This is a genomic window from Bartonella sp. MR110HLJHH, from assembly GCF_042194225.1.
GTDB lineage: Bacteria > Pseudomonadota > Alphaproteobacteria > Rhizobiales > Rhizobiaceae > Bartonella > Bartonella grahamii.
Genome location: NZ_JBHIMQ010000009.1, coordinates 1 through 87,202, shown reverse-complemented (window position 1 = coordinate 87,202; position 87,202 = coordinate 1). Strand labels below are relative to the sequence as shown.

Annotated in this window: 96 protein-coding genes, 1 tRNA gene and 7 pseudogenes; 72 read left to right on the top strand and 32 right to left on the bottom strand. The window is 38.3% G+C overall.

Going from position 1 to position 87,202, the window contains the following annotated elements; translation table 11 throughout:
* The first annotated feature begins 1,365 nt into the window (after window positions 1-1,365).
* The gene (gene lexA, locus ACFIKB_RS06710; protein WP_375636089.1) at window positions 1,366-2,079 is read left to right on the top strand and encodes a transcriptional repressor LexA; all 714 of its coding nucleotides are present in this window, start codon (window positions 1,366-1,368) and stop codon (window positions 2,077-2,079) included.
* 448 nt (window positions 2,080-2,527) lie between these two features.
* Window positions 2,528-3,841, top strand: coding sequence for a 30S ribosomal protein S12 methylthiotransferase RimO (gene rimO / locus ACFIKB_RS06705; protein ID WP_015856403.1), 1,314 nt, complete (start codon window positions 2,528-2,530; stop codon window positions 3,839-3,841).
* Between the two features lie 409 nt (window positions 3,842-4,250).
* Here the strand turns inward: rimO and ttcA are convergent, their stop codons facing one another.
* The 4 genes and pseudogenes from ttcA to ACFIKB_RS06685 form a co-directional block, all read right to left on the bottom strand.
* Window positions 4,251-5,126: a tRNA 2-thiocytidine(32) synthetase TtcA gene (gene ttcA / locus ACFIKB_RS06700; protein ID WP_375628391.1), complete on the bottom strand. Its 876-nt coding sequence runs from the start codon at window positions 5,124-5,126 to the stop codon at window positions 4,251-4,253.
* Window positions 5,127-5,393: 267 nt separating this feature from the next.
* Entirely contained in the window at window positions 5,394-6,011 is a 618-nt protein-coding gene (rpsD, locus tag ACFIKB_RS06695) for a 30S ribosomal protein S4 (RefSeq protein WP_273722651.1), read from the bottom strand.
* A 179-nt stretch (window positions 6,012-6,190) separates the two neighbouring features.
* Entirely contained in the window at window positions 6,191-7,009 is an 819-nt protein-coding gene (gene murI, locus ACFIKB_RS06690) for a glutamate racemase (RefSeq protein WP_273787953.1), read from the bottom strand.
* Window positions 7,002-7,839: pseudogene (locus ACFIKB_RS06685) on the bottom strand (RNA methyltransferase). Before ACFIKB_RS06685 ends, murI begins: the two are co-directional and overlap by 8 nt.
* 285 nt (window positions 7,840-8,124) lie before the next feature.
* Here ACFIKB_RS06685 and sfsA point away from each other — a divergent pair.
* Genes sfsA through radC form a run of 3 tightly spaced genes read left to right on the top strand, consistent with a single transcriptional unit; the run spans window position 8,125 to window position 10,476 of the window.
* Complete coding sequence (gene sfsA / locus ACFIKB_RS06680) at window positions 8,125-8,841, top strand: DNA/RNA nuclease SfsA (protein ID WP_375647630.1); 717 nt, start codon at window positions 8,125-8,127, stop codon at window positions 8,839-8,841.
* Window positions 8,834-9,664, top strand: coding sequence for a type I methionyl aminopeptidase (gene map / locus ACFIKB_RS06675; RefSeq protein WP_015856409.1), 831 nt, complete (start codon window positions 8,834-8,836; stop codon window positions 9,662-9,664). Before sfsA ends, map begins: the two co-directional genes overlap by 8 nt.
* Before the next feature lie 17 nt (window positions 9,665-9,681).
* Window positions 9,682-10,476 (top strand): DNA repair protein RadC, encoded by a 795-nt coding sequence (gene radC / locus ACFIKB_RS06670; RefSeq protein ID WP_015856410.1) that lies wholly within the window; start codon window positions 9,682-9,684, stop codon window positions 10,474-10,476.
* Between the two features lie 44 nt (window positions 10,477-10,520).
* On the opposite strand, the gene ACFIKB_RS06665 is transcribed toward radC, so the two are convergent.
* The 4 genes from ACFIKB_RS06665 to ACFIKB_RS06650 form a co-directional block, all read right to left on the bottom strand.
* Window positions 10,521-10,733, bottom strand: a complete 213-nt coding sequence (locus tag ACFIKB_RS06665) for a DUF3126 family protein (RefSeq protein WP_015856411.1) — start codon at window positions 10,731-10,733, stop codon at window positions 10,521-10,523.
* Between the two features lie 614 nt (window positions 10,734-11,347).
* Window positions 11,348-12,121 (bottom strand): alpha/beta fold hydrolase, encoded by a 774-nt coding sequence (locus ACFIKB_RS06660; RefSeq protein ID WP_375636085.1) that lies wholly within the window; start codon window positions 12,119-12,121, stop codon window positions 11,348-11,350.
* Window positions 12,118-12,630: a DUF192 domain-containing protein gene (locus ACFIKB_RS06655; protein WP_375636084.1), complete on the bottom strand. Its 513-nt coding sequence runs from the start codon at window positions 12,628-12,630 to the stop codon at window positions 12,118-12,120. Before ACFIKB_RS06655 ends, ACFIKB_RS06660 begins: the two co-directional genes overlap by 4 nt.
* A 243-nt stretch (window positions 12,631-12,873) precedes the next feature.
* Window positions 12,874-13,449 carry a cold-shock protein gene (locus ACFIKB_RS06650; RefSeq protein WP_375647624.1) on the bottom strand — a complete coding sequence of 192 codons (576 nt, stop codon included), beginning with the start codon at window positions 13,447-13,449 and terminating at the stop codon, window positions 12,874-12,876.
* Window positions 13,450-13,773: 324 nt separating this feature from the next.
* Between ACFIKB_RS06650 and ACFIKB_RS06645 the strand changes: the two genes are divergently transcribed.
* The 5 genes from ACFIKB_RS06645 (at window position 13,774) to ACFIKB_RS06625 (ending at window position 18,632) form a co-directional block, all read left to right on the top strand.
* Window positions 13,774-14,907 carry an ABC transporter substrate-binding protein gene (locus ACFIKB_RS06645; protein ID WP_375653101.1) on the top strand — a complete coding sequence of 378 codons (1,134 nt, stop codon included), beginning with the start codon at window positions 13,774-13,776 and terminating at the stop codon, window positions 14,905-14,907.
* Between the two features lie 114 nt (window positions 14,908-15,021).
* Window positions 15,022-16,098: a branched-chain amino acid ABC transporter permease gene (locus tag ACFIKB_RS06640; RefSeq protein ID WP_015856416.1), complete on the top strand. Its 1,077-nt coding sequence runs from the start codon at window positions 15,022-15,024 to the stop codon at window positions 16,096-16,098.
* Window positions 16,098-17,156, top strand: a complete 1,059-nt coding sequence (locus ACFIKB_RS06635; RefSeq protein ID WP_273787947.1) for a branched-chain amino acid ABC transporter permease — start codon at window positions 16,098-16,100, stop codon at window positions 17,154-17,156. Before ACFIKB_RS06640 ends, ACFIKB_RS06635 begins: the two co-directional genes overlap by 1 nt.
* Window positions 17,153-17,935: an ABC transporter ATP-binding protein gene (locus ACFIKB_RS06630; protein ID WP_375653100.1), complete on the top strand. Its 783-nt coding sequence runs from the start codon at window positions 17,153-17,155 to the stop codon at window positions 17,933-17,935. Before ACFIKB_RS06635 ends, ACFIKB_RS06630 begins: the two co-directional genes overlap by 4 nt.
* The gene (locus tag ACFIKB_RS06625; protein ID WP_015856419.1) at window positions 17,922-18,632 is read left to right on the top strand and encodes an ABC transporter ATP-binding protein; all 711 of its coding nucleotides are present in this window, start codon (window positions 17,922-17,924) and stop codon (window positions 18,630-18,632) included. Before ACFIKB_RS06630 ends, ACFIKB_RS06625 begins: the two co-directional genes overlap by 14 nt.
* 95 nt (window positions 18,633-18,727) lie before the next feature.
* Here ACFIKB_RS06625 and gatA read toward each other — a convergent pair whose 3' ends face one another.
* Together gatA and gatC are read right to left on the bottom strand one after the other, a co-directional pair.
* Window positions 18,728-20,212, bottom strand: coding sequence for an Asp-tRNA(Asn)/Glu-tRNA(Gln) amidotransferase subunit GatA (gene gatA / locus ACFIKB_RS06620; RefSeq protein ID WP_375653098.1), 1,485 nt, complete (start codon window positions 20,210-20,212; stop codon window positions 18,728-18,730).
* Between the two features lie 31 nt (window positions 20,213-20,243).
* A complete protein-coding gene (gatC, locus tag ACFIKB_RS06615; RefSeq protein ID WP_015856421.1) occupies window positions 20,244-20,531 on the bottom strand; it encodes an Asp-tRNA(Asn)/Glu-tRNA(Gln) amidotransferase subunit GatC in 288 nt (95 codons plus the stop codon).
* Window positions 20,532-20,669: 138 nt separating this feature from the next.
* Here gatC and ruvX point away from each other — a divergent pair, with 138 nt between their 5' ends.
* Window positions 20,670-21,149 (top strand): Holliday junction resolvase RuvX, encoded by a 480-nt coding sequence (gene ruvX, locus ACFIKB_RS06610; RefSeq protein WP_375636082.1) that lies wholly within the window; start codon window positions 20,670-20,672, stop codon window positions 21,147-21,149.
* Here ruvX and ACFIKB_RS06605 read toward each other — a convergent pair.
* Complete coding sequence (locus tag ACFIKB_RS06605; RefSeq protein WP_273787944.1) at window positions 21,134-22,753, bottom strand: acyl-CoA dehydrogenase family protein; 1,620 nt, start codon at window positions 22,751-22,753, stop codon at window positions 21,134-21,136. The genes ruvX and ACFIKB_RS06605 overlap by 16 nt on opposite strands.
* 125 nt (window positions 22,754-22,878) lie before the next feature.
* Between ACFIKB_RS06605 and ACFIKB_RS06600 the strand changes: the two genes are divergently transcribed.
* Genes ACFIKB_RS06600 through dprA form a run of 4 tightly spaced genes read left to right on the top strand, consistent with a single transcriptional unit; the run spans window position 22,879 to window position 26,975 of the window.
* Complete coding sequence (locus ACFIKB_RS06600; RefSeq protein WP_375636081.1) at window positions 22,879-23,844, top strand: aspartate carbamoyltransferase catalytic subunit; 966 nt, start codon at window positions 22,879-22,881, stop codon at window positions 23,842-23,844.
* Window positions 23,841-25,142, top strand: a complete 1,302-nt coding sequence (locus ACFIKB_RS06595; RefSeq protein WP_375644810.1) for a dihydroorotase — start codon at window positions 23,841-23,843, stop codon at window positions 25,140-25,142. The genes ACFIKB_RS06600 and ACFIKB_RS06595 overlap by 4 nt, the downstream gene beginning before the upstream one ends.
* Window positions 25,143-25,153: 11 nt before the next feature.
* On the top strand, window positions 25,154-25,786 hold the full coding sequence (gene plsY, locus ACFIKB_RS06590; RefSeq protein WP_375636079.1) for a glycerol-3-phosphate 1-O-acyltransferase PlsY: 633 nt from the start codon (window positions 25,154-25,156) through the stop codon (window positions 25,784-25,786).
* Entirely contained in the window at window positions 25,761-26,975 is a 1,215-nt protein-coding gene (gene dprA, locus ACFIKB_RS06585) for a DNA-processing protein DprA (RefSeq protein ID WP_375653097.1), read from the top strand. Before plsY ends, dprA begins: the two co-directional genes overlap by 26 nt.
* On the opposite strand, the gene ACFIKB_RS06580 is transcribed toward dprA, so the two are convergent.
* The gene (locus ACFIKB_RS06580; protein WP_005773510.1) at window positions 26,905-27,111 is read right to left on the bottom strand and encodes a hypothetical protein; all 207 of its coding nucleotides are present in this window, start codon (window positions 27,109-27,111) and stop codon (window positions 26,905-26,907) included. The two genes, dprA and ACFIKB_RS06580, sit on opposite strands and share 71 nt — an antisense overlap.
* Window positions 27,112-27,376: 265 nt before the next feature.
* On the opposite strand from ACFIKB_RS06580, the gene topA reads away from it, so the two are divergent.
* From topA to ACFIKB_RS06535, 9 genes are all read left to right on the top strand, one after another.
* Window positions 27,377-29,950, top strand: coding sequence for a type I DNA topoisomerase (gene topA, locus ACFIKB_RS06575; RefSeq protein WP_375636077.1), 2,574 nt, complete (start codon window positions 27,377-27,379; stop codon window positions 29,948-29,950).
* 3 nt (window positions 29,951-29,953) lie between these two features.
* On the top strand, window positions 29,954-32,230 hold the full coding sequence (rnr, locus tag ACFIKB_RS06570; RefSeq protein WP_375636076.1) for a ribonuclease R: 2,277 nt from the start codon (window positions 29,954-29,956) through the stop codon (window positions 32,228-32,230).
* A gap of 386 nt (window positions 32,231-32,616) precedes the next feature.
* Window positions 32,617-32,829, top strand: coding sequence for a hypothetical protein (locus tag ACFIKB_RS06565; protein ID WP_375636075.1), 213 nt, complete (start codon window positions 32,617-32,619; stop codon window positions 32,827-32,829).
* Window positions 32,830-32,859: 30 nt separating this feature from the next.
* Complete coding sequence (locus ACFIKB_RS06560) at window positions 32,860-33,075, top strand: hypothetical protein (protein ID WP_375653096.1); 216 nt, start codon at window positions 32,860-32,862, stop codon at window positions 33,073-33,075.
* A gap of 307 nt (window positions 33,076-33,382) precedes the next feature.
* Window positions 33,383-33,673, top strand: a complete 291-nt coding sequence (locus ACFIKB_RS06555) for a hypothetical protein (RefSeq protein WP_375653094.1) — start codon at window positions 33,383-33,385, stop codon at window positions 33,671-33,673.
* 124 nt (window positions 33,674-33,797) lie between these two features.
* Window positions 33,798-33,965: a 50S ribosomal protein L33 gene (gene rpmG, locus ACFIKB_RS06550; protein ID WP_004864083.1), complete on the top strand. Its 168-nt coding sequence runs from the start codon at window positions 33,798-33,800 to the stop codon at window positions 33,963-33,965.
* 315 nt (window positions 33,966-34,280) lie between these two features.
* Window positions 34,281-34,838 (top strand): thermonuclease family protein, encoded by a 558-nt coding sequence (locus tag ACFIKB_RS06545; protein ID WP_375653093.1) that lies wholly within the window; start codon window positions 34,281-34,283, stop codon window positions 34,836-34,838.
* A gap of 27 nt (window positions 34,839-34,865) precedes the next feature.
* A complete protein-coding gene (locus tag ACFIKB_RS06540; protein ID WP_375653092.1) occupies window positions 34,866-35,495 on the top strand; it encodes a uracil-DNA glycosylase family protein in 630 nt (209 codons plus the stop codon).
* Window positions 35,496-35,516: 21 nt separating this feature from the next.
* A complete protein-coding gene (locus tag ACFIKB_RS06535) occupies window positions 35,517-36,008 on the top strand; it encodes an Lrp/AsnC family transcriptional regulator (protein ID WP_015856433.1) in 492 nt (163 codons plus the stop codon).
* Between the two features lie 46 nt (window positions 36,009-36,054).
* Here the strand turns inward: ACFIKB_RS06535 and cobT are convergent, their stop codons facing one another.
* From cobT to glpD, 3 genes are all read right to left on the bottom strand, one after another.
* The gene (gene cobT, locus ACFIKB_RS06530) at window positions 36,055-37,041 is read right to left on the bottom strand and encodes a nicotinate-nucleotide--dimethylbenzimidazole phosphoribosyltransferase (protein ID WP_375653090.1); all 987 of its coding nucleotides are present in this window, start codon (window positions 37,039-37,041) and stop codon (window positions 36,055-36,057) included.
* Between the two features lie 385 nt (window positions 37,042-37,426).
* Window positions 37,427-38,407 (bottom strand): tRNA dihydrouridine(20/20a) synthase DusA, encoded by a 981-nt coding sequence (gene dusA / locus ACFIKB_RS06525; protein WP_375644808.1) that lies wholly within the window; start codon window positions 38,405-38,407, stop codon window positions 37,427-37,429.
* Between the two features lie 697 nt (window positions 38,408-39,104).
* Window positions 39,105-40,634, bottom strand: a complete 1,530-nt coding sequence (gene glpD / locus ACFIKB_RS06520; RefSeq protein ID WP_375647610.1) for a glycerol-3-phosphate dehydrogenase — start codon at window positions 40,632-40,634, stop codon at window positions 39,105-39,107.
* Window positions 40,635-40,979: 345 nt separating this feature from the next.
* On the opposite strand from glpD, the gene ACFIKB_RS06515 reads away from it, so the two are divergent.
* From ACFIKB_RS06515 to ACFIKB_RS06500, 4 genes are all read left to right on the top strand, one after another.
* The gene (locus ACFIKB_RS06515) at window positions 40,980-41,852 is read left to right on the top strand and encodes a DsbA family protein (RefSeq protein ID WP_375653089.1); all 873 of its coding nucleotides are present in this window, start codon (window positions 40,980-40,982) and stop codon (window positions 41,850-41,852) included.
* Between the two features lie 242 nt (window positions 41,853-42,094).
* Window positions 42,095-42,592 carry an acetyl-CoA carboxylase biotin carboxyl carrier protein gene (gene accB, locus ACFIKB_RS06510; RefSeq protein ID WP_273787930.1) on the top strand — a complete coding sequence of 166 codons (498 nt, stop codon included), beginning with the start codon at window positions 42,095-42,097 and terminating at the stop codon, window positions 42,590-42,592.
* Between the two features lie 14 nt (window positions 42,593-42,606).
* A complete protein-coding gene (gene accC / locus ACFIKB_RS06505) occupies window positions 42,607-43,965 on the top strand; it encodes an acetyl-CoA carboxylase biotin carboxylase subunit (protein WP_375636065.1) in 1,359 nt (452 codons plus the stop codon).
* A gap of 204 nt (window positions 43,966-44,169) precedes the next feature.
* Window positions 44,170-44,245: transfer RNA gene (locus ACFIKB_RS06500), tRNA-Thr, on the top strand.
* Between the two features lie 99 nt (window positions 44,246-44,344).
* Here ACFIKB_RS06500 and ACFIKB_RS06495 read toward each other — a convergent pair.
* The 9 genes and pseudogenes from ACFIKB_RS06495 to ACFIKB_RS06455 form a co-directional block, all read right to left on the bottom strand.
* The gene (locus ACFIKB_RS06495; RefSeq protein ID WP_005865986.1) at window positions 44,345-44,548 is read right to left on the bottom strand and encodes an AlpA family transcriptional regulator; all 204 of its coding nucleotides are present in this window, start codon (window positions 44,546-44,548) and stop codon (window positions 44,345-44,347) included.
* Between the two features lie 104 nt (window positions 44,549-44,652).
* Entirely contained in the window at window positions 44,653-45,141 is a 489-nt protein-coding gene (locus ACFIKB_RS06490) for a DUF488 family protein (RefSeq protein WP_375653088.1), read from the bottom strand.
* A 69-nt stretch (window positions 45,142-45,210) separates the two neighbouring features.
* Window positions 45,211-45,838 (bottom strand): annotated as a pseudogene (locus ACFIKB_RS06485) (lambda exonuclease family protein).
* 1 nt (window position 45,839) lies between these two features.
* Window positions 45,840-46,649, bottom strand: a pseudogene (locus ACFIKB_RS06480) (ERF family protein).
* Window positions 46,650-46,721: 72 nt separating this feature from the next.
* Window positions 46,722-47,177 carry a hypothetical protein gene (locus ACFIKB_RS06475; RefSeq protein ID WP_375653086.1) on the bottom strand — a complete coding sequence of 152 codons (456 nt, stop codon included), beginning with the start codon at window positions 47,175-47,177 and terminating at the stop codon, window positions 46,722-46,724.
* Between the two features lie 11 nt (window positions 47,178-47,188).
* Window positions 47,189-47,506, bottom strand: a complete 318-nt coding sequence (locus ACFIKB_RS06470) for a hypothetical protein (protein WP_375653085.1) — start codon at window positions 47,504-47,506, stop codon at window positions 47,189-47,191.
* 12 nt (window positions 47,507-47,518) lie between these two features.
* Complete coding sequence (locus tag ACFIKB_RS06465; protein WP_375653084.1) at window positions 47,519-48,277, bottom strand: antA/AntB antirepressor family protein; 759 nt, start codon at window positions 48,275-48,277, stop codon at window positions 47,519-47,521.
* 64 nt (window positions 48,278-48,341) lie between these two features.
* Window positions 48,342-48,716, bottom strand: a complete 375-nt coding sequence (locus ACFIKB_RS06460) for a hypothetical protein (RefSeq protein WP_375653082.1) — start codon at window positions 48,714-48,716, stop codon at window positions 48,342-48,344.
* 170 nt (window positions 48,717-48,886) lie between these two features.
* Window positions 48,887-49,489: a S24 family peptidase gene (locus ACFIKB_RS06455; RefSeq protein ID WP_375653081.1), complete on the bottom strand. Its 603-nt coding sequence runs from the start codon at window positions 49,487-49,489 to the stop codon at window positions 48,887-48,889.
* A gap of 100 nt (window positions 49,490-49,589) precedes the next feature.
* On the opposite strand from ACFIKB_RS06455, the gene ACFIKB_RS06450 reads away from it, so the two are divergent.
* Entirely contained in the window at window positions 49,590-49,835 is a 246-nt protein-coding gene (locus tag ACFIKB_RS06450) for a helix-turn-helix transcriptional regulator (protein ID WP_375653080.1), read from the top strand.
* Window positions 49,836-49,934: 99 nt separating this feature from the next.
* On the top strand, window positions 49,935-50,300 hold the full coding sequence (locus ACFIKB_RS06445) for a hypothetical protein (RefSeq protein WP_375653078.1): 366 nt from the start codon (window positions 49,935-49,937) through the stop codon (window positions 50,298-50,300).
* Between the two features lie 78 nt (window positions 50,301-50,378).
* Here the strand turns inward: ACFIKB_RS06445 and ACFIKB_RS06440 are convergent, their stop codons facing one another.
* Entirely contained in the window at window positions 50,379-51,164 is a 786-nt protein-coding gene (locus ACFIKB_RS06440) for a hypothetical protein (protein WP_375653077.1), read from the bottom strand.
* A 128-nt stretch (window positions 51,165-51,292) separates the two neighbouring features.
* On the opposite strand from ACFIKB_RS06440, the gene ACFIKB_RS06435 reads away from it, so the two are divergent.
* From ACFIKB_RS06435 to ACFIKB_RS06395, 9 genes and pseudogenes are all read left to right on the top strand, one after another.
* Window positions 51,293-51,775: a crossover junction endodeoxyribonuclease RuvC gene (locus ACFIKB_RS06435; RefSeq protein WP_375653076.1), complete on the top strand. Its 483-nt coding sequence runs from the start codon at window positions 51,293-51,295 to the stop codon at window positions 51,773-51,775.
* The gene (locus tag ACFIKB_RS06430) at window positions 51,765-52,109 is read left to right on the top strand and encodes a DUF1376 domain-containing protein (protein ID WP_375653075.1); all 345 of its coding nucleotides are present in this window, start codon (window positions 51,765-51,767) and stop codon (window positions 52,107-52,109) included. Before ACFIKB_RS06435 ends, ACFIKB_RS06430 begins: the two co-directional genes overlap by 11 nt.
* Window positions 52,099-52,941 (top strand): annotated as a pseudogene (locus ACFIKB_RS09730) (hypothetical protein); the annotation flags it as partial. The gene ACFIKB_RS06430 and the pseudogene ACFIKB_RS09730, both read left to right, overlap by 11 nt.
* A gap of 103 nt (window positions 52,942-53,044) precedes the next feature.
* Entirely contained in the window at window positions 53,045-53,572 is a 528-nt protein-coding gene (locus tag ACFIKB_RS06420; protein ID WP_375653072.1) for a hypothetical protein, read from the top strand.
* A 177-nt stretch (window positions 53,573-53,749) separates the two neighbouring features.
* Window positions 53,750-54,097: a hypothetical protein gene (locus ACFIKB_RS06415; protein WP_375613835.1), complete on the top strand. Its 348-nt coding sequence runs from the start codon at window positions 53,750-53,752 to the stop codon at window positions 54,095-54,097.
* Window positions 54,084-54,610, top strand: a pseudogene (locus ACFIKB_RS06410) (hypothetical protein). Before ACFIKB_RS06415 ends, ACFIKB_RS06410 begins: the two are co-directional and overlap by 14 nt.
* A gap of 585 nt (window positions 54,611-55,195) precedes the next feature.
* Window positions 55,196-55,615 (top strand): hypothetical protein, encoded by a 420-nt coding sequence (locus ACFIKB_RS06405; protein ID WP_330167790.1) that lies wholly within the window; start codon window positions 55,196-55,198, stop codon window positions 55,613-55,615.
* Between the two features lie 27 nt (window positions 55,616-55,642).
* Window positions 55,643-55,732, top strand: a pseudogene (locus tag ACFIKB_RS06400) (integrase dna protein); the annotation flags it as partial.
* 459 nt (window positions 55,733-56,191) lie between these two features.
* Entirely contained in the window at window positions 56,192-56,737 is a 546-nt protein-coding gene (locus tag ACFIKB_RS06395) for an antA/AntB antirepressor family protein (protein ID WP_375653071.1), read from the top strand.
* Between the two features lie 47 nt (window positions 56,738-56,784).
* Here ACFIKB_RS06395 and ACFIKB_RS06390 read toward each other — a convergent pair whose 3' ends face one another.
* Together ACFIKB_RS06390 and ACFIKB_RS06385 are read right to left on the bottom strand one after the other, a co-directional pair.
* Window positions 56,785-57,213 (bottom strand): type II toxin-antitoxin system HicB family antitoxin, encoded by a 429-nt coding sequence (locus tag ACFIKB_RS06390; RefSeq protein WP_375645119.1) that lies wholly within the window; start codon window positions 57,211-57,213, stop codon window positions 56,785-56,787.
* Window positions 57,214-57,280: 67 nt separating this feature from the next.
* On the bottom strand, window positions 57,281-57,472 hold the full coding sequence (locus ACFIKB_RS06385; protein ID WP_004859817.1) for a hypothetical protein: 192 nt from the start codon (window positions 57,470-57,472) through the stop codon (window positions 57,281-57,283).
* A 301-nt stretch (window positions 57,473-57,773) separates the two neighbouring features.
* Here ACFIKB_RS06385 and ssb point away from each other — a divergent pair, with 301 nt between their 5' ends.
* Window positions 57,774-58,229, top strand: coding sequence for a single-stranded DNA-binding protein (ssb, locus tag ACFIKB_RS06380; RefSeq protein WP_375653069.1), 456 nt, complete (start codon window positions 57,774-57,776; stop codon window positions 58,227-58,229).
* A 12-nt stretch (window positions 58,230-58,241) separates the two neighbouring features.
* Window positions 58,242-58,784 carry a hypothetical protein gene (locus ACFIKB_RS06375; RefSeq protein WP_375645151.1) on the top strand — a complete coding sequence of 181 codons (543 nt, stop codon included), beginning with the start codon at window positions 58,242-58,244 and terminating at the stop codon, window positions 58,782-58,784.
* A 3-nt stretch (window positions 58,785-58,787) separates the two neighbouring features.
* Here the strand turns inward: ACFIKB_RS06375 and ACFIKB_RS06370 are convergent, their stop codons facing one another.
* Both ACFIKB_RS06370 and ACFIKB_RS06365 read right to left on the bottom strand, forming a co-directional pair.
* Entirely contained in the window at window positions 58,788-59,210 is a 423-nt protein-coding gene (locus ACFIKB_RS06370) for a type II toxin-antitoxin system HicB family antitoxin (RefSeq protein ID WP_375645150.1), read from the bottom strand.
* A 20-nt stretch (window positions 59,211-59,230) separates the two neighbouring features.
* Window positions 59,231-59,413 carry a type II toxin-antitoxin system HicA family toxin gene (locus ACFIKB_RS06365; protein ID WP_006589116.1) on the bottom strand — a complete coding sequence of 61 codons (183 nt, stop codon included), beginning with the start codon at window positions 59,411-59,413 and terminating at the stop codon, window positions 59,231-59,233.
* 345 nt (window positions 59,414-59,758) lie between these two features.
* Between ACFIKB_RS06365 and ACFIKB_RS06360 the strand changes: the two genes are divergently transcribed.
* The 4 genes from ACFIKB_RS06360 (at window position 59,759) to ACFIKB_RS06345 (ending at window position 62,568) form a co-directional block, all read left to right on the top strand.
* A complete protein-coding gene (locus ACFIKB_RS06360; RefSeq protein WP_375645210.1) occupies window positions 59,759-60,079 on the top strand; it encodes a hypothetical protein in 321 nt (106 codons plus the stop codon).
* A gap of 3 nt (window positions 60,080-60,082) precedes the next feature.
* On the top strand, window positions 60,083-60,667 hold the full coding sequence (locus tag ACFIKB_RS06355) for a hypothetical protein (protein ID WP_375653068.1): 585 nt from the start codon (window positions 60,083-60,085) through the stop codon (window positions 60,665-60,667).
* Between the two features lie 318 nt (window positions 60,668-60,985).
* Window positions 60,986-61,477, top strand: coding sequence for a Rha family transcriptional regulator (locus tag ACFIKB_RS06350; RefSeq protein WP_375645079.1), 492 nt, complete (start codon window positions 60,986-60,988; stop codon window positions 61,475-61,477).
* A gap of 560 nt (window positions 61,478-62,037) precedes the next feature.
* Entirely contained in the window at window positions 62,038-62,568 is a 531-nt protein-coding gene (locus ACFIKB_RS06345) for an antA/AntB antirepressor family protein (RefSeq protein WP_375629830.1), read from the top strand.
* Window positions 62,569-62,630: 62 nt separating this feature from the next.
* Here the strand turns inward: ACFIKB_RS06345 and ACFIKB_RS06340 are convergent, their stop codons facing one another.
* On the bottom strand, window positions 62,631-63,677 hold the full coding sequence (locus ACFIKB_RS06340; RefSeq protein ID WP_375610735.1) for a Fic family protein: 1,047 nt from the start codon (window positions 63,675-63,677) through the stop codon (window positions 62,631-62,633).
* Between the two features lie 94 nt (window positions 63,678-63,771).
* Between ACFIKB_RS06340 and ACFIKB_RS06335 the strand changes: the two genes are divergently transcribed.
* The 18 genes from ACFIKB_RS06335 to ACFIKB_RS06250 all read left to right on the top strand — a co-directional run bounded on the left by ACFIKB_RS06335 (window position 63,772) and on the right by ACFIKB_RS06250 (window position 80,307).
* Window positions 63,772-64,353 (top strand): hypothetical protein, encoded by a 582-nt coding sequence (locus tag ACFIKB_RS06335; protein WP_375653067.1) that lies wholly within the window; start codon window positions 63,772-63,774, stop codon window positions 64,351-64,353.
* Window positions 64,346-66,274: a phage terminase large subunit family protein gene (locus tag ACFIKB_RS06330; RefSeq protein WP_375653066.1), complete on the top strand. Its 1,929-nt coding sequence runs from the start codon at window positions 64,346-64,348 to the stop codon at window positions 66,272-66,274. The genes ACFIKB_RS06335 and ACFIKB_RS06330 overlap by 8 nt, the downstream gene beginning before the upstream one ends.
* A 3-nt stretch (window positions 66,275-66,277) precedes the next feature.
* Window positions 66,278-66,526, top strand: a complete 249-nt coding sequence (locus ACFIKB_RS06325; RefSeq protein WP_375653064.1) for a phage head-tail joining protein — start codon at window positions 66,278-66,280, stop codon at window positions 66,524-66,526.
* The gene (locus tag ACFIKB_RS06320) at window positions 66,526-68,070 is read left to right on the top strand and encodes a phage portal protein (RefSeq protein WP_375653063.1); all 1,545 of its coding nucleotides are present in this window, start codon (window positions 66,526-66,528) and stop codon (window positions 68,068-68,070) included. The genes ACFIKB_RS06325 and ACFIKB_RS06320 overlap by 1 nt, the downstream gene beginning before the upstream one ends.
* The gene (locus ACFIKB_RS06315) at window positions 68,060-69,133 is read left to right on the top strand and encodes a S49 family peptidase (protein ID WP_375653062.1); all 1,074 of its coding nucleotides are present in this window, start codon (window positions 68,060-68,062) and stop codon (window positions 69,131-69,133) included. Before ACFIKB_RS06320 ends, ACFIKB_RS06315 begins: the two co-directional genes overlap by 11 nt.
* Window positions 69,016-69,396 carry a hypothetical protein gene (locus ACFIKB_RS06310; protein ID WP_375653104.1) on the top strand — a complete coding sequence of 127 codons (381 nt, stop codon included), beginning with the start codon at window positions 69,016-69,018 and terminating at the stop codon, window positions 69,394-69,396. The genes ACFIKB_RS06315 and ACFIKB_RS06310 overlap by 118 nt, the downstream gene beginning before the upstream one ends.
* The gene (locus tag ACFIKB_RS06305) at window positions 69,393-69,761 is read left to right on the top strand and encodes a head decoration protein (protein WP_375647668.1); all 369 of its coding nucleotides are present in this window, start codon (window positions 69,393-69,395) and stop codon (window positions 69,759-69,761) included. Before ACFIKB_RS06310 ends, ACFIKB_RS06305 begins: the two co-directional genes overlap by 4 nt.
* Window positions 69,762-69,773: 12 nt before the next feature.
* On the top strand, window positions 69,774-70,850 hold the full coding sequence (locus ACFIKB_RS06300) for a major capsid protein (RefSeq protein WP_375653060.1): 1,077 nt from the start codon (window positions 69,774-69,776) through the stop codon (window positions 70,848-70,850).
* Window position 70,851: 1 nt separating this feature from the next.
* Window positions 70,852-71,205, top strand: coding sequence for a hypothetical protein (locus ACFIKB_RS06295; RefSeq protein ID WP_375653059.1), 354 nt, complete (start codon window positions 70,852-70,854; stop codon window positions 71,203-71,205).
* On the top strand, window positions 71,202-71,753 hold the full coding sequence (locus ACFIKB_RS06290) for a hypothetical protein (RefSeq protein WP_375653057.1): 552 nt from the start codon (window positions 71,202-71,204) through the stop codon (window positions 71,751-71,753). The genes ACFIKB_RS06295 and ACFIKB_RS06290 overlap by 4 nt, the downstream gene beginning before the upstream one ends.
* The gene (locus tag ACFIKB_RS06285; protein ID WP_375645065.1) at window positions 71,734-72,423 is read left to right on the top strand and encodes a phage baseplate assembly protein V; all 690 of its coding nucleotides are present in this window, start codon (window positions 71,734-71,736) and stop codon (window positions 72,421-72,423) included. Before ACFIKB_RS06290 ends, ACFIKB_RS06285 begins: the two co-directional genes overlap by 20 nt.
* The gene (locus ACFIKB_RS06280; RefSeq protein ID WP_375645064.1) at window positions 72,420-72,761 is read left to right on the top strand and encodes a GPW/gp25 family protein; all 342 of its coding nucleotides are present in this window, start codon (window positions 72,420-72,422) and stop codon (window positions 72,759-72,761) included. Before ACFIKB_RS06285 ends, ACFIKB_RS06280 begins: the two co-directional genes overlap by 4 nt.
* On the top strand, window positions 72,758-73,585 hold the full coding sequence (locus ACFIKB_RS06275) for a baseplate J/gp47 family protein (RefSeq protein WP_375653056.1): 828 nt from the start codon (window positions 72,758-72,760) through the stop codon (window positions 73,583-73,585). The genes ACFIKB_RS06280 and ACFIKB_RS06275 overlap by 4 nt, the downstream gene beginning before the upstream one ends.
* Complete coding sequence (locus ACFIKB_RS06270; RefSeq protein WP_375653055.1) at window positions 73,585-74,691, top strand: phage tail protein; 1,107 nt, start codon at window positions 73,585-73,587, stop codon at window positions 74,689-74,691. The genes ACFIKB_RS06275 and ACFIKB_RS06270 overlap by 1 nt, the downstream gene beginning before the upstream one ends.
* A 1-nt stretch (window position 74,692) precedes the next feature.
* Entirely contained in the window at window positions 74,693-77,836 is a 3,144-nt protein-coding gene (locus ACFIKB_RS06265) for a DUF4815 domain-containing protein (RefSeq protein ID WP_375653054.1), read from the top strand.
* 13 nt (window positions 77,837-77,849) lie between these two features.
* Window positions 77,850-79,232, top strand: coding sequence for a Bgr_08870 family protein (locus ACFIKB_RS06260; protein WP_375653052.1), 1,383 nt, complete (start codon window positions 77,850-77,852; stop codon window positions 79,230-79,232).
* 477 nt (window positions 79,233-79,709) lie between these two features.
* Window positions 79,710-79,988, top strand: coding sequence for a type II toxin-antitoxin system RelE/ParE family toxin (locus ACFIKB_RS06255; RefSeq protein ID WP_208439775.1), 279 nt, complete (start codon window positions 79,710-79,712; stop codon window positions 79,986-79,988).
* A 10-nt stretch (window positions 79,989-79,998) separates the two neighbouring features.
* Window positions 79,999-80,307, top strand: coding sequence for a HigA family addiction module antitoxin (locus tag ACFIKB_RS06250; protein WP_375653051.1), 309 nt, complete (start codon window positions 79,999-80,001; stop codon window positions 80,305-80,307).
* 65 nt (window positions 80,308-80,372) lie between these two features.
* Here the strand turns inward: ACFIKB_RS06250 and ACFIKB_RS06245 are convergent, their stop codons facing one another.
* A complete protein-coding gene (locus ACFIKB_RS06245; protein WP_375620553.1) occupies window positions 80,373-80,744 on the bottom strand; it encodes a type II toxin-antitoxin system HigA family antitoxin in 372 nt (123 codons plus the stop codon).
* Between the two features lie 118 nt (window positions 80,745-80,862).
* Between ACFIKB_RS06245 and ACFIKB_RS06240 the strand changes: the two genes are divergently transcribed.
* Both ACFIKB_RS06240 and ACFIKB_RS06235 read left to right on the top strand, forming a co-directional pair.
* Window positions 80,863-81,138 carry a type II toxin-antitoxin system RelE/ParE family toxin gene (locus tag ACFIKB_RS06240; RefSeq protein ID WP_208431509.1) on the top strand — a complete coding sequence of 92 codons (276 nt, stop codon included), beginning with the start codon at window positions 80,863-80,865 and terminating at the stop codon, window positions 81,136-81,138.
* A 33-nt stretch (window positions 81,139-81,171) separates the two neighbouring features.
* Complete coding sequence (locus ACFIKB_RS06235) at window positions 81,172-81,501, top strand: HigA family addiction module antitoxin (RefSeq protein ID WP_375653050.1); 330 nt, start codon at window positions 81,172-81,174, stop codon at window positions 81,499-81,501.
* A 59-nt stretch (window positions 81,502-81,560) separates the two neighbouring features.
* Here ACFIKB_RS06235 and ACFIKB_RS06230 read toward each other — a convergent pair whose 3' ends face one another.
* Entirely contained in the window at window positions 81,561-82,043 is a 483-nt protein-coding gene (locus ACFIKB_RS06230; protein ID WP_375653048.1) for a Rha family transcriptional regulator, read from the bottom strand.
* A 357-nt stretch (window positions 82,044-82,400) separates the two neighbouring features.
* On the opposite strand from ACFIKB_RS06230, the gene ACFIKB_RS06225 reads away from it, so the two are divergent.
* The 7 genes and pseudogenes from ACFIKB_RS06225 to ACFIKB_RS06195 form a co-directional block, all read left to right on the top strand.
* Window positions 82,401-83,612 (top strand): phage tail sheath subtilisin-like domain-containing protein, encoded by a 1,212-nt coding sequence (locus ACFIKB_RS06225; protein ID WP_375653047.1) that lies wholly within the window; start codon window positions 82,401-82,403, stop codon window positions 83,610-83,612.
* Window positions 83,612-84,118 carry a phage major tail tube protein gene (locus ACFIKB_RS06220; protein WP_375653046.1) on the top strand — a complete coding sequence of 169 codons (507 nt, stop codon included), beginning with the start codon at window positions 83,612-83,614 and terminating at the stop codon, window positions 84,116-84,118. The genes ACFIKB_RS06225 and ACFIKB_RS06220 overlap by 1 nt, the downstream gene beginning before the upstream one ends.
* Window positions 84,119-84,120: 2 nt before the next feature.
* Window positions 84,121-84,408 carry a phage tail assembly protein gene (locus ACFIKB_RS06215; protein ID WP_375653044.1) on the top strand — a complete coding sequence of 96 codons (288 nt, stop codon included), beginning with the start codon at window positions 84,121-84,123 and terminating at the stop codon, window positions 84,406-84,408.
* A gap of 38 nt (window positions 84,409-84,446) precedes the next feature.
* On the top strand, window positions 84,447-84,518 hold the full coding sequence (locus ACFIKB_RS06210; RefSeq protein ID WP_081485993.1) for a GpE family phage tail protein: 72 nt from the start codon (window positions 84,447-84,449) through the stop codon (window positions 84,516-84,518).
* The gene (locus ACFIKB_RS06205) at window positions 84,515-86,647 is read left to right on the top strand and encodes a phage tail tape measure protein (RefSeq protein WP_375653043.1); all 2,133 of its coding nucleotides are present in this window, start codon (window positions 84,515-84,517) and stop codon (window positions 86,645-86,647) included. Before ACFIKB_RS06210 ends, ACFIKB_RS06205 begins: the two co-directional genes overlap by 4 nt.
* Window positions 86,648-86,652: 5 nt before the next feature.
* Window positions 86,653-87,033, top strand: a pseudogene (locus ACFIKB_RS06200) (phage tail protein).
* Window positions 87,030-87,202 (top strand): tail protein X (locus ACFIKB_RS06195; protein WP_375653102.1); only part of this gene is annotated, 173 nt, incomplete at its 3' end. The pseudogene ACFIKB_RS06200 and the gene ACFIKB_RS06195, both read left to right, overlap by 4 nt.

Here is an 87,202-nt window from a genome sequence, read left to right as displayed (position 1 = left end):
TATATACAAAACGTATCATATTGCAAGTGCTCTATTGAGATATGATAAGTTATCAAAACACTCGGTAGCTTTATCAAAACCCGCTTTTTACATTTACGAGCGTTGGTTTTTAAAACAATCTCTCATAAGACAATAAACAACCGATTTTATCAAACGCAAGGCTTTAAAACTGTTATAAACATCAGTTTCAAACGTTTAAACATGCATTTAGAAAAGCTTTCATAAGCGTATTTTCATTAATTTTATGTTTTTATCATGTGATAACAATCCAATCTTTAAAACAAGATGTGATCTTTAAATGTATGTTATCAATATTCCAAACGACTAAATTTTTAACAATGTAATTTGTGCTGTGATAAAAACGTATCATAAATTTATAAACTGTTATGAATGATATCTGCTTTTCATTTCATTTGAATGCACACATGCGTTATAACATTTACATCATGATTTGCTTTTTTGGGTCTGTTTATAGATAGCAATCTTATATAAAAAATAGTCAAATGGATCATGCATAAAAGTGTGGATTCTTAAGTGGATTCATATAAAATAATTTCACACAAACTATTGACTTTATTGTGTTTTTTAGTATTATATCTTATATGACAGACACAAGTAAGAGAATAAAACTATAAAAAAGAAATGAAAATACCTTTTATACCTCCTTTCAATAACCAAAAATTATCTCAACATTAGGGTTCAGCAAAATAGTATATAGCGGTTGGTACGTTAGACCTGAAAATGGGACAATGAGCAACAATGGCATTTTGAGGGTATGATTTTTATTCATGCATAATGAATATATAACGAAAGCCAATTTATCCTATAGAATAAAACAGACATAAAATTCAGTCTCATTGAAAGTATCCCGAATGACTATAAATTATGCTCACTATTATAGCTGTAGATAATTTTACTTAAAAAAAGCAGAAATAATATGCAGTGTGCAAAATGATCTAAATACCCATAGAGTGTTCTAAATATATAAAATGCCTTCTAATTAACTTTTTTATATCAAGAAATTACAAAATACGTAGATATATTTTTAGAAGAAAAGGATAACACTGGTCATAAAATTTAGTGTTGGATAATCCAGTCAGAGCTATAAAGTATTTTTATACATTGTTTAATATTAATGTAGATATATAATATATAAATAATAATTTCATAAAATTCTTAAAGTAAGTTTTATATAAATAATAATTTAAATATGTCTATAAATAAACATATTGCTTCATTAACTTAACTTATAGGATCAAAAATAAAGAAAATAATTTTGATTTGGCGGAAAAAAAATTGTAAAATTGTTATATATACATGTATTTTTACTTTACTCCTTTTTTATTATTTTGATTGGAATATTGAATGCTAACATGTAAACAATATGAGCTACTCTTGTTTATTCATAACCATACAAAAGAAACTGGTGTTCCTCCTTCTTTTGAAGAAATGAAAAATGCATTAGAACTTTCTTCAAAGTCTGGTATTCATAAGCTCATTATAGCCTTAGAACAACGAGGGTTTATACGTCGTTTACCCAATCGCGCTCGTGCAGTGGAGGTGATTCGACTCCCTGAGAAAATAACATTTAACCTTTCTTTAGCACGTAAAATTTCTCCCAGTATGATAGAAAAAAATAAAAGGGAAATATCAAAAAACTTGAGTAACCTTGACAACTTTGATGAAGAAGAAAAAAAAAATATCACCATTCCTATTATGGGACGTATTTCTGCGAGCGTGCCCGCCTCTGCTATACTGCAACAAATAAACACTCTTTCTCTCCCACGCAATATGGTTAATACAGGTGAGCACTACGCATTAGAAGTTAAAGATGATTCTATGATGGAGGCTGGTATCCTTAATAAAGATACGATCATTGTGAAACGTCAAAATACAGCAATAACAGGTGAAATTATTGTTGCGTTTATTGATAAAAAAGAAGCCACATTAAAACGTTATCGACGCAAAGGAGCTTCTATTGCATTAGAAGCCGCAAATCCTCATTATGAAGCACGTACATACGAATCCGAACGTGTAGAAATACAAGGCAAACTTACCGGACTTATTCGCAAATATTAAAAATAAACCTTATAGTACGCGATAGATATCGCAATAAGGAGTTGTTGAGTATTTTTTTATTGTGCCACACGCAGTTGACTTCCTCTCCACTGCCAAAGGATGCCCCAATTCGGTCTATAAACAGTCCAGATCCTTATCGAGCGGGTTTCATTTTTCCTTCCCTACATCTCCTTCACTTACGCAAGGAGCGACAAGTAAGCTTTAAAATATTCACCACGTACTTTATAAAAGAACTTGAATGCTTTGAAGGAAGCAACCTTATATCATCGTCCTCAATGACAGAATTTTACGATATAAATTGTATGCATGCATAAAAACACATAAAATTTTGTAGAAAAAAATCAAATAACTTTGTAACAGATTTTATTGCATAGGTATAAAAATAAAGAACATTATTTTTCAGTTATAAAAGTGTAACTCAATCATTCACAATAATTGTAGGATCATCATGGTAGCACCTCGTATTAGTTTTGTCTCCCTCGGATGCCCAAAAGCACTCGTAGATTCTGAGCGAATTATTACACGCCTTCGCTCTGAAGGGTATGAAATTTCACGTCAACATCAAGGAGCTGATGTCGTTATTGTGAATACCTGTGGCTTTCTTGACTCGGCAAGGAGAGAATCATTAGCCAATATTGATGAAGCTCTCAAAAAAAATGGAAAAGTTATTGTAACGGGGTGTCTTGGTGCTGATCCTGATGTTATTCGCCAAACGTATCCTAATGTATTGGCTATTACAAAACCGCAAGCTTATGAAAGTGTTATAGAAGCTGTTCATACAGCAATTCCTCCTGTTCATGATCCTTTTCTTGATTTAGTTCCTCCCCAAGGTATTCGTTTAACACCTCGCCATTACGCCTACCTAAAGATTTCTGAAGGATGCTCTAACCAGTGTAGTTTTTGTATCATCCCTACTCTGCGTGGTGATCTCACTTCACGTCCCATCAGCGATGTTCTTCGTGAAGCTGAAAAACTCGTGCAAGCGGGTGTAAAAGAACTTTTAGTTATTTCACAAGATACGAGTGCTTATGGTATTGATCTAAAATATCTCGAAAATTCTTGGAAAGATCGTACAATAAAAACAAAATTCTTTGATCTTTGTCGCGAACTAGGCGATATGGGTATTTGGATACGTATGCATTACGTTTATCCTTATCCCCATGTTGATGAAGTTATCGAACTTATGGCTGCAAAAAAAATTCTTCCTTATCTGGATATTCCTTTTCAGCATGCATCACCAGCTATTTTGCGTCATATGAAGCGTCCTGCACTCATAGAAAAAACAAACCGTAGAATTGAAAAATGGCGAAAAATATGCCCAGATCTTACTTTGCGGTCAACATTTATTGTTGGTTTTCCTGGCGAAACGAATGAAGATTTTAATATACTCCTAGAATGGCTAGAAGAAGCAAAAATTGAACGCGCTGGGTGCTTTAAATATGAAGAGGTAAAAGGAGCCGCCGCAAATGATTTGGGATTAGAAAATATTCCTGAAGAGGTGAAAGAAAATCGCTGGCATCGTTTTATGGCAAAACAACAACAAATTTCTACACATCTTTTAAAGAAAAAAATTGGAAAAAGACTCCAAGTGCTTATCGATGAAAGTCAAGGAAAAGTTGCCAAAGGACGTAGTCAATACGATGCTCCAGAAATAGATGGTGTTGTCCATATATCATCACGACGCCCGTTGCGTGTTGGTGAATTTGTCAGCGTTAAAATTGAACAGTCGGATGCCTATGATCTTTATGGTGTAGCAGTTTGAAAATTTAACTTCTTCCCTGTCCTCAATGATGAAGATTTCTATCAGCATTGGTTTATAAAAAGATCGGCTACTCACAATCGAACTTGATCACTTATGTAACTCACTTCATGAGAATTTACGAGCAATCCTCGCCCTGAATGTTTGCTATACACTCCACAAATACCAAGCAGCTATATATTCTCTTAATTTAATGCCTTAAATGAGGTGACGGCGGCGCAAAAGAATAAAATCCTCAAGGTTCACCATTTTTACTTAACAAAAGAGAAAATCGACAATCGTACTATTTTCCCATTTTTCATATTGCGACAGTCATTAGTTAGTGAAAGGAAACTTTTTTCAATAGTGTCTTAATAAATAAGTATCTTATCTTAAACTCTTTGAACTTATTTTTTTAAATATCTAATCTTTATTAACAGGTCTTAAAATCAAAGAATTTCTTATCAAGCAAATGACTTGGGCGTACATTTGTTAAAGCGCGAATCATCGTATCTTTACGTCCTGGCATTTGTCTTTCGATATTTTTCAGCATTTCTTTCATTGCATTACGTTGTAAACCATCTTGACTACCGCAAAGATTACAAGGAATAATCGGAAATTGCATTGCTTGAGAAAATTTTTCCATATCCTCCTCAGCTGCATAAACAAGAGGACGTAACACAAAAAGATCTCCTTCATCATTTTTAAGTTTTCCAGGCATGGCAGCTAATCGGCCACCGTGAAACAAATTCATAAAAAATGTTTCTAAAACATCATCACGATGATGACCTAAAACTAATGCAGAACATCCCTCTTCACGTGCAATACGATAGAGATTACCACGTCGTAATCGAGAACAAAGTGAACAATATGTCTGCGACTCTGCCAATTTATCTGTAACAATGGAATAAGTATCCTGATATTCAATACGATATGGAATTTTATAAGAACTTAAAAAGTCTGGAAGAATATGCTTCGGAAATCCAGGTTGCCCTTGATCAAGATTACAGGCAAGAATTTCAACGGATAAAAGACCTCGCCACTTTAAGTCTAAAAGAAGCGCTAATAAACCATAAGAGTCTTTTCCACCCGATAAAGCAACAAGCCATTTTTTTCCTGTAGAGAGCATAGAAAAATCATCCAAAGCTTGTCGCATATGACGCAAAAGTCGTTTGCGCAATTTATTAAATTCTACGCTTGAAGGAGCAACACGAAACATTGGATGACAACTATCTGCTTCGCTTATTAAAGGATCATCTCTCCCTTCGTTTTCTTCTATTGCCTGATATTCAACTGAAACATCATTCATAATACCATATCCTGCACAATAAACAGCTCGTTTTGCAAAGATAAAAACAAATATTAAAGCAAGCTTACATTTATGTTTTTTGAACTTATAAATTAGATACACAAAAAAGAAATGGAACTATATAAGTCTATGACTATAAAACATAGCAATAAACTTAATATAGAACCATTTACAAAAAGCACTTATTAACTTCAGAGATTGTAAAAATAACACAATATCTTGAAGTTATAATAATAGAAGAAAAAAATAACTTCTCTTGCAGAAAAATTATCGAGAATAAAACTCAACAACCAAATTAGGTTCCATTTGCACAGCATAAGGAACATCTGCAAAAGCAGGAATACGTGTAAAGGTTGCTTTCATCTGTTTATGATCTGCTTCAATATAATCAGGGACATCACGTTCTGCCAATTGCACTGATTCTAAAACTAAAACAAGTTGTTTTGACTTTTCCCGAACCTCAATAACATCACCAGGTTTACAACGATAAGATTGAATATTTGTGCGCCGACCATTTACATTAACATGACCGTGATTGATAAATTGGCGAGAAGCGAAAATCGTAGGCACGAATTTTGCACGATAAACAACAGCATCCAAACGTGATTCTAACAGACCGATAAGATTTTCACCAGTATCACCCCGTCGACGAGCAGCCTCTTCATATGTTTTATGAAATTGTTTTTCTGAAATATCTCCATAAAACCCTTTCAATTTCTGTTTAGCGCGCAACTGCACCCCATAGTCAGAAAGTTTTCCTTTACGACGCTGTCCATGCTGACCTGGACCATAATCACGACGATTGACAGGAGATTTCGGACGACCCCAAATATTTTCTCCCATACGACGGTCAATTTTATACTTTGTTGTTTCGCGTTTACTCATCGCATTTCCTTATAAAATAAAACACGAGATCTTAAGACCCCAAGGAAACGCGCCCTCCTCTGCCTTTAAATACTAAAGACTGACAGAATACCTTAACATATCAATATGCAAAGTTATCCACGGGACACGTCAATTAATGCTATTTTCTTGAAAAAATAGCCAGATCATCATTATTGGTCTTACAACCCAAAGTCAACTCCTTTCATGAGTTTTAAGCCAAATCCTTTAAACAAATTCTCCGTTAAAGAAGTGATATTTTTCGATGTTAATAACGCAAAATCTTGATATTTTTTTATATATTGATCGTGTACTTTTTCCGACAGTGGTAATAATGATCTGATATGTTTGGCAATCGCTTTCGCCGGATCAATCCACTCAACGGACCATAAAGCATGTTCACGAAAGAAGTTAATCAAAAAAGGATAATGTGTGCAGGCTAAAACAATAACATCAGTATATTGTCCATTTTTTTCCACAAAACATGGTAGGATTTCTTTTCTTAACTCTTCTGAATCGATAGATTTTCCCCGTAAATAATCTTCAGCAAATCCAGCCAGCTTTTTACTTCCCACAAGTTGAACATGACACTGTCCAGCAAAAGAATTAATTAATTCATTTGTATAGGCACGTTTCACTGTTCCAGGAGTAGCTAATACGGAAATAAAACCAGATTTTGTTTGTTCAGCAGCTGATTTAATTGCAGGAACCGTTCCTACAAAAGGGACATGAGAAAAATTCTGTCGTAAATCTGCCATCATCAGTGTAGAAACGGTGTTGCAAGCAATCACACATAAGGCTGGATTGTAGCGTGTTAAAAGATTTGTAAAAATCTTTAAAATACGCTCTTTCAAAATATTTTCTTTCCAATTTCCATAAGGAAATCCTGCATCATCAGCAACATAGATAAATTGCATTTCAGGGATAAGAATACGTGCCTCCCTGAACACTGTTAAACCACCAATACCGCTATCAAAAAAAAGAACAGGTCGTTCATCCATTAGTTTTCACACTTATTTTTAATTTTTTTACGATCACGCTCTTCAGGTGCTCTACTCCCCCGTGGATATTGTGGCGAAAAATGATCCAAAGAAGATATAATGCCTCGCAATAAACGAACCTCAGGTTCACTAAAGTTAGCGCGCGTAAAAACAGAGCGCAAATTTGCAAGCATTACTTCTTTGCGTTCTGGGGGTCTAAAATACCCACGGATATTCAAAGCCTCTTCTAACTGAGATAAAAAACCATGAAATATTGTTTTATTTGCAGGTTCCATCTCTGCGGCACGAAATGCCGTATCGCTGACATCCTCTAGACCTGTTTTCATCCATTCGTAAGACATTAAAAGAACTGCTTGCGCAATATTAAGTGACGCAAAAGCAGGATTAACTGGAAAAGTAATAATTTCATCAACAAGGCTGATTTCATCATTTTCTAATCCCCATCGCTCTCTTCCAAAGACAATACCTGTCTTATGTCCGATACTTTCACGCTGACGTAATACGCTTGCTGCTTCGACAGCACTTTTTACAGTTTTAAATCCACATCTTTCACGTGCTGTTGTGGCAAAAACATAGTGTAAATCTGCAATTGAATCACGCAATGTATTAAAAATCACAGTGTTGTTAATGACATGATCAGCTTTACTCGCAGCAGCTATAGCTTTTTCATTTGGAAACATTTCTCGAGGTTTGACTAACCGAAGCTTAGAAAGCCCAAAATTTGCCATTGCCCTTGCGACCATACCAATGTTTTCAGGAAGCTGCGGTTCAACTAAAATAATAATGGGACCATTTGTTAAATTTTCACGATTCTTATTCGTTCCAGCCATCAATCTTACCTAGTTTCACTTAACTATCTCCCTCTCCACTATTTTTTACGAAACCTTCTTCACAGTACTCTAATGCTGTTTAATAATAAATTATAGACAATGTTATCTTTTCACTCAAAGATAATAAATTTTAAAAGCCATTAAAGTGGACGATGGAATTTATAACAATTTATATAGGATATCGTAGCGTTTTTTACATCAATTTTATCTTTTTTTTATAGGGAATAGCCCCTACAAATCATAATCTCAGTTGAATTATGAAATCATAAATCCTAAAAAAGGGATATGCACTTTATTCCCAAACTTTTTCCTGCAAAGCTTATCCGTCGTTATAAACGTTTCCTTGCGGATGTTCAACAAGATGATCAGCATGTCCTCACCGTATCTGTACCTAATACAGGATCAATGCTTGGATTAACAGCTTTCAACTCCAATATCTGGCTTTCATATCATAATAACATCAAACGAAAATATGCCTATCAATTAGAAATTATTGAAGCCGATAATACTTTGGTTGGCATTAATACTGCTTTACCCAATAAACTTGCATTAGAAGCAATTCAAAACGGATTACTACCAGAATTAAGTGGATATAAAACAATTTTAAAAGAACAACGCTATGGAACACAATCACGAATTGACTTTCTTTTACGTGACGACATTCTTCCTGACTGTTACCTAGAAGTCAAAAATGTTCATTTTATTCGTCAAAAAGGATTAGCAGAATTTCCTGATAGTGAAACAAAACGTGGAGCACGTCACCTTGATGAGCTCATAGGAGTTGTACAACAAGGAAAAAGAGCTGCTATGCTTTATATTATTCAACGAGAAGATTGCGCAGCTTTTACAATCTGTCATGATCTTGATCCACTCTATGGACGTAAATTTGATTTAGCATTAAAATCAGGAGTAGAATGTTATGCTGTAAAGTGTCACGTAAGTGTAGAAGGCATTTTTCCGATTCAGAGAGTAAAAATAGAAAACAGAAAAAACAATGACTGAGTATATTGAATATAATAAAAGCCCTTTAAAATTTAATGGGAAGATTCGCATTTTCGATGATTATGCTTTTGCTAAAATGCGTGAAGTTGGTCGCATTGCTGCAGAATGCCTTGATGCACTTACAGATATTATTAAGCCAGGCGTTACTACGCAAGAAATTGATGATTTTGTATTCATTTTTGGTGCTAAGCGAGGAGCACTTCCTGCTGATCTAAATTATCATGGATACAGCCATTCATGCTGTACATCTATCAATCACGTTGTCTGTCATGGCATTCCCAATAAAAGACCCTTGCAAGAAGGCGATATTGTGAATGTGGATGTAACCTTTATCCTTGATGGTTGGCATGGGGATTCAAGCCGAATGTATCCTGTTGGGAAAATCAGGCGTGCTGCAGAACGCCTGCTAAAGATAACCTATGAAAGTCTTATGAAAGGAATCGCTGTTGTTAAGCCTGGAGCAACCACAGGTGATATTGGTGCAGCCATTCAACAGTATGCAGAATCTGAACGATGCTCAATTGTGAAAGATTTTTGTGGACATGGTATTGGGCAGCTTTTTCATGATGCACCCAATATCCTTCATTATGGAAATCCTGGAGAAGGAATAGAATTAAAACAAGGTATGATGTTTACAATTGAGCCTATGATTAACCTTGGTAAACCACAAGTTAAGATTTTATCTGACGGTTGGACTGCTGTTACCCGTGACCGCTCTCTGACAGCACAATATGAACATACAATTGGTGTCACAAATGAAGGGTATGAAATATTTACACAATCTCCTAAAAATATTTTTTATATTCCAAATTCGCATACCTAACGCAATGTAGAGATGTTATGGCTAAAAAATTAAATCAAAAGGAAAATACTCAAAGTGATCACTTTGCATTAACATCGAGTTCTCCACTCACCCCAGTATCAGAAAGAAAAAGTGAAGCCCCTCAGAAAAACGCACAGCTCCATAAACATTATCAAGGACACCGTGAGCGTCTTCGGAAGCGTTATTTAAAGTCAAAAGGAAATGCAATCGAAGATTATGAATATCTTGAATTATTGCTTTTTCGTACAATACCCCGTGCAAACACAAAACCCATAGCTAAAAATTTGATAGCACGTTTTGGTTCATTAGCTGATGTGTTGGGAGCAGATATTCACCGACTTCAAGAAATTCCAGGATGTGGTCCCGCCACTGCAATTGATTTAAAAATTATTTCAGATGTTGCTGGACGTCTTGCTCGTGCGCAATTGTTTAAACGCGATATTTTTTCATCATGGGATAAAGTGTTAGCTTATTGTAAAGCTGTTATGGCTCACGAAACACGTGAACAATTTCGTATTTTGTTTCTTGATAAGAAAAACGGCTTACTTGCTGATGAGGTGCAACAAACTGGAACCATTGATCATACCCCTGTTTATCCTCGTGAAGTTATTTCTCGAGCTTTAGAGTTATCCGCATCAGGACTTATCTTAGTCCACAATCATCCTTCTGGCGATTCCACCCCCTCTGATGCAGATATAACAATGACATATAGATTAAAAGATGCAGCAAATGCGTTAGGCATTATTATCCATGACCATCTTATTATTGCACGAAATAATCATACGAGCTTTAAAGCATTAAAACTTATATAAATCTTATGGGATAAAAAAGACTTCATTCAACTATGAACAACAAATCAATTTTCTAAATCAATATCTAATATAGCCATTGAGAAATTATAGGAGAGCTCATCTTCATCTTCATCTCGATAGATAATGCCTAAAAACTCATCTCCCATATAAACCTCACAAGAATCACTCTTTTTAGGCCGTGCTCTAACTTGCAATGCTGAGTTTTGGAATATATTTTTTAAATAATTATCAAGTTTTTTTATTTCATCAGCATTCACTATGCTCTCCTGTTTTTTTAACGATTTAAATAACTGCGTGTCGCGCAAATAAGACAACCTCATGATTCTGTAAAGTTAGTAAAAAAGCTTAATCTGAATATTTACTTAATATTACATATATTTACAACGCGCTTTATACATTTATAAAAAACTTTTACAAAAGGATTCTATCATTATTAAATATACCCGTATAGATTAAAAAATGGCAAAAACTGTATATTTTTAATAATTTTACTTTATCTCCAATTTTAGCATACGCATTTAGAATGCATATTCGTAAGAAAAATTGATCAATAATTTATAATTTTGTTCCTTTTATAAAGGATAAAAATAATAATACTTTTTTTATTTAAAATTACATTTTTTAGAAAAAAATATTATTATATCATTCAAAAATAATTCTTTTTAATAAATTTTAAAGTATAATTATCTAACCCTAGAAGAATTACATCTCTAAAAAATATACAAAATAGGCTAATAAGAGTTTAGCTTTCTTCCCATTTTTTATAAAAAACTTATGTCACAATAGAAAAATTTTTAAATAAGCGTTTTTCAATTTATACGAGATAAAAATATTGAGTATTTTTGTGAATGCTAGAACCTATGAAGAATGCTTATCTTATAGGATAACGAGAAAGAAAATCTATAACGCCTTTTTTATAAACTTTATCGCCTACAGCAAGCATATGATCTCGACCAGGAATTGATAAAGCTTCACCACAAGGCAATAAAGCTGCTAACGGCTCTGCTGCACCGCCAATTTCATCTAATGAACCAACGGCAACAAGTGCAGGTTGCTTAATTTTGTAAACTTCAGATGCCGTTAACTCCTGTTTTGATGTGATAATACAAGCAGCAAGAGCACGTTTATCGCTTTTCGTTTGATCTGCAAATTTACGGAACATTAAACCGCGCGTATTAGTAATAGTAGAAATATCTTCTGCTAAAAGTGCCTCAGCAACAGGCTCCCAATTTCCCGCTCCCGTTACCATACCAATACCTAAACCACCAAAAATGACACTGTGTACATATGTTGGATGCAAAAGAGCCATGAAAGCACTAATACGAGCCCCCATAGAATATCCCATAACATGGGCTTTAGATATCTCTAAATGCTGTAGTAACTTTATTGCGTCGCCAGCCATAGCTTGAGGTGTATAAAAAACAGGGTCATAACTTTTAACTGAATCTCCGTGACCGCGATTATCAAGAGCAATAACACGATATCCTGCTTCAGTGAGAATGCGAAACCAACCCGTTGCATACCAATTCACTCGTGCAGAAGATCCAAAACCATGGATCAACAAAACAGGCGCACCCTGCCCTTCTTCTCGATAAGCAAATCGCAAACCATTATATTCAAAAAAACGAATATCTTCAGCGGTCATTTTTTATTGCACTTTCCACAAAGTACAGGATGAATAACACGTTGCCCTTTTTGTATCTTTTTTTCAGAAACTTCACCAGCATTAATCTCAAGTGCAAAAGCTGCAGGAACTTCCGATGAAATGGTATTTGTCGAAAATGGAGAAGTGTTTTCAATAATCGATACAATAATTCCCTCAGAGTTTAAGAAAATCATATCTAAAGGTAAAGGCGTATTTGCCATCCACATAAAAATTTTCTGTTCATCTCCCGATTGAGAACTTTTTAGCTGCTTAAAGAGCATTGCACGATCGCGTGGAAAATCAGTCCGATACATTAAACCAGCCGCGGCTTGAGACGGCGTAAAAGCAATCTCTACCTTATAATAAACCGTACCTTGCTTTGTATGTATTTCTAAAGGAATCGGATGAACAGGAATCTCTATGGGCTTTTTTGCTACAACAACACGCATTTCTAACATAAAAAGCATTACCAATAAAACAATATACCCCTTTTTAAAAGGCTTTAACATTCTTGTCTCCACCACAGAAAATTTTTAAATTTTGTTTCTAAAATAAAAAGTACCAGAGTTTAAAAGTCAAAAAAATAAGAGGGTTGCCCCCTTGTTGTTTTCTAGTTTCTTTCAACGTAATACGCGCAACTTTCTCCATTTGGTTTATGGATTCACTAGAGCCATATTTTCTTTAAAAACCTACCTCTATAGAAATTTACGGAATACCCCCCTTGAAAAACATACTGTTTTCATTCGTGAAATTCAATGCGTAGCTAAAGGAATGCCTATATCCGGATAAATCTCTGCTGTCATTAAACCTTTTTCTCCTTTACCAAAACGTACAAGAACAACTTGGCCGGAACGAAGCTCTGCTAAACCAAAACGGCGCAACGTTTCCATATGAATAAAAATATCTTCTGTTCCTTGCCCACGGCTAAGAAAACCGTACCCTTTGTCACGATTAAACCATTTAACAATTGCACGTTCTAGTCCACTTTCTGGAGTAACAACAACATGGGTACGGGCTGGAACTTCTGATGGATGAATTGCTGAAGAACAATCTATGGATTTCACCTGAACACACTTTAACCCTCTTTCAGTTCTTTCCACAGCACAAATAACTTTCGCTCCCTCCAAAGCTGTTTGAAAACCATCCCTTCGCATTACCGTAACATGCAATAATATATCGGGGAAATGAGGTAAATCAGGTACAATAAATCCATACCCCTTACTACCATCAAACCACTTAATGACACCACTGATTTCGATAATCTCCCCACAAGCACCTATACTATCTTCAGATAGGGGACAATCTTTTAATGCATCCTTACTCGTCATAATAACGTGATCCTGTAGCTTATAAATTGTACGATATTGATTCTCTAGGTTTAAGTAAACATTGCTCTTGTATCAACACGCAAGCCCCAAGATAAGATTTCCCCATATTGTCGTATCTTCTATGTTAATGTCAGAGAATATCAACATGAATATTTATAAAACTATTTGATTGTAAGCTTTACATATCTTACAAAGAGTTCCCTACAAAAGAGGTTATATGAAAGGTTTTTTTACATAATGATATTTTCATAAATGTGTAACTTGCATGATGAAGAAGTTCAATATAAGGTGAAAAAACAACAATTCAATTAAGGAAAATGCGCAATGCAATTGAAGAAAATCCTTACGACAATCACAGCATTCATGGCATTTACTGCAAATGTTTATGCAAGTGAACCTATCAAAATTGGTGTTTATCTTCCATTAAGTGGTCAAAATGCATTTGGAGGTCAGCTTGAAATTAGAGGTATAGAATTAGCCCATAAAAAAATTCCAGAAATTTTAGGACGTAAAGTGGAACTTGTTATTATTGATAATAAGTCTGATAAAGTAGAAGCGGCTAATGCTGTTATGCGTTTAACAGCAAGTGAAAAAGTAAGTGGAATCATTGGTAGCTATGGTTCCTCGCTTTCGTTGGCAGGTGGTGAAATATCTGAAAAAGCAAAGACTCCAACCATTGCAACTTCCTCAACAAGTCCTCTTGTTACACAGGGTAAAAAATATTATTTCCGCGCTTGTTTTATTGATTCCTATCAAGGAGTGGGAATCGCGACTTACATAAGTCAAACTTTACACGCAAAAAAAGCAGCTATCCTCAAAGATATTTCAAACGATTATGCCATTGGTCTTGCAAGCTACTTTATGCGTGCTTTCAAAAAATTAGGTGGTGAAGTTGTCTCAAATTTAAACTATAATTCCGGAGATCAGGATTTTTCAGCTGTTCTTACGCAAATTATCGCGCAAAAACCTGATATCTTATTCATTCCATCTTACTTTTCTGAGGGTGCTATCATTATGAAACAAGCACGAGAATTAGGAGCAAAGTTTCAAATTATGGGTGGAGATGCTATGGATAATCCAGAAACCATTACGATTGCAGGAAAAGCTTCAGAAGGTTTCTTACATACGACACTTCCCTATAGTGAGGATATGCCAAATATGTCAGTAGCTGCGCAAGAATTCACAGCAGAATGGAAAAAAGAGTATCCTGACAAAGAGCCGAATATCAATTCTGTTTTGGGATATACGAGTTATATGATGTTCATGAAGGCTATTGAAAATGCTGGTAGCGCTGATCGTGAAAAAATTACTATCGCTCTTAGCAAATTAAAAGATTTTCAAACCCCCTTCGGTGATATGTCAATGGATGAAAATCATAACCCTAAGATTCCTATTGGTATCATTAAAATACAGGATGGAAAACGTGTTTATTTAGAAGAGGTTAAACCTGCTTTTTAATTAAAAAGTTTTACTTATTAAAATGCAAGAATTGGTTGAGGATCTTTTTCTCAACCAAAAACTTAGAAATTTCTTGTTATCCTATGTAAATTAACAAATGTGGAAGGATGAGAGATGAGCACTGAAATGTTCATCCAGTATTTTTTTAATGCACTGGCATTGGGATCTCTTTATGGGCTTATCGCTATTGGTTACACCATGGTCTACGGTATACTGAGACTCATTAATTTTGCTCACGGTGATATCTTTATGCTGGGAGCATATTTTGTTTTCTTTTCCACAATTAGCTTTATGCCTGCTTGGGCAGCACTTCTTCTTTTGTTTATCGCGGCTCTTATTTATTATTCGGTCTTTATAGGGTTTAAAAGGCGCCCTTCAATTTACTGGATTGCTGTTTTTTTAATCCTTGCGTTAGGTTTTGTTTATTATTTTAAAATTTCTCCACAAGATTTTACCCCGATTTGGGTTTTAGCTCTTTGTTTTTCCATTTTTATTACAAGTGCAGTGGGTATTATTGTTGATCAACTTGCCTATAAACCTCTACGCCATGCTCCGCGTATCTCGGCGCTTATCGGTGCAATTGGTGTTTCTTTTTTTATTGAAAATCTTTCTACTGTACTCTTTAGTGGTGTTCCGAAAGGTGTAAAACAACCAGATTTTCTTGTAACACCATTTTTATGGCATTTAGGATCAGGAGCAGATGGTATCATTAGAATTGCTCCCATGTCTCTGATCGTTCCCGTTGTGTCATTGATTCTTATTGTTTTACTGTTATGGATTATCCATAAAACAAAACCGGGTCTTGCTATGCGTGCAATCTCCCATGATATTGAAACGACGCGTTTGATGGGGGTGTCTGTCAATAAAGTTATTGCATTTACATTTGGAATAGGCTCAGCTCTTGCCGCTATAGCAGGTATTATGTGGTCTTTACGTTATCCTCAAATTCAGCCTTATATGGGCGTTCTTCCTGGTCTCAAAGCATTTATCGCTGCTGTTATCGGAGGTATTGGTTCGATACCAGGAGCAATGTTGGGAGGATTGTTATTAGGGTTTATTGAAATTATGATTATCGCATTTTTCCCCGCGCTATCTGGATATCGAGATGCCTTCGCTTTCATTTTATTGATTCTGATTTTATTGATATTGCCCACAGGATTAATGGGTAAAAAAAGTCAGGAGAAAATCTAATGGCAAAGTCAGTGACAACTGTTTTATCTTGTATAAGTGTTTTAGTTCTCATAGGTTTTTTATTTTATGCTGATAGCCATTTTAATGACTATACGCTTCGTATCATAAATCTGATTGCTATTAATGCGATATTGGCAATTTCGCTTAATTTGATTTACGGTTTCACAGGTATGTTTTCTCTTGGACATGCTGGATTTATGGCTATTGGTGCTTATGTTTGCGCAATTTTACTTCTTTCCCCTGAACAAAAAGAAATGATGTGGATTCTGGAGCCTATCGCTGAACCATTGTATCATCTGCAATTACCTTTTTTTGTCGCTGTTGTTATAAGTGGTATATGTGCTGCAGTTGTAGGTTTATTGATTGCTTTGCCAATATTACGTCTTGGTGGTGATTATCTTGGAATTGCAACATTGGGTTTTGCAGAAATTATTCGCATTGTCATTACGAACGCAACATCGCTTACAAATGGCTCTTTAGGTATCAAGGGAATACCTCAAAATGCAACATTATGGTGGAACTATGGTTGGTTAGCATTTACTGTTCTCTTTATTGTCCTTTTACTGCAAAGCAATACTGGTAACGTATTACGTGCCATTCGTGATGATGAAATTGCTGCGAAAACTATGGGAATTAACGCTTTTTTCTACCGTAGTTTTTCTTTTACTGTTGGAGCGTTTTTTGCAGGTATAGGTGGAGCATTAATGGCTGCTCTTATTTCAACCATTGATCCCAAAATGTTTAATTTTCTTCTAACTTTTAATATTTTGATGATTGTAGTTGCTGGTGGTCTCGGCTCAATTACAGGAAGCATTATTGGCAGCATTATTATTACAGTTATGCTTGAATGGCTTCGTATTATTGAAAGTCCATTTGACTTAGGTTTCATACATATTCCCGAAACACCAGGGCTTCGTATGGTTGTTTTTTCTCTTTTATTGCTGGTAATTATCTTGTTTTGGAGAAAAGGGTTGATGGGACAACGAGAATTCTCATGGAATGGAATTTATAGCTTTTTGACACGCAAAAAGCTTTCTAATACTGAGGGAAAGCTATGAACGACACCATCCTTTCACTCAATAATATTGTAATGCGTTTTGGCGGATTAGTTGCTGTAAATAATATTAATATGGCAATTAAACGAGGAAGTATTACTGGATTAATTGGTCCCAATGGCGCTGGAAAAACAACCGTTTTCAATATGATTTCTGGATTTTATGCTCCTACAAGCGGCATCATTCTTTTTGATAAGCAAAAAATTTCTGGAGTGCCTCCTTATATTATCTGTAGACGCCATATTGCCAGAACATTTCAAAATATTCGTCTTTTCTCAGGGTTAACGGTTTTGCAGAATGTTATGGTAGGAGCGCATGTTCGACAAAAATATCCTTGGTTTTCTTCAGCTCTATTTTTTTCAAAAGCAATGAAAGAAAAGAAGGAAGTTTATAAAAATTCCTTGGAGCTCCTTGAACAGCTACAACTTGATCACCTTGCCAATCAATCGGCAACAGCTTTACCTTATGGTGTGCAACGACGTCTAGAAATTGCACGCGCGTTAGCCACAAAGCCCAAATTGCTTCTTCTTGATGAACCTGTTGCTGGCATGAATCCACAAGAAAGTGAAGATCTTAGAAAATTCATAGCAAAAGTGCAAAAAGACTTTGATCTTACAATTCTTCTTATTGAGCACGATATGAAAGTGGTTATGGGGCTTTGCCAACATATTTTGGTTATGGAATATGGCTGTTGCATTGCCAATGGTACACCAGATGAAATTCGTAATAACCCTAAAGTTATTGAAGCTTATCTTGGCGGAGATGTTTATGGATATTCTTAAAATAAAAAATCTTTACGTTCATTATGGCGCCATTAAAGCTGTCCAAAATCTTTCTATGTCCATAAAAAAGGGAAGTATTGTCACTTTAATTGGAGCCAATGGTGCTGGAAAAAGCAGTATTGTACGTTCTATTACAGGACTTAATCGCTCTGTTTATGGAAAAATTACCTATAATGGCAAATCTATTATTAAAAAATCACCAGAAGAGATTTTGCGATTAGGTATTGCTCTAAGTCCTGAAGGACGCCGTATCATGCCCCATCTCACTGTTTTAGAGAATCTTCATCTAGGTGCTTATATCCGTCATGATAAGCAGGGAATTTCCCGTGATATTGAATGGATATTTGATCTTTTTCCGCGCCTACGAGAAAGAGCAAAACAGTTGGGAGGAACAATGTCAGGTGGTGAACAACAGATGGTTGCTGTGGGCCGTGCACTCATGAGCAATCCTGATATGGTCATATTAGATGAACCATCGTTGGGATTGGCTCCGCTTCTCGTTCGAGAAATTTTTTCGATTATTAGAAAAATTAATGAGATGGGAAAAACTGTTCTTCTTATTGAACAAAATGCATTTGCTGCGCTTTCTATAGCTGACTATGCTTATATTTTAGAGGTAGGACATATTTTATTTCACGGTGAAGGTAAAACTATGCTCTCTGATTCGCGTGTTAAAGAAGCCTATCTTGGTGGATAAAGACTACGAATTGAGGAAATAGAGCTCATCCCTCCACCTTTTAAAAAAGCATTTCTCGTTCTCAATGAGAAATGCTCCTTTGTAAAGTTTGATTATTACATCCACCATTTTTCTGCACTGAATATCCCTGCTTCTTTTTCAATAATGTGCGCTATCTGAAAAATGACTTCTTCAGCAAAAGGTTTACCAATCAATTGCAATCCTAGAGGTAAACCATTTGATGACAGACCTGCAGGAACAGAGATTCCTGGTAAACCAGCCATATTAACGGGTACCGTAAAAATGTCATTAAGATACATTGCTACAGCATCATTTTTTATTTTTTCATCAGCTATACCAAAGGCAGGTGTTAGTGTTGCTGGTGTCAGAATAGCATCAATGCCTGAAGCAAAACATTGATCAAAATCACGTTTTACGAGTGTTCTTACTTTTTGAGCTCTTAGATAACAGGCATCATAATAACCAGATGAAAGAACATAAGTCCCAACCAAAATACGTCGCTTGACTTCATCACCAAAACCAACAGAGCGCGTGTTTTCATACATCTCAATGATGTCTTTTCCAGGCACGCGTAGACCAAAACGCACACCATCATAACGCGCTAAATTAGAAGAGGCTTCTGCAGGAGCTATAATATAATAAGAAGGTAGAGCATATTTTGTATGGGGCAAAGAAATGTTCTTAATCTCAGTTCCTGCTTCCTTTAACCAACTTATGCCTTTTTTCCAAAGCTCAATAATTTCTGGAGACATTCCATCCATATGATATTCTTTTGGGATACCAATTTTCATTCCTTTAATTGATTGACCAAGATAACTTTCATAATCAGGAACTGGTAAATTCACGGAAGTAGAATCTTTTTCATCAAAAGAGGCCATTGATCTTAGTAAGATAGCACAATCACGAACATCTCTAGCAACAGGTCCAGCTTGATCAAGGGATGAAGCAAATGCAACAACGCCCCACCGTGAACAACGTCCATAAGTTGGCTTTATTCCTACAGTTCCAGTAAAAGCTGCTGGTTGACGTATTGAGCCACCTGTATCGGTTGCAGTTGCACCGGCACAAATTTGTGCAGCAACAGCGGCAGCAGATCCTCCCGAAGAACCACCGGGTACGAGTTTTTCATTCGAGTCTTTTTTTCTCCACGGATTAATAACGGGACCATAATATGATGTTTCATTGGATGAGCCCATAGCAAACTCATCCATATTAAGTTTTCCTAACATTACAGCACCGTCTTGCCATAAATTAGCCGTGACAGTTGATTCATAATGCGGTTTAAAACCATCAAGGATATGTGAACAGGCTTGAGTATGAACACCATAGGTTGCAAAAAGATCTTTAATCCCCAAAGGAATTCCTTCTAAAAGCCCTCCCTGCCCTCTCGCTAAGCGACTATCTGATTCAGCAGCCATTTTCATTGCCTGTTCTGCTGTTATTGTTACATAAGCATTCAAAATTGGATTAGCTGATTCTATTGCTTGTAAATAAGCTTCCGTTAATTCTGTTGCTTTGAGATTTTTCTTTGTTAGAGAATCACGAGCTTGCGCAATTGTGAGGGTTGTTAAATCGGTCATATTGGTTCTCAAATTTCAAAAATATAAAAAGTTACTCAACAATTTTTGAGACAAGAAAAAAATTTTCTTCTGTAACAGGGGCATTGGCTACAATATCTGCTGCTTTATCGCCATCTGTAACACTATCTTCACGCATTCGTAGAGTCATCGGCATCACAGATGTTAATGGCTCAACTCCACTGACATCAACTTCATTCAATTGCTCTACAAAACCTAAAATAGCATTGAATTTTTTTGTCACAGGTTCTATCTCATCATCGTGGATAGCAATCCGCGCTAAATGTGCGACCCGCTTGACGGTCTCTTGATCAACAGACATACTATTTACGCCTTTCTGTTTTTATTAATCTTTATTCTGGCTATACAAGGCTGAGCTTGCAAGCGCAAGAATATTAGATAACATGAATGAAGAATATAACCATTAGATCTGAAACATTAAAAAACGCATTATACCCTTATGACCGTTATTAATATAAACGAAGTTATGACACATCTTTTGCCTGGACAAACAATAGCAGGCTTAGATTTAGGGACAAAAACTATCGGAATTGCGATTTCTGATATGGGGCTGACTGTCTCAAATCCGCGTCCTGTACTACAGCGAAAAAAATTTACAGAAGATGCTTACACACTTATTAAAACTTTTGACCGTGAAAATGTAGGCGTTATTATCATCGGCTTACCCCTTAACATGAATGGGAGCAGCGGTTCTCGTGTTCAAGCAACCAGAGCTTTTGTGAGCAATATGAAAGCTTATACAAAAATTCCATTTGTTTTTTGGGACGAACGTTTGTCAACAATTGCTGCAGAGCGTTCTCTTCTAGAAATGAATGTATCGCGCGCTAAAAGAGCAAGCCGAATTGATTCGGCAGCCGCTGCTTTTATATTGCAAGGTGCTCTCAATAGAATTCAAAACTTTCATCATATGGAAGGATAGAGGACATTGAGCAAATGCCCTGCATTATATCGTGCAATGAGCATCCCGTAGGAAGATCTCCACTGTCCCCCAAGACGGCTTTCCATATAGGCATTTGCAACATGTTCTATGTCTGTAGAACGTAATGCTGCTGCTGCTGCTGCATAGGCTACCTGTTCAACAAAAAACCTTCCTGCACCTTCATTTGCTGATGCCATATCACCTGCTGACTTAATAATTTCAATTGCTCGTGGTCCCGCTGGTCCAATATCAAGAGCAATTTTTTCTAACAATTTCTGAAACAGTCCCGGTGCTTTTTCAGCAATAAGAATGGCATCCTTTACCAATTGATTAGCAGAACTATTTCTCACAATTCGTGCAGGCCCATTATGCAACATTTGCGATAATGGATTATTCTCTATAAAACTTTCAATACCAAGTTGTGCAATAATTTCGCCAATAATAGGCACAACCAATTGACTTACGTGATAAGCAATAATAGGTGTCATAATGCGGGCAAAAGCTGCTTCAGAACGGTCATTTGCTGCATTGTCAAATGCTCTCGCTAAACGCAAAACCAATGCTTGTGAAGCAGCTATATCTAATGCAATATCTGCAAAAATACGTTCTGTCAGTGGTGGTAAAGGTTGATTGGGCATTTTTTTCCGGAAAAAATCTATGCCAAATTGAAGAGCCGCTCGCAAAACACCTGCCGATATTACTGATTGATCGAAACGCATCATCGTCTCGATATCTTTAATAACTTTAAGCCCTTCTCCAGCATTTCCCAAAAGCCAACCATAACTGCCTTGGAAATCAACAACCCCCTCTGGTGTTAAAAGTTCTCCAGAACGCTGAATTAAATGACGAATCGATATAAATCCATTTAATGCGCCATTTTCTTGTATGCGTGGAATAAAAAAACAACTTAAATGACCATTTAAATCTGCACTAACAAGATATCCGTCAGCGGTAGGATTAATAACATTGGTTTTTACAACATTTAAACGATATAGATCACGTTCCATACTTTCATCGAAAGAAATCTTCTTAACACTTGGAAAATTAAAAGCGTATTTTTCAATATCATCAAATGCACAAGTTAGAGAAGCAGCCTTTTTATGATGAATAGGCTTTGATGAGGAATCATATTGGCGTGATAAAAGTACATTTTGCCATTTTTTGAAGAGCTCAATATCACTAATTAACACAGCAATAGCTGCACTCGTTATGATAACTTCATTCAAATGTCCTGTTTCTAAACCAGCAGATAAAGCTAAACGAATCGCACGCGCTTGATAGCGTACTCCATTTTCTGAGCTCGTATTTTCCCAAAGTGAGGTAACCAAACCAGCTTGTCTAGAATATTGTTGAAGAGCTTGATAGGAAGAATGGATCTCTAATTTTTCCGTCGGTTGCCCCCATTCATCATTATAACACAATAAAGGCTTATAATGATTTGCCAAGCAAGAGAGTTTCCATGCTTCTCGACTCGCTGCAAAATCTCCTATTTCTTCAAAACTTGCTAACAAAAACTTAGGCAAAGTAGAGGCAATACGAAACATAAGCGTATCGCTAAGAAATGTATTTTTTCGACGATTATTTTGCGCAGATACAGCACTCATAGGTATATTCCTACATTCAAACCATTCATATCATAGACTATTTGTCTTTTTAGAGTTAAGAAACATTTATCATATTCAAACAAATGCTTGTTTAACCTGTTTAGAGAGAGATAAAGAAGAATGCTATGATTCAAGATAATTTTTTTCCACTTTTCCCTCATCAACATCTTTTAGCTATTAAAGATCTAAGTGTACAAGATCTTAATACATTGCTTGATCGTGCAGAAGCAAATGTTATCCTTTCTAACAAAATTGATAAAATAAAATCTACTTTGCATGGACGGACTCAAATTAATCTCTTTTTTGAAGCCTCTACGCGAACACAATCTTCTTTTGAATTAGCGGGTAAAAGGCTAGGTGCACACGTGATGAGTCTTGCGATCGGCAACTCATCTGTAAAAAAAGGAGAAACATTACTTGATACAGCTGCAACTCTCAATGCGATGAAGCCGGATATACTGGTTTTTCGCCATAACAGTGCAGGAGCGGCAGCTTTATTAGCGCAAAAAGTTGATTGTTGTGTCATTAATGCAGGTGATGGTGCTCATGAACATCCAACACAGGCTTTATTAGATGCTCTAACCATTAAAAGAGCAAAAGGTCGTATTGAAGGATTAACTGTTGCGATTTGTGGAGATATCTTACACTCACGTGTTGCCCGTTCCAATATCCTGAGTCTCAATGCTTTGGGTGCTCGTGTTCGTGTTGTTGCTCCCTCAACACTCTTACCCGCAGAAATCACTCATATGAGTGTTGAGGTTTTTAACACAATGAAAGAAGGTCTTAAAAATGCTGACGTTATCATGATGTTACGCTTACAGCATGAACGGATGACAGGTTCTTTTATTCCCTCTACGCATGAATATTTCCATTATTTTGGCTTACATAAAGAAAATTTAGCCTATGCCAAAAATGATTCCATTATTCTGCATCCTGGCCCAATAAACCGTGGTGTAGAGATTGCATCTGACATAGCAGATGGATCACAAAGTATGATTCATACACAAGTAGAAATGGGAATTGCAGTGCGTATGGCGGTCATGGAGGCTTTATTAGATTCACGCGCAAAGATCAGTGGAGAAAAAAAATGATAAAACCAATTGTTTTTCAAAATGCTCGTATTATTGATCCTTCACGCGCAGTCGATGAAATTGGTACAGTTATTGTTGAAAATGGACGGATTATAGCCGCTGGAAAAGATGCTCTGAATCAGGGTTTCCCAGAAGAAGCAGAAATTGTTAACGCACAAAACAAAGCAATTCTCCCTGGCCTTGTTGATGCGCGCGTTTTTGTTGGAGAATTAGGGAATGAACACTGTGAAACAATCGCATCAACAAGTCAATCCGCCGCCGCAGGTGGTATTACTTCTTTCCTCATGATGCCAGATACGCGTCCAGTCATTGATAATGTGGCACTTGTTGAATTTATTAGGCATACAGTACAAGAAAAGTCATCGGTCAATATTTATCCCGTTGCTGCGATCACACAAGGTTTCAACGGACAGCAAATAGCGGAATTCGGCTTACTAAAAGATGCAGGAGCTGTTGCCTTTTATGAAGGAAAAAAAACGCTTCAAAGTTCATCTGTTATGCGACGTGCAATGACTTATGCGCGTGATTTTGATGTTCCATTGATGCATGAAACGCAAGATAAAGATCTTACAGGACAAGGTGTGATGAATGAAGGGCTGCTCGCCAGTTGGCTTGGTCTTTCTGGCATCCCCCGCGAAGCAGAAGTTATCCCACTTGAAAGGGATCTGCGATTAGCAGTATTAACGCAAACACGCTATCATGCCGCTCAAATATCAACAGCACTCTCTGCTGATGCACTTCGTTTAGGTAAAAAACGCAGTGAGAAAATTTCAGCGGGTATATCTATTAATCATTTATCTTTCAATGAAAATGACATTGGTGAATATCGCACCTCTTTTCGCTTAATGCCCCCATTGCGTACAGAAGAAGACCGTATAGCAATGATTGAAGCAATAAAGGATGGGACTATAGATGTTATTGTCTCTTCTCATGATCCTCAGAGTAACGATACAAAACATTTACCATTTAATGACGCAGCGGTTGGCGCTATTGGTATGGAGACTTTATTGAGTGCAGCCTTACGCCTTTACCATGATGAGAGCCTATCTCTTCTACGGATAACTGAACTTTTGTCAACGGCGCCTGCAAAGCTCTTTGGACTCAATGCAGGAACACTGAAGAAAGGTGCTCATGCAGACCTTATTGTGGTTGATCTTGAAGAACCATGGGTTGTTTCGAAAGAGAAGCTCTATTCACGTTCAAAAAATACCCCTTTTGAGAATGCACGTTTTCAAGGACGCGTGCTCCAGACCATTGTGAAAGGGAAAACCGTTTTTAAACTTGATCAACAAACTTAATGAGATTTTTAATGAATGAAGCAGAAATATTTTTTCAGTCCACTCCATGGTTTATTTTCCTCATATCTTATATCATTGGCTCGATTCCATTTGGTCTTCTTTTTACGAGATTAGCCAAACTTGGCGATGTGAGAACAATTGGTTCCGGCAATATTGGAGCTACAAATGTTTTACGAACAGGAAATAAAAAACTTGCTGCTCTAACACTTCTTTGTGATATGTTGAAAGGAACTATCGTTGTTTTCGTTATAAAGTTTTTTAGTGATCCGCTAGACAATAGTATCCTTGTTTCTCTAGCAGGTTTTTTTGTTTTCTTAGGGCATCTTTTCCCCATATGGCTTAAATTTAAAGGCGGCAAAGGTGTTGCTACCTATCTAGGGATCTGCTTAGGAATCTATTGGCCTGCAGCAATTATTTTTATTATTGTATGGATAACGATTTTTCTCCTCACACGCTATTCTTCATTATCCGCACTCGTTTCTGTTGTTATAACTGCGATATTTGTTTTTTACTTTTCCGATCCTTATTTCTATTTTATGCTGATTGTGATGAGCATATTTGTGTATATAAAGCATTACGCAAATATCGGTAGATTATTAATTGGGGAAGAAAGTAAGATTGGGACTCAAAACGGGGATAAATAAAGGAATCCTGCTCACTGATCGTCAACGTCTAAATTGGTTACGGTTGTTGCGTAGTGAAAATATTGGAGCAGTGAGTTTTCGCAATCTCATTGATCATTATAAAACAGCAGAAAATGCTCTGGAAGCGCTGCCAGAGCTTAGTAGAAAAGGCGGTGGTTCTGTATCTATTAAAATAGCAAGCTTAGAAGATGCAGAAAAAGAAATACAAAAAGCGAAAAGATTAGGTGTTCGGTTTATCGGTATGGGAGAACCAGATTATCCAGCTTTTCTTAAGGTTACAGAAGCCCCTCCGCCGCTTATTGCTATCAAAGGTAATGTTTCAATTTTTCAAAAAACTTCTATTGGAATTATAGGTTCTCGAAATGCTTCAGCTGCGGGAAAAAAGCTTACGGTTCAATTTGCGCGTTTTCTCGGAGAAGCAGACTTTGTAACAATTTCTGGGCTCGCTCGTGGAATTGATAGCGTTGCGCATCAAGCAAGTTTAAAAACAGGAACTGTTGCAGTTATGGCTGGGGGAATTGATCATATCTATCCTCCTGAAAATAAAAAGTTGCATGAAGATATTATCGCCAATGGTGGAGCCATCATCAGCGAAATGCCCATTTCTTGGAAGCCACGTGCTATCGACTTTCCAAGAAGAAACCGTATTATTGCAGCTCTATCACTTGGTCTCTTGGTTGTAGAGGCAGCCCTGCGCTCAGGGTCCTTAATTACCGCACGTCAAGCAGCTGAAATGGGGCGGTTAATTTTTGCCATTCCCGGCTCACCACTTGATCCAAGATCTGTTGGTACAAACAATCTTATCAAGGACGGTGCTCTACTCACCACACATCCTTCTGACATCATAGAAACACTTACGCCATTAATTTCACCGCTTCCAAATTCGCAACTCAATTTTTTTGAGGAACCATCCTCTTTACAACTTGAAAAGGAGAATTTCAATTTAGCAGATGAAAAAAACAGCGGTCCCTCTTTAGCAGGTGATGATGCAGCACGTGCAGCAGTTCTCTCCGCTCTTTCAACAACGCCAATCGATTTAGACACTCTCAGCACCCACACAGGTGTTTCACTTCCAATTCTCTACCTCTTGTTGGTAGAACTCGAGCTTGCTGGAAAGCTTATTCGACACTCTGGTGGTTGTGTGTCATTGTCGAATCTTGATCTTCCCCAAGAGCCTCAGCACTATTAATAATGCTTTGCCCTTCTTTGGCAACCATATCCAAAAGCAATGCTAAAAGCGGACTATGCGCCTGACGCGCCATCTGATTCATTTGCTTAGACATGTCTGTAATATATTGGATAACTTTTAAATGATTTATAAACATAATCCTCTATCCTTGAGCATTTCCCCTCCTACCTCTCAATAGACGTTATCTTAGTATTTCGTCGTATGTTTTTGTAATAACAGTGGAAAATAAATCGTGTAATTCTATATAGGGTGTATTCTAATAATAACAATCATAAGTTGTACAATATTCATGTTTTTTATATGGCTAATATTTTTTTATGTGCTCTTAAGCAATTGTCATTAGCTATTCGCGTAAAAGGCGTTTATAAAAAAGTTTTTTATTTCAATATTTGGGTAAAATTATGAATATCGTTATCGTTGAATCTCCAGCAAAAGCAAAAACAATTAATAAATATCTTGGGTCTCAATACAAAGTTGTCGCATCATTTGGACATGTTCGTGATTTACCTGCAAAAGATGGTTCTGTTTTACCGGATCAAGATTTTTCTATGAAATGGGATATAGATTCTTCTGCCGCTAAACGTTTAAATGAAATAGCAAAAGCCGTTAAAGAAGCCGATAGCCTTATATTAGCAACAGACCCTGATCGTGAAGGGGAAGCTATTTCATGGCATATTCTGGATGTTCTTCGTCAAAAAAAAGTTTTAAAAGATAAACCTATTAAAAGAGTTGTCTTCAATGCCATCACCAAAAAGTCTGTGCTTGATGCTATGAACAATCCACGTGATATTGATACATCACTTGTAGATGCTTATCTTGCACGTCGCGCACTTGATTATCTCGTTGGTTTTACACTTTCACCTGTTTTATGGCGGAAACTCCCTGGTGCACGTTCAGCAGGACGCGTTCAATCGGTTGCTTTGCGTATTATTTGTGATCGTGAATCAGAAATAGAACATTTTATCAAAGAAGATTATTGGTCCGTTACAACACAGTTAAAAACCATCCGAAATGATAGTTTCCAAGCAAGATTGACAATGTTTAATCAAAGAAAAATAGGCAAGCTTGATATTCAATCTCAAGAACAAGCAGACCAAATTCGCTTTATGTTGGAGAAAGCCCAATATCATACACTCAGTGTTGAAGCAAAACCTACAAAGAGAAATCCTCTTCCTCCATTTACAACCTCCACACTACAACAAGCAGCTTCTTCAAAATTAGGATTTTCAGCTTCTCGCACTATGCAAATTGCCCAAAAGCTTTATGAAGGCATTGAAATTAATGGTGAAACGGCAGGGCTTATTACTTATATGCGTACCGATGGTGTGCAAATAGCACCAGAGGCTATAGATTCAGCACGAAAAGTTATTCATGAAACTTTCGGTAAAGACTATATTCCTGAAAAACCACGTTTTTATTCAACAAAGGCAAAAAATGCACAGGAAGCACACGAAGCGATCCGTCCAACAGATTTTCAACGCAATCCTAGTCAAGTCCGTAATTTTCTTGATAGCGATCAAGCAAAGCTCTATGAGCTGATATGGAAGCGTGCTATTGCCAGCCAAATGCGTTCTGCTGAAATTGAACGCACAACTGTTGAAATTGAAGCACAGCAAGGAGAAAACCGTGCAAATCTACGAGCAACAGGATCTGTTATTCGCTTTGATGGCTTTATTTCCGTCTACACCGATCAACGAGACGAAGAAAATAATGAAGAAAATGAAACAACACGTTTACCACAAATAAACACTGGTGAAGCACTTACAAAAGAAAAAGTTGAATCTGCACAGCATACCACAGAGCCCCCTTCTCGTTATTCTGAAGCTTCATTAATTAAAAAGCTTGAGGAGTTAGGAATTGGTCGTCCTTCAACTTATGCCTCCACATTGGCGACATTGTGTGACCGTGGATATATTGTAATTGATAAACGAAAGCTTATTCCCGATGCTAAGGGACGTATTGTTACAGCCTTTCTTGAAAATTTTTTTAATCGCTATGTAGAATATGGTTTCACAGCAGATCTTGAAGAAAAGCTGGATCTTATCTCTGATGGAAAACTTTCTTGGAAAGACGTATTGCGAGATTTTTGGGATGGATTTAATGCATCTATTAGCAATATCCAAGAACTCCGTATAACCAATGTTCTTGATGTTTTAAATGTAACATTAGCACCTCTCGCCTTTCCTAAACGTGAAGATGGAAGTGATGTGCGTTCCTGTCCTCTTTGTAAAAATGGTCAATTATCATTAAAACTCGGTCGTTATGGTGCTTTTGTTGGCTGTTCTAATTATCCCGAATGTAAGTACACACGCCAACTCGGTACAGATACTGGAGAAGAGAATGAAGCTGTGCGCAATGATGAACCTGTTATCCTTGGTATTGACCCTGAAACAGGAAAAGATATCTCTCTTCGTAATGGTCGGTTTGGTCCCTATATTCAACTTGGTGAAAGCAAAGAAGTTAAGCGTGCAGGACTACCAAAAGAATGGCAGGCAGAAAACGTAACCCTTGATAAAGCCTTGGCCTTACTATCCCTTCCCCGTGAAATTGGCATTCATCCTGAAACTGGAAAAACAATCACAGCTACGATTGGACGATATGGTCCCTATCTTAGCCATAACGGAAAATCTGCGCGCCTTCTTCATGCAGATGAAGTTTTTGATATTGGTATCAATCGCGCTGTTACAGTATTGGCAGAGCAACAAGAAAACAAAACCAAGCAAAGCAGAACAACACCTGCAGCATTGGCAACATTAGGAGAGCATCCCGAAGGAGGAACCATTACCGTGCGCAACGGGCGTTATGGTCCTTATGTTAATTGGGGTAAAATTAATGCAACATTGCCAAAAGATAAAGATCCCATTAGTGTAACACTGCCAGAGGCATTAGAACTTATATCGGCTAAAGCATCGAGTAAAAAAACAACTTCAAAAAGAGCTTCTTCTAAAACAAAAGCAAAAATAAAAGAGACATAAATTTTGGCTAAAGGTGAAAAAAACATAAAATATCTCTCTTCATTCAAGGGGAAAAATTTTCCCGATAAGGAAGAAATCCTTTTCTTTATAAATGAGAATCCTAACCACTCAAGTAAACGAGAAATCGCCAAAGCTTTTAACTTAAAAGGCGATTCCCGTATTTGGCTTAGAGATATATTACGTGAGTTAAAGGATCAAAATCCTATCTCTAAACAACGCAAAAGAGCAATAAACAAAGGAAAATTACCTCCTGTTACTTTAGTAAAAATTAGCGGACGTGATAAAGATGGGAGTTTTATTGCACAACCTCTTGAATGGGAAGATTCTCCAAAGCCCAATATTGAAATACACTCTTTTCATCACATAAAAGGAAGTAGCATTGGTGTTGGAGATCATATTCTTGTAAAAGTTTTTCGAAATAAAAATTCTGAAAGCTCAAGCCCCCCTTATATGGGACGAATTATTCGTAAAATTGATGTATCTCCCAAAAGCGCATTTGCTGTTGTACGAAAATTTGAAAATAATCAATGGCGCCTTGATCCTATAGACCGCAAAACTAGTGAACTCATTGTTGAAATGTCTCCAGAAATGAAGATTGAAATTGGTGATCTCGTTGAAGTCGAAATTAAAAAAAATACTGGTTACGGATTAAAGAGCGCAAAAATAAAGAATGTTTTAGGGCATATTAAGAGTGAAAAAACACTCTCAATGATAGCGCTTCTTTCGAAAGGAATTCCTTATATTTTTCCTGAAAGTGTTCTTGAGCAAGTCAAACATATCAAAGCTGCCAATATGGATAATCGTGAAGATTGGCGACAATTACCATTTATTACAATTGATCCACCAGATGCAAAAGACCATGATGATGCAGTTTATGCAACCAAGGATAAGGACCCAGCAAATAATGATGGTTGGATTATTATTGTGGCCATTGCAGATGTTTCTTACTATATCAAAACAGGAAGCGCATTAGATAAAGAAGCATTGAAACGCGGAAATTCTGTTTATTTTCCCGATACCGTTGTGCCAATGTTACCTGAACGCCTTTCTCATGATTTATGTTCTCTGCGTGAAGGAAAAGAAAGACCAGCTTTAGCCGTTCGTATGATTTTTGATGCAAACGGTAATAAACGAAAACATAGTTTTCATCGTACTATGATTCGTGTAAGAGCCAAACTTTCTTATCAAGAAGTACAATTGGCAATTGAAGGGAATATAAATGAAAAAACAGCCGCTCTTTTTGAGAGCATTTTGCAACCCTTATGGGAAGCCTATGCATGCCTTAAAGCTGCGCGAAATCGTCGCCAACCACTAGAGTTAGAAATTGCAGAAAAAAAGATTATTCTTGATCAAAATGGATGCATAAAAGATGTTGTGAGTGAAACACAATTAGAAGCGCATCGTTTAATTGAAGAGTTTATGATACAAGCCAATATTGCAGCTTCTGAAACATTAAAACAACATCACCAGCCCCTCATTTATCGTATTCATGAAAAACCTTCTCTTGCTAAGCAAGAAATACTTCGGAGCTTTCTTCAAAGTTTGGGGATACCACTCTCCCGCGGAAGCGAACTTACCTCAGCGCGCCTTAATAGCATTCTGGCAAAAGTGACGAATACACCACAAAAAGAATTGATCAACCAAGTTATTCTGCGCTCACAATCTCAAGCTGAGTATAATCCAAAAAATATCGGCCACTTTGGTTTAAACCTACATAACTATACACATTTTACATCCCCCATCCGTCGTTATGCTGATCTTATTATTCATCGAGCACTCATTAAAACGCTGAAATTAGGAAATGATCAATTAACAGATACACAAGAACAAAATCTTGCAGAAATTGCTACGCAAATTTCTTTATACGAGCGCCGTGCAATGATGGCTGAAAGGGAAACTATTGATCGGCTTGTTGCTCACTATTTAACGAATAAAATCGGCCGTATTTTTACAGGTCGCATTTCCGGAGTGACAAAAGCAGGTCTTTTTATCTCACTTGATAAACTCAATACAGATGGTTTTGTCCATATTTCTACACTTAAAAATGATTATTATCATTTTGATGAAGCACAACATGTTCTTGTAGGACAGCGTAGCCATAAAGGCTATCAGCTCAGTGATGTTGTAGAAGTAAAACTTATAACGGTACAACCTTTTGCTGGCGCTTTATGCTTTGAACTCTTAACAAAACCTCGTCCAATAAAATTTTCACCGACATCCTACCATAAAAACAAATTAAAAAAACAAAAGCATACCTTTTATGGGAAAAGAAAAAATTAAGCTTCTTGTCCTCCATTAAATAGAATATGAATAATAAAAAATAATAACTTCAAGTTAAGAAATGACTTATATAATATTTATATTATATAACGTGTACAATCTTCTTTTTTTAGTATACAAGAGGATGAATTTTATTGTTATCTCTATAATAACCACATAAAAATCTTGCAGTTTTTTATACTCAGGGAATGAGAAAAACTGCAAAGAATAGTTTGGTCTCCCTTTCATTTCAGCTCATCTTTTTATTGTTTAAATCAACAAAAGTACCTTAAGCCATTCTCATGAAAAAAAAGCTTTTGACTCTCAAAACAATTCTTTGCGTGCAATTATTGTAGCTATTGTAACTATTGGCACCGTTGGAACAGCATTGGGAATAGGAACACAACTTGTCTCTCTCTCTTCTTATGGCAGAGAAAGGTATTTCCAATAGTATGATCGGCTATAGTGGAACTGTTGGTGGATTTGCCACAATTGTTGCAGCTATTTTTACTTCTCGAATCGCCTTATGCTTAGGCATTTCTAAAACGATATTATTTATGATGGCCATAGGATCTTTAAGTTTTTTAGGATTCTATTTTTTTGAATCCATATGGATTTAGTTCATTTTAAGGTTTATATTACATTTTACTATGACAGTTATGTTTATCCTATCAAAGTTTTGGATCAACAGTTATGCTCCCCCTAAAAGACGTGGTTTTGTTCTTTCCATTTATGCTATTGTCCTAGGATTAGGGTTTGCGGTAGGTCCAATGCTATTAGCAAAAGTGGGAACACAAGGATTTATTCCTTTTGCTGTTGGTTATAGTCTTATTATATTGGCTGCTATCCCAATTCTTGCCGCTTGAAATTAAGTCCAGAATTTCAAAAAAGCCAATATACACCATTTTTTCGTTATCTTTTTCACGTTCCAAGCGCAATGATGGCAGTACTTGTTTACGGTGCTATTCAAATGGGCGCATTAACTCTTATTACACCCTTTAGTTTATCCATTGGTTATAATGAGAATGAAGCAGCACACTTTATGGCAACCCTTGTGCTCGGAAATGTTTTCCTCTTAATTCCTATCAGCATTAGGAGTATATAAGCGATTATGCCAAAGATCGACGCTATCCGCTGATAAGTTGCGCTATCTTAGGTTTTTTGGGAACTTTCATGGTACCATGGATCATTCAATATCCATGGATTCTGATGCTTGATCTGTTCCTTCTTGGTGGTGTATCAGCGAACCTTTATACAATCGGCCTTGCACATCTAGGGGCACGTCTCAAGGGACAAGAACTTGCTACTGCTAATTCTGCTTTTATTTTTTGCTATAGAATTGGTATGCTTATCGGGCCGACCTTTATCGGAAAATCCATGGATATCTTTAATCCTTTCGGTTTTTCAATAGCTATGGCTGTTTTTTTAGTTTATATATCACTTTGGTGTTTGTCCAACTTATGAGAAAATTAATCAGCTCTTGACTTTTTTGAGAACATCCGTAGTGTTGCTGGAGAATCTGATGACATCAGAAATAGGTTTTGATAGCAAAATAATATTTTTTCAGTATAAATAGGGTTCTTACATTATGGCTAAAGCAGCAACCATTAAGATCAAGCTTTTATCAACTGCAGATACCGGTTTTTTCTATGTAACAAAGAAAAACAGCCGTACAATGACAGATAAAATGAGCAAGCGTAAATATGATCCAGTTGTAAAAAAGCACGTTGAATTTAAAGAAACAAAAATTAAATAAATAGATGTTATACTCCAAAAGAAATGTGGGGATATTGCTCTTCAAAGTTATTTTTTGAGGGGCGTTTTTTTGTTTCCTTAAGTTTAAAAAGTTTACTTTAAAATTTGTATGTTTTGTACGGTTTTGAATAAGTTGATTTATTATTTAAGTTGCTTACATATATTCTAAATGAGTATTTGATTATTGTGATATCTAACAAAAATTTTGTCATTAAAACGAGACATTGTTTCGTCATACGAATGAAATTTCTCGGATGAATTATAAGCAATACTAAAATAGAGTGCGTTATAATAATGTTAGTAGTTTCTTGGTTTTATGAAAAAAAATTCTTATTTTAATTTAAGAAGCTTAAAAAAAATCACTGGTTTCAGTATTTTTTTTGCTGCTAGCATTCTTATTGTTATGTCAATTTATTTTAAGCAAAATCAGCCGTTGCCTCAAAAAGAAAAATTTTCTTCTCAAAACTCTGTTAAAGGAAATGCAGTAATCATTGATGGTGATTCCATCATGATTTCTTCAATTAGGATTCGACTGATTGGAATTGATGCTCCTGAACTCCACCAATTTTGTGGAAGAAAAGAGGAACGCTACCCTTGTGGACTTGAGGCTAAAAAATATTTAGAACAACTACTAGAAAATCAAACTGTTACATGTTACTGGCATAAAACAGATCAATACCGTCGTATTCTTGCAACATGTAAAACAAAACAAGTTAGCAATATCAATGCAACGCTTGTACATAATGGTTGGGCTGTAAGTTATTATGAATACCCTAAAGAAGAACAAGAAGCTAGGAAGAAAAAGAAAGGAATATGGGCATCAAGTTTTCAACGACCGCGAGAATGGCGCAAAGCAAATCCTCGCACTGAATAAAAAAATATTTTTTAATTTCATTGACCAATGAAACGATGTAATCAGATTATTAAACTTGAAAAAAAAATCTATTCCTGTCGTGTTTGTATCCAACAGCCACATTATTTTCCTCCTCTTCCTCACGAACCAAATCCCGTCGTTTATTTATCCGATACGGCTTCGATTGCAATTGCAGGACAAGCACCAGGATTGCGTGTCCATAAAACTTCTATCCCTTTTAATGATCACTCTGGCAAAAGGCTACGTGATTGGCTGGGGGTAACGAAAGAAGAATTTTATAACAAATCCCTTTTTGCTATTGTTCCTATGGGATTTTGTTTTCCAGGTTATGACAACAATAAAGCTGATTTACCACCAAGGCGTGAATGTCGAGAAATATGGCATGAAAAGATATTTCAAGCGATGCCTCAAATAAAGCTTGTTCTTGCTATTGGCAGTTATGCGCAAAAGTGGCATATTACAGAATTAAAACATAAAACTGTTTCAGCAACCGTTAGTGATTGGAGAAATATTCTTTCCATCCCCCAACCTCAAGGCTATAATGTTATGCCTTTGCCTCATCCATCATGGCGAAATACTTCTTGGTTACAGAAAAACCCATGGTTTAACGATGAGCTTATTGTATATCTGCGTCGTTTAGTGCGTAAATTTTTATAAATTAAAATATTGAGAAAAAATATGGATCGTCTTGACCGAAAAATTTTACATCTTTTGCAAGAAAATGCGACACTTTCTGTTGCTGATATTGCTAAAAAAGTGGGACTTTCGACCACTCCTTGCTGGCGTAGAATTCAAAAACTTGAAGAAGATGGTGTCATTCAGCGTCGTGTTGCCGTTCTTTCTCCAGAAAAAGTAAATGCGCATGTCACTGTTTTTGTGTCTATTCGCACAAACACACATAGTCATGAATGGTTTAAGCGTTTTTCAAAAATTGTGCAAGAATTCCGTGAAGTCATTGAATTTTATCGAATGAGCGGAGATATTGACTATTTATTGCGTGTTGTTGTGCCCAATATTGAAGCTTATGATCTTTTTTATAAAAAATTAATTTCTAAAATTGACATCCGTGATGTCTCATCTTCTTTCGCAATGGAACAGATTAAATATACAACGGAACTTCCACTCAATTATATTAAATTACACGACAAGACGCATGAACAAAACTCTTAAGAGTTTTTTATATCGTCTCATTCTTTTAGGCATTCAAACTTTCTTGTTAAAAAACCACCGTTTGTGCATGTGTTAAAACAGCAGCTTTGACAATACCAGCTGCCATAGCTGCTCCTGTCCCTTCACCAAGACGCATCCCCAAATCAAGAAGTGGTTCTTTGCCAATTTTTTTTAAAAGTTTACGATGAGCTGCCTCAGAAGAAACATGTCCAACAAGGGTATGATCAAGAGCTTTTGGATGCATTTTATAAAGGACCGCAGCAGCTGCTGTTGCCACAAAACCGTCTAAAATCACGGGTATTTTTTCTATTCTTGCTGCTAAAATAGCACCAACCATAGCAGCAATTTCACGTCCTCCTAAGCGACGCATTATCTCAAAAGGATCATTAAAATAATCCTTATGTAAAGAAATGGCTGTCTTAACCGCTGCGATTTTACGCTGATAAAAATCACCTTCTGATTCCATACCATTTTCTGTCCATTCTTCCACTTCTCCTCCAAACAATGCTAAGCATAAAGCTGAAGCTATTGTTGTGTTTCCAATTCCCATTTCTCCAATACATAAAAGATCTGTCCCACCCGCAATGGATTCCATTCCAAATGCCATTGTAGCAGCTGCACTCCGCTCATCCATTGCAGCATCCTTCGTAATATTCATTGTTGGATATTCCAATGCTAAATCAAATATTTTTAATCCAAGATCATAAGCAATACAAATTTGATTAATAGCAGCTCCACCAGATGCAAAATTTTGCACCATCTTTTGTGTCATAGATTGTGGAAATGGTGTAACATTTTCTTCTACTATACCATGGTTTCCAGAAAAAATAGCGACCAAAGGTCGCGTTACGATAGGTTTTTCTGTGCCCCTCCATCCCGCATACCAAACAGCAATGTCTCCCAGTTTTCCCAATGTTCCTTGCTCTTTTGTTAAGTTTTTTTGCCGTTTTTTTGCCAAGATTATAGAAAACTCATCAGCAACAGGTAAATTTGTAAGCAAAGCACGAAAATCATCAAATGGACTAGCGGTCATAAGGATACCTTTTAAAATCTACAATGTTTATGAAAATCACGTCATATATACAGGATATGAATAATTTATTGTTTTTTTAAACAGTGCTTTAAAAACGTTAAATATTATGAAAGCAATGATTTCTATTTTCTAATCAAATAACGAACATGAAAGATTTAAAATATTATCAATATGTTATTACTATTTTTACATTATGCTCTTAACCTATTTCTCTATTAAATAGAAGCAATCAGCATGTTGTTTAATATATAAATTCTAACATTCCTTCTATAACAAAAGTTGCAAATTTTCAGAAACTTATAAAATCGAAGGGATCAAAATGATCATAAAGAAATCAAAACACAAAGGATCTCAATTTTAACATATGTTAATTGTCAGGCTGTTATTAAATGAGAGCATAAAAAGCTTCTTTTAAAATACATATATCTGCATTTGGTTTTGTTGCGTCATTTGATAATATTTGCCTCCATCGACGTGCCCCACCCCGCCCATGAAATAAACCAATCATGTGACGCGTCACATGAGAAAGCCGCCCTCCCGATGCAATATGTCGAGCCGCATAATCACACATAACCTCAATAAGATCACTCTCACTCAGATTATTTTGCGCCTCATCATAGAGTTCAAAATCAATATGTTTTAACAAAGCTGGATCATGATAAACTTGGCGACCAAGCATGACAGCATCACAGAAAGTTAAGTGTTCTTTGATCTCATCAATCGATTTAATTCCACCATTTATCCCAATGAATTTATGAGGATATTTACGTTTTAATTTATAAACCCTTTCATAATTAAGGGGCGGAATATTACGATTTTCTTTCGGACTCAATCCTTGTAGCCATGCCTTGCGTGCATGTATCCAGAGCGCATCACATCCAGCATTCCAAACCTGATTAGCCAAAAGATCTAACGCTAACTCTTCATCTTGTTCGTCCACTCCAATCCGACATTTGACAGTTACTGGTATAGTAACCTCTCGTTTCATCGCTTCCACGGCATTTGCCACAATGTCTGGATGTAGCATCAAACAAGCCCCAAAGACACCAGCTTGAACACGATTTGATGGGCAACCGACATTGAGATTTATTTCGTTGTAGCCAAAATCTTCAGCAATTCGTGCAGCTTCTGCTAACTTTTTCGGATCTGCCCCCCCTAATTGTAATGCAACTGGGCGTTCTTTATCGCTAAAAGCCAACAATTGTTTGCGAACACCATGAATGACAGAATCTGCTACCATCATTTCCGTATAAAGGAGTGCTTTTTTCGTTAAAAGACGATAAAAAAACCTGCAATGTCGGTCTGTCCAATCCAACATTGGTGCTACTGCAAATTTTACAGGCGATGGAAGGTTGTAAAATATCATGAGGGTATTACTCTCATATCCCTATAGCTCTCTCTCTTTATACATAGAAAAATACTTACTTTTAGTTTACGGAAATTTTTATTCCCTTATACTATCATGAGTATAATAACAGCCCATTATCTTCAATTGATATAAAGGTTTACTACAATCAATCATGATAAAACACAATATGGCATTTCTCATAGATTAGTGTTCAGGTATATAAACATGAAAAAATTTTTCACTATAATATAAAAAACTCATTTACAATTTCTTCTTACGCTCATCAAGCCTCTATCCTTACATGATTTAGCGCAGCGTTTAAGATAATAAACGATAAACTAAAACATTGTACAATTTTTCAGAATAGATTTAATTTTCTTTAGATTTTTTTAACTTATTGTGCAAATAAACGCTACAGAAAGTACTTTTATCTTCTCCTCAAGAAAGAACAAAAATCCTTATTTCACACGAATCTAATTATAAATCATTTTTTCTCAATGAGTTATTCTTGGTAATATTCTTGGATTTCACTTTATAAGATAGATAAATTCCATCCTAAATGTTTTATCTAATTTTACCATTTTATGATTCTTGCAAAAAAACTAAAATTAGGGCATAGACAATCATTGTCTTTTTAATATGTATGATTGACATCAGTATCTCTTGAAGGAAAATATTTTACAATATTGCAGATAAAATTTGTAAAATGAAATGATCATAAACGTTGTTCAATCTCTTGTTTGCTTTGCATATAGGAAGAAAGAATGTCAACCTCTTGTTCATTAAATAGGAGACCAAGTTTTGAACGACGCCATAACACATCTTCACATGCTTTAGCCCATTCTTTTTCCATCAACCATTTTACTTCTACTTCATAAAGCCCATGTCCAAAATCTTTTCCTCTATTTGCCTCACCATGTTCAAATATCACTAATGCTTCCGTACCATAGGAGCGTGCAAGCCTGCGATGTGTAAAAGCATCTAAATCTGGCATCAAAAGAGCAATCTTATTTTCGATTATATCTAATTGATTATAGGGAAAATCACCCCCTGGAAGTACTGTTTTAGCTGTCCATGATGCTCCCTTTTTACCAAGCGCTTTTTCAACAAATTTCATCGCATCTTCAGCCAACTTACGATAAGTTGTAATCTTTCCTCCGTAAAGATTAAGAATCTTTGGTGTTGTTCCTGTTCCCATTTCTTTTAAAACATAATCGCGCGTAATTTCTTGTGCTTTTGAAGCTCCATCATTATAGAGTGGACGAACTCCAGAGTAAGACCAGACAATTGTTTCAGGTAACACTGGTTGTATGAAATATTCACTGGCTGCTGCACAAATGTAATCAATTTCTGTATCAGTAATATGAACGTCAGCCGGATCTCCTTGATAATTACAATCTGTTGTTCCAAGCAAGGTAAATTCTTCTTGATACGGAATAGCAAATATAATACGCCCATCACCATTTTGAAAAATATAAGCACGATCATGAGTATAAAGCTTGGGAACCAAAATATGAGAACCTCTAACAAGTCGTACTGGTGGATGTTCTTTACAGTCTAATATGTTTGCTAAAACATGATCAATCCAAGGTCCTGTCATATTCGCGACATAAGAAGCTGTGACACTATATTCTTTACTACTTAACTTGTCTTGAAGAACGATACGCCATTTATTGCCTTCTTTTTTTAAAGAGAGAACTTCTGTTCGTACTTTTATATCAGCTCCCCACTTTTCTGCATCACGAGCATTGCCAATAACTAAACGCGCATCGTCTACTCTTGCATCAGAATATTCAAAACCTCTCTGATATTCTTTCTTCAGTGTAGAGCAAAATTTTTTTGAAAAATTAATCGTTTTACTGCGCCACAATTTCTGATTCCAATTCCCTAAATAATCATAAATAAAAAGTCCAAAACGCAACATCCAAGCAGGACGCAATTCTTTATGATAGGGAAGAAGAAAACGCAAAGGACGCACAATATGTGGAGCCATACGTAAAATGATCTCGCGTTCTTTCAATGCTTCACGAACAAGTTTGAACTCATAGTGTTCAAGATAACGAAGCCCACCATGAATAAGCTTTGTTGACGCACTTGAGGTCCCAGATGCAAGATCGTTCATTTCAGCCAATCCCACTTTAAATCCGCGTCCTGCTGCATCTCTTGCCAATCCACACCCGTTTATCCCTCCCCCAATGATAAACAGCTCATAATGTGTTGTGGTTTTCATAATTTCACTTTTCATTATTTAATTTTGTTTCTCAGTACTCAATAAAGCAATAGGAAAAAATAATACAAGTGTTCTTCATTGTATTATCAACGTACTTTTTCCTAAAATAAACACGCACAAAAAGCTTTTGATACCCTTACACATCAAAACAACATTTGACAAATTAAAGAGAATTTTTTTATCTTTTACAAAAAATAATCCTTGCCAAGCCAAGGTTCATCATATGAAGTCTTTTTAGAGAAAAATTGATGTTTTTTCTCATTCTTAAATACACACTATAGCTAAATGCTTTATTGCACATAGATAACGCTTTTCATATAGTTCACTCAATGACACACTAGGAAATGTGAAGGTATACAGATGACTCATCCCTCTCAAAATTCGAAAATAACACCTCTTTCAAAAATTTTAGTCCCAGTTATGTCGAGTATTTTAATCTTTTTACCTTCTTTATCAAACGCAACATCACACTCAAAAACAGCAAATCATTTAAGCTTAGAAAAGCTTAAAACACAACTTTTGGAAGATTCTAGCTTTTTATCTAAGCTTAAAGAAAAAATGATACCATATAATGATTCTCATCATATTCAACAAATTGTCAGAGAGTACCTTCTTACTCATCCAGAAGTTCTGATTGAAATGCAGCTTATTCTTCAAGATAAGCTGGAAAAACAGAACGAATACGAAAACAAAATACAAACTTCTGTCATCCATTTATTAGAAAAAGAAATTTTTCATTCTCCTCATGACGCCGTTTTGGGAAACCAAAATGGTAAAAAAGTGCTTGTCAATTTTTTTGATTACAACTGTGGATATTGTAAAAGTTCCTATTCACATATAGAAGACTTGATAAAAGAATATCCAGATTTAAAGGTTATTATTAAGGATTTACCAATTTTAAGCTCTGATTCTATGGCAGCCCATACTGTTGCCTACGTATTTCGAAAACAATTTCCAGAGAAATATCCTCAGTTTCACAAAACGCTTTTAATGTATCAGGGCCGCGCAAATGAAGCTAAAGCTATTAAAGTAGCTGTTTCATTAGGAGCAGATGAAAAAAAACTACGTAATGCAATAAAAGATCCCACTCTACAAAACGCTTTTAAAGAAAATATCCAAATTGCCTCTAAACTTCATATTACGGGAACACCTTCTTACATTATTGGTAATAAAATATTCATTGGCGCAGCCAGACAAGATACTCTAAAACAAGCGATAGACAACACACGGTGAATACCTGATCAGTTTTAGGAAGAATACTGTAAATGAGGTAATTTTATGCTTTCTCTTTTTTGATAACAGGCTTATAAGTGCAATTTTGCGTAAAGCAGATACGAGTTTTAAATTGCAAAGTATAATGATTTAAAGGAAATAAAAATCTTTAAAGCCTCAAAAGATATCATCCCTAATCTAGAGATATGCAGTCATAAAATGAGATAATGACGATCTTCATTGATCAAGGAGTTAGAAATAAAATGGCAACAAAAAAAATGGATTCGGCAAAAACCGCAATTGATACGAAAATTATTCGTGATCTTGCTGAAATTTTGAATGATACCAATTTAACGAACATTGAAGTTGAACAAGGGGAGCTTCGTATTTGTGTCTCACGTCAAAATACCTTAACTTCTTCTGAGCAAGCCATCTATGCTCCTGTTTCTACTCCTACTTTTTCTGTAACATCTTCTCCAGTCCCAACAACTGAATCTCCTATACAATCTATCCAAGAAGATAAATCAAAAAACACAATAACCTCTCCGATGGTTGGAACAGCTTATCTTGCACCTTCACCAGGCGCGCAACCTTTTGTAGAAGTAGGACAAAATGTTTCTGAAGGGGAGACATTACTTATTATTGAAGCCATGAAAACAATGAATCAAATTTCATCACCACGCTCAGGCACGGTAACCACTGTTCTTGTCAAAGATGGCCAACCTGTTGAATTTGGTGAACCACTTATTATTGTTGAATAAAGCGAGGGGCAACCATGATTCGAAAAATACTCATTGCTAATCGGGGAGAAATTGCTCTTCGCGTTTTGCGTGCATGTAAAGAACTTGGCATAAAAACCGTGGCTGTTCACTCTACCGCTGATGCAGATGCAATGCATGTTCGTCTTGCTGACGAAAGCGTTTGTATTGGACCTCCTCCTGCTCGCGATTCTTATTTGAGTATTCAGCAAATTATTGCTGCTTGTGAAATTACAGGAGCTGATGCTGTTCATCCAGGTTATGGCTTTCTTTCTGAAAATGCAAAATTTGCAGATGTTCTAGAAGCCCATGATATTACATTCATCGGTCCAACAGCTACTCATATCCGAATCATGGGCGATAAAATCGAAGCAAAGAAAACCGCTAAAAAACTTGGTATTCCTGTAGTTCCCGGTTCAGATGGAGCAGTCACTGAAGAATCAGATGCTTTACGCACTGCTCGTGAAATTGGTTATCCAGTTATTATCAAAGCTTCTGCCGGTGGTGGTGGACGTGGTATGAAAGTCGTTCATTCTGAACAAGAATTTTCTATAGCTCTCAAAACAACGCGTTCAGAAGCGAAAGCTGCTTTTGGTGATGACGCTGTTTACATAGAGAAATATTTAGAAAAACCCCGTCATATTGAAATTCAAGTCATAGGTGATGGTGCGGGAAATGCTATTCATTTAGGAGAACGCGATTGTTCACTTCAACGACGGCATCAAAAAGTATGGGAAGAAGCTACATCACCTGCACTTAACGAATCTGAACGGAAAAAAATTGGCAGTATTGTTGCAAATGCCTGTGCCCAACTTGGATATCGTGGAGCTGGTACTGTTGAATTTCTTTATGAAAATGGTGAATTTTATTTTATTGAAATGAATACGCGTTTACAAGTCGAACATCCTGTAACTGAAGAAATTACGGGTATAGATTTAGTCCATGAACAAATCCATATTGCATCAGGCTGCAAGCTTTCAGTGACACAAGATGATGTCTGTTTTTCTGGTCATGCCATTGAATGCCGTATTAATGCAGAAGATCCTATTAACTTTACGCCATCACCTGGAACCATTACACATTTTCATACACCTGGAGGTTTAGGGATTCGTGTTGATTCAGGTGCTTATTCAGGTTATCGTATCCCTCCTTATTATGATAGTATGATTGGAAAGCTGATTGTTCATGGACGTACCCGTTTAGAATGTATGATGCGTTTACGGCGTGCTTTAGATGAATTTGTCGTCGATGGGATAAAAACTACACTACCTCTTTTTCGCGATCTTATTAATAATCAAGATGTTGCTGATGGTAATTATAATATTCACTGGCTAGAAAAATACCTTGCTCATCAATCAAAGTCTTCAGATTCGTAATTCGATAGCAAAATGGTGAATTCCTATAAAAGATTCTATAAGATATCAACATAAGGATAATTCCAACCTTGCTGTAAAAAGTGGTAAAAGAGGAAATAGATTGGTTATTTTTTATTTGTTATACAGTTTTCTTTTAATATGTACAAAATTTGATAATTTTCTGTTTTCCTTTTTGCGAGTTTGTGCTAACTCCTACGTGGTTACGCCCTTATAGCTCAGTTGGTAGAGCACCTGATTTGTAATCAGGGGGTCGGGAGTTCGAGTCTCTCTGGGGGCACCATTTTATATCTTCAACATATTGAAATATATAGATTTTTTCTTTAAATAGCCATTTTCAGACCACCTTTTAGACCACCTTCTACAGTTTATATAATTTTACCTAATTTGTTCTTATTTGCTCCTTATTTTTCTTTGGGGTGAAGGCTAAGATCTCTTTTTTTCTCCATCTCACTGCTCTCCCTAGCTTATATGGCTCCGGAAACAACCCCTGAAGCACCCAATTGCGAATCGTTGTTGTGGATACACTAAAAAGCTGTGCACACTCACGTGTTGTTACATATCTATCTCCATCATCAAATATCATCTCATTTCCTTTCTCTTTTTTATGTTAATTAAATGGGTGGGGGTGCTAGGAGGCATTTGTGAAGAGAAGCACCCCCATATGTAAAAAATCTGTAAGTTTATTTTTTAGATGTGCTTAATTTCATATTTCCAATCAGGCAATTGAGTGAGAGCTAATGCGAGTTTTCCTCTGTGACATATGCATACATTGGCTTCAAAACAGGTGATTGCAACGCGCTTTTTGTTTAAAAAAATTTGATATAATTTGTTTATTGCACAAGAATTATTCTTGAGAGTTGTATTTTGATAATCTTCAAAAAGGCGGTCATAATCTTTTTGTGTTTTCAAATTTCTTCGTTTTTCAGAAGTAATTCCAAGTTCAGGCATATGCATATATTCAATATCAATGTTGCTTACAGCTTGCTCTAATTGTCTTTTTGAAAATCCGTGTTTTCTACTTATTGGATTTTTACGAACATCACATAAAGTTTTGATATTGTTTTCTATGAGACAACTAAGATAATTCTCAAGGGACCTACCTTCATAGCCAATGGTAAAAAAACAAAATTCCTTATCTTTAGCAGGCTGTATGATAATATGTTTGGTGTTACACACGTTTAATTTCCTTGGTAAATGGGTGGGGGTGCTTAAGCAAGAGGAGAAGGAGAGAGCACCCCCATAGGCTTAAGAAGCTTTTGCCAAAATCTTTTGCATCTCTTGTTCTATTTCCCCTAAAAAGATTTCGACCGCTTTATTGATCTCTTCAATGTGTTTCTCATCACGTTTGACGCGTTTGATTTTCATTCTCAAACCAGTAGATTTATTTGCCTACAAAATTTGGATTATAGCTAATGAAATCACACCACTTTCGTCCTGTACAAGTCATTTGGAATTGCATTTGTGCGTGATAGTCTGGTTTAATTTCGTCATAAATAAAAAAACGAAGATGGGTTGTTGATTGTGGACATTTGACTTCGATTAAACCGTCCTCTCCAATCAACCCATCAGGACTAGCCCCCGCCATTTCCATTTTGGGGTGGGAGATAAACCCGCATCTTGTGACTTCTGCGTCATAAATGAATTCATATTCTCTTAAGGCATTCTCTTCATGTTCAATGCCCCATTGCATAGCAGGTGTTGTATAAGATTGGCTTATTTCCTCTATTAAGCGTTCTGCCATGAGTTTCGTTTTGTAGTCTTCATATTTGCTTGTAGGCAAACCTTTTGCTGTCTTACTGAGTACGTTGTAAACGTTTGAAGCAGTGACTTTTCCTAGCCTTGCTTGAAACCATTCTGCTGTTCGTTGCTCCATCTCACATCGCCGTTTGTTGTTGAGTTGGTGCATATTCAATATCTTGTATAGGTGCATCTAATTGCTCTTGTTGTGCTTTATTCATTTGCTTTCGTTGCTTTTTTTTCAAAGAAAACAAAGCGGGTTGTGCTTGTTTATAAGACATATCTGTTAGATTTTTTACTCCTATGAAAGAGAGAAGCCTACTTTCTTCAGATTGTGTTTTTTTAATTAATTATTTGATTTCATTCATCTGTTCAGGAGAGATACCTGCAAGAAGCGTGTTGCCATCTGTATCGTCTTCTTTTCTTGCAACATTAAGAAGCATGCCTAAGAGATATCTACGTGCGTAGGTGAGAGTAGAACCAACCGCTTGTGTGTTATTTTTGCTCCCTGTAGCATCAAAAGGAAAGGTTCCTTCTGTTGATATTTCATTGCCCGATATATGTTTTAAAGTCATTTCTACAGTTATGTCATTTGAACTCTGGTCTTTGATACGAGAGAACAAGGCAAAGTGATGTGTTGCAAGAGGTTCTTTGATTGCATCAATATATTTATCAAGCGTTGTATAGAGGCTTTTAGTATGTGTATTAATGGCGTTTTGTTCGATATCTTTGTATTCCATTTGCATAGCAGAAAGATCACGGACAAAGTTTTGACGCTCTTGTCGTTTTATCTCTTGTTCTCGCAATTCAAGAAGACGCTTGAGACGATCCATATCGACATCATTTTCTAAAGCTCTTTCTAAAATAAGCTCCATAGCTGTAGGTTTGATTTCACAATCGTTCATTTTTTCCACTAATTCCGTTTGTGTGGTACTTAGTTCACTCATCTTGATTTCCTCCATTGCGCGCAATTCACCCGTGGCGTGAATCACGCTGGTGTTAAAAGTTTGTTTGTGTTGCTAGAAAGGAATGTCACCCTTTGTTGAAGAGTCGCCGTTCTGAGCGGTCATAGTTTGTTTACAAGCTTCTGAATTATCATAAATTTTTGTATCGCCATAAATTCTTGAATTACTATTGATAACCACATTTCCATAAATTTCTACGCTCCCCAAAATATGACCTCCATATATTTTGACGTTATTATAAATTTTTGCATTTCCAAAAATCTCTGCATTATAAGCAACTTGTGCGTTATCAAAAACCTTAGCGCTATCGTAAATATTGGCAAACAAATACGCCTTGGCATCATTATAAATCCAACAATCGTTTTCATGACTTAAATTGTCTTCATGCTCTATAAAGCCGCCAAGATCACCTTTCTTGACGTCCCCCAAATCTCTCAATGCGCGAATGCGGCGGAGCGTTTTGCGCCCAATTTCGATTGTTTCATCTGTCAGTTCATATTTCTTTTCCATGGTTTTTGCCTCTACCTTAAGATAGCATCACTTCCATAAAATGCTGTTTTGTCAGCTACTATGGCATTACCACCAACTTTTGCGTTATTATAAACTTCGGCATCATCATAAACCTTAGCATTTTCATAAACTTTGGCATTTTCATAAACCCACGCCTCACCACCAACCCAGCAATTGTCATCATGGCTAAGATTTCTTTCACTCTCTACCCAGCCACCAAGATCACCTTTTTTAACATCTCCAAAGTCTTTTAATGCACGGATACGGTAAAGCGTTATTCTATCAACTTTAATTGTCTCATCAGTCAGTTCGTATTTCTTTTTTATCATAATAACCTCCTCTTAATGCATGCTTTGTCTTTTAAGCTCTTGAGACAGCACACCAATTCCTTTTGCTGTGATTTTTGCGCAAGGAATGACTTTTTCTATTCCACTTGCGGTTTGAAGTGTGATGGTTGGACAATCCATAAGTTTCTTTTGGATTTTGTCTTGGTAAGGAAGCAAATTTCCACCTGCTGCTCGTCTGTAAACCCAACCTTTTTTCTGTAAGAAGAGAATGAACTGTTTTGGTTGCATCTCGAGTATTTTAGCGGCTTCTGTAAGACCGAAGAGTCCATTATGGCGCTGTAAGCTTTCAAGAGCCATTGCCTTTGGTTTAAGGGTACTCACTTCACTTTTTAAAGTCTCTAATTGTGTGACGCTTTCTAAAAGCAGTTTTTTCACAAAGAGAGGGGCTTCTAACGCGTTTGCAAGGTCCAAAGGTTTCTTTGCACGCCGTTCACATTCAATAAAATATTGACGGGCTTGTTTACCTTTTTCATTACGCTCTACCATGGCGAGCTCTTTTGCCATGTCTAATGTGAGGTGATAGTCTATAGCTGTAACAGCTCTAGATTTTGCGCTCCCCAATTTTGGGGACCGCAAATCTTGTGTTTTTATGAAATCATTTCCCTCTTCAAATTCATATTGATGAATACGGTCCTTAATCCAAGTAGAGAAATCTTTCCCAATTTCCAAAAATGCATGTAACTCACGTGCGTTGACCGTTTGAACGGTTTCGTGTTTGATTGTATTTTGTTGGATAGCAATAGGCTTTTCCATTACAAACCTCATATTGATGGGATTGATGAATGAAAGAGGGCGCTTTTAAATGCGCCCTTAGAATTTAAAGCACATCACAAGGACGCAAACGGTGTTGTTGTTCGTAAGTACCGTACATTGCATCATTATATTTTTCTTTTGCTAAATCAGATAAAAGATCGTGGTAAGCATCACTTTCACGTACAAAGTAATGAACCTTACTATCCTCATGGAGATGTTCGATATTTGCTTCTACATATGCGTCTGCAATCTCTTCAGAGATATCTTGGCAACTCTTCTCAGAGGGATTTATACGAAAGATTTGGATTGCATCATCTACCTCATCAACAATGCTTAGAATTTGGCTTGCATCAAGTGGTCCAGACTCTGCAATGTGTTGATCTTTATCGTAGGCAACTAATAAAATTTCATCAGAATTTATAAGAATTGGCTTATCCATAATTTTTCCTCCCTAACGCCTCTTAGCGATTGTTTGTGCGTGGTTTGTATAATTACTTATACGCAAATGTATAAATATAAGCAAGAAAAAAATCACATATATTTCATTTTTTTTGCATTTTCACTTAAATACCATCTTCAAAATAAGAGAATTCAAGGTTGACTTGTGAATTATTTCGTAAGCAAGCGATAAGCTTTACGTGGCAGTATTGAAATTATTTCCCCAATCCATTTTATCTTAACATTTTTAATGGGATCTGCATTCCATGATTTGAGTACAATGCCTTCTGAAGAGCGAGTAATTTGTTTGATGAATCGCCTATTATCTTCTGTCAGAACAATGACTTCATCACCGTAATAATCGCTCACTGGCTTTGTTTGCAGATGTTTAACTACGATTAAATCACCATCTTTATACACAGGATACATAGAATTTCCACGAACCACGAAACCTATTGCTTCAAAAGGCAAATCAAATGGTATTTCAATTGTTTCAAGCCCATCTTCTGGGATTTGCTCAACATCGGTGTCAATCTCTAATCCTGCTCCTACATATCCCATAACAGGAACAAGTGTAGTAATTTGATTATAACCCTTTAAGCTTTTATAAAGTTCTAAAATTGCGTCTCTGTGTGAACCTCTAGGATCTGATTCATTTCCTAACCATCTTGATACGGATGCTTGGGTTACATTTAGTCTATCGGCAAGATCTTTTTGACTGAGACCAAATTCAGATTGCAATACTTGCAATGTAGCAATGATATTTTTTGTCATAATTAGTTACTTATGATTTTTAAATTAAAAAAAATCTATTGTTTTTTTTAATTTATGTTATACAATTGCGTATATGGTTAAAATAAAGGACTTAACTCAAATGGACACAGAGGAAAAATTCAAGATTAAATCTATCCGAAAGTGTTTATCGCTAACACAAAAGGAATTAGCAGACATTTTAGGCGTTAAGCAAGCCTCTGTTTGTCGTTGGGAACAAGGAAAAGGTCTATCTTTAAAGAATTATCTAAAGCTGCAAGAACTGAAAGGATGTTCTGGCTCTAGTTCTGCTTTTATTGCTGCCCCTATAGATAATAACAAACATCAACAGCACCCTTCACACTCTTAAAGAAGAAAGATCATGAGAAACGGGATATTGAAGAAGATCTACACCCAGTTTTGTAGATTAATAGGTTGTAATACGAAAATCGAGAATGGAGATAAGTTTGTGAAAGAATTTATACAAATACCGGATCGTGATTGTAGCGTAGAAGATCTTGTGAAACGACACGAAACTCACACAACAATTCTTAAAAAACGAGAAGAATGGCATAAGTCACAATTTGATAATTGGATGAGATGGCATGAAGCAACTCTTGCAGAGCGAGATAAGTCAATTGAACAACAGCAAGTAGTACTTGAAAACCTATCCTCTTTAATTAAGCAAAAAAATGAAACGCTATACAGCCAAAGGCTAAAGTTAGCTTCACAGATGAAAGTTATTGATGAATTAAATAATAAAATCAATTATTTAATCAACAAAAAAGAAAAACCCAGATTGACGGATTTTGTTTTTGCAGGAAAAGTTTTTTAATTCTGGTGTCATTAATCCCAAAAATGAGGGTCGTTAATTAAAAGCGGATCTTTGGGATTAACTTCATAATAGGTCTGTTTAATAGCAATAAATGTGTTTGTAAGGTGTTTCTAACGCCCAGAAATAATCAGTGATTAATTCATCTGGATTTTCGGGTGAAGTGTATTCAAGAATACAATTCACAATGTTGTGAGCATTGTATTCAGATTCGCTTATGCTTAATAGGAAGTAAAGAACAATGCACTCACTAGCAGTTATACGAAATAAATCTAAAGTAAACGATAATGTAGCATTCGATTTGACCTCTTTGGGATCTAAAGAAATGCGTTTGGGTGTTGTTCTCTTAATGACGACAGGATCTTTTTCTTTTGATAGATCAGACCGCCACTTATCAGACTTCCCCTCATCAAATCGACAAGCATTTTCAAGAAATTCAAAGGAGCAGTGTTCCGTTATTTGTATGTTTTTTATTAAAATATCTTTTTTTGTTAGATTTCTAACCTTCAATATGAGCTCAGCATGTAAGAGACCACTTTTTTGATCTATTATATCGGTGCACGCTTCCCACTCTAGGTATCTCCTTGAAGAGCGTAACAAAATTCTAATATGTTTTTCTGACCATTTGGCAAGATCTTTTATCGATTTCGCTTGCTCTTTAAGGGCTATCGTCTGTTCCTGGCTTTCTGCAAATTGCTTGCTTATCCATTCTTTATCTTCTTCTCGTTTTTTTGCAGCTTTTTCTAAATCATCTTTGCGGATTTTGGTTGCTTCTTTACGGTCTTTATTTCTTAAAATAAGCGCTACAGAAAGCGACACAGCAAATGACACAAAACCTGTAAGAAATATCTTTATCCATTCTTGCATCTTTCCCCTCCCCACTTTTTTAGAATCGCTGGGAGGCTACTTTTTCATAAACATTTTTTCAAGACAAGCAATCACAACACGCTCTGTCATAGCGCACATATAAATACGTAGAGCCTTAAGGGGGGATTATGATCACTAACGCACAAACCATTTTATGTCTTGATCTAGGGACCAAGACAGGCTGGGCGATATGCGGTGCGGATGGTTTTATAACAAGCGATACAGAAGATTTTCAATCACGCCGTTTTGAAGGCGGTGGCATGCGTTATTTACGCTTTAAACGGTGGCTTACTGAACTAAAGAGATCTGTTGATGAAATTGACGCGGTGTATTTTGAAGAGGTGCGCCGGCATGTGGGTACAGACGCTTCTCATATTTACGGAGGCTTTCTAGCAACCTTAACAGCGTGGTGTGAACATCATCAGATACCATATGAAGGCATTCCTGTTGGCACAATTAAGAAGGCAACAACAGGAAAAGGCAACGCCTCAAAAGAAGAAATGATTAAGGCGGTATGTGCAAAAGGACATGTGCCTAAAGACGACAACGAAGCAGATGCTTTAGCAATTTTATATTTAATGAAAGAAGGGGAAACCACTAATGTCAAATAAAAACCAATGGATAAAAATTAATGTAGAAAAATGGCTTCTTGATCTCGCTGATTTACCTCCTACTGAAGGCAATATTTACATAAGGTTGCGATTAAAAATGTTACACACTGGGAAGCCTCTTACAAACAATTTACGAGCCTTGTCCTCATTAGCTCGCTGTTCAATTGACGAGCTTGATGATGCGCTAGATCTCTTAGCTGAAACTGGACACATCTTTCTTTTTGACGACAACCACATCTGGAGTCCAGATGTTGAAGAAGAGCTGAAGAACAACAATCAACAATCAGAAATCGCATGGCATAAGCACAGGGAGGACAAAGAGAATGTCCAGTAAAATACCATGGACGAGACTGTTTGCCGATAAATGGGCGGTGGTCGTCGATTATTTACCTCCTGTAGAAGGTAATATCTATATGAGATTGCGATTTCGCATGCTTCGTACTGGTGAACCTCTTTTTTGTAACATTAAAGTTTTGTCTCATTACACTGGTTATTCAGTAAAGAAATTTGAGACAGCTTTGAATGTTTTGCTAGAAGAAGGATATATTATTCGTTTAGCAGATGGTCGTTTATGGAATCTCGATGTTGAAGAAGAATTAAAAAATTGCAATGAGAATTTAAATAAACTTTCAGAAAAAGCTATAAAAGCTGCGAATACTAAGAGAAAAAAACATAAAGATGACTCATCAAAAGACCATGATGAAACACATTAACATAAACAATAACATATAATAAACAATAACATATATAATAAAAAAACTAATACTATCGTATTAGCAAAAAAAGAAATTGGTTCTGAAAGTTTAGAAACAAACGAACAGGTTCATGAGCCAACAGAGGTTGCTGCTGTTGAGACCACATCAGAGCAAATTACAACATCATCAGACAACCAACCTTCCATTCACGAGCAAGAGAACGTTCCCAAAAAAGCAAAACGAGCGAAAGCTAATCGCGGTTGTCGATTGCCAGATGATTTCAAACCTAATTTGCAATACGCAATCGATAAAGGCTTAACCCATGATGAGGCGCTGTTAGAAGTCGAACGGTTCAGAAATTTTTGGCTGGCAAAATCCGGAGCAAATGCAAACAAAACAGATTGGCCGGCAACATGGCGAAACTGGATTATACATCCAGAGTACGGAGCGCTATCCAAGAAACAAACACAAACACTTAGAGGTTATCATGGAAAATTCACTCAGAAAACTTTCACAGAACAGCTTGCAGAAGGCTTCAACGAACTCAGAGATCATCTCTCATCTGGAGAAGATTATGGAAATGATCAGTCCGGGGTATCCATTGACGCTGAAAGCTGGGAATACATTGACGAAACAGGAGGAAGCGCAAACCTTAGATGCTTGCAATCGTCTACAAGCGTTGCTCTCTGTGAAAGCTTCAGTTAAGCAAATTGAGCAAGCTTCTTTCCTACTCTCAAGCATGAGAGTCCCTGCGAACACAGATTCCAAAGCTGTTGTCCTATCCTATAGCATGATGCTGGAACGGATTTCAGCATATGCTCTGAAAAAGGGCGTCGAAGATATCGTAACTGGTCAAGCAATTGGGATATCAAAAACATTTATGCCAACTTGTGGAGAGCTTTTAACTTATTGCCAGACACTAGAAAATACCCTTCTTTCAAAAGCCGAAAGTGTACGTAGAGCAATTGAAAACACACGTGAGAAAGCACTCAAAGAAAAAACAACTAAAGAGCATTTTCGACCACTAACGCTTGTTCACAAGCAAGAGCTTGAAGAAACTTTAAATGGTCTTGGGGGAGCAGTGAAAAACATTGCAAGTTAGCAAAATAGTGAAAAGTGCTGATCATTTTGGGATTGGATATGTATTTAAATCGACAAAAAGGCACCTTACAAAGCGATTTAAAGATTTTACGATGAAAACCATATCTATAATATAAAACGCTCTGTACAGTCAAATTTTAGGTAAATAGACCAATTGGTAAAATTATGGACTAAAAACATGAAAATATTAAAAGACCTGTTCTTAAAAAAGCGTAAACAACCAATGCAAAAAGAGTTTATTGCAACAGCTGTTGGTTATGTTCCTTGGGGGGATGGAGCAGAGGAGTATTTTTACAACCTCTACGAATATGAAGACGGCACAAGAGAGTGTGAAAAGTTTGATGGCGGACAGTATTATACCACACCAGAAAATGCGGATTTTAGTACCAAAGCGCAAGTGAAAGCATGGGTTTACGGTGGTGGTATTCCGAAAAGCATTCTCAATTACGAACCTCTTATAGATGAGATCAATAAAGAGATCAAAAAATTATCGAAAACCGCAGGAAATAAATATGTTTACAGATAAGCAGCTAAGAGCCTTGTTTGGTATTATAATTTTTATATTTTTATGTTTTTTAGGAATTAAAAAAAATCCCTACTTTATTCAAAGTATTTTGATATTCAAAGTATTTTGATATTTGCATCTTTTGGTTTGATAATAATAACAAATATTTTTGTAATTTTATGCAATTCTCATATTCCTTCTGAATTGCAGAGCAACCCAAAATACAAATGCGGAAATACAACAGGTTGGGTGAAACTAACACGTGATTTACAACAGTATATGCATAGACTTTTAAAGCTAATAAGTTTAGCGCTTGTCGTTTTAATTTTCCCAAGTAGTTATAAAGAAACGGTCTCTTTACCTATTATTTCTAAGTACGTGGAGCATAAGCTTTCTTTTTCAACTGTACTTTGGTACTCAGATATTGCTCTTTGGTATTCCTTTTTAGTTTGTGTATTTTTCCTTATGTTACATACACGCAGTTTAATAAATATATCTATTTACACACTACAGTGCTCAGTTAAAAAGCCATAGTAAAATTTCCGATTTTATAAAACTGTTCAGATTACGTTGTCTCTTCTCAACGTTCATAGATGAAATCAACAAGAGCATAAAAAACTATCGGAAGCCGCTTGACATTATTTCTGTAATGTATATCTTCGGTATTAGGTGCCTCAAAAACACCTTAAACGAACAGCGGATAGATTGCCGACACAATTTTTCTTCCGCACATTAAAGGCTTTGACTCATTGTATGTTACACGCATATAATGGCATTGTCGGGTGTAGTTGCGCTATACAATACCCTTTATGGGGAAAGCGTAACGACGGACTGTTCGCCGTGTTTTTGAGCACCCGGCATTTTTATAGAAAATGTCAATGAAAAACGTCTAACAACAAAGAGCTCACCATGAACAATTTAGTAACAATCGACAGTGCTGGTATTGCTGTCCACAATCTCTTTGAAAATTGCAGAGGTTGGATTTGAAATCTCACCTTTTTGAAAAAAAAGGGGTCTATTTGCTGGGAGTTCAGTGACAAATTTGAAATTGGAGATAAGAATAATCAACAGGCTTTAAAGCCTTCTCATAGTCAATAAATCTATTAAAAAAGGGGAAAAATGAAACAAACTTTAAAATTATTAAGCTGCATAGCTTTATTAAATATGGCTGGATGTCACTCAAAGCCTCCTTCAACATACTTTGTTATATGGGAAAAGCCAGGTGTAAATTTTACTGAGGTAGGAAAAGCACTGTTAGAGTGTGGTGCGCTATCTCCTTATAGTAGCGATAGAGACAATAGCAAATTAGGCTTTCATGAATGGTCGATGATTCATGCTTGTATGATCCAATCAGGATTTCATTATAAAATTAAAGATGGGAAATGGTGTGAAAATTGTAAAGATGATAGGATTCCGGTATATTCTCTTAATGGTTCTGTCAGGACTCAAAGAAGTGTCGAGAGACGCTTAAACAGCTCATTTTGTAAAAACAACGGTATAATAAAACTCTTAAATATCAACACTCCGTTTTGCCATTGATCATCAACAATCAAAATGCTGTATGGGGTAGCAATAGCTTATATGCGGACAGATTTTTTAGAACAACGACATGCTCTCATGCAACAGTGGGCTGCATTTATAATAGGAGCCGTTTGACATTATTTCTGCGATGTGGATTTTCGAATCAGGTGCCTAACAAACACCATGAATCGATAGCGGATAGATTGCCGAGACAATCTTTTCTCCGCACACTAAAGACTTTGACTCGTTGTATGCGTTTAGCATATAAGGGCTTTGTCGGGTGTAGCTATGCCATACAATACCCGTTTGGGAAAAGCATAGCGACGGACTATCGACCGTGTTTGTTAACACCTAGTCCCTTTTAGGACGTCCGTACTTTTAGGGTTTTTCAAAAAATAATAGCTTGATTGGCAGGCTTAAAACACCTGTAACCAATCGGTTCAACAGTATCCCGAAAGATCTGTTGCTCTTCATTTTATTATTCCAGGGTCTTCACGTGTATGTCCAAGGGTAACCTAAAGATGTGAAGGACTGAATTGGTTCGGTTGTTTTAGCCCTGGATACTTAAACTTTTAAAACAAAGGAACCAATATTATGAACACACTCATTAAAATATCAGAAAAAATTATTGAACAAGAAATTGTGCAAACGGTCAATGCGCGTGAGTTACACGCATTCATGGAAATAGGAAAACGTTTCGCTACTTGGATTACAGATCGTATTAATCAATATACATTTGAAGAAGGTAAAGATTTCATAAAAACACAAGATTTGCGGTTCCCAAAATTGGGAAGCGCAAAATCTAGAGCTGTTACAGCAATAGAATATCATCTCACTCTAGACATGGCGAAAGAGCTCTCAATGGTGGAACGCAATGAGAAAGGACGTCAAGCACGCCGTTACTTTATTGAGTGTGAAAAGAAACTAAAAAGCCAATCTGTTGATTATGATAATGATACACGCTTTGATGATTTTAACTATCTTCGCCAATATGTTTTGACAAATTATCCTAAAATCATGGGGATCATCTTTAGTCGTCTTTTGAAAATAGATGAAATCGAAAAAGAGCTTGATCATTACAAATCAGTTACAAAAGAAGCTAAGCGTGTTCTAGCAAGATCTGTAGTAAAAGCTGCTTAGACTTAAAACAGAACTCCCTTCCCCATCTTTACAAGGTGGGGAGGAAGTTAAGCCGCATTTTTGATTGTAATAATGACTTGCTTGCCAAGAACGCTCAGTGTTTGCTCTAGTGTTTGAAGCTTAGTTGGATAATTGGGATCAAGAATGCGTCTTGCTTCTGTTTCTTTTTTACCCAAACGATTAGCCAATTCTGTTTTTGTGATATTCGCTTCATTAAAGGCTTCTACTACTGCAAGCTTAAGAGCATTCCAAGCATCTACCGTGACCTTCACAAGACCTTTATATTGCTGTGGTACTGGTAAAGGTAAACCGCGCATAGGATAGCTCCGTAATGCTAACCCTAAAGCTTCAACAGCATTCTCTAATGCCTCTGCTCTATTTTCTCCAGCTGTTATTGCTTCTGGTACATCTGGAAAGGTTACAATAAAACCACCATCTGGATCAGATTCCAGTTTTGCTTGATAAGTATATTCCATGTTTAGGTCTCCTCGCCATAATCGAAATACTTTTGAAACGAAAACTTAAAGCTGTTGAGAGAATAACTCATACCCCCAACTGCTTTTTTATTATTTTCACGTAAAGTGGGGTCAATTCACCAGATTTTATAACGGTTGTCTTGTCTCCAAAAGTTACCAAATAATGTGACCCTTTACCTGCATCAGGAGCTTCACTGTAATGAATGCCTCTTTTTCTGGCTTCTTTACGTAACTCTCTAAGCAGTGCTTCTCGTTTCATTTAGCCTCCCCTTTCTGCATAAAATGAATATCGCACAAAAAGGTTCGATAGTCAACAATAAATCGAACAAAAAAGTTTGATACAGACTCTTAATGAAAGGATATTTATTGAAAAGTTAAAAGCAGAAATAAGAAAGCCGTGCCATTTGTGTGACATGTTTTTTTTGATGAATAATTTGTCAAATAATATTATAATGTAATACATTAAAAAACTGTTATTAATAAACTGAAATAATTGAATAAATACGCAAATTATGTTAAGATTTTTATGTATAAATTGCAAATCTAATGGGGCTACAAATATGCCAAATAAAGTGACGTTAATCGGGCGCCTTGGTGCTAATCCCGAAAGCAAAACAATGAATTCTGGAGCAGAAATAGTCAATTTTAGTATAGCGACTTCTGAGAGCTATACAGATAAAAAAACCAATCAAAAAGTAGAGAAAACAGAATGGCATTCCGTGGTGATTTTTAATCCACATTTGGCAAAAATTGCACTTCAATATCTAAACAAAGGTTCAAAGGTTTACATAGAAGGAAAGTTACAGACACGCAAATGGCAAGATAAAAATGGGCATGACCGTTACACAACAGAGATTGTCTTACCACAATTCAAAGGCGAGTTGTATTTGCTTGATGCCAAAAAAGAGCAATCGGCATCCCCTACCCCTTCACCTATTACTTCTCAAAATTATGCTATCGCTTCAGGGGCTGCTGATCATAGTGCACTCATTAATAATGATAGCATACCGTTCTGATTGAAAAAAAATATGACAAAAAGAAAAAAACGTGCAAAACGTGGTCGTCCTCGGATTAAAGGATGTATCAGAGAACCAAATGGACGCATCTCACGAGCAAAAACACCGCATGAACCCATGGATAAATTGGCAATTGAAATGCGTGCCAAACGCTTCTGTTTGACCATAGAAGAGGCTAAAAATCCACTTTCCAGTACCTATATTGGGCGGCTTTATTTGCAAGGCGAAATCAATCAAGACCAATATGATGCTGCGCAAAAATATCTTGAAGTGAAAAACAATTACCTATGTGCAAAAGGATTGCCTAATGCAATTTATGATGAAATGCCTACAACTTCTGATAACGGAGCAAGAGAGAAATGGGTACAGATAGCAACAGAACATCTTTTAGCTGTAAAAGATGTTGTTCAAGAAGCTCAATGTTTACACCGTCAATATAACCTTCATGCCGCATTACAGTATCTTGTCATAGAAGATCAATCACTACCACATCTTGTGCTTTCATTGCGCATTGCTCTTAATGCGCTTTATAAACATTTTACGCAAAACCGGTAGTTTTCAAGCGGCGTCTTGGATATTAATGGCAACCTCTTTTCCAAGAGCACTGAGAGTGGATTCTAAGGCATCTAATTTGGTTGCGTGGTTTAAATCCAACAATCGGTCAATTTGTATTGGATGAAGTTTTAAAAGACGTACGAGATCAGCTTTGCGTAAGTTTTTTTCAACCATAGCGTTATGTATTGCAATTTTTAAAGTCACCAATGAAGATACTTCAACAAAAGGATAGGCAATATCACGATGTCCAAAGGGAATAGGTTCACGATCTTGAAAACGCCCCATAATGACTGTTAAAAGTGCATTTTTAGCCTGTTCCAAAGCCTCTTTTTCATCGTTACCATAGGTAATAAATTCCTGAAAGTCTTTAGAGACGACTAGAAGAGTATCATTGTCATCTTTGATAAATTTGATTGCATATTTCATTTACACCTCCATATTCAGGCTTATTTTAGGTCAAGATCTTTAAGAATTTTCTGGACTAATCCTGTTCCTAATTCTTTTCGCGTACCATGCATAGGTAAAACGGACTTTTTAGAACCACGCTTTACAAGCAAATGCCCTCCCTTCCCTGAAGTAAAACTGCAACCATGCTTTATAAGATATCTTTTCAATTCTTGACTATTCATTATAATAATATAACATCTAAAATGTTTCAATACAACATAAATGTTGTGTTAAAGGAAGATAAAGGACATCTTTTAAAACACCATATTTAGGTAAAAAAATAAAAAAAATACAAGATCATGATTTTTTTATTGACATAGTGTAAAAAATCATATTTAATGACGCCACTGCACTAGTCGTATTGTGTCTAAAATTCAAAAATATCCTCAAAAATTCAGTAAAATATGAACTTGAAACGTGGCTAGAAAGCCCTGTTTTCTTGATAATTCTGGCTAATCAATTTTTCACAGAATAAAAATCAATATTTGACTAATGATGTCATTAATTATGACTCAAAAGGAGCAATGATGAAAGCTGTCATCACTAAGCCAATGTGTGTTGTTGGAGACAATAAAAGCACTGTTCGCTTTGAACCATCAACACCCAATAATCCATTTGTTGAAGTTTCCAATCAAGTCTACGCACGTCTAAAGCGCGCTAATGCTGTAAAACCTTTTATTGGAGTCAAGACAACAGCAAAAACAGACAAGGCAGTTGAACAAATTAAGCAGATAAAACGAGAAGCCGTACAAACATCGTCTGAACCAGTGACAAAGGAAATTCCACTCGAACAGCCAAAAGCATCTAAAGCTTCTAAGTCATCAACACCTACCCCCAAAAAGGCTTAGAAGTTGAAGTTAATCATCCACCAAAAATGGTATCTTCAACAGGTGAAGGATACCTTCACCAGTCTTCAAGCACCACGCCTTAATTGGGCTTTGCGTAATGCTGTAAATACCTCTGCAAAACAAGTCGAACGCTTTGCAGAAAAACAAATTGCCGATGTTACATCTGCCCAATCAAAGCGTGTCAAAAAAGGCGTTTATATTAAAGGAAAGGCTACTGCAAAGCTTCTCGAGACAGATATCTTTGGTTCTGGAACACCGATACCTCTTAAATTTTTTCAAGCAAGAGAAACAAAACGCGGCGTAACTTACACAATGTTTGGAAAAAAAGAAATCTTACCCCATGCTTTTATCAAAGGTGGGAGTTTTCCAAAGCGTGTTGAATTAAAAAAGCTGAATGGGAATGTGTTTCAAAGAGCAGATGGAGATCAATTCCCTATTGCAAAACAAGAAGGACCCTCAATTGCTGGGGTGATGTCCAAGCCAGAAATTGCAAGTGCTATCGTAAAAAAAGCCAATAAAAGATTAATTGCCAACATACAGTACCAACTTGCTCGTCAAGAATATGCCGCCAATAAGAAAGCTAAATAATGCTCTTAAGCTATGTTTATGTGCTATACAATAGGATTTTCTTTCTTGACAAGATTCACAGAAAACATATATCGTTAAATTAGGTGCCTAGAAAACACCTTGATAGATAGCGGATGAATTGCCGAAACAGTTTATTTTCCGCACATTAAGGCTTTGACTCATTCTATGCTCGTCGCATATAATGGTCTCGTCGGGTGTAGTTACGCTATACAATACCCTTTTGGGAAAAGCATAACGACGGACTATCTACCGTGTTTTCTAGCACCCGATACCCCTTGGGGTATGAATAGAAGACATCTAAATAGATAGGAGTTCGTTATGAACAATTTAGTAAACTCCCAAACCACTTTAACAATGTCTAGCCGTGAAATTGCGGAATTATGTGATAAAAGGCATGACAATATTGTAAGAGATATTCGACAAATATGCACTGACCTCAAAATTGAGGTGAGTAAATTTCAAGGAAATTATAAGGATTCTACAGGACGCAAATTAGTCTGCTACAACCTACCTAAGCGTGAATGTCTTATATTAGTTTCAGGGTACAGTACAGTGCTGCGTGCTAAGATCATTGACCGCTGGATAGAACTCGAGAGTCAGGAGCAGACCAATTATGATTGTGATACACGCTTTGATTTGCCAAGCTATTGGGAAGGTATGAACGCTGGTGAAAAAGTTTTGTATCTTCTAGGTCCTATTCATATGCGTCTTCTTGATGCCTTCAGAGTGGATGAAGAGAACAGAAAATACAAAGCTCTCATTAAAGAAGCAAAACAGGTCTTAGAAAAATCTGTTACGAAAGCTGCTTAAATTTAAAATACAATCTCATCTTCCCTGCTTTCAGAGTGGGGAGGATATTAATTAAAGAAAATTGCCAATTATGCCTCTCCTATTTCCAAAAAAATATAATAAAATCAATATAAAAGGTACTTCCCAGCGGGTTGGGTCTGTTGCGGGGCGGACGAGCGCGAACTATCGCTAGCGACAGAATTTTCAAATTGACTGTACATTGTACACATAACACATTGATAAATAACAATTTCAATATGTACACTGTACAGTACGCGATTATTTTTAGATAAAAATTATTTTTATTCTTGACATTGTTGCGTTAATATATATTTTCAAATTAGGTGCCTAAGAAACACCTTAAACCAATAGCGGATGGATTGCCGAAACAATCTATCTTCTGAGCATTAAAGATTTTGACTCATTATATGCTGTAGCGTATAAAGATCTTGTCGGGTGTGGTTACGCTATACAATACTCTTTATGGGGAAAGCGTAACGACGGACTATTGGCCGTGTTTCTTAGCGCCCGGCATTCTTCTGGAATGTCAATAAGAAACCTCTAACCAATAGGAGTTCATCATGAACACTCTCATAGAAATTAAAGAACAAATGATTGGACAAGAAACTGTTCAAACTGTTAACGCACGTGAATTATATATGTTCTTAGAAGTCAACTCTAAATTTGCAGATTGGATTGTACGCCGTATTAAAGAATATGGATTTTTGGAAAATCAAGATTATGGTTTTACGTTTCTCAAAAATGAGAAACGTAAAAATGTTATAAGTAAAGAATACCATCTCACTTTAGACATGGCGAAAGAGCTTTCCATGGTTGAACGCAATGAGAAAGGACGACAGGCTCGTCGTTACTTTATTGAGTGTGAAAAGAAACTAAAAAGCCAATCTGTTGATTATTGTGATGATATACGTTTTGCTTTCCCAAAAGATTGGGATAAAATGTCTCCAACTAAAAAGGCTGTTTACATTTATGGACCTCTCCATATGCATCTTGTCAAAGCCTTTACATTGGTAGAAGAAAGCAAACATTATAAAGCTTTAATCAAAGAAGCAAAACAAGTCTTAGAAAGATCTGTCGTGAAAGCTGCTTAGCTTAAGACACATCTCCCCTCCCCGTTCTCAACAATGGGGAGGTGGTTAAGAAGGCAATAAAATTAAGGTGCACTATACCAAGTTGATCGTCCACCACCATGACGTATCAAAAGACCTTTTTCAACTAATGATGTAAAAGTTACTTTAAGTGTATTAGGGCTTGCACCAACCTCACGTACCATATCGCGGGTTGTAACACGTCCGTGATTACGCACATAATCAAGAATATTAAGAGCCAATTCAGATAAGGAAAAAAGAGCATTTTTTTCACTCTCTATTTTTATTTCTAATTGGCGTTTTTGTTTTTGTAGAGCACGTAAAAAAAAGAGTATCCAAGGCTCCCAATTGGGTGTTTTAGTATAAATTGTTTTTTGAGTTTGATTTAAAGCTAAGTAATAGCTTTCTTTATTATTCTCAATAATGCTTTCAAGTGATGAATATGGTACATAAACATAACCTTTTTGTAACAAAAGAAGGGTGGTTAAGATACGGCTTAAACGTCCATTTCCATCTTGAAAAGGATGAATAGCTAAAAATGTTACATTAAAAATACCAATCGTAAGTAAAGGATGAAGATCCTTTAATTCATTGGTTTTATTGAACCAAGTAATAAGCTCTTGCATTCGGTATGGTGTATCAAATGGTGTAGCTGTTTCAAAAACAATGCCAACCATTTTCCCTTGAGAATTAAATGCTGCTACATCATTGCGTAAAGTCTTATATTCACCTCGATGTCGTTGATCTTTCTCACTATTACACAAAAGATCACGATGAAGTTGTTTAATATGATTTTCAGTAATAGAAATATCACTCCAAGATTGAAAGATTGTTTCCATAACCTTGGCATAACCGATAACTTCTTGTTCATCACGACTCTTGAAACGTTTAATTTCTAAGTTTACCAAAAGCTGTTCGATTTCGCGGTCTGTTAACTTACTCCCTTCAATGCGTGTGGAAGATCCAATACTTTCAACAGTAGCAATATGACGAAGAGCGTTCAATCGCTCAGGTGCAAGAGTACCAAGGGCGCGCCATGCCCCTTTGAACTCATCAATTTCAGCAATGAGAGCCAACAATTCTTGTGTAATTTGGAGTGTATCTGTTTTCATACCGGAATATATACCGGATTATACCCGATTGTCAATCATTCGTAACACCGTAAACTCTTACTTCTTATGGCAGAGAAAAAGGCAAGGAGCAACTATGAATAAGAAAACGCGTAAGGGTCTATCGGTTCGTGCGTTTGCAAAAAAGATGGGTGTTTCACATAATGCGGTGGTTTCTCGGATAAAGACAGGTAAATTTGATGCAGCTCTTTTTGAAGATGGTTCTGTCAATGAAGCGCTTGCAACAGCTATCTGGAATGAGAATCCAACAAAGCGCCCTGCTTCACTTTTAGCGCCTGATGGACAACCGCGAACAAAGATCAAACAAGCCTCCACAGATGGAGCCAATGAATACAAGATAAAACTGGAGCGGATGCAAGTTGCCCTTGAAAGCGAAAAGATTGCCCTTGAACGACTACGCGAAACCACTGTTGATCGAGAAGAAATGAAAAAGGCAGCGCGTGAGTTTGGAAGAGCGCACCGTGATGCTATGTTGAATTTTCCTCATCGTTTTGGTGCAAGCATTGCTGCACAAGTTGGATGTGATGCGGCCAGCCTTATTGGTGCTATTGATTATTATATGAGAACCGCTTTGCTTGAGGCGGTTAATATTCCAGTGCCTTTTCATGATCCTCATTCTCCAGAGTTAGAGCACTTGCAAGAAACGAATAATGGATGAAAATGCAGTCGAAGAATTTTTCGCCAATGCCAATGACGCACGACAACCAGACCCACCGTACACGGTTTCGCAATGGGCGGACAAGAATAGGTATCTTAGCACCGTAGCAAGTGCTGAGCCTGGGCTTTGGAGAACAAAGCGTACCCCTTATTTGCGTGAAATCATGGATAACCTTTCCTCTTACGTGCCAATTGAAACAACCATTGTCATGAAAGGGGCGCAGATTGGCATGTCAGAAGCAGGATTGAACTTTTGCGGTTATGCCATTCATTATAGTCCGGGACCTGCCCTTTATGTGATGCCAACGGTTGAGACAGCGAAGAAATTATCAAAAACCCGTCTTGACCCAATGATTATGGCAAGCCCTGCTTTAAGCGAACGCATTGCCCCAGCGCGGGCACGCGACAGCGGTAATACAATGTTTTCGAAAGAGTTTGATGGTGGTGCATTGATGCTTACAGGAGCAAACAGTGCAGCTGGTTTGCGTTCCATGCCTATTCGTTATCTGATTTTGGATGAGGTGGATGCCTATCCTCTCAGTGTGGATAACGAAGGTGATCCGGTGATGATTGCTGAAAAGCGAACCTCAACCTTTGTGCAGAGAAAGATTTTTAAATTGTCCACACCAACACACCGTGACACAAGCCGTATCGCCAAGGATTTTGTGCTAGGAGACCAGCGATATTACAATGTCCCTTGTGATGCATGTGGTGTTCTACAGCCCATTGTTTGGTCACAAATTAAGTGGCCAAAAGGCGCCCCCGAAAAAGCTGTGTTTGTTTGTGCACATTGTGGTCATGAACATGCTGAGCACAGAAAAACAGATCTCATGAGTGAAGAAAGAGGTGCGTGCTGGGTGCCAACCAGTGAATCAAGCAGACCGAATTTGCGTTCTTACCATATTTCGGCACTCTATTCACCTTGGCTTACTTGGGGGGAATGCGCAAGAGAGTTTTTAGATGCCAAGGATGATCCGGCACTTTTGCAGCCTTTTGTCAACACAGTGCTTGGAGAGCCATGGGAAGACAGAACAGGCGAAGTTGTTGACCCTGATAGCCTCTATGCAAAACGCGAAGATTATCCATTGGCACCAGAACAAGCCGTGTTGTTAACAGCGGGTATTGATGTGCAAAATGACCGCTTAGAACTTGAAGTGGTGGGATGGGGACGCAGTGAAGAAAGCTGGCATATTGATTATCACGTCATTCCTGGTGATCCCTCTTCTTTTGAAGTATGGGACCAATTGGATGAATATCTTACAAGACGCTGGCCGCATCTAGGCTATAAAGATGGCATCAAGATAACGGCTGCTTGTATTGATACCGGTGGTGGACACACACAAGCGGTTTATAATTACGTGCGCCCGCGTGAGGGACGCCGTATCTGGGGGATTAAGGGGCAAGCGGGATGGCGTGCGGTATGGCCGCGCCGTCCAAGTAGAAACAACAAAGGACAGATCAATCTCTATATTGTTGGTGTTGATGCAGCAAAAGATATTATCACGGCACGGTTTAAAAAATCCGGTCCTGAAGCATCGGGTGCTGGTGCAACACACTTTCACAAAAACCTTGATCGGGAATATTTTGACCAGCTAACCGCTGAAAGAAAAGTCATCAAATATTTTAAAGGCTTCAAGCGCATTGAATGGCAAAAAAGCGAAAAGGCAAGAAATGAAGCCTTGGACTGTAGGGTCTATGCTTATGCTGCTTTACAAGGTCTGATTTCGGCAGGAATAAACCTTAATCGAGAAGTCGATATCTTAGAAGAGCGTCTGGAAAAACTTAAAATTGAAGGCTCTTTAGAGCAGCCAACACCAAGACATGCCCCTTCTCCTGCTCCAAGAAGATCTCAGACAGCACAGCCTCAAAGGAAACAATCCAGAACGGTGATGAATCCTTATATGCAAGGGGATTGGAGGTAATTTGTGGGTGAAACTTTAGAACCAATTAACAGCAAAATTTCGAGACTGGAAAGTTTAAAAAGGCGGCGTGAACAAATTGAAGAGGCTCTTTATTCGGGTGCGCAATCGGTACGCCATGGCGATAAGCAAGTCAGCAACCGCTCTGTTGAGGAACTGCGCAGAGCGCTTGAGATGCTGAACACACAAATAGCGGACCTTGAAGGAAGCAAGCGTTCACGCGTTTTCTATTTTAATATATCACGAGGCTATTAATGGCTGGCTTTATCAATAAACTCACGGGCTTTTTTACAATTTCTCGTCAACACAATCCCCATTTTGAAGCGGCAAGCAAAAGCCGCCGTATGGGTGGTTTTGACCCCGCAAAAAAACATATCAATAAAGCCATTGAGGAATGCGGTGATACCATTGTTGCCCGTTCAAGATGGCTTTATGACAATGAAGCTCTTTATGGTTCCGCAACGGAGGAATGGGTCTCTGCGGCTGTCAGTGATGGGATTAAACCTTATCCTCGTATTGAAGGTTTTCAAGAAGAAAAGAAAAAGCTTTTAGACTTATGGTGGCAATGGGTTGATGAAGCCGATTATGATGAAGATACCAGCTTTTATGGGCTGCAAGCAACCATTGCACGAGAGGTCTTTTTAACCGGAGAGTGCTTTGTAAGATTGCATTATGTTGATCTCTACGGGCGCTCTGGTGTGCCTCTTCAATTGCAAGTTTATCCCACCGAAATGTTGGACCTTTCCTACAATAGACCTGCTGAGATTGAAGGCAATTACATTCGTATGGGGATTGAATTTAATGCCAGTGGTAAGCGCGTTGCTTATCATTTCTGGGAACATCACCCCTATGATGATGTCCCTGCAAATATGGCATTTGAGAGCCAAGAGCGCGTGCGCGTCCCCGCTGAAATGGTCATTCATATCAAAGAGCGCCGTATTGCCGGACAATTGCGCGGTTCTCCCAAAATAACGCGCTCTATGACAAAGATCTTTCAACTCGAATCCTATGACGACGCAGAACTCGATAGAAAAAGGACGGCGGCTCTTTTCGCGGCGTTTGTCAAGGACAGTTCCCCAAACGTCGAAAAATTATCCGATAATCGTGATAAAAACAACGTTGAAGAAGAATACAAAGCACCTGTCATTGCGCCCGGTGCATCTCTTTATTTAGGAGAGAATAAAGAGGTTACATTCTCAAATCCTGTTGAGGTTGGTGGCTCTTATGAGGCTTTTCAATTTCGCAATATCTTGAAAATTTGTGCAGCACTTAATATGCCTTATGCCGTTGTGACTGGAGACGTTACGCGGGGGAATTTTTCAAATGTACGCACCTCCATCATTCAGTTTAGACGGCACGTCAAACAATGGCGTGAACATATCATTGCCTTTCAGTTTAACCGCATTGTTTGGGAGCGTTTTGTTGAAATGGCAGTGCTTTCTGGATGCGTCAATTTGCCAGGGTGGGAAGAAAATTCCTTGCCATGGCTTCAATGTGAAAGCTTTGCGCCCCCGCTTGAAATGATTGATCCAAACAAGGATATCTCAGCGGAAAAAGAAGAAATCCGTGCAGGCTTGAAAACACGACGCATGGCACTTGCCGAGCGCGGCTTTGATATCGACAGCATTCATGCCGAAATGCAAGAAGAGCACACAGACGCTCGTGCGCGCGGCTTATCTTTTGACACGGATATGGCAGCGCCCTCTGGTAGCAATCAAGTAATTGATACAGCAGATTCAGAACCTTCTGAAACTTATGAAAGTAACCAAGGCAGTGAGGCACATACAAATGGTGAATAATCTCGACATGCCGTTTTTGGCATCACGGCTTTTTGGTGTTCCTCATATGCTTGCATCGACAAAGCTTGATATCATTTTGAATGCTCTTGCGCCGCGTCTTTTTGAGGGAGAAAAGTTTTCCCCTAGGGCATTTGGACAAGGGGATACAGAAGCTTTAAGACCACCTGAAACTTATGTGGTACAAAATAATGTTGCTATCCTACCAGTTCATGGCACGCTTGTGCGCCGTGGTGCATGGCTTGGGGCTTTATCGGGGCTAACCTCTTATGAAGGTTTAAGGGCTTCTTTTCGTGAAGCCATTGCACAACCTGATGTTCGCGCTGTTTTACTTGATATTGACAGCGGCGGTGGAGAAGCCGGCGGTGTGTTTGATTTAGTTGAAGAGTTTCAAACACTCTCAAAACAATACGACAAGCCCATTTGGGCGCATGCCAATGAGTTTGCGTGTTCAGCGGCTTATGCCATTGCTTGTGCTGCTTCTCAAATATGGGTAGCTCGTACAGGGGTTGTGGGCTCGATTGGGGTTGTTTGCGCCCATCTTGACCAATCCCGTGCAGATGAAAAACACGGGCATAAATGGACCTTTGTCTTTGAAGGTGATCACAAAGTTCATGGCAATCCTCATGAACCCTTGAGCGATACAGCACAGATAAAAATGCAAGCCGATTGCGCCCTGCTCTACGAGATGTTTGTCGATTTGGTGGCGCAAAACAGACGCTTAAATGCTGATGCAATTCGTGACACAAAAGCAGAAACTTTTATAGGCAACCAAGCGATCACGCTTGGATTAGCAGATGCGCAAGGCACCCTTGCGCAAGCGTTGGAAGCCTTAACGGATTCCATATCACAAAACCCAACATCAACAGAAAAAGAAGGACAAAACACATGGCACGCACACAATACCGCGCTGAAGAAGAGGATGACGATGAAAAGATCGTCGACATCATCAATGACGAGGAAGAGGACGAAGACGATAGTGAGGTCGACAAAAACGCCGAAATCTTTGACGACGAAGAAAACGAAGATGAAGATGAAGACAATGAGGACAAGCAGGAAAACATAAAAGCTGCTCTTGAAAAAGAAAGAAAGCGCGCAAAAGCACTAACAACCCTTGAAAGGCAAGCAAAGCACTTAGGCGTTTCTTTTGACGCAGCAAAAGCTATTCAAAACGGTATGAGTCTCGAGAAAGCACGCCAGTGTGTGTTGACGGCTGCTAGCTCTCAAAGCGCGTCTTTAAAAGTCTCGCCTTATGCCCCTCATAGTGATGGGACGAGCAAGGCAAAGATTCACGCAAAATGGGAAGCAGCTTGGAGGGCAGTGAAATGACGAATATTATTTATGACGACGTACGCAATGGCGCTTATCTTGGACCCTACGACCCTGACATGTCAAACGAAGAAGTGGTGTTTGCATCAGGAGCATTCATTGAAGCGGGAACTGTCATGGGAAAGATAACCGCAACGGGACACTATGCCCCCCTTAATCCAGCAGCATCAGATGGCAGTCAAACACCGGCAGGGATTTCTTTTGCCACTATTGACGCAACAGGCGCAGATCAACGCGCCGTGATTACAGCACGCTTATGCACTGTAAAAGCTTCTGAACTGCTATGGCCAGATGCCATCACGGATGAGCAAAAGAAAGCAGCCATTCAGTCTTTAGAAGACAAGAACAACATTCTATTGCGATAGGAGAATGCACACATGGATATGAATTTTTTTAAACATGATGCTTTCTCAAGCATCACAATGATGAAAGCCATTGAAAACTATGAGTTTCAACCTGGTCTTGTAAGCTCTCTTAATCTTTTTGAGGAAGTTGAAACCAGTACCACAGTGGTTGGGATTGAACGGCGTGATAATACATTTTCCCTTATTCAAACCAGTGAACGTGGCGCACCTTTGGCAGAAGGTGATAGAGAGGGTCGTAATCTTCGGTTTTTCAAAACAACACGGATTGCCAAAAGTGATACCGTAAAATCAGAAGAAATCCAGAACCGTCGTGAATTTGGCACAGAAGATCAGTTAGAGACAGCAATGAAATATATTGCCAGAAAACAAAAGAAACTGATTTCTGAAATCGAATTGACATGGGAAAATATGCAACTTGGCGCCGTTCAAGGTGTTGTCCTTGATGCTGATGGCTCGGTGATTGTAGATTGGTACAAGGAATGGGAAATCACACCACCAAAGCCCATTGACTTTAAACTAAATGTTGAGACAACCAATGTTGCTGACAATGTTGATCGAGTCATTATGAGGATGATTGAGGCTTCAAAAGGAGCATTTTCTGATCGTTCACGCATTATTGGGCTTTGTGGAAATGAATTCTTTTCCAAGTTGAAAAACCATAAAACAATTCGTGAGACCTATTTAAACACAGCCTTAGCACAGACACTTAATAGCGCCGGAGGTGTTGCAACACCAAGCGCTCTTGGCTCGGGCAGCTTTGGCAGTTTTGACTTTGCAGGTGTCACTTTCATTAATTACCGAAGTATTCACAACTATAATGTGAGTGTGAAGGCTGGAACAAAGCGCGCCATAGGAATTAAGCCTGATGAATGTCAATTCTTCCCTGTTGATGCGCCTGGTGTCTTCCAAAAAACCTTTGCACCAGGGGAAAGCTTGGATTTTGCCAACACCGTTGGAAAACCTCTCTACACGATGCTTATAGTCGACCACGACCGTAATGCATGGGTAAAACCAGAGGTCTACAGCTATCCGCTTTACATTTGCACACGCCCAGAAATGCTGTTTAAAGCCGTGATTGGAGTGAAATAACATGCGATGGCACGGGCTGCTAAACCAAATGGTTAAAGATGTGCGCAACACTTTTGGGCAGCCCATCATCTACACGCGAAAGGACAACCAGCAATCTTTTCGTATCACAGCGATTTACACCATTAAGCATTCAGAATCGGACGCCGGTGGCAGAATCCCTACCACAATTGCAAGAAAGGAACTTGATCTTTGCATCAATGATATCGGAGGCTTACCACCAAACCCTCAAGATAATGTTGTAATCATTTCCCCTGAAAACAACAACGCCCCCTCTCAAGAGCACTTCGTGATCACAGATGTCCAAGCCTCAGAATCCGGTATGTATAAGCTTATCTTGCGGGAGATAAAACAATGAAACATCCACGCGAAACGATAAGAGAAACATTTGTTACGTTGATCAAAGCAGCAAAGACGGCAGCTGGTGACAATGTTTTCAATATGCGTGATTTCAACTTCTCCCCTGAGAACACGCCTGCAATTAATATCTCAACACAAAGTGAAACGATTGAAGATGGCTATGATTATGGAATAAGGCGGCGTGTTTTAACGCTAGATGTTGAATGTTATGCGACATGTGAAGATGGAGCACGTTTTGTAGACCAACTAGCATGGGAAGTTGAGGAGGTTTTCTACGCTAATCCCAATCTCAACAACACAGTTGAGACATGCCGCCTACAAAATATTGCTTTTGCCTTTGGCGATAATGGCGCCCTAGCGCTCCATGGTGCAATTTTAACCTTTGAAGTCATTTATGTGACAAATATCCCCAACATGGATGAAGAAGAAGGCAGTGTAACAGCAAGACTCGTTGAACCTTTCTTAAGCTTTGAACCAGAAACAGGCGTGAGAAATAAAGATAAATACCATAAAATTGAAGGTGGACATGTTAGAGCGGCGCGATAAAGAAATCACCGATCTAAAAAGACGTGTGGCCAATATGGTTGTGGTGGGGAAGATTAGCCATGTCGACCATAAAAACGCACGCTATCGGGTAAAAAGTGGCAATCTCATCAGTGACTGGATTCCAGACACACAAGCCCGCGCCGGTAAAACACGCTCCTATGAAGGGCGCGATGTTGGAGAGCAAGTAGTTGTTATCTCGTCATCAGGGGATTTATCACAAGGGGTGATTGTTGGTTCACTTCACACCGATGCTAATCAAGCAGCCGATAAAGGCAGCATTCACCGAACGATATACCCTGATGGAACCCGCCTTGAATATGATGATGAACAAAACACTTATGGAATTCATATCAAATCAGGGGGGAAATTTATCCTGACGATTGCTGATGGTGTGTCACTAAAAGGTGATGGTGGCAAGCTAGAGCTTACCGCACCGGAAGGCATAAAGATTGTTTCAGAAAGCGATATAAATTTAAACGCAAAGGGCGGCATCTCTTTGAAGGCAGGTGGTGGCGTTTCTCTGAATTCGAATGATAGTATCTCTCTTCATTCTGGAAATAATGTTTCCATTCATTCAAGTGGACTAAAGCATAACGACACCAATGTAGGAGCAACACATGTTCATGGTGGTGTTTCCCCTGGTGGTTCTATGACAGGAGGTCCCAATTGAACAGTGGAATGGACCGTACAACGGGAAAGTCATTGACCGGCATTGATCATTTACGCCAATCAATCCTTGATATTTTGTCAACGCGGATTGGTTCGCGTGTAATGCGGCGTGATTATGGTTCACATGTTGCAGAACTCATTGATGCTCCAGTGAATAATGCTTTTGCTGTTGCTCTTTATGCTGCTGTTGCTGAGGCTTTAGACAAGTGGGAACCGCGTTTTAAATTGAAAAAAATTGATTTTAAATGGAGTGAGGCTGGACAAGTTTCTTTGTCCTTTGAAGGCATTTATTTGCCATCCGGCAAGCCCATTACCATGGAAGGATTATTGATAAAATGAATGGAGTACTTGCAAAACCGGAAATCATCACAGAACTTTCTTTTGAGGAAATACGCGCTGCTGCTCTTGCCCATTTAAAAGAGCTTTTGCCTGAATATACCATTCTTGAAAGTGATCCGGCTGTAAAAGTCATTGAGGCTTTTAGCTATCGAGAATTGCTTTTAAGACAGCGTATTAACGAAGCGGCACGCAACAACATTCTTGATTTTGCAACCGGTGAATCTCTTGATGCTTTGGGAAACTGGCATGGTCTTGCCCGCATGGAGGGTGAAAGTGACGAGAGATATCGTGAACGCATAGAGCTTCATGCCCGTGGTGGCAATGGTAGCGGGACAGAGCCCTATTACAAACTTATAGCCTTAACAGCCGATAGTCGTGTTAAGGATGCGATTGTTTACCGTAAAGGCAAAGACCCAACCATCTATGTTGCTCTTTTTGGCAACAATGAAGAAGGAACGGCATCTGAAGATCTCATACAAACAGTCTCAGAAGCTCTTCACAGAAAAAATATCATCATGACCAATGATACAATCATTGTTCACGCTGCTGTCAAAAAAGTGCTGGATTTAGAGGCAGATGTTTGGCTGTTACCAGAAACATCTTTGAAAATTCTTACAACAATGGAAACAAATTTAAGAGCAGCATGGAGACAAGAACAAGCCATTGGTCGTGAATTAAGTTTGTCGTGGTGGATTTCAAAACTAATGATTGCTGGTGTCCAAAAAGTCATTGCCATTACACCAACACAAGACAGTATGGTTTGTGATGAAGAAATTTTATCGATTGGAAAAATCACCTTAAACTTCAAAGGGCGTGCGCGCTAATGGTTGGCTCCCTCCTCCCCACAAACGCGACAGAATTTGAAAAGCGCCTTGCCGATGCTTGCGATTTTCATCAAGATATTGATGGTTCTGTTTTGGGGATTTCACGTTCTAAACTGATCACACGCCCTCCCCGTTTCTTGCCGTGGTTGATTGAAGAATACGGGCTTGGAGAGCTTACGCCTTATGTTCCAAATCTCTATGATCTGATTGATCAAGGGATTCAATGGCAGCGCTTGCGCGGCTCCCTTGCTGCAATAGAGGTGGGGCTTGAATGGCTAGGGATTTCGGCACGCTTTACGCCCGCATGGACGGGACGGGCATGGTGGAACTCCTTTCAACTTGATTTTGATCAGTTGCCTGAACGGAAAAGCCTTGAATCCATTGAAGCAATTACCGACCTTTCCAAAAGTTTGCGCTCTGATTTTCGTCGAGGGACCTATGGTTATGATGTTCAAGCCATGGAAGGCAATATGTCACGCCTTGATGACAGCATGTTGGAGTATGAAAGTGGTGTTAGCTTAACAGCTGGGGGCACTTTGTTTTCCTTTGGGCGCACAACAGAGATAGAGCACGTTCTCTTAAGAGAAGAAGGCAGGCTTATTGGTAATTGGATAGATGATGGGGATGAAGAGTTAAGCTGGGACCAAATCGATTACCCATGGGACATGGCAAATTTTCCGTGGTGTTCGGTCAAAAAACATGAACGCGATATGCTGATGGCAGAGTGGTTTCATGGTCGCACGCTTTATCTCGTGTTAAGAGACAGCCAAGATGCCGTGATTGGGTATCAAAGATGCTATGCTGTAGCGCCTGTCGAACAGGCTTTGGATGGTGTGTACAGCCATTGTGGTAACAGATTTAACCCTTCTACAACAGGCACTCTGTTGTTTCTGGCAGCCCGCACAGACTTTCGCGATGTTGACGGCAAACAAGCAGCATTTGTTTCTGTTCTCGTTCATGCCACCCCCAAACAAGATATCCCCCTTGGCAAACTTTGGTTGGAGCCTGATGAACTCAATGGCGGTGTCGAGATACTCAAAACGCCAATTAATATTCCTTTGCGTGCCGATGTTCGCGAACAATTCAAGATTTTATTGAGGTTTTAATATGAAGCATGAAAGTGGTCTACCGTTTGCAATTGACAGATCTCGCGGCAAAGAGGAACAACAAAGCGTTGTCTTTTACGGCACGCGTCCGTTTATTCAAAGTGGTGAACTGAATGAAGTTCAAACCATTATAAGAGGACGGCATGACCGTTTGGGGCGCCTTGTGGCACAAGAAGGAGACCGCGTTGAACGGGCTGATGCTTTTGTCAACAAAAAGACAAAGACCGTCACGTTAACGGATGGCAAGATTTATATTGCCGGTGATATCTTTCCGGTCTCTGAAGCTGTACTCAACAATGTTGCCATGATTGGGCGCATTGAAATTGGTGTGAAGCTACAAAAAAAATGGATAACCCATGAGGATGATCCGGAGCTCTTGGGGCAAGTCCCTGGCACCTTGGCAGAAGGAGAAGTAGGCGCCGCACGCGAAACAGCACAGCTTGTTTGGGCACTGAAAGAGGATGCGCAAAGTGGCACTTTCTTTCCCGTTTATATTTTACAAGATGGTGTTCTGATTGATCAAAAATCCCCCTCATTGCTTGAACCCGCCATGCAAGCTATTGCGACGTACGACCGTGCCCATGGGCATTATATCGTGAGTGGCTGCCGTGTGAGCGCATTAGGACCAAACAACGGTTGCCAAGTGTTTAGTATTCAAGAAGGAGAAGCCAATATCAATGGCTTTAAACGCAAGCGCCTTGCTGCTTTGCGTCATGAAGAGCCAGAGGGTTTTTCGACAAGCGTTGTTCCAAGCGAAACGCATATTTTTGCGCCCCAAAAAGGGAAAACAAGTTTCACTTTTAAACCCTATTATTTTCCTATTGCTGATATTCAGTCTCTTTTGTTGACAAAAGAAAAAACCGTTAACGTCACCCGTGGTGCAGTTGCTTCGGGGCGTGATGGTGTTCCTGATAAAAGCATTACCGCGTTTATTAAAGTTGTTCAAGGAAGCAAGGAATTTAAAGAAGGCACAGATTTTAAAAAAACCGGAGACACCATTGATTGGGCACCCTTAGGAGACGAACCTTTACCGGGCAGCAGCTATAAGGTGACTTATCGTTATCGCGCAAAAATCACGGCTGATAAAGTAACAGCAAAGGAAATCACCGTCTCAGGTGGGGCGCAAGGTGGTGATATTATCGTCAGTTACACTTACAAATTGCCCCGCATTGACCGTATAGGACTGAACACAGGGGGCAATGTGGTTTACATCAAAGGTATCTCGGCAGATCACCCCATGGCACCCAGTGTCCCTGATGATGTGTTGTCCCTTGCAACGATCACCAACAATTGGCTTGAAACGCCGGTTGTGGTCAATGATGGAACGCGTGTTGCCCCCTATGATGAGATGTGGCGCTATTTTCAACGGGTGCTTTCGCTTGACCGTCTCATGCAGTTAGAGCGTATTAAAAGCAATGTGGACTCTAAAGAACCTGTCGCCAAAAAAGGCATGTTCGCTGACCCTTTTCTAGATGACTCTTACAGAGATGAAGGCTTTCAACAAACGGGGGCTGTAGGCAACGGCATTTTGCAGCTTGCTATTGACCCAACATTCTATACTGCTCCTTTAAAAGCGCCTGTCACGCTTGACTGGACAAATGAAGTGATCATTGCGCAAGAGTTGACAACGGCTTGCGAAAAAATCAACCCCTATCAAAATTTCGCACCCCTGCCTGGTACAGTAACCCTTGAACCCGCGACAGACTTTTGGCACGAACAGCGCACCGATTGGCTCTCCGGTATCACCAATCAGATCATCATGGGCAGGAACCGTGGCAGTAGTATCCGTAACACAGAAGTGCGTGATGATTTGGTGAGTGCGACCCAAGAGCAAATCAATTTTTTAAGACAAATTACCCTTTCCTTTAAAATTGAAGGTTTTGGCAAAGGCGAAAAACTAGAGAGCCTCACTTTTGATGGTGTGAATGTCTTGCCAACGAGCCGCCTTGTTGCCGATAGACAAGGCACCCTTGAGGGCACTTTCACGATTCCACAAAATATTACGGCTGGCACAAAAAATGTTGTGGCACGGGGAAAAGGTGGAACCATTGCTACGGGTCTTTTTACTGGACAAGGTGTGATTGATGTGAAAGTGATGCGGCGCACCACCACAGTAAAAATATGGACACAAGTAGACCCACAAGCACAAGTCTTTACACCCGATGAAACACGGCAAATCACCGGTATTGACTTTCATCTTTGCAAAATCGGTAATCAGAACCATGATTTGGTGATTGACTTGGTCACCACAGAAAACGGTTATCCGACCGCCGATATTCAAGCACAAAGCTTTTATTCCATGAAGGGCGCAAAGCTAGGTTGGGCAGAGGCACGCTATGATGTACCACTCCTTGTGATGGATGACCGCTTAACGGCTTTTGTTATTAAGACAGATGATAGTAATCATTCTGTCTCACTGGCAAAGCTTGGGGATTTTGATGCAGAACATCAGAGATATGTTTCAAGCCACCCTTATGTAACGGGACCACGCTTTTCTTCAGTTAACGCACAAAGCTGGACCGCCCATCAAGATGAGGCTTTAGCCTTTCGTGTGTTGGCAGCCCGCTACACACAAACAGAAAAAACCATTGATTTTGGCACTTTTGACCTTGTGGATTGCTCTGATTTGCAAATACGCGCAGCCATTGAATTGCCTTCAAGCGATTGTTCTGTCATCTTTGAAATTGAACGAAACAATGGCACGGTTTATCAACTCCTTCCCTTTCAATTGCTAAGCCTTACTGAATATATCAGTGAAAAGGTAAAGCTTCGCGCTATTCTCAAAGGCACCGAAAAGCTTTCACCCGTCTTGTTTGCTCCTGTTCAATTGATTGCAGGAAAGATCCATAAAACAGCCACTTATGTCACCCGTGCTTTCACCTTTGGGGAAAAGGCAAGGTTGACCAGCTATATCAAAACCTTTTTACCGGGCGGTGCAACCTTTTCACTGGAGATGCAGCTGGATGATGGGGCTTTCACCCCTTTGAAACTCGACGAAACAGAGCAGTTATCCGAGCCTCTTTGGACAGAGCGCAAATTTGTAAGCAGCGATAAAACAGCCAAACAAGCACGTTTGAAATTGACCCTTACCGGTGGACCGGCGGCACGGTCAATGGTGAGTGATTTTGGCGCCGGCATATTATGAGGGGAGAACAGAGATGGAAAAAACCAAAAAACTCGACATGGAATTGCCTAAAGAAGGTCGCTTTATCAGTTCTGAATTCCCAATCTTGCGGGAAAACTTGACGAAAATTGATCAAGCTCTTTTGGCTGTTGAGGAAAAGGTAGACGAAAAGGCACCTTTACAGCACACGCATAGCATAAGTGATGTTGCAGATCTTGAAGCAGCTCTCAAAGGCAAAATGGCAGCGGATAAAACTTTCTCATTTGCTGATTTAAGCGATATCGAAGGCGCAAAAGATGCCGCAAATAATTATGTTCTCTATAAATCAAGCAATAATAACTTCACCTTTGGCAGTGCTGTATCTTTGCTTGGCTCTCATCAACATAAGATTGAAGATATTGTGGGGCTCGATAAATTTAGAGTCAAGCTTAATGAAGATCTCACAAGCTATGGGCGCCTAGCAAGCCCAAATGAATGGCAAAGTTATAATAAATTTACCAGTAAAGTTACTATAAATGGTGGTTTAGAACTGTTGGGTAATTCGTCGTTTAATCTCACCCATAATGGTGAAGTGGTCACAAACTTAAGTGCGAGTGGTAGCTTGCTTAAAGGACCTTTAAAAGTCGATGGAGATCTTGTTTATACGAAAGCGCAAGTGGATGCAGCCATCTTGGCAGAGATAAAGAGTCTTAAAAAAGATTTGACCGATAAAATCACCAATTGGCCGGCTCTTGCCGATGCTGAATTGCTCTATACGCAGGATGGAAAAATTGAGTGGCCAGATTGGGTAACCGATAAAACCAAAGTTGAGATCCAAGCATGGGGCGGTGGCGGTAGTGGTGGTAGAGCGTTTGGGATAGGATTAGGAGGTGGTGGTGGAGGTGGTGGTTGTTCCGTCTGGTATGGCTATAAAGTCAGTTTAAACGGTCACGAGGATATCACAATTGGTAAAGGAGGGGCTTCTATTGCAAAGAATTTTGTAAGCGGTAAGCCTGGAGAAACAACAACCATTGGCAAAAATTTTATTACCGCTACCGGAGGAAAGGGTGGTGGGGGAGCTGACGCCCGTATCTCTCACTCGATTACTGGTAGTACGACTCACTACTATTCAGGCTCTGGTGGTGCTGAAGGCGTGGGAGGAAATTTCGGTTTAGCAACAGACGAACATCCAGGACTTGCTAAAGGTGGAAATGGTTGTGCTGGAACGAGTGGAAACAATGGAAAAACAAGCGGTAATGGCGGTGATGCTGGGGGTGATACATCAAGGGGGGGCTCTGGAGGAACGGGACAAGGCTCATATAGTTCAGGAAAAGCAGGGCGTGGCTTTGGGGGTGGTGGAGCAGGTTCTCATGGGACTGATTGTTCAAGTGGTGCTGGTGCTGATGGTGCCGTTCTTATAAGATTATGGAAAGAATAAATGGATGCACAAGTAACCAAGATATGACAGAAGTCAAATGGATAGCTGTTCTATAAGCAGGCTTATATGTTTTTAAGTCCTTTTATCGCTCTTTCAAAGCCCTTTTAAAGGGCTTTTTGACTGACAGTGTCAGTCTTATGAGAGAGTGTAGATGATTGTTATGGTCTCTTCATTGATTTGGAGAGCAAAATGACAATAGAATTTAAACTTCGTATTCACTTTATTAAGAACGGCAAGGGATCTGAGTTTTTAGCAATATTTGATCAGACAGCCGTCGGTATGGTCGTAAAATCATTGATATTAACGTGCAAATTTATCCCCTCCATGCACCTATTCTTCTCTTTACGCATGAGTGGAGAAAAGAGAAACAGTCTAGACGATAAGGCTTTCTAATGGGATGTTACTGTTTTTTCCATTTTAGCACTTACAATGTAAGCTATTTGTTGACGTTAACAGTATTCTACGCTATATAAAAGAATGATTAAAACGTTTAAAAGCAAAACATTGGCAGAATTATTCAAAACGGGAAATTCATCCAAGATTGATAAGAAACTTATAAAACGTATCATGGTTCGTCTTGATCGTTTAGATTTTTCTGAAAGACCAGAAGATATGAATCTTCCAGGATTCAACTTTCATTCTTTGATTGGATATTCACCCACTCGTTACACTGTCCACGTTAACGGACCATGGTGTATTACCTTTGAATTTGACTCATGTAATGCTTACCGTGTTGATCTTGAACAATATCACTAAGGATACAGTTATGAATGACATTCCTGCACAAAGAGATAAAAACCGTTGTCCTACTCATCCAGGAGAAGTTTTAGCAGAAATTATTCCTGAAACAGGCAAAACAAAATCAGAAATTGCGCAGATGCTTGGTATATCACGCCAACATCTCTACGATATTCTGAACGCAAAAAAGCCTGTTTCTCCTGCTGTTTCCGCTTGTCTTGGCAAAATGTTTGGTGATGGAGCTGCTATATGGTTACGTATGCAAGCCAATTATGATGCGTGGCATGCTGAACGCGAAACAAATGTTAGCAAAGTTCCAACACTTCACACTGTTTAATCTCTTCCTCACTCTGAAGGGATAATGTTTTATGAAATACTAGATAAATAATGACATCCCCTGCTTTAAACATGTTGATCACTATTCAAAATGTCATCTAAACCACGATCTAAATCGTCTAATATATTTTGCGGTGCATCTGCATAAACAAAAGATTGTACACGAGAACGCGCTTTTATTAATTCATGATATAAATCAACAGGAAGCAGATCTTTAGCACTTAAGTTCATTTGTTCCATTCTAAATTTAATAGCCTCAATAGGATGAGGAGAAGAAATAGGATAATGTTCTGTTTCATAAGCTTCAATTAACAAAACAAGAGTTTTCATTCTATCAAATTCTGGAGTATTAACTTCTGGCTGCTTATCAAACATTGCAGACACAACTTCTAAAGCTTCTTGGTAATCTCTCTCTGTACAAATTGGTTTGATATTCATTTCTTAAATTCTTTTAGTTCTACAGTATTCCATTAACAATATTTAACTGTAACATTTTTGTTGACAATTGTCACTTAATATATTACATCTTATTTAAAATAAAGTTGTTGAGTTTGCTATGATCAAAACATTTAAAAATAAAGACCTACAATCTCTCTGGGAAACAGGAAAAAGTAAGATTGATAGCAGGCTTCATCAGCGTATTATTCGCCGTCTGGATACTCTTGACGCAGCTTCTCAAGTTAGTGATATCAATGTACCAGGTTATAACTTTCATATGCTTAAAAGCTTTACTCCGACTCGCTACACAGTCCATATCAATGGTCCTTGGTGTATCACTTTTGAATTTAAAGACGGGCACGTTTACCACGTTGATCTAGAGCAATACCATTGAAGATTTTAAGATTAATTGTAAAGGAAACTATCCATGACTACACGCAATCCTAATCGTTGTCCTACTCATCCAGGAGAAATTTTAGCCGAATCTTTGGAGCATTTAGATACAAGCAAAACTGAAATTGCTCGGATTCTTCAAATATCACGTCAACATCTACATGGCATCCTTAAAGGAGAACGCCCTGTCACGGCTGTAACAGCGGCTCGCATTGGCAAATTATTAGGCAATGGACCAGCCCTTTGGCTACAGCTTCAAGCCAATTATGATACATGGCATGCATTGCGGGATATAGATGTCTCTTCTATTCCAACACTAAAAGTTAGTAAAAAAGCAGATGTGCAAATGGAGCATAGCCGTTAAGAAAGAAATCGCATACCTCCCCGCCTAAAAGACGAGGAGATAAAATCATGTTTTTAAAGTTAAGCAGCTTTTACAACAGGGCTTGCTAAAACTCGTTTGGCTTCTTTTGTAACTGATTTATAATGATCAAGCTCTTTTTCGATTTCATCTATTTTCAAAAGACGACCAAAGATGATACCCATGATTTTAGGATAATTTGTCAAAACATATTGGCGAAGATAGTTAAAATCATCAAAGTCATGTCCTAGCTGTAAAGCTGATTGCCCCTCAAGCTCTATCCAACGGTCAATGATCTTAGAACGCAATACTGTACTGTATCCGGAAACTAAGATAAGACACTCGCGTTTAGGGAGGTTATAGCAGACTAATTTACGTCCTGTAGAATCCTTATAATTTCCCTGAAATTTACTCACCTCAATTTTGAGGTCAGTACATATTTGCCGAATATCTCTTACAATATTGTCATGCCTTTTATCGCACAACTTTGCAATTTCACGGCTAGACATTGTTAATGTAGTTTGAGTGTTTACTAAATTGTTCATGATGAACTCCTTGTTGACTAATGTTTTTGATTGACACTCAATGAAGAATGCCGGGTGCTCAAAAACACGGCAACAAGCCCGTCGTTATGCTTTCCCCTCGAAAGGGTATTTTATGGCATAACCACACCCGACCCCACTATTATATGCGCGTAGCATATAATGAGTCAAAGTCTTTAATGCACAGAAGACTGATTATTTCGGTAACCAATCCGCTTGTTGTTTTAAGATGTTTTTGAAGCACCTTTGTATGAATCTAACGGTTTTAAAGTTTTTGTCAAGTCGTTCTCAAGAGCGGCTTTTTACCTCTCATTTTTCCCATTCATTTTAATTCACCCCTCATTTAAAGGAGCATAAAGTATGGCAACAGGTTTTCTACACGGTGTTGAAGTTGTCGAGGTTGACGACGGCACCCGCCCTCTTCGCGCGGGACAATCGGCAGTTATCGGGATTGTTGGCACGGCGCCCGATGCAGATGAACAAGCATTTCCTCTTAATACACCCGTTTTGGTAACAGGCTCTCTTTCACAAGCAGCTAAACTGGATAAAACAGGCAAGCGTCAAGGCACCCTACCCAATGCCCTTGATCTTATTTTCAAGCAAGTGGGAGCTATTGTTGTTGTCGTGCGTGTGAACGAGGGTGACAATGAAAACGCAACACTCACCAATGTTCTAGGTGGTGTGAATGCAAATGGCGCTTATGAAGGCGTCCATGCTTTGATTGGAGCGGGGTCCATTGTGGGACAAACACCACGCATTCTCATCGCTCCAGGCTTTACACATCAACGCCCTTCCAGTGTGAATATTGAAGAGAATGGAACTGGTGCAACTGCCAACCCCGTCGCAGCAGAACTGATTGGCATTGCAGAACGTTTGCGCGCCATTGTGGTGCTTGATGCACCCAACACAACAGATGAAGCCGCTCTTAGCACAGCAAAGGATTTTGATTCAAAGCGCGTCATTCTTATTGACCCTTTTGTAAAGGTGAATCGTGATGGAAAAATTGTAGAACAGCCCTCAAGTGCAGCAGTTGCTGGTGTCATTGCCAAAACTGATTTTACACACGGTTTTTGGCATTCTCCTTCAAATAAAGTGATCAATGGCATTGTTGGTATTGCGCGTCCCATTGATTTTTCCATTGGTGATCGATCAAGCCGCGCTAACCTTCTTAACGAACAAAACATCACAACAATTATCCGCGAAAATGGTTATCGTCTTTGGGGTAATCGCACCCTTTCAAGCGATACAAAGTTTGCTTTCTTATCGGTGGTGAGAACCGCAGATATGATCAATGACGCCATTTTGCGCGGGCATCTATGGGCTGTCGACCGCAATATCAAAAAAACCTACATGAGTGACGTGAGTGAAAGCGTCAATGCCTATTTGCGTGATTTAAAAGCACAAGGCGCCATTCTTGGTGGGCGTTGTACGCCTGATCCAGAGTTGAATACAGCAAGCGCTATTGAAGGCGGCAGAGTCTATTTCAATGTCGAATTCACACCAACAACACCAGCAGAACACATCACATTCCGTTCACGCATTGTGAATGATTATTTAGAGGAGATTTTTTAATGGCTATACCCGTTTTACCAAGAGTTTTGAAATATTTTAACATTTTTGTCGACGGCATTCCCTATCAAGCAAAATGTGAAAGCGTAACATTACCGAATTTGAACTTGGTTGTTGAAAGTTATCGTGGCGGAGGCATGGACTCCTCCATTGAAGTTGACCTTGGTCTTGAAACTCTCACACTTAGCATGACCATTTCTGATTGCTCTCCAGAGTTGATGACACTGTTGGGGCGCACTGATGTCGACATTTCATTACGAAGTTCAATGCAAGCGCAAGGCACACCCGCAGAAGGTGTTGTCATTACCATGAGAGGACTATGCAAAGGCTTTGAAATGGCAGAATGGCAACCGGGGAGCAAAGCAACATCCACAGCAACATTCACATTACAGTATTTCAAATATGTCCAGAAGGACGTTGAAATTGTTGAGATAGACGCCCTCAACATGGTGAGGAGATTCAATGGCGTCAATCAATTAGCAGATCATAGAGAAAACTTAGGATTATAAAAATGACAGTACAAACAAGCATTACACATAAATTATTGATACCTGTTACTTTTGAGGGAAAAGAGCACACCACAATTACCTTACAGCGCCCCAAAACAAAAGATCTGCAAGCAATCGACAAAAAAGAAGGCATAGAGCAAACAATTGCTATGGTTGCACGCCTTTCTGGATGGGCACATGAAGCGGTTGGAGAACTCGATATTAATGACTTGTCGAGCATTGGAGAGATTTTGGAGTCTTTTATCAAGCGGCGGGATACCTCGACTGGGAAAACGCCGCTAAACTCATAGCCGATATTACCATTGTGTTCCATTGGTCCCTTTCAAAGATGATGGAAATGGAACCGCAAGAACTCATATTCTGGCGAAAACAAGCAGCAGAAAGGTATAAGACAAAATGAGTGAAAAAGTTGCTGATGCAAAGGTGAAACTGTCTCTTGAAGACAAACTCACCGCGCCTCTTAAACGTGTACAAAAAAAATTCGATACATTGTCTAAAACACTCTCACATAGTTTGGGTATTCCGCGCTTTTCTGCTGCTGTCAAAAACATGACAAAAAGCCTTCATGGCGTTCAAAGTGCTCTTGGAGTGGCGGCAAGCCGTGCTTCGGTCTTTACTGGTGCTTTAGGGCTTGCTGGTGGTGGTCTTGTGGCAAGTGTAACCGCCCTCACCATGAAAACCATGCATCTGGGAGATAGTCTTCATCACGCATCACGACATTTGGGGATGAGTGTTGCATCGCTTCAATTATGGGGCGATGCAGCCGATAATTCAGGCACTTCTGCCGAACTTTTTCAACAATCCTTAGCGGTTTTAAATAGGCGTTCAGCACAAGCCTATGCTGGACAAAAAAGAGGCTTGATGGGCTTTGAAGCACTTGGCATTTCTGTCAAAAACACTTCTGGAAAACTCAAATCCACTTCTGTCTTGTTAGAAGAAATTACCGACAAGATGAGTAAGATGAAAAATCAAGCACAAAGACAGCATATTGCCGCTCTGCTGTTTGGGGGCGATGGTAAAGAAATGGCGACCATGCTTGCACAAGGCATGGCACCCATTAAAGAACTGTTTGCAAAGGCGCGAAAAGGAAAATGGCTCATAGGTGCCGATGTTGCACGCTATGCAGCAGATTTGAGTGATAAGCTTGGTGCTTTTAAGAAAAAAATAGGCGGTATCGCGAGCTTTATTGGCGCCCGTTTCATGCCCGTGATTAATGATATGATTGACGGTTTTTCAAAGTTGATTGATGAAAACCGCGACCTCATTCAAACAACCGTTGCGAGCTGGGCAAAAACCTTAAAAAAAGTCCTTAATGATTTGCTTAATCCTACCTCCGATTTAAGAAAAGGCATCAGTGATCTCACAGAGAGAATTAAAGGCTGGTTCCAATGGCTAGAACCTCTGATTGGTGAAATAACCCTTTTCAAGGTAGGACTTGTGGCACTTGGTTCGTTCATTTTTGGTCCACTCATTGCCGCATTAGCAGCCGTAGGAACAGCGTTTGTTAGCCTTGGTATCACAATTATGACGACACCTATCGGTTGGTTAATGGGTGGCATTGCAGCGCTCTTCGTCCTCTATCAATATTGGGACAAACTCAATGGTTGGGTAGCAGCATCTTTAGCTGCAGTTGGAGCAGTTCTTACTGGGGCATTCATTTCGGCAATGGCACCGGCTGCTTCCGCAATTGCTGGTCTTGCTGTAACTCTTGTAGCTTCACTCATTCCAGCAATAACTGCCGTTAGTTCTGCTTTTATATCGCTTGGTATCGCAATCATGACCACTCCTATCGGCTGGATCGCTGGCGGCATAGCAGCCCTTGTTGGAGTTGGATATCTGCTCTACAAAAATTGGGATACGGTAGTAAGCTTCATAAGCAACTTGTGGAATTCTTTTGCGAGCTTATGTAGTAACGTTTTCAATAACCTCTTGACGCTCTTTAAAAACTTTTCACCGCTCTCTTGGATTTCAAAAAAAATCAATGCATTGATTGAGTGGCTGTTTAGCATCGATTTAATGGAAGCAGGATCCAATCTGATTAACGGGCTTTGGGAAGGTATCAAAAGCCAATGGAATGCTCTGTCTGATTGGTTTGGCGGCATGATAAGCAAATTAACCAGCTGGATGCCTAATTGGATGAAAAAAAAGCTAGGCTTTAATGTTTCAATCAACAAAACTTCAACCCAGACCATTAAAACCTTTACCAATGAAACCAATGCACGGGCAAAAAAAATGCTGGATACAGTAGTGGTTACAAACACCCCGCCTGAAAAACGCAAGAGTGGTTTTAATACAAGTGTCGTTGAAACAGGACAAATGCAGGCAACAAATAAAGTGGGTGCCTTTAAAGCTCCAAAGCCCATTACGGTTCATAAACCTGTTGAAGTAGATGCCCGTGTAACCATTACAAATCTAAATATTTCAGTACCAAATGGTCTCAAAGACGAAATCAGAGACGCTGTCAATCAAGCACTTGAACGCTATGCAAAACAGCAACGTTTAGCCATAGCCTCTAGCCTTTCGGATTAAATACCATGATGTTAGCTTTGGGTGGTTTTATTTTTTCGATTGAAACAGCAGCTTACCAAACACTTGATATGTCTTATGGTGTTCCATGGGTGGAGCAAGGGCGATTGGGGAGAAAGGCTGCTCTTCAATAGCCTGCTGTTGCAAATGCGGAATTTTCTTTAACTGGCGTGATTTATCCAGATTTCAAAGGTGGTCACAGACAGCTCGAATATTTACGGCAAATAGCGCATATGGGACCTCACATTCTTGTGACTGGTCAAGGCAAAATCTTAGGTAAGTTTGTCATTCTTTCTGTAGAGGAAAAGCAAAGCATTTTTCATCATAATGGCATCCCCAAAAAACAAGAATTTACAATAAAATTGAGAGAATATGGTGAAGACCTATGAGTGACCTTTATATGACCAAAGATGGCGATATGGTGGATGCCATTTGCTGGAAATACTATGCCAAAGGTCAACAAGCGCTTGCTGTTGAACGCGTCTATGCAGCGAATTTGGGGCTTGCAGACTATGGACCCATTTTAAAAGCAGGCATCACCATAGTTTTGCCGTCCCT

Coding starts and splice junctions, on each gene's coding strand:
- ACFIKB_RS06440 (WP_375653077.1), bottom strand. CDS start 51,164: ATGCAAGAATGGATAAAGATATTTCTTACAGGTTTTGTGTCATTTGCT.
- ACFIKB_RS06385 (WP_004859817.1), bottom strand. CDS start 57,472: ATGAAACGAGAAGCACTGCTTAGAGAGTTACGTAAAGAAGCCAGAAAA.
- ACFIKB_RS06320 (WP_375653063.1), top strand. CDS start 66,526: ATGGCTGGCTTTATCAATAAACTCACGGGCTTTTTTACAATTTCTCGT.
- sfsA (WP_375647630.1), top strand. CDS start 8,125: ATGCACTTTATTCCCAAACTTTTTCCTGCAAAGCTTATCCGTCGTTAT.
- ACFIKB_RS06630 (WP_375653100.1), top strand. CDS start 17,153: ATGAACGACACCATCCTTTCACTCAATAATATTGTAATGCGTTTTGGC.
- accC (WP_375636065.1), top strand. CDS start 42,607: ATGATTCGAAAAATACTCATTGCTAATCGGGGAGAAATTGCTCTTCGC.
- cobT (WP_375653090.1), bottom strand. CDS start 37,041: ATGACCGCTAGTCCATTTGATGATTTTCGTGCTTTGCTTACAAATTTA.
- ACFIKB_RS06265 (WP_375653054.1), top strand. CDS start 74,693: ATGAAGCATGAAAGTGGTCTACCGTTTGCAATTGACAGATCTCGCGGC.
- ACFIKB_RS06465 (WP_375653084.1), bottom strand. CDS start 48,277: ATGGAAAAGCCTATTGCTATCCAACAAAATACAATCAAACACGAAACC.
- rimO (WP_015856403.1), top strand. CDS start 2,528: ATGGTAGCACCTCGTATTAGTTTTGTCTCCCTCGGATGCCCAAAAGCA.
- ACFIKB_RS06430 (WP_375653075.1), top strand. CDS start 51,765: ATGTCAAATAAAAACCAATGGATAAAAATTAATGTAGAAAAATGGCTT.
- ACFIKB_RS06495 (WP_005865986.1), bottom strand. CDS start 44,548: ATGATATTTGATGATGGAGATAGATATGTAACAACACGTGAGTGTGCA.
- ACFIKB_RS06580 (WP_005773510.1), bottom strand. CDS start 27,111: ATGTTTATAAATCATTTAAAAGTTATCCAATATATTACAGACATGTCT.
- ACFIKB_RS06415 (WP_375613835.1), top strand. CDS start 53,750: ATGAAAATATTAAAAGACCTGTTCTTAAAAAAGCGTAAACAACCAATG.
- ACFIKB_RS06305 (WP_375647668.1), top strand. CDS start 69,393: ATGACGAATATTATTTATGACGACGTACGCAATGGCGCTTATCTTGGA.
- ACFIKB_RS06640 (WP_015856416.1), top strand. CDS start 15,022: ATGAGCACTGAAATGTTCATCCAGTATTTTTTTAATGCACTGGCATTG.
- glpD (WP_375647610.1), bottom strand. CDS start 40,634: ATGAAAAGTGAAATTATGAAAACCACAACACATTATGAGCTGTTTATC.
- ACFIKB_RS06215 (WP_375653044.1), top strand. CDS start 84,121: ATGACAGTACAAACAAGCATTACACATAAATTATTGATACCTGTTACT.
- gatC (WP_015856421.1), bottom strand. CDS start 20,531: ATGTCTGTTGATCAAGAGACCGTCAAGCGGGTCGCACATTTAGCGCGG.
- ACFIKB_RS06475 (WP_375653086.1), bottom strand. CDS start 47,177: ATGGAAAAGAAATATGAACTGACAGATGAAACAATCGAAATTGGGCGC.
- ACFIKB_RS06370 (WP_375645150.1), bottom strand. CDS start 59,210: ATGAAATATGCAATCAAATTTATCAAAGATGACAATGATACTCTTCTA.
- ACFIKB_RS06270 (WP_375653055.1), top strand. CDS start 73,585: ATGGTTGGCTCCCTCCTCCCCACAAACGCGACAGAATTTGAAAAGCGC.
- ACFIKB_RS06285 (WP_375645065.1), top strand. CDS start 71,734: ATGTTAGAGCGGCGCGATAAAGAAATCACCGATCTAAAAAGACGTGTG.
- ACFIKB_RS06545 (WP_375653093.1), top strand. CDS start 34,281: ATGAAAAAAAATTCTTATTTTAATTTAAGAAGCTTAAAAAAAATCACT.
- ACFIKB_RS06435 (WP_375653076.1), top strand. CDS start 51,293: ATGATCACTAACGCACAAACCATTTTATGTCTTGATCTAGGGACCAAG.
- ACFIKB_RS06595 (WP_375644810.1), top strand. CDS start 23,841: ATGATAAAACCAATTGTTTTTCAAAATGCTCGTATTATTGATCCTTCA.
- ACFIKB_RS06240 (WP_208431509.1), top strand. CDS start 80,863: ATGATCAAAACATTTAAAAATAAAGACCTACAATCTCTCTGGGAAACA.
- ACFIKB_RS06245 (WP_375620553.1), bottom strand. CDS start 80,744: ATGAATATCAAACCAATTTGTACAGAGAGAGATTACCAAGAAGCTTTA.
- ACFIKB_RS06335 (WP_375653067.1), top strand. CDS start 63,772: ATGAATAAGAAAACGCGTAAGGGTCTATCGGTTCGTGCGTTTGCAAAA.
- ACFIKB_RS06360 (WP_375645210.1), top strand. CDS start 59,759: ATGAAAGCTGTCATCACTAAGCCAATGTGTGTTGTTGGAGACAATAAA.
- ACFIKB_RS06605 (WP_273787944.1), bottom strand. CDS start 22,753: ATGAGTGCTGTATCTGCGCAAAATAATCGTCGAAAAAATACATTTCTT.
- ACFIKB_RS06405 (WP_330167790.1), top strand. CDS start 55,196: ATGAAACAAACTTTAAAATTATTAAGCTGCATAGCTTTATTAAATATG.
- ACFIKB_RS06375 (WP_375645151.1), top strand. CDS start 58,242: ATGACAAAAAGAAAAAAACGTGCAAAACGTGGTCGTCCTCGGATTAAA.
- ACFIKB_RS06220 (WP_375653046.1), top strand. CDS start 83,612: ATGGCTATACCCGTTTTACCAAGAGTTTTGAAATATTTTAACATTTTT.
- ACFIKB_RS06315 (WP_375653062.1), top strand. CDS start 68,060: ATGGTGAATAATCTCGACATGCCGTTTTTGGCATCACGGCTTTTTGGT.
- ACFIKB_RS06225 (WP_375653047.1), top strand. CDS start 82,401: ATGGCAACAGGTTTTCTACACGGTGTTGAAGTTGTCGAGGTTGACGAC.
- lexA (WP_375636089.1), top strand. CDS start 1,366: ATGCTAACATGTAAACAATATGAGCTACTCTTGTTTATTCATAACCAT.
- topA (WP_375636077.1), top strand. CDS start 27,377: ATGAATATCGTTATCGTTGAATCTCCAGCAAAAGCAAAAACAATTAAT.
- ACFIKB_RS06340 (WP_375610735.1), bottom strand. CDS start 63,677: ATGAAAACAGATACACTCCAAATTACACAAGAATTGTTGGCTCTCATT.
- ACFIKB_RS06365 (WP_006589116.1), bottom strand. CDS start 59,413: ATGAATAGTCAAGAATTGAAAAGATATCTTATAAAGCATGGTTGCAGT.
- rpsD (WP_273722651.1), bottom strand. CDS start 6,011: ATGAGTAAACGCGAAACAACAAAGTATAAAATTGACCGTCGTATGGGA.
- ACFIKB_RS06390 (WP_375645119.1), bottom strand. CDS start 57,213: ATGGAATATACTTATCAAGCAAAACTGGAATCTGATCCAGATGGTGGT.
- ACFIKB_RS06555 (WP_375653094.1), top strand. CDS start 33,383: ATGGTACCATGGATCATTCAATATCCATGGATTCTGATGCTTGATCTG.
- ACFIKB_RS06330 (WP_375653066.1), top strand. CDS start 64,346: ATGGATGAAAATGCAGTCGAAGAATTTTTCGCCAATGCCAATGACGCA.
- ACFIKB_RS06460 (WP_375653082.1), bottom strand. CDS start 48,716: ATGGATAAGCCAATTCTTATAAATTCTGATGAAATTTTATTAGTTGCC.
- ACFIKB_RS06540 (WP_375653092.1), top strand. CDS start 34,866: ATGAAACGATGTAATCAGATTATTAAACTTGAAAAAAAAATCTATTCC.
- ACFIKB_RS06235 (WP_375653050.1), top strand. CDS start 81,172: ATGACTACACGCAATCCTAATCGTTGTCCTACTCATCCAGGAGAAATT.
- dusA (WP_375644808.1), bottom strand. CDS start 38,407: ATGATATTTTACAACCTTCCATCGCCTGTAAAATTTGCAGTAGCACCA.
- murI (WP_273787953.1), bottom strand. CDS start 7,009: ATGGATGAACGACCTGTTCTTTTTTTTGATAGCGGTATTGGTGGTTTA.
- ACFIKB_RS06515 (WP_375653089.1), top strand. CDS start 40,980: ATGACTCATCCCTCTCAAAATTCGAAAATAACACCTCTTTCAAAAATT.
- ACFIKB_RS06625 (WP_015856419.1), top strand. CDS start 17,922: ATGGATATTCTTAAAATAAAAAATCTTTACGTTCATTATGGCGCCATT.
- ACFIKB_RS06420 (WP_375653072.1), top strand. CDS start 53,045: ATGGAAATGATCAGTCCGGGGTATCCATTGACGCTGAAAGCTGGGAAT.
- ACFIKB_RS06300 (WP_375653060.1), top strand. CDS start 69,774: ATGGATATGAATTTTTTTAAACATGATGCTTTCTCAAGCATCACAATG.
- ACFIKB_RS06660 (WP_375636085.1), bottom strand. CDS start 12,121: ATGACCGCTGAAGATATTCGTTTTTTTGAATATAATGGTTTGCGATTT.
- ttcA (WP_375628391.1), bottom strand. CDS start 5,126: ATGAATGATGTTTCAGTTGAATATCAGGCAATAGAAGAAAACGAAGGG.
- ACFIKB_RS06250 (WP_375653051.1), top strand. CDS start 79,999: ATGAATGACATTCCTGCACAAAGAGATAAAAACCGTTGTCCTACTCAT.
- ACFIKB_RS06455 (WP_375653081.1), bottom strand. CDS start 49,489: ATGACAAAAAATATCATTGCTACATTGCAAGTATTGCAATCTGAATTT.
- ACFIKB_RS06275 (WP_375653056.1), top strand. CDS start 72,758: ATGAATGGAGTACTTGCAAAACCGGAAATCATCACAGAACTTTCTTTT.
- plsY (WP_375636079.1), top strand. CDS start 25,154: ATGAATGAAGCAGAAATATTTTTTCAGTCCACTCCATGGTTTATTTTC.
- ACFIKB_RS06205 (WP_375653043.1), top strand. CDS start 84,515: ATGAGTGAAAAAGTTGCTGATGCAAAGGTGAAACTGTCTCTTGAAGAC.
- ACFIKB_RS06600 (WP_375636081.1), top strand. CDS start 22,879: ATGATTCAAGATAATTTTTTTCCACTTTTCCCTCATCAACATCTTTTA.
- accB (WP_273787930.1), top strand. CDS start 42,095: ATGGCAACAAAAAAAATGGATTCGGCAAAAACCGCAATTGATACGAAA.
- ACFIKB_RS06655 (WP_375636084.1), bottom strand. CDS start 12,630: ATGTTAAAGCCTTTTAAAAAGGGGTATATTGTTTTATTGGTAATGCTT.
- ACFIKB_RS06645 (WP_375653101.1), top strand. CDS start 13,774: ATGCAATTGAAGAAAATCCTTACGACAATCACAGCATTCATGGCATTT.
- ACFIKB_RS06560 (WP_375653096.1), top strand. CDS start 32,860: ATGACAGTTATGTTTATCCTATCAAAGTTTTGGATCAACAGTTATGCT.
- ACFIKB_RS06635 (WP_273787947.1), top strand. CDS start 16,098: ATGGCAAAGTCAGTGACAACTGTTTTATCTTGTATAAGTGTTTTAGTT.
- ACFIKB_RS06230 (WP_375653048.1), bottom strand. CDS start 82,043: ATGAACAATTTAGTAAACACTCAAACTACATTAACAATGTCTAGCCGT.
- ACFIKB_RS06650 (WP_375647624.1), bottom strand. CDS start 13,449: ATGACGAGTAAGGATGCATTAAAAGATTGTCCCCTATCTGAAGATAGT.
- ACFIKB_RS06260 (WP_375653052.1), top strand. CDS start 77,850: ATGGAAAAAACCAAAAAACTCGACATGGAATTGCCTAAAGAAGGTCGC.
- ACFIKB_RS06395 (WP_375653071.1), top strand. CDS start 56,192: ATGAACACACTCATTAAAATATCAGAAAAAATTATTGAACAAGAAATT.
- rpmG (WP_004864083.1), top strand. CDS start 33,798: ATGGCTAAAGCAGCAACCATTAAGATCAAGCTTTTATCAACTGCAGAT.
- ACFIKB_RS06295 (WP_375653059.1), top strand. CDS start 70,852: ATGCGATGGCACGGGCTGCTAAACCAAATGGTTAAAGATGTGCGCAAC.
- ACFIKB_RS06535 (WP_015856433.1), top strand. CDS start 35,517: ATGGATCGTCTTGACCGAAAAATTTTACATCTTTTGCAAGAAAATGCG.
- map (WP_015856409.1), top strand. CDS start 8,834: ATGACTGAGTATATTGAATATAATAAAAGCCCTTTAAAATTTAATGGG.
- gatA (WP_375653098.1), bottom strand. CDS start 20,212: ATGACCGATTTAACAACCCTCACAATTGCGCAAGCTCGTGATTCTCTA.
- ACFIKB_RS06345 (WP_375629830.1), top strand. CDS start 62,038: ATGAACACTCTCATAGAAATTAAAGAACAAATGATTGGACAAGAAACT.
- radC (WP_015856410.1), top strand. CDS start 9,682: ATGGCTAAAAAATTAAATCAAAAGGAAAATACTCAAAGTGATCACTTT.
- ACFIKB_RS06255 (WP_208439775.1), top strand. CDS start 79,710: ATGATTAAAACGTTTAAAAGCAAAACATTGGCAGAATTATTCAAAACG.
- ACFIKB_RS06450 (WP_375653080.1), top strand. CDS start 49,590: ATGGACACAGAGGAAAAATTCAAGATTAAATCTATCCGAAAGTGTTTA.
- ACFIKB_RS06290 (WP_375653057.1), top strand. CDS start 71,202: ATGAAACATCCACGCGAAACGATAAGAGAAACATTTGTTACGTTGATC.
- ACFIKB_RS06350 (WP_375645079.1), top strand. CDS start 60,986: ATGAACAATTTAGTAAACTCCCAAACCACTTTAACAATGTCTAGCCGT.
- ruvX (WP_375636082.1), top strand. CDS start 20,670: ATGACCGTTATTAATATAAACGAAGTTATGACACATCTTTTGCCTGGA.
- ssb (WP_375653069.1), top strand. CDS start 57,774: ATGCCAAATAAAGTGACGTTAATCGGGCGCCTTGGTGCTAATCCCGAA.
- ACFIKB_RS06470 (WP_375653085.1), bottom strand. CDS start 47,506: ATGATAAAAAAGAAATACGAACTGACTGATGAGACAATTAAAGTTGAT.